Genomic DNA, 115343 nt, shown 5'->3' on the forward strand with positions numbered 1-115343 from the left:
AGTGTAAAGTTCTGATATAACGAACCGCCGTGTACGAGACCCGTACGCACGGTGGTGTGAGAGGCGCAGTCCGTTCCTAACTAGGGGCGGACCCGTCTACTCGATTACCTGCAGTTATTTACGAACATTGACTTATCAACCTCTGAAAATGAACTAATTATTTGGTGATTCCATTCATCATAGTTACCGTCGGTTGATTTCACTATTATTATTTTTTTTGCATTAGAATTTTCCGCCGCCTTTATTCCAGAAGTAGAATCTTCAAAAATCAATGTTTGATTGGCATTGATTTTTAAAATGTCCATTGCCTTCAAAAATATTTCGGGATTTGGCTTGCTTTTTATTTTTCCGTTGCTATAAACAATTTTTGACATATCGAAATACCTGGCTAAGTTCAAATGTTCGAAGTAAAATTCCAAGTTGTAAAAGTCAGAGGCAGTTGCAATTGTAAAAGGAATTTCTTTACTGAGTAAATATTCCAAAAAGTCTTCCGCTCCTTGTGCTAGTTTCATATCTTGTTTTAAACAAAGCGATTGATATATATCTTCTTTTTCAATACTTAGTCTTTCGATGTCTCCTAAAGACAATTTCTTTGAAAATAGATTTGATAGTATTTCAGCATTATTTTTTCCGTGAATATTTTTGTTTTTTTCATCATAACTCAATTCCATTGAATGTTGCTTGAGAAAAATATCCCATGCTTGATTATGCAAATGTGTATCAAAAAATAGGGTTCCATTAAAATCAAATATTACTCCTTTTATATCCATGGTTTGTTGATTCTTGTCTATTTGCAGGTAACAATTGTATAAACGTATCTAGGTAAGTTTATTTCTTTTATAGAGGTAACAAGATAGGGAATCTTTAATGCTTTTGAAGGAAGATTGGAAACATGGGTGTAACCATTTCTATTTTAAAATTATTGGGAATGCCATAAAAAAAACCTCGATACATGGCGAGATCGAGGTTCGTTTAAATTAAAAAAGAAGTGTTTATTTATTTTTCAATAGCCCTTCTAAATAACTGACCTTGTCTTTTTCTGCTTTGACAAGACGCTCGTAAAGTTCGATTATTTTCTCTATCGGATTTATGGTACAGAGATAATTGTTATTGTTAGAACTATTATCCTTAAAAGTATTATTGATAATATTAAATACAGCTTCTTCTGAGAAATTCTCTATCCCTTCTTTGGTTACACCTAATACTGACGCAATCTCTTCCAACTTGGCATCATCCACCATTTCACTGTTCTCGATATTGGAAACGGCCTGTTGGCTTATGCCCAGTTCCTCGGCAAGGGTCTCCTGTTTCATGCCCCGTAGTTCGCGGATGCGGCCTATCTTTCTTCCTATGTGGTTCTTCGTCTTGGTCTCCATACCTCAAATATAGGGTGTTTCGCACAATAATCCGATGGTAAAATACAAAACTGGTTCAATAAAATACAAACGTCCATGGTGGGGTACTTGGAAATGTGGCCTTAATATGATCGTTGATTATCGAACCCTTTAAAACACGTTCCCATGACACATTACACAAACATACCGGAAAACTTTGAAAGAGCGGAAGATCTGTCCGAACTGCTCAACGGCATCCTGAACATAATTACCATAGACAGAGCCTTTCTGTCCGGAAAACAAAATGAGGGAAACACCGAATATTATTTCCTGACCCTTTTCGTGGATGTCAACAATGATCCGTTGCCCAACGAGATCCGTTCACTGGTGGCAAAGAAAGCAAAGAAGTGCCCCGATTTCAGGATAAGGGTCTACACTGAGAGCCAATCCGAAACGGGCCTTGAAAGGGGCTCGCTGTATTTCCTGGAACATTGCTGTCTCGGGGAAAACATCTTCGCCCATCCCGAAGGGGAGAACATTATGGATTTTTCCACAATGGCATACCGGAACCTTATGAAGAGGGCTTCCCGCTATCATAGATCGGAACTGGCAAAAGTGAATGCATTTGCCAATATAGCGGACATACTTATCAAGGAAGGGGATTATGCAATTGCCACCTTCAACATGCACCAGGCCTTTGAACTTTCGTTCCGATTCATCGAACAGATGTGCATAGGTAGGAGTATGGTGACCCATAGTATCATCAGCCACATCAATTACTGTAAACACTACTTTCCCACCCTCCAACCCTTTGTGGAACCTTCCGGGACGGAAGGCAATGAACTTTTGCTCCTATTGGAACATGCCTATAGCGTTGCCCGTTATGGTACCGAGTTCGAGATTACAAAGTTACAGGCCAAGGCCATCCAAAAACAAATGAAGGATTTCATCAAAGAAATAGAGTCCATTTTCCAAAGGCACCTTGATGAGTGCAAGGCCCAAATCGATGGAATCGAAAAGGATTTTGAAAAGGCATTCCCAAAAGTAATCAAGGATGCGGGTAGCGGCAACGAAACATCCCTGTTCGACCAATTGAAGGAACTGGAAAAAATGCATTTCCATGCCCTGAAGCCATATATCCCCGAAAGAGGACTCTATAGCACCGCACTCATAACGGAGGGATATGAAGAGAACTCCTTCATGACCTCCAATTTGATCAAGGTCTGTATCGTGGCATTGGAAACCGAGAATTTCCGGACACGTGCCGTTCCTCAGCCCCATAGAAATATCGGCAAGGTCCTGGCGTATGTACTGGACCTGATACCCCATGAGGAAATGAAATTCCTTGACAAGGTCAGGCAATTGTTGTCAGAAAACAATACAGCCCCGACACGATAAATCCATTCACATATAACAAAAGAAATAAGGTAGTAGTTTAGTTACTTAAAAATTAGTAAAAGAGATGCAAATTCTGGGTGTGAGCCGAGCGCGACACTCAATGAAAGTAGGTGCAATGTGAATTTTATTTTGCTCAGGTCATTTATTCAACATTGCAAGCATGTAGTCGATTCCAGACATAAAACCAAACCTCCGAAAATATACATGCATCGGGTTATGAAGTCGGATCTTAAATTTATTTATGGGGCTTCCCAGAGATTCAAATTGTAAATTTCGTAAAAGTCGTATTTGCCAGCGTATGCCATGATATACTTAAAATTTCAAACGGAAAAAACACATTTCATACTAAATGATGAAATTTCATCCATTTACATCTATTTTTTTCAAGAATGAAAATGATCTCAATGGATGAGGTGAAATAATATCTAAAGTATGGAGAACAAAAGAATAAAAATATAAAGTAAATCTTCCGTGGCTTCAGACCTTAAAAAGTGGTAGGCCCTTTTCATTTGTGTTTTTACAGTATTTATTGAAACTCCGTAATTTTCCGCTATCTCTGCATAGCTTTGCCCATTAATTACATAAGAAACAAAAATCTTCCTCCTCTTTTCCGGTAATTTATTCAGGAGTTCTTCAAGTTTTTCATTTCGTTTGGAAGGCTGAAAATTAATATGATCTTCATTTTCAAAAGGAAAAAATTCTTTTAGTGCCTTCTGCTCCTTTTCTGCCTGTCTTAATTTTTGGATACTTATGTTTTTTACGGACCTTATGGCATATGCCTTAAAAGAAACACTTAAGTTTATATATTCTCGATTTTTCCAAAAGGAAAGAAAAAAATCCTGTACCACGTCTTTAGCGGTAGATTTATCTTTCAGAATGCTTAAAGAGACCAAGCATAGAAAATCAAAATGTTCCTTGAACAACGATTCCATTTCATCAACTTCCCTACGTAGTTTACTTTTCAAATGCCTATTAATTTTAGGATTTACAAATTCTACCAATAAAATGAGATATTACCTATTTAATAAGGTGTGTTGTATAAATATGCCCTAAAAGTCTAAATATAATTATCAAATTAACAAAAAAATCAAATTTCGTGTCACCCTATGTGGTCCTTTTTACAACATATAGAAAAGAAACATCTCCAAATGGTTAAGAAAGAGCGTCTAAAATCAATATTGCTTAGGACCAAGAAAATTGGGAATATCAATGAAGAAATTCTCGAAGACCTTTCAAATGAAGAAAGGGAACTGGTAATTGAACTCAATAAGGAAGGCTTGATCGATGAAGCTATTCAACTAATAGAAAATATGGATACGGAAAAAGAGTGGGATTTATTTAAGTCTAGGATTTCCGTTGAACCAACCAAAGTAATTCCTCTATGGAAAACTGTATTAAAGTATGCTGCCTTGTTAGTAGGGATAGGCTTAATAGCATACTTTTCCTTAAATCGTTTTGAGCCGGAAATTGATGCTACTCAAACGAGCGGTACTATAAAATTGAAAACGGGAAATGATGCTGTTAAAATTCTCAAAGAAAATATTAGTCAAAAACTAGTGTCTTCATCGGGAGAGGTTTTGGGGGAACAGAAAGGAAATAAGATAAGTTATAAATCCACCTCAGAAATAGATGAATTAGTTTATAGCGAATTGGAAATTCCTTATGGTAAAATTTTTGATTTGGAGTTTTCCGACGGGACCATTGTTCATCTAAATTCCGGAACCAAAATAAGGTATCCCGTAAAATTTTTGAAGGGTTTGGATAGAGAGGTTTTTATTGAAGGTGAGGCTTATTTCAAAGTATCCAAAGATAAGAACCACCCCTTTATTGTTCATGCGGATGAAGTAGATGTCAAAGTTCTGGGAACAGAATTTAATATTACTTCATATAAGGAGGATAATGATATCAAAACAGTTTTAGTAGAAGGTTCTGTAAGTATGTCCAATTCCAATAAAAATAATGTTGTACTAAATCCTGGTGAAAAGGGTACATGGAGTAGGGGAGCGAGTTCAACTTCCGTTGAACAAGTAGATGTTGGTCTTTACACAAGTTGGATTAAGGGAGAATTGTTGTTTAGGAATGAGTCCTTTAAAAATATGGCAAAAAAACTTGAAAGGAAGTACATGGTCCAAATTCAAAATAATAACCTGCTATTGTCCGATAAAAAATTTAATGCTCGGTTTAATGTAAATATTGAAAGTATTGAAGATGTAATTAAATCAATTAGTGAAATACAAAAATTTGAATATCAAATAACCTCAGACAAGGTTATTATTCAATAAAGACTTTAACTAGACCAATAACTAAATAAACGAATGCTTATGACAAAATAACCAATAAAAAAATCGGGAAATGCTTGAGACCATTATCCCGATTTGAATTCGAATTAAATAATCTTATCCAAAAATCATTTAATCATTTCAAAATTATGAAAAAATACCTTAATAGTAGGCTGCCTCGACTGTGGTTTCCTAAAATGGATTTGAAAATGAAATTAACAACTTTTCTTCTACTCGTTTCGTTATTTCAGGTTCAAGCTAGTTCTTACGCACAAAAAGCCAAACTAAGTTTAAGTCATGAAAATGAAACCGTTGAAAATATTTTTAACAATATTGAGGAGGTCTCTGAATTTCGTTTTTTGTTCGAGACCGGACAAATAAATTTAGACCGACGAGTTTCGTTGAATGTTGAAAAAGAAAATATTAATAAAATATTGAAATTGCTTTTTCAGAATACGGATATAAATTATTCCGTGCGAGGACGTCAAATTGTATTAGTAAGGAAAAAAAAGCCATTACTCATTGATAACTCTTCTAACCAAGTAATTGAAGCTGTTAGTAAAAAAATAGAGCAGGAACGGGTATCTGGAACAATTTTAGATTCAAATGGAGATCCTCTGCCAGGAGCAAATGTCCTTGAGAAAGGTACCACGAATGGAACACAAACCGATTTTGACGGTAATTATTCCATTAGTCTTTCTACTGAAAACGCTGTTTTAATTATTTCATATATCGGTTTTGCGACAAAGGAAGTAACTGTAGATGGCCAAAGTACGATTAATATAACCCTAGAAGAAAGTACTGCTGGGTTGGATGAAGTTGTAGTGGTAGGTTATGGAACCCAGAAAAAATTAAATCTTACAGGAGCCGTAAGTTCTGTGGATAGTGAAGATTTGGAGAATAGGCCTATTACTAGTTCCAGCCAAGCTTTACAAGGTGTTCAAGGCGTATATATAAACCAGATCGGAGGGCAACCCGGAAATGATGCCGCCACTATCAGAATAAGGGGCGTTGGAACCTTGAATAATAATAATCCATTAGTGTTGGTCAATGGTATTGAATTTTCAATAAATGATTTAAATCCAAATGATATTGAAAGTATCACCGTTTTAAAGGATGCTGCATCCGCTGCTATTTATGGTTCTAGGGCGGCTAACGGAGTTGTTTTAGTTACGACCAAAAAAGGTTCGGAACAATCAGAGATATCCTACAGTAATTCTGTTGGAGTACAAGAAGTAATTTCACTTCCAAGAGTAGTTAAAGACCCTGTTCGCTGGATGGAATTATATTCCCAGGCACAATTAAATTTTGGAACTAGTGAAGATGCACTGGTATTTCCGCAAAGCTTAATAGATGAGTATCGTCAGGGCATGCAAACCGACCCTTTTACATATCCAAACAATGATTGGTATGATATCATGTTTGACCCTGCTATTATCCAACAGCACAATCTTAGATTTACAGGAGGAAGTGCAAAATCAACGTATGCCCTATCTCTAGGAATACTGGACCAAAATGGGGTATTGCGAAGTACTGATTCTGAACGTTACAATACCAATTTTACGGTAAATTCCGAATTAAATAAACATATCACCATTGGTGGTACTTTTAATTTCTCCTATAAGACAAGGAATGAACCTGTTGTAGGAATACAGGAAGTCATGGAAATGATTTTCAAGGCCCAATCCTATCATCCTACCAAATTGGAGGATGGGAATTACGGAATGAATTTTTTTGATATACCTGGCCACAGAAGATTTCGTAATCCCTTAGCCTTAACTGATGAGGGTGATACAGATATCAGAAATTTGAAATTGTTCCTTAATACGTTTGCTGAGGTAAAGTTGCCTTTTAATATTGTTTACAAATTGAATATTGGTTTAACGAGTGAAAATGAAAGACGCAAAATTTTTACTCCACAAATTACTCTATATGATGCCAAAACAAAAGAACCGACCCAAATTCAGGCAGGAGGTAACCCTTATGTAACGTTTGCAGGGCAACAAAGAGGTGTGGATCAAAGAAATGATGAAGCACTCAACTGGACCGTTTTTAATACTTTGAAATGGGATAAATCATTTTCAGATAGAACAGATCTTGCAATTCTATTGGGTACCAGCTATGAAAAATTTGACGATAGTTTCTTTACAGCCTCAAATGAGGGCTACTTAAGTAATGACCTTTACGAACTTAATGCAGGTAGTACCAATCCAATCGTAAGTGGAACTTCTAGGGAGTCTAGTTTAATCTCCTACTTTGGTAGGGCAAACTATGTTCTGAATAATAAATACCTTTTAGAAGCTAATTTTCGATATGACGGTTCCTCTCGTTTTGCACCGGGAAATAAGTGGGGATTTTTTCCTTCCATGTCAGCTGGTTGGAGAATTAACGAGGAGAACTTTCTGAAGGAAGTGGACTGGTTAAGCCAATTGAAAATTAGGGCCTCATGGGGTCAATTAGGTAATGAAAGGATAGGTTTCTTTAGATATTTGGATCTTATTTCTCCTGGTCAGGATTATACTTTTGGGAACACTATAAACCCAGGTACGGCTGTTTTAGTTGATAATGATGATGAAATTTCTTGGGAAACCACTACCATTTCCAATATTGGGGTGGATGCTACTTTCTTTGGAGGCAAACTAACCACTAGCTTTGAATATTTTGATAAAACAACAGAGGACGTTTTAAGGCCAGTTGGAATCCCTTCCCAAGTGGGTTCTCTCGGAGGCCCGATTAGGAATATCGGAACCATCGAGAACGATGGTGTTGAAATTTCCATCGGGCATAGAAACTATCTTGGAGATTTTAGATACGACATATCCGGAAATTTGACATACATCACGAACAAGGTAGTTGACCTGAATGGGGAAATAATTCTGGAAGATAATTCTACGGATGGGAGAGGTCCTCTTAATATCACGCAAGAAGGAAAACCTATAAATCAATTCTTGCTATATCAAGCGGATGGACTATTTCAATCTCAAGAGGAAATTGACGCTCATGCTTTTCAAGGTACAGATACACAACCTGGTTATATTAAATATAAGGATTTAGATAATAATGGTGTTATCGATTTAAATGATAGACAGGCTGAAGGAAGTACTATCCCAAAATACACCTATTCCTTTAATATCAATTTTGGGTACAAAAACTTTTCCCTGAACACTTTTTGGCAAGGTGTAGAAGGGGTACAAACTTATAATAAACATGTATCCGGGGTACCATTCTGGTTCGGAACTTCATTACCTGTAGGTTGGGCCAATGATTCTTGGACTCCTGAGAATAGTGATGCAAGTTTTCCACTATTGACTCGATATCAGGATACTCAGGCAACATTGTTTAGGCCAAGTGACTTTTGGTTACTTGATGCTTCCTATTTAAGATTAAAAAATATTCAACTGGCCTATGATTTTAGTGCCGCCTTATTGGAAAATTTGGGTATGACCAAGCTATCAATATTTTGCAATGCCCAAAACCTTTTAACATTTACTCCTTTAAAAGACTTTGACCCTGAAACCGATTTAATCGGAAACAACTTTTTTGATTACCCATCGACCAAAATTTACACGATTGGTCTTAACGTATCATTTTAATAAAAATATCATGAAAAAATCCATATACATATATATATCATTTTTCTGTATTTCAATTTTAGTGAGTTGTTCAAAAGAACTCCTAGAACTTGAACCTGCGGATCAGAGTTCAGTTGAATCTTATTGGACCTCTGAAGATAATGCCCAAGCGGCTCTAACAGGTTGCTACGAACCTCTATTGGGTCCTTACAATGGCGAAGGATCCTGGTTGCTAAAGTTGGAAGATATAACCCCTAATGCATTTGAAATTGATGATTCCAGTGGTGCTTCATCTATAGCTCGTGGGGACAATAATCCTACCTTACCTTTGATCAATACTCGGTATCAGATTGCTTATGAGGGAATTGGAAGAACCAATACATTTTTAGCAAATATAGATGCGGTACCAATGGATCAAAACTTAAAGGCTAGGTATATAGGAGAAGCACGATTTTTAAGGGCGTTTTACTATCATAATCTAATTGAGTATTATGGGGGTGTGCCTTTAATTTTAGACCCGCCTAATAATAATACGCAAGGTCAATTGCCTAGAAATTCAAAACAGGAAATTCTAGAGGTTATTTATGTGGACCTGGATGCAGCAGCCAACATTTTACCGGTATCGTATACCAGTACTGACCAAGGAAGGGCCACAAAGGGTGCCGCGTTGGCCTTAAAGGCAAGGTCTGCCTTATATAATGAAAGGTGGTCAGAGGCACTTACGTCTGCGCAAGCTGTAGTTGATTTGAACGAATACAGCCTTTTTCCAGATTATCGTGGACTGTTTTTGTTGGAAAATGAGCGAAATAGTGAGGTGATTTTTGATGTAGGCTTTCAGTTTCCTGAAATTACGAATAATTATCATGAATTATTTCAACAGGGTAATGTCTTTAAAAGCTTAGTCGACGCCTATTTAATGACGGATGGTCAAAGTATAGAAGAATCAGCCCTATATGATTCGTCAACCCCTTTTGAAAATAGGGATCCGCGTTTAAATCAAACCCTTATCACTATTGGTTCCATGTTTAATGGGCAGTTGGTAACTGGGGATGAACTCTTTGCGGATTTGACCGGTTATGCTTATAAAAAGTACACGTACTTCACCGATAATGAGGTTCGAACGGCGCCACAACCAAATCAATCAGAAATCAATCCAATTTTATTTAGATATGCTGAAATATTGTTGACAATTGCAGAGGCAGAGAACGAACTGAATGGACCAACTTCAAGAGCTTACGATGCCATAAATGAAGTAAGAAATAGACCATCAGTTAATATGCCTGATGTTATGGCCGGATTATCACAATCAGAATTTAGGGATGCCTTGCGTTTGGAACGAAGAGTTGAGTTTGCAGGGGAGGGGCTTTATTACAAGGATATTATCAGATGGCGTACTGCTGAGATTGTAATGAACCAAGATGGTCTTGATCAAAATGGAAATGTGATCGAGAGTAGAAGTTTTAATCCTGATAGGGATTACCTATGGCCATTACCGGATAGGGATATCTTGTTAAACTCCAATTTGGAACAGAACCCAGGATATTAGAATATTATAAACAGAGTAAATATGAAAATTAGAAGCAAACCCTTGATCCTTTTAAGCTTCCTTATTTCTGGTATTTTTGGTTGGTCACAGCAAAAAACCAAGGATAAGCCCAACGTAATTGTAATCCTTACGGACGACCAGGGTTCGGTAGATATGAATGCATACGGTGCAACGGATTTATACACACCAAATATGGATAGGCTGGCCAGTGAAGGAGTTCGGTTTACCCAGTTTTATGCGGGTGCCCCTGTGTGCTCACCATCCAGGGCCATACTACTTACTGGAAAAACCAATTTAAGGGCCGGACTTCCAAATAATGTTCCTATTCCAGAAAGGGCTGAGGAAACAGGTCAATACGGACTTCCAACTGAACAGGTTACCATGGCAGAAATGCTGAAGGATAACGGGTACAATACCGCCTTAATTGGAAAATGGCATTTAGGTCATCGACCACAAAATCTACCCAATGGACAAGGTTTTGATTATTTCTTTGGGCATCAGCGTGGATGTATTGACAATTACTCGCATTTTTTCTTTTGGGATGGACCCAATAAACATGATCTTTACCGAAATGAAAAGGAAGTCTATTATCCAGGAGACCATTTTTCAGCCCTGATGGTTGATGAGATTAAGGGATTTGTAGATGACCAGAAAGAAAACCCATTTTTTATCTATTGGGCTTTCAATGCGCCACATTATCCTTATCAAGGTACCCCAAAATGGTTGGAGCACTATAAGGACCTACCCACACCTAGAAAGGAATATGCATCATTTTTATCAAATACGGATGAACAGATTGGTAAGATATTGGATTATCTGGATGAAAAAGGTCTGACCGATAATACCATTGTCATTTTTCAATCCGATCACGGTCATTCTAGGGAAGCGAGGGCTTTCTATGGCGGAGGAAATGCAGGTCCCTATAGAGGCAGTAAGTTTAGCATGTTCGAAGGCGGCATCCGTGTTCCGGCTATTATTAGATATCCTAAAGAAATTCCGGCTAATGAGGTTCGAGGTCAACTGGCTATGGAGACCGATTGGTTCAGTACGGTTGCGGATTTGGCGAATATTGATATTACTGGTCTAAAAGTGGATGGGAAGAGTTTAATGCCCATTATCAAAAGTGCTGAAACGGATTCACAGCATGACGCGGTATATTGGCAATTGGGAGGTTATGATGATAAAACAGCCCAATGGGTCGTACGTAAAGGACCTTGGAAACTTATAGGAAATGTGATTGAACCATTAGGGGAAGAGAAACAGAAAGAAATGCCTAGACTCTTTTTAGTGAATTTGGATGATGACATAGGTGAGCAAAATAATCTTGCCAATTCAAATCCTAATATGTTGAAAGAACTTTTGCAGTTACACAAGTCCTGGCTTGCATCGGTAAAACGGGAAATAAAAAATTAGATGTTGAGGAATTATTTGAGTTGTTAGTTTGGTTGAAACAAGGACGGAAAACCCGTCCTTGTTTATTTTAATTTTAACACGTAGTAGTCAAGAGAATCTGAACTTTTTAGAAACTACCCCAAAATCTCTTCACCAATATCCTTTTTTACTTAAACTACCTTTTTCTTTTAAATTAACTATACTCCATATAGCCTACTCTAAAAATTTGCTCGTGTAGTACAATGATGAACAAATCTTAGTTAAAAAAGTTTCTCATCATATGGAACAACCAAAAAATGCACTTAATTCATTATCTTTAGAAAGTGTCTTAGAACACTATCGTACGGCAGTAATTATTTGATTTGACTTTCCTAAACTAAAGTCCGTACAGACAACATAAAATTACAGTGGTAGCTGATTTCAAAATCAGCTTGTATTTATTCGGTCCCGCTTGCGGGACGAAAGAATAGCAAGAGGATAGCACGCTAGCGCGGTGCTATATATTCATTTTCCTCCGGCAAAGCCCAGTTTTAGAGTGTTTTTTGATAATATTGGTTGATGGCTTTCATAGCATTATTAACTTAAAAATAAGTTTAGCCCAATAAAACCGAGGAATTTTTAGCGTAAAAATCAAGATTCGCTTGCCATTTTTCGATAAATGCCCTGCGAACGCCCATTTTTAGTGGAGGATTTGCGTCAAATCCATTAAAAAGTAGATTTCAACCAATCAATTTGCATAGCAAAGCGGTTCAATATTTTAGAGGAGATGACATAAAAAATCATGCCCATTTTAACCAAGCCTCGGAGGTTAAACAACACTTTTTGGAGAATTATCAACTAGATACTTCACCACCGTGCAAGTTTGATAAAAAGCTTGGAATCCCTATCAACGGACTGACTTATTGGCGGCCAGAATTATCAAATCCCTTGGAAGGGGCATCGATAAGGCCAGGGGCTATTGAACTTCAACAAGTAGGTTGCGCCCTTTCGGGTTTTTGCTTTACGCTTATCTACCGGAACACTACAAAAACCCGACAGGATCCATGCGCAAAAGTTGGGGTAAGATTTGGGGGTCTTATCGTTCTGCTTTTAAACAGTTCGGTTTTAAGGGAAGCTTACAAAGAAACTAAATTAAGTGTTTTATTAAACAGATAGTCTTTCGGGCATAATTGTAGCACTTCTTTATAATATGATTGCTTAATTACTTTTCTTTTACTATCATTAGAAACCTTATTAGATCTTAGGAGTAATATATTTAGCATTTCTCCCCAATAACCATCTAAATTATGATGGATTGAATCACTTTTTCTAATCTGTTCTTCGAAATTTACAAAAGATTCAATGTTATGGATATTGTCCATTTTGGGCATTCCGATGTCGTAATAAATAGGATTTTTAAGAATATTTTCTAGGAGTTCAAAATGCCTTTCGTAAACGTGGAGTGAACCAACATTGTGATAATAAACCCCTAATTCCACATTTAGGATTATTGCAAGCCACTCTTGGAGAATTGTAGTAAAGAAAATATCATTTGGAAGTCCCCAGACAATATCATTACTTCGCATATTAACAATACAATCAAGTTTGTTATTTCTAATTAAGAATTGAATAGTTGAGGTACAAGCAACATCTCTAACATTTTTTCCTAAAGTTTTTTTAGAATCAAGAAGACTTATAACGGCCCTTCGAGAATTTGGGTAATTGAGTAGCTCAGTTATAAGTCCATTCCAAACTTTATTGTTATTTGAAAATATCTGGTATCCATAACAGCTATTTCTGATTTCATCTTCATTATCTTCCAGGGCAACTTTCCAATTTTTAGAATAATAAGATATAAAATCAAAATCCTTTGAACCACTTAAATGCCAAGCAACCTCACCAATAGCAAAAGGAAGATTCCACCTCCTATTCACTAAGGTAGTAAGTCTTTTTCGAGGATTATCCAGTTTAATATAAACAGGATATAATTCCACAGTAGAGGAACCTCTAACATTTACTTTACATCCACCTTTTAATAGATTTTTATAAAGTTCAAGTTGAATATGATTTATGTTTTCTCCAACAATATTAATCATTTGCTCTTGTTTATTATACTATCTAACTTAGTCGAAATTTGCTCCAATTCCTTATATAAATATACATCCATTTCATCCAAACTATTTAAAGTTCTGTTAAATCTCGCCTTATTTGTATTGTCTAAAAAAAAAGTTTCTTGCATTTTAATTACCTCATTTTTTAACTCAAGAATTTCATCATTCTGTACAGAAACTATATATGAACGCAAACCGAGAGTAATTGCTGCAAAAAGTAAGCCTAATCCAGTTACCCAACCTCTAATATTTCTCCAAAATCTCCTTTGTGATTCCTTATGACTTTTATCAACAGTATTCTTAATCCGAAGCGCTTCTTCTTTTATATTAATGAAATTCTCATCTAAGTATTTCATTGTTTTATTTTTAATCATTGAAACATAATGCTCCTTGCTTAACATTTTAAATCCTAAGGGTTTATTCTTAGTAGGTTTATTAAACTTTGAGATTGTTATTCTTAGGAAATCTCCATCTTCACATATTAAATGTTTGTTTTTTCCAAAATTGGTCAATACTGTAGATAAATATCCATTGTATTGAGGGTCAATAATTCCAATATTATTAGCCATTATTCCCCTTTGAGATAGTCTAGTTTTAATAAAAGCATATCCTATTCTATCAGGGGGTAATTTAATTTTCTCTTTAGAAATAACAAAAACCATTGAATTGGGTTCCATTTCATGTGATGTTTTTTCTTCACCATCTACTGTTATTATTTTAGAAATACGCAAATCATAAGATGCATTGTCATAATTACCTTCAATTGCATTTTTGATTAATTTTTCTTGCTTTAACTCCTCATGATTTAGTATCATAGTAGATTGTTTTGTATTAAAAATAGACTATTTTAACCTTTTATGTATAATGGATTTCTTGCATACAGCGAGATTTTTAAAAAATAGGAAATTATAATGCAAGGCAAGCGTGATATTAGCATAGATTGGAAAAGACTCTCGAAACTTGCTTGGAATGCTAGAGAGAATGCAGTCGCAGAAAATACTAAAGTTGGTTCATCGGTAATATCTTCTTCTGGTAATTATTATAGTGGTTGTAATATTGAACAGTTATATAGAAATAAGGATTTACATGCTGAAGTCTGTGCTATATCAATGATGATAAGTGATGGTGAAAAAAAATTAGTGGCTATACTTGTAGTGGCGGAAAGGGTCAGATTTACACCCTGTGGAACATGTATGGACTGGATTTTTCAATTTGGCGGGCATGAATGCATCGTTGGTTATCAACCGCAAAAAAATGGGGAAATTATTAAATTCCTAGCCAAAGAACTAATGCCTTATTATCCGAAATAATTTTTTAACTTATGGGTCATGGGCATATCTCGGGGATAATCGAAAGCTATTAAATGAACTGTCTGGGCTTAAAGGGAATTTAATCAGGATTGAGGGACAGACAAATCTTCAAGTGTTTTATAGAATCCTTTTGCCTATACTGTGCTTTATCAGAAGTACCAATGTTGGTTGTTAAAAATCAAACCCTTGATAGCTCACTGTAAGATAGAAATCTCTATATCCATCAGGTGTAAAAACCCTAATTATAATTTCTTGCTCTCCTTGGTATCTGTAATCAATTCCTTCCAAAGGACCAGGTTTATGTGAAGTATTTGGAGATAAGTATAAAAGGATAGTTGTATACGATTTTGGATAAAGTATCTCTTGCATTTTTTGGCACATGTGCAAGTTTCTTCCATCAGGTAATTTGATTGTTTTGATGCCTTCCACAGTGCCACTTCCATGTGTGAGTCCAACATAATTTGAATCAGTGATAATACCAAGCCTGTAGTCTTCCGGATAATAAATATCAAAAGAATTATTGAATATTGTTATGAGCGGAGATGGACCATGGGATTTATCTGCAGCATACCTAACTCCATGATTAGCCAGCGAATTTTTTTCTAAAAACAGTTCAATATCTACATCCAACTTTTTTTCACTGTCAGTTGGATTATCACGAAACCATGAAATTCTTGCAGTTAGATCTTCCTTAAGCTTGCCAATTTTTTTGCCATAAACTATGTGGGGATAGTGTTTCAAGTCGAAAGGGATATCTTCAACGTTTTGTGTTATTAAAATTGTTCGTTTGCCCAAAGCATGTGCATATCCAACTTCATAAAAAACGTTGGGATTGCGATCGGTCATGTCAGCAACAATGAAATCAGCTTTTGAAATTTGATTGTAGACACGCTCCATGATTGATTCAGTAAATATTTGTTCGTCCACTCTTTCACAATAGGCACCGGCATCTATGCAGCTTTGCTTTATACCGAGTTGGTAGATGTCATCAAAGTCATCTGTGAAAGGCATTAGGACAAAGCAAAATTGCTTTGGCTTGGTTGACTTGTCCATGAGTTTAAAATCTATTTAACGTTAAAAACATTACACTGGAAACTAACTTTTAAGAAATGGAAACCACTTTAAATATAACTGTTTATTATATTGATTGATATTAATGATGCAACATGGGTTCTGATAAACTGGATTTACAAGATAAACTAATTGCGTTTAAGTCAATATTAACTGTTATTGGTGCTCCAGTGGCTACGGCATTAACAGGGGACCCATTTGTAGCAACTGGTGTCACAAATTTGTTTTTGGAAACCTTTTTTGGAATTCAATCTGAAGTCAAGATGAAAAGGGTCAGTTCTTTTCTAGAAAAGCTTGAAGAAGGAATCAGGGAAATTGAGCCAGAGTTTGATTTGGAGAACACCCAGAGGATTGAGCTTAGGGATTTAATTGAAACCGCAATTATCAAAGCTTCCAGGGCCAACTCAGAAAATAAAATTGAGAGATTGAAAAAAATCCTTATAGGCCAGATTAAAGAACCCGAAGAATACGATTATGTGTCTAGGTATTTGGATTTGGCTTCTTTACTTAATGATAATCAAGTATTGATTCTATCTTCTTTTGTGAATACTGAGGTAGAATTTGTTGCTCATCAAGATGCTCTACGAGAACTCAACAAAGAACTCGAAGAAAACAGGTTGAAGAAAGGGGAATTAAGTGGAAATCATGTTTCCGTGGACCTCTTGAACAAGTTGGCCAATGAAAAGGAAGAAATAAGCTCAAGAATTAGGGAAAAGCAAAAGGATTTTAATCGGGTTTATCAAAAACGGAAGCACCAATTAGAAATCTTGGGTAAAGAGGAGTATAATTTCTTGCTGAATGAATTGAGGGTTTTTGGGCTAATTTACAACCCCTATGAAGGAATGTTTGGAAATGAGGGTGAATATGCAGATTACCGGTGTACAATTCTGGCCAAAGGATTTATGAAGTATTTGACAATGTAGTAATTAAGGACAAGCAAGTGTAGCCTTACCCCTTTCTAAGTAACATTCCAAAATCCTCACATTCTAGTATTTCTTCCGGTTTCATTTTATAAATGTATCGCTTTTGACCACGGCTAATTAATTAACTTGGAACGTATCAGAAATTTACGAACTCAAAAATCAAAGAAATTGTCTACACTCCCATCTGGAATTATAAAGTGTCCTTTTAATGCTTTCAAAACCTTTTCTTTATTATGGCATGCATCCAAAAATCCTGAATACCAAACATGTAAAGGGTTCTCATAATTGTCACTGAATTCAAATGTTTTAGTGTTTTTGTATTCTCTTACCGTATCTGGACGATAAATTAAATTAGTTGATCCATTTCCCATTTGAAAATATGGGGAATAAACAGTGCTGGTAATTTGATGCCCCCACCGGCTGCCTCCTTCAGAAATGGAGGGTGAATCGTCATCTTGGTAGTCGATTGCAACTATATTTCTTCTCTTACTGGTATCCATCGCATGAGTTCTAATTAACTTGTTTAAATAAGAATCATTAAACCCATAACCAATGAATAAAATAGCATCGGACTCATAAATTCTACGGTCTAATTGAAAAAAGTATTGTCTAAATGGTTCCCGATATATTTGATTGATTTTGTCCAAGCCAGTAATGATAGTTGACATAGGGTGATTCGCACCTTCCTCGGTTACAAAACTTCTCCTATTTGATGACCCCACACTAAATTTGGCTCCTAAATCTTCATTCCAGAATATTCTTTCGTCAGATCGCATATCGAAATGAACTGAACCATGAAGATGATAGCAAAATTTCCAAGCGCTATCATACATCGCTTTTAATTTGAATTCTCCAGTTGCTTTATCAAAACCAGTATTTAAATCAGGCATTGCGGAAACCAGAACATTGTCATAATTCAAATTGATAAATCCTAATTGAAAATAATTGGATATGTATTCTAAAAAATCCGCTACTTGCTTAATTTCAGATTTAAAATTTAAAGTCAATTCAGAACTCTTTTTTCTAAAATAGTTTGTAAGTTCTTGGTTTAGCAGTGCATTCAACTTTACAAAATCACTTGAATCAGCTATTTTTTCAACTCCGGAAGCCCATTGGATTTTAGGGAAGGGGTTTTTGTTGTCTAAACTAAAAATATCTGGTAAATGACTGTCCTTCCTTGAACTCAATGAACCTATTATTTGAATTATATGAAGGGTTTCTTCAAAATTAAAACTGTCATCCTTTGATAATGGAAAATTGTTTTTAACCCAATTATAAAGGTTATCATTAATTTTACTTGAATCAATAATGGAAAAATGTCTATAAGACCATTTATTTAACAGTATATCGACCTCCTTGACAAGAGGCATACCAAACTCAACTGAGGATCCAGCCCCCATTATTACAAGAAGTTTTTTCATGAAAATTTAGAACTTGAAACGAGTAACAAGATTCAATTTCTAAAAAAAATTCTAAAAAGTTCAATACTCATTTAATTGTTTTGATAATAGTAACAATCAAATCAAACTAATTTTGATTTTTTTCAGTTGTTGACTAAAAAAACCTCAACTTACTTCTTGTTAGGTAATTGAGGTTTGTTAAAGTGGGGCCGGAGGTTCCACAGTTTAAATGTAATCAGCATTTTTACCAGGTTTGGAAACATAAAAATCGCGTTTAAAAGTTGTTGGATTTCCATGTCCTAAATTTTATTGCTTCAAGGAGTGAATTTTAATAATTGACGTACAATTATATGTAGGTTTTTCGAAGCTTCGGGCATTCTTAAGACCATTACTTAAAGATCCGACCAATAGGCCTATCATTAAATTGTTTCTACAATTTTTTGTATCTTAATGGAACTAAATGAGAGCAAATTATATCTCCGAAGTTCTTTTGATGTTTTTGTTGTGCAATCAGGTGTGCAAAATTTTACAATTGAATATAAAATACTGAATAACAGTATATTGTGGATGTTCGGCTAAGTCTGCCACCCCGACAAAAAAATCCAACCATGAAAGTGGTTGGATTTTTTGTTTTTAATCTTTTTTTGGAAAGTTTTTTATTTGCAAAAAAATCACACCTCTAGGTCAATAAATCTACCAACAAACTACTTTTATTTTCTTAATCTTCGGTAAGCATGGGGGCGGAATTAGGTTCATTGTGGAACAAAGAGTTGAATCAAATAATCACCTATTGCAAAAGCTTAATCTAAATTGATTTCATTTTTCAATAAAGATATTTTTTCTTCACTTAATAGGAGCTGAGTAACATATAAGTCGAAAAGTAGTCAGTAGTTGACAAAGAATGGATTATCACTTTCTATCACAAAAAACTTTAATTACATTTATTTTTGAATTCCCATCTAGGTGTGATAAAAATTGAACCAATTTGGGTCTAGACCTTTTAATGACCTTTTCTTGATTTAAATTAATTGAATGCCAACATTAAAACAAATTGCAAAAGACCTAAATATTTCGGTAAGTACAGTTTCTAGAATTCTTAACGGAAAGGGCAAGAAATCAAGAATAAGTAATGCAACAGCTGAAACTGTACTCAAGTATGCCGAGGAGGTTGGTTACGCCCCTAACCTTATTGCCAAGGGTCTGCAGGCTACTCAAACCTTTACTTTAGGTTTAATGGTTCCCAACATAGCGAATCCGTTTTTTGCTATTATGGCAAAAAATATCGAAAGATGGGCTTCAAGGGAGCATTACTCGATAATTCTTGTTGACTCTGGTGAAGATGTCGAAAAAGAGAAAATACAGGTAAAGACCATGATGGGTAGAAAAGTTGATGGACTCATTGTAGCCCCTGTAGGGGACGCTTACCAACATTTTAATAAAATTAGAAAACAAAAAATTCCTTTGGTATTTGTTGACAGATACTTTAGTGATTCGGGCATCCCTTATATGACCTCAGAAAATTATAAAGGGGCGTTTAATGCTACCAGTGAACTAATTAGAAATGGACACCGTAGAATTAGCCTTATTAGCGGTAGCCCTTTGAACGAGTTGGTTCAAGAAAGAACTAAGGGATACCTGGACGCCCTAAAGCAAGCCAATATTGAAGTAGCCGAAGAGTTGATCGTTGGGACAGCATTCAGTGTTCAAAATGGATTTGAAAGTACTAAATGTGTCTTGCAATTGAAAAAGCCCCCAACAGCTATTTTGGCCATGAATAATTTAATTGGTTTTGGAGTTTTAAAAGCTGTAAAGGAGCTTGGTCTTACTATACCCGATGCAGTTTCACTCATTATTTTTGACGATAATCCTTATTTGTCCCTCTTAAACCCTACAATATCGACAGTAAGACAGAATTCAGAAAAAATTGGCGAACTTGCTGTAAAAGCTATACTTACTGAAATAAAAAAGGATTTCAATATCACATCAATGAAAATTCCGACAGAACTCATTATAAGGGAATCGGTACGCTATATAAGCTCTTAAGTTGAGAACTTTATTATCATTTAATTAAATTTTAATATGTTTGCGCAAACGTTTGTGCAAAATTAATCAACCTAAAGTCGATCAAATCCATTCCTATGTACGTTATCGAGAACTATTCCGTTGCTGTTTTTCTATGCTTAATTACGATGCTATGCTGGGGGTCTTGGGCCAATACTCAAAAACTTTCCAGCCAAAAATGGCCCTTCCAGCTATTCTATTGGGATTATTCCTTCGGAATTCTAATTATTACAGTGCTTCTGGCATTTACCATGGGTTCTAACGGGGAAATGGGAAGAAGTTTTCTGGTGGATCTTAATCAATCGGAAACAAAGTACCTGGGTTACGCCCTTTTGGGAGGCATCATCTTCAATTTTGCCAATATATTGCTCGTCATTGCCATTGACTTGGCCGGTATGGCGATTGCATTTCCAGTGGGTATTGGCATTGCTTTGGTTTTAGGGGTAATCACCAATTTTATGTACAATCCGGAAGGTGATCCTTTTATCCTGTTTACTGGTGTATTCTTCGTTATGGTAGCCATAATTCTAGATGCATTGGCATATAAGTACATTCTTAAAAAACAAGAAAAGACTCCACTTAAGGGTATTTTGATTTCTTTGCTAGCAGGTATAGCCATGGGCTTCTTTTATAAATACGTGGCTCAATCAATGTCCTCAGATTTTGTAACACCAGAGATTGGAAAATTAACACCCTATACAGCCTTGGTTGTTTTTGCAATTGGAATATTAATTTCCAACGTATTATTCAATACCATAAACATGTACAAGCCCATTGCAGGTAAACCTGTAGCGTATAAAGATTATTTTTCTATGGGAACTCCCAAATTACATCTTATTGGTATTCTCGGAGGGGCAATATGGGGTTTGGGAATGTCATTTAGTATTATTGCTTCTGAACAGGCAGGGCCAGCTATTGCCTATGGACTTGGACAAGGCGCCACTATGGTAGCAGCACTGTGGGGTGTCTTTATTTGGAAAGAATTAAAGGAATTGCCAAAATCAAAAAATTGGTTAATAGCAACCATGTTCATCTGTTTTCTTGTTGGTCTTGGATTAATTATATATTCTAAAGTAGCTTGATATGAAACTAGTCGTCGTAGGAAGTTCGAATATGGATTTGGTCATCTCCTTGGCAAGAATTCCTGCAATTGGGGAAACTGTTTTAGGGGGGTCGTCAAGTATGGTATTCGGTGGAAAGGGTGCCAACCAAGCTGTAGCGGCGATTCGTTGTGGAGGTAATGTTTCATTTATAGCCAAAGTAGGTAATGACCTTTTCGGTGAGAACATGAAAAAGCACTTTGAAAAGGAAGGTTTTAATTCAGACCACATCTTAACCGATGCAAATACAGCCACAGGAATCGCTCAAATATTTGTATCGGACAAAGGCGAAAATTCCATTGCTGTAGCACCTGGAGCCAACATGAAGTTAATGCCCAAGGATTTTGTGCCGTTCCATAATTTGATAAAAAATGCTCAGGTAGTTCTTTTGCAGTTGGAAACCCCTTTGGAAACGGTTGAATTTATTGCGGATATAGCCTTTCAAAACGAGGTAAAACTCATATTAAACCCCGCACCGGCAAAGCAGTTAACTGAAAGCTTATTAAAGAAAATATGGTTATTAACACCCAATGAAACCGAGGCAAGTCTACTGACGGGTATAGATGTAATTGATCAAACATCAGCTCAAAAAGCAGCTGAGCATCTTTTAGATATGGGCGTCAAGAACGTAATTGTTACCTTAGGTGTAAGCGGTAGTCTTTTATGCACAGCCAAGGGTGTGAAATACTTCAAAGCCTTTCAAGTAAAAGCAAAAGACACCACGGCCGCAGGAGATGTGTTTAATGGCACCTTGGCCGTTGCCATAACAAATGGCATAGCATTGCAGGATGCTATAACTTTTGCTTCTGCAGCAGCGGCAATATCGGTTACTAAAGAAGGTGCACAGCCTTCAGTGCCTTTTAGGGTCGAAATAGATAAATTTCTAAATTCAAATACAAAATAAAGGACATGAAATATAGAATCATAACCACCTTACTCTTGGTTTCTTGTCTGGGCATATCTTGCAAGGACACTAAAAATACAAAACAAAATGAGTCCATAAATGCTTTGCAAGATTCCAGTCTTACCTATACGGACTATTCGCCTAAACCTACGGACCATGCAATTCCCCGTTCGGAATATGCCAATAAATTGTACGGATTTTGGCTTGCCGAATGTATTGCAAATTGGACCGGATTGGTGACCGAAATGGACAAGATCGGTAATATTGGGGAAATTAAAACTGGGGATTTCTATACTAGGGAGGATTGGGGAACTTCAGACCTACCGAACATTTGGTCCGGTGATACTCCAAGTGATTTGTCAGAAACAATAGATTTTGTTTTTCGAGGGGAAGATGAAGTCTGGGGCGCCGATGATGATACCGACCTCGAATATATGTACCAGCACTTATTGTATACCAATAAAACTTCCGTGCTAACTGGAAAGCAAATTCAGGAAGGGTGGCTAAAACACATGAAACATGAAGAGGAAAACTACCTGTGGGTAGCCAACCAAAGGGCCCTGGAATTAATGTTAACCGGCATAGTTCCACCAGAAACAAGTGATCCTGAAATTTCAAAAGACAGTATATACGACAATTATTATGAAATGATAGATGCCCAATTGACTACGGAAATTTTCGGACTATTTGCTCCTTCCCGCCCCGATGTAGCCTTAGAAATGGCACAAATGCCCATTCTGACCACAGCTAGGGAAAATGCCAAATGGATATCTGAATTCTATGTAATCATGTATTCTTTGGCCTCCGCCGTTGACCAAGATCTATCAAAAAAAGAACAGACGCAATGGATGGCGGCCGAAGCCCGTAAACGACTGCCCAACGATTCCTATTCCGCAAAAATGTACGATTTTGTAAAAAGCAGGTATGATGCAAATGTACCCTGGGAGCAAGCACGTGATGATGTCTATACGCGCTATCAGGTAAACCAAGAAGATGGATATGACATTACTTCAAAAAATATATTCTGCAACGGCTGTTTTGTTGGCGGAATTAATTTCGCCGCAAGTATCGTTAGTCTTTTATACGGGGAAGGCGACCTAAAGGAAACGATTAAAATCGGAGTATTGTCTGGATGGGATTCTGATAATCCTACCGCAACTTGGGGCGGTCTTTTGGGCTTTATGTATGGTAAAGAGGGCGTGGAAAATACTTTTGGACGTAAATTTTCAGAAAAATTCAACATCCATAGAACAAGGGTCAATTTTCCAAATGATGGGATGGATAATTTTGATGACATGGCAAAAAAAGGAGTATATATTATTGACCGAGTAGTGCAGGAAGAGATGGGTGGTGGAATTGATCTTACAAAAGATGTATGGTATATACCAACGATTGATATGAATATAAAACCAGGCAATTAAAAATTTAAACCATGAGAATGTCATTTTCCATACGATTGATTTTAGGGATAATTATAACCTTGGGAAGCATTGAGCTAAAGGGTCAAACGGTATCAAAACCCCAAAAGCTGAATGTCATCTTTGATACCGATGCTAACAATGAATTGGACGACCAGCATGCATTGGCCTACCTGTTTTCCAATCAGGATTATTTCGATATCAAAGCCATTACCGTAAATGCGACACGAAATGGAGGCGATATTCAGGGACATTATGATGAGGCTGCACGTATTATGCAACTATTTAATGTGAGGCAGGATATTCCTTTGTTAAAAGGGGCCAACAATTCTTATTTAGATATAAAGGGTGATTTGGGAAATCCAACATTTGATGGATATAAAGCAGTGGATTTTATTATTTCAGAAGCCCAAAAATCGACGGACCAAAAACTGGTAGTCATTGCCGTGGGAAAACTTACAAATTTGGCTTTGGCCTTAGAAAAAGAACCAGCCATTGCCAATAAAATTAGGCTCGTATGGTTAGGGTCCAATTATCCAGACCCAGGCGAGTATAATTTGGAAGATGACATTCCTTCCATGAACTTTGTATTGGCAACGGAGATTGAATTTGAAATGGTAACTGTACGTTATGGAAAACCTTCAGGCACTGACGCGGTTAAAGTTACCCAAGAGGAAGTAAATACAAAAATGCCAGGACTGGGTCTTAAAATAGCTACTCCCATTATTGGAAGACATGGGGGCAGTTTCAATAATTTTGGAGATTATGCAGTGAATCTATTTTCAAAAATTGAACTTCACGGCAACCCTCCCGCCAGATCGCTTTTTGACATGGCAGCAGTCGCTATTGTAAAAAACCCGGAGTGGGCAGAATCATCCGTCATTCCCTGTCCCATCATGGTTGAAGAAGAATGGGAAGAACAACCCAACAATGATCGGAAAATAGTAATCTGGGAGGATTTTGACAAAGAGGCAATCATGACCGACTTCTATACAAGTTTAAAACAGGTCCATGCAGAGCCACTTTGGCAGGGTAGGGGTAGAATCGCCATAAGCTCAGATGGAAATGAACACGACAACGATGATTGGTCGGCCACCGCACTTTCTTTGGCTATCCTCGGGGCAAAAGGCATACAGGACAATGTTGTGCTTTATACGTACAGTGACCATGTTTGGGGAAGTAACTTGGAATGGCCCAAAAAAGAGGGTGTACTTAGTGCTTACGAACAAATGAAGAAAAGTACTTTGGAAGGCAAGGAGTATTTTGGTTTTAACAAAACAAATTTTATATGCGCTGTTGATCATCCTGAAAAAGCATATAATGAAATGGCAAAGGCCATAAACGAATCTTCGGAGGACAATCCACTTTTTATTGTTGCTGCAGGACCAATGCAGGTAGTTGGTGAAGGAATAAATAGGGCAAAGGTCGATAAACGAAAATATGTTACATTGATAACCCACTCCAGTTGGAACAATGAACACGCTGACCGACCCTACGTTAGTGGGGAACAAACGTATGTAGAAAGCAAGCATACCGGATGGACGTTTGATGAAATAAGAACTGCTTTTGAACCAAAAGACAAAGGAGCCATAAACCTAGTATACATTGCAGATCAAAATGGAGGTGAAGAATACGAAGGATTGAGAGCCCCAATCGAAAATTTTGACTGGATTAAAACCTCTAAAGCAAGAAATGACAAACACTATAAAAAAGGCGCATGGGATTGGCTTTACAGCAGATTAGAAACCTGTATTAAAGATAATAATTTAGACTGGTATGGCGATCCAAACTGGAATAAGGTAAAATCCAAATCTTTTGATGCCTCCGATGCAGGTATGATTGTTTTTCTTCTTACAGGTGTAGAAAAAACAAATCCTGAATTGGTGAAGGAGATTATGGAAAATCCAAAATAAAACGAAACTATTGCCAGCCCATAATCTGCTTTCAATTATCAAAGGCAATTGATTTGATAATTAGCTTATTCATAGATAATAACCTTGAATTCCTTTGAATCGTCCTACTCGACAAAATGAGTAAATTAGGGGAACCTTTTCAAAAGGCCGCACTTAAGGTAAATCCAATAAATCAAACCATTCTTAGCTCTTTCAACAGGCTCTTTTCAACACCTGCCCCCAAAAAGAATGTAAATTTAACTGGATTCAATGACCAGAAAATAAGTTACGGAAGAAACCTGAAATTTAAAACCTCACCAATATTTTAGAATATGGTAATTCTTTAATTATCAAAAATAGTGTTCTAGATATTTTTTTTAAATATCATTTCATGAATTAAAATTACCTCAATAGTCAACAAATCGGTGTTTTTGAATTTTTTATTCCTAGTAGGTACTCTATCAAAAAATTCCATAAACATACTTTTAATTCCTTTATTCCCTTGATAATTAGATAATTCTTAAATTTATGGATGACCCGACTGCTAATTGTCATAGTAACGCTATTATCCTTTAAAGTCTCGCCTCAATCAAAGATTGATAGCCTTGAGCAAGTACTACAAATTGAGAAAATTGATTCCAATAAGGTCAACATTTTACTTGAATTGGTAGACGAGTATCGCTATAAAGATCCAAAAAAGGCAGAGAGGAATGTTATCAGTGCCTTAAAGGTGTCAGCCCAAATGGAAGAGGAAAAATTTGAAGTTCTGGCATTGGTGTCACGTGCAGAACTTTTAACGGACCGATCAAGTTACGACTCAGCCTTTACCTTTTTTCAAAATGCCCTTTCCATTGCCGAAAATATAAACTTCGATGATGGTAAGAGTACTGCGCTAATAGGTTTGGGAAACGCCCACACTAGAAAAGGTAATCTAAATAAGGGAGAGGAATACCTTCAATTAAATATTGATTTTGCCAAGGAAATCAGGGATTTTGAAGGTGTTGCCAGTTCCTACAATAACTTGGGAAATGTATTCAACGAACGAGGAGAATATAAAAAGGCAATGGAAGCCTATACAGAGGCATCAAAAGTAAATACCCAAATAGGAAATGAAAAAAACGCAGGGATAAATATGGCCAATATTGGGTTGATACATCAGAAGTTGGCCAATTACAATGAAGCAATTTTCTATTTTACCAAAAGTGATAGTCTTTTCAGAAAATTTGATTTTTTACCCGGGCAAGCCTTTTTGATGAAGAACATGGGCATTGTTTTGAGAAACCAAGGCAAGCCCGAAGAAGCACTTTTACGGTATCAAAAAGCACTTGAAAGTTATAACAAAATGGGAAGCAAAAGAGAGATTTCCCAAGTATATCAAAATATAGGAAACATCTATTCCGATGAAAAGCAATCAGGCGAAGCAGTTGAAAATTACCGTCGGTCATTATTCATTGCCGAAGAAATTGGGGATTCTATCAACATGGCGATGGCAAGCCAAGCCCTAGGGCAAGAATATTTCTATTTTACAAAACTTGATAGCTCCGAAATATTTTCAAGTAAAGCGGTTAGAATTGCCCAGAACATAGGTGCTGATTTGACGGAGATGGATGGATACAAAACACTGTCTCAAGTTTATTACACCAAAGGAAATCTTAGAAAGGCCTTTGATTTTAGAATATTATACGAGAATCGAAAGGATAGTCTCTATACCTTGGAAAAGCGAGACCTTGCCGAAGAAATAGAGGCTAAATATCAAAACGAACAAAAAACCAAGGAAATAGCGCTATTGGCCTCAGAAAAAAAATTACAAACTCTACAATTGGGTAAAAGAAAGAATGAGCGCAACGCTATTATAGCATTTGCTTTATTGATTCTTTTGTTGGCTGTACTCTTATACAATCAATACCGTATAAAACAAAAGTCTAATAAGGAATTGCAAGAATTGAACATTTTAAAATCGAATTTTTTCGCTAATATTTCCCACGAATTCAGAACTCCTCTGACCTTGATTCAAGGCCCTATAGAACATTTGGAACAAAACCCGGAGGATAAGCTCGACAAGGAAGACATTAAAATGATACGTCGCAATACGAATAAGGTTTTGGGTCTGGTTAACCAATTACTCGACCTTTCCAGAATCGATGAAGGTAAGTTACACTTAAGAGCTACCGAGGGTGATGTTTTTAAATGTTTGAGGACCGCTGCAGGATCTTTCAATTCTTATGCCGCACAGCGCAATATGGACTATAGAGTAGAAGTGCCGGATGAGTCTCTTTGGGCTTCCTTTGATCGTGATAAACTAGAAAAGGTTTTCTATAACTTAATCAGTAACGCATTCAAGTTCTGCGAAGATGGAGAGCAGGTCGCCGTCCAGGTTTCTTTTGTGGAAGATGAATTGGTCATTCAAGTTTCCGATTCTGGGCGGGGCATTTCCGAAGATAAACTTCCCTATATTTTTGACCGTTTTTATCAAGTGGATAGCAGTAGCACAAGAGACCAAGAAGGGTCCGGTATTGGTTTGTCACTTTCAAAGGATTTAGTAAAATTAATGGATGGAACTATTACCGTTTCAAGCGAGGAGGGCATGGGTACGTATTTTACGGTTCAGATTCCCATAGAAAGAATCAAGGTGCCGGAATCCAAAATGGACCTACTTCAACCTAAGGTTTTAGGCAAAAGGGTACAGCCAAAACCATTTGAGCTTACTAAAGAAGATGTACGAAAGCTACCCAGATTGCTCGTTATCGAGGATAATGAGGATATGCGGCAGTTCATTAAAAACCAACTTTTGGAAAAGTATCGGGTAATGCTGGCCAAAAACGGAAAAGAGGGCTTAAAAACAGCAGTTTCACATATGCCCGATTTGATCATCACTGATCTGATGATGCCCAGAATGGACGGTATGGAACTCTGTGAGAAATTAAAGACCAATTTATCGACAAGCCATATTCCCATTATCATGCTGACTGCCCGAGCAGGGGAAGAAAACAAGATTCAAGGTCTGGAAACCGGAGCCGATGAGTACATTACAAAGCCTTTTAGTGCAAAAGAGCTATCCGCAAGGGTTAAAAACCTTATTGTTCAGCGACAAAGGTTACGACAGCACTATATGGACAACAGGCATGCTGTTGACCCTAAAAAAATAACCACTACATCACTGGATAAAAAGTTTTTAGAACAGGTATTGAACCTATTGGAAGAAAAATATTCCGATTTTAATTTTAACGTACCACAAATGCAAAGCGAACTCGCCATAAGTAAAACCCAACTTAATAGAAAGTTAAAGGCATTGACCGGCGAATCTCCTCGAGACTTACTACGTAATTTCCGATTAAAGCGTGCAGCTCAATTATTGGGACAAAAGGCGGATACAGTAACTCAAATTGCGTATCAAGTCGGCTTTAGCAATCTTTCTTATTTCGCCAAATGCTTTAAGGAACGGTACGGTGTCTCTCCTTCATCTTATTGATTCCTAACGTTTTTTATTAATATTTGGTTCGTTGGTGTTACTTTTTGGTTCTGGATCGTCAGCCTTTAAACGTGTTGAAATATACTTTTATAGGCGACTAAAAGTTCCCCCGTAATTTTTAAGATAAAAATCTATCAATTATGAAGAATCCAATCATAGAGTCGGGCAAGACTGTTTTTGAAAACCTTTTGACAGGTCTTCTTTTACTTTTAGTATTAGGTTGTAGCAAGGATGGGAACAATGAACCTATTACAGATGATGAACCAATCAATTTGAGACCTACCATTACATCAATAGCTCCGACCAGTGGGGTGGTCGGAACCGAATTAACCATAACAGGCACCAATTTTAGTGGTACCAATACCCAGAACGAGGTTGAAATTAATGGAACCGTGGCTACCGTTACATCAGCTTCGACGACCGAATTGGTTGTCGAGGTACCTGAGAATGCGACTACAGGTTCTGTTTCGGTAACTGTTGATGGGGAAAGTGTAACTGGACCTAACTTTACCGTCATTGATGCAACAGCCTCATTATGTGATCAATTCGAAATTATTGAAAACACGACATGGGAGGATATCGAACCGGGAGATGCTATCGACTATGTAATACAGTGTGCCATATCGGTAAAAGCCAATGCGTTATTAACAATTCAACCAGGGGTCAATATTGCCTTCGAAGGAGAGGAAAGCGGAATCTTTACGAGTGAAGGTGGTGGAATAAAAGCGGTTGGTTCATCAGATAACCCCATTAAATTTTTGGGAGCTTCTGAGAACAAAGGTATCTGGAAAGGTATCTATTTTGGTTCTACCCACCCTGAAAATCGATTGGAACATGTTACGGTCATGCATGCAGGGCGTACTGCTTCCGGCCAATCCGGAGAGAAGGGAGCTGTTCAATTATCAAGGGATGAGGACTCGTCGGCAGCAATTGTCAACTGCACGATTATAAACAATGATGGATATGGCCTTTTCATTACTGATGAAAGTGATTTGGAAGAATTTGCGGGAAATACTATCTCGGACAATGAGGAAGCCCCTGTTGCTCTCTACTTCAATCAGATGGGAGACTTGGATACATCATCGGATTATCAGGGAAATGGAAAAAACTACATTGAAGTGCGGGAGAATGAAATTGAGAGTGATATCGTAAATATGCCATTTTTGGATGTTCCTTATCGATTTACGGAAAGTAAAAAATACAATATTAAAAATGCCTTGAACATTGCTGCCGGAAATACTTTAGAGTTTACCAACGGTGCAGGATTTCGACTGGGAGAACAGGCTTCTGATTGTGCAGATACTTCAGGTTCTTTAAACGCCACAGGAACTTTGGACAGTCCGATTACGTTCAAAGGGGTAACCTCCGGAAAGGGAACTTGGTTGGGACTTGGCTTCAACTCGTCGAGCCCAAACAATAAATTGATTTACTGTAATATATCCGGTGGCGGTAGCGACGAAATCTACAACGCTTCAGACTTTGCCGCAAACATCACATTACAATGCAATAGTAGGGTAACCATCCAAAATTCCTCTATTACGGATAGCGGTGAATTTGGAATCTATATGCTAGACGATGATGCCGAACTGGAAAACTTTGAACAAAATACAATCGTTAACAACGAGTTGGCCCCGCTGTGGATGCACTTGCCACAAGTGGATCAATTGGACGCTGCCACCTCCTATGCGGAAGGTAATGGAAGACCCTATGTCCAGGTCGAAGGGGATGCCATGACCGATGCCGACCTTACCATCAAAAAACTGGAAGTTCCCTACCGTATCGAAACGGAGGAGTCCGGTCGGGAGACCTATGTGGAAACGGCGATTACCATTGAAGCAGGAACCATTTTGGAGTTCGAAACTGGCGCTGGTTTCGTCTTGGGTAGTCCCGGGGTCGATTGTATTCCCAACACTGGATCTTTAAACGCACAGGGGACCACTGAAGAACCCATCATTTTCAGGGGTGCTATGGAAGGTCAAGGCACGTGGTTAGGTCTAGGAATCAATTCAAGTACTTCTGCAAACCGCTTGATTTATTGTGAAATTTCTGGTGGCGGCTCAAAGCAAATGTACAATGCTGGAGGGCAGGGCAATATAGTAATACACTGCAGTGGAAGCCTGACCATTGAGAATAGCACAATTAGAGAAAGTGGGGGTTGGGGTATCGATTTTGTTCAGGGCGGAAATTCCTTATCCGAATCCGGAAATTCATTTTCAAACAATACTTCGGGCGATATTGCCCCAAACTAGATTCAGATTTATACTTGACCGTTACAAACGGAAATGGTAAGAAAACAAATGAGAATGAAATTTAGTTCTGAACATATTTTTTTCAGGAGTTCTGCTATTTGGTATGTTCTAATAGTATTCTGGGGATTTGCACCTTCATTTTACTTATTAAAATTATATAAAGATGCAGATCCCCTTCCACTGCCGTTGGTAGTGCACGGTATTGTTTTTACCATTTGGATTCTATTATATGGGATACAGGTTTTTTTAATCCAGTACCAAAACTATCGTTTGCATAAAACCTTGGGAATCTTTGGTCTGGTGGTTATGGTTTTAATGGTGCCCTCGGGTATGTTCCCAGTAGTTTACAAAGCCCATGCCGGACTCATTGGTGTAGATGATGCCGGGCACAACGTGTTTCGATTATTCTCAGGGTATTTTCTGTTTACGTTGGCCTTCATTTACAGAAAAAAAGGATTTCTCCACAAGCGTTTTATGTTGGGTTGTATGGTCATGCTCATGAGTGCAGCGATTTTTCGAATATCTTTTGATTTAGGAATGCAAAACAGTCAAATCTTTAATAAAGGACTTCAGATACTACCTGCTATGTGCCTGTTTACCGTTGATATGGTCAATTATAAAAAGCCCGTTTGGATAGATTTAGTTTCAGTCATAGCCGTTTTCGCAATTTTCTTTTTCGCAGACTACTTTTGGCTTTCTGATTTGGGCAGTAGGATTATGGATCTATTGGCTTCGGTTTTTGTTATACCTTTTATGTGAAAATGAGAATATTAAATTATAATAATGAATAAAATAATGTTTTTAATTACTGTAGTGTTTTTATTCGGATGTAACTCGGATAGAAATGTTGAGTATGATCTGTTGATTTCTAATGTCAACCTTATCGATGGTACCGGAAATGCTATTCAAAAAGAAGTATCCGTTGGGCTTACAAATGGCAAAATAATGGCCATTGGGAAAGGTTCCATAGGAATGGGGAAAGAAATGATTGATGGAACCGAAAAATACCTTATACCCGGCCTGTTCGATTGCCACATTCACACTTCGGATTACGAAAGGGATTTTCCAATATACGTCCATTATGGAGTCACATCGGTATTTGTGACTGGGGGAAGCTTGTGTACCGATGAATACTATGCCGAGATGCGGCAACGAGGCAATCAAGATAGTATTCCGGCACCTCATGTTTTTCATACAAGCCAACACTTTTCAATGGAGGGCAGGCATCCTGTAAAAACTTATAAAGGCAATTGGGTCGATGGAGAAACTGTATTCTTACTTAAAGATACCCTTCAAATTGAAGAATTGGTAAAAAGTGTTAGCAAGAATCCCATCGTAGGCATTAAGCTTACCATTGAAGATGGGCCGCATCCGCCCATGGTAGAGCGCATGCCTCAGGCTTTTATAAATAAAGTGCAAGAGGAAGCTACCAAAAACGGAACAGATGTTTTTGCCCATGTAAGTGATAATGTAGAATTGGAAATGGCATTGGATGCGGGTATTCAAAACTTTGTGCACTGGACGGGCATTGACATTGACTTTCAAAAGGATACCCTGCTCTTGAAAAAGTTATACGCAATTGAACCCTCGTTCATCACCACGTTGACGATTGACAAAGGCTTTTTATATCCCCTGTTTCCAGAGTGGGTGGAGGCTGTTCGTCAAGAAGGAATCTTTGATGAGGCCGATTTGGAAAAGGCAAATGATTCTGGTTACATCGCCCGTTCAAATGACAACATCAAGTTTTGGAGATATTATCTTCAAAAAGAGGATATCGGTCTTACCGACATTGCTTCCTTTCAAGTGGATGACATTAAGAAATTACAAAAAAAAGCTATAAACTTCGCCTTGGGTACGGATACTGGAACGTTTGTTTTGCCGGGCTATAGCTTACATGAAGAAATGCTGTTGTTCGAATTGGGAGGAATGGATAGGATGGAGATCATAAAAATGGCAACCTTGAACGCCGCTAAAATGATGAAAGCACAAGATAGTTTGGGCTCCATTGAAATAGGTAAGATGGCCGATATGGTCCTATTGGACAATAATCCTTTAGAAAACATTGAGAATACTTTGCACATCCATACGGTAATCAAAAATGGAGTCGTACAAAAAAGATTAGATTGATAGTTAAAAGTTATGGGTGGTTTAAAAAGCTTGATGTGCATCTTTATACTTTATTTTTTGTGTTGCCTAACAACATGCGCTCAGATAGATTCCCCTCTTAATATAAATCAAGAATCCCTCGATTCCTTGGGTATGGAAATATTGAGTGAAGGAAGTATTATGGGCTTCTCCGTGGCGATAACATCCGGAAAAAGAGTTTTGTACAATAGTGGATTTGGTCATATCGATGTTGAAAAGACCCAGCCCGTAGCCAATGAAACACGATTTGATATTGCTTCTGTTTCAAAACTTGTAGGGGTTACCGTAATTATGAAATTGATAGAGGAAGGTAGACTTAGCCTTGATACATCCCTTGAGCAACTCATGCCTGAATTTCCGGAAGAAGCCTTGGCCGAAAAAATAAAACTAAGGCATATGCTTTCCCATACTTCGGGATTGATGGATTATGCTTTGGAAATGGATAGGGTCTTTATGGAGAACGGAGTACTGCCTACTAAAAAAGATTTACTTGCCTTTTTCAAAGGAAAAGACTTGCGTTTTGAACCTGGTACCAACTATCAATATTGCAATTCGGGTTTTATGCTCATGGCGTTCATAGCAGAAAATATAACTGGCAGACCCTGGCAGCAGCTCATTGAAGATTATATCAACCAACGGTCAAATCTGGATTTCCAACTATTAAAGTATGCTGTCGAAAGCCCGGAAACTTCGCCTATTTTCAACTATGGCAAAGAGAGGTTTGACAAAGTACCTACATGGAGTTATGTTATGGGGGACGGGGGTTTGACGACCACTACAGAAATGCTCGCACTTTACCCTCAATTCTGGTCAAAAGGTAAAATCATTGAACCATCTGCATATGAAAAAATGGTCAAACCTACGGAGCTCAGTAATTCCTTATCCACCGGTTATGGCTATGGGGTTAGAAACGGCGAATTTTTAGGTGAACGTATAATTGGTCATACCGGAGGTTGGAAAACCACGTATGCAATCATGGCTTTTTTCCCGGATAGGAATGTAACGTTTGCCGGACTAATGAACACAGATGGCACGCCACTCGACATGAATCAAATTTTTACCAAATACATGTCGGTCGCACTGGGCAGAAAAATCCCTGATTACTCAAGTGGTTTCAAAGAAATTACAAACCTTTATCAATATGTCGGGGACTATCATGGATTCGACACCGAGTTTGATCATCAAGGTAAAACTGTAACGGTCAATTTACAGGATGGCCAACTACAATATTGCATTAATGCGAATTGTGAAAAACTTTGGCCTATGGGCAAAAATAAGTTTTGGTTGAAAAGTTTTCCTTATGACTTTATTGAATTTCAGACCAACGACCAGGGTAAGGCTTTAGCCATCAAGGAATATTATTATGGTTTTTTTCAGGTGTTACGGAAAAGGGTAATTGAATAGGATTGAAGTCCCTTGATTCCGACAAAAACAGGAGTTTTGAGTCTCTTTGGATTCTTTTTGCAACATAAACAATTATGGCTTCTGCATGGAAATAAATCTAAAAGTTTGTTGAGTTTGGTTTTTTCTATCAATCCGGCAAAACTTTTAAAGAATAAAACACTGCTTTGCAAAACCTCCGAAACCTCCGAAACCTCAGCTCTACCAATATACCTTTATCCAACCAACTTCTAAATTAAAAGCAAATCAATTGCTCAAAGAACTTACACAATTTCAATATGCCTATTAATCATTTTAGTGGCTTAAAACCAGATTAAACTTTATGGGCATCTTGGTATTCATAACGGCTTTAAAAAGCAAGAATCCTTGACATCGATGAAGAGGTTAGTGAATGGAATGTGGACCTGGAGGATTGAGAAAATATTTTGAGAATTGACATCCCAAAAAACTAGGCTACATTTCTTTCACCTGAAAAAGTAACGGTAATGGTAGTACCTTTTTCTTCTTTACTTTCAACCTGTATTTTGCCATCGTTTCTTTTCACGAATTCGGAGCTAAGTACTAGGCCAAGTCCACTACCTTTTTCACCTTCGGTACCAGGAATTCCCTTAGATTTTTGAATGGAGAACAGATTATCCCTATACTCGGGAGTCATTCCAACACCGGTATCGGAAACGACTATTTTAATATGATTGGAAGTTTGCGTAACAGATACGTTAACCATACCCTTTCTCGGCGTAAACTTTATGGCATTGTTGATTAAGTTTCTAATGATAAACTCAACCTGATCTTTATCCCCCATAAATTTTGGGGCACCCATTATGGAAGTGACGAGACTTACCTCTTTGTTGATGGCGATTTCTTTGAAAACCTGAACAACTTCGATAACTACTTGCTTTAAATTAATAAGTTCCTTTTTGTCCTCGATTACATTCATTTGACTTTTGGCCCAAACAATCAAGTTATCGGCCATCTTAAGGGTGTTATCTACCGATATATCTAGTTTTTTACCCATGTTTAGAATTTCATCCTTGCTCAACAAGTCTATATGGTCGACCAATACAGAACTAAATGATTTAAGAGAGGCCAAAGGACTTCTCAAATCATGGGCAACGATACTAAAGAATTTATTTTTTGTGGCATTGAGTTCCTGTAATTTGGATTTTTGTTTATGTATAGTTTCATTTTGGGAGATTAGTTCTTTATTGATTCGCCTAAGTTTTCTCAACACTATAAAAAGCCCGATTAAGAAAAGAGCCGTGATGAATAAACTGATATTACGATAAAAAATAGTTGAAGCTTGCGCCGCATTTTCTTTCTCAAGTGCTGCGGTTGTTGTATTCAATTGATGAATGGAAGCCATACTTTCTGTAAGCCTGTTACGATCTTCTAATTGAACCCTATGGACCGCATTGGAAAGTTCATTGTATGCATTGAGATAATATGTTGCCTTCTCGGTATTGTTAAAATCTAAATAGAATTTTTGCAATTTATGATATACCTGGAGCAGCGACTGATTCAAATTAAACTTTTCACAAAATGCTTTAGTTTGCTCAAGGTATTCGTATTGAAGGTTATAGTTTTTATTCGCTTTTGCGATTGTAGCTAACTGCATCAAAGCTTCAACCGTGGCCACCTTTTGTGCGTTTTCTCCAAGTTCATCGGATATCTGGAGAACTTTTTTAAAATAATAATTTGCAGAGTCTATTTGGTTTTCATTCTCCTTGATTAGACCTATTACTTTATAACAACTTGAAAGTACCGGAAGATTCAGGATAGAATCATTTATTCGTATGGCCAACCGAGTTAGGTTTTCTGCTTTTTTGAACTCTTTATTGTTATAATAGCTTTCTCCAAGATTATGGGACGATACCCCGATTCGCTCTGTTATATTAAGCCTATTAAAGATTTCGAAGGATTTTTTATGGAAGTTTATTTCTTGCGAACGATTATTCAAACTGCGATAAATATGGCCCAAGGAAATATAACAATTCGCTATTCCTTCCTCATCGTTACGTTTTTCAAAAATATCCAATGCTTTGTGGATATATTCCATGCTCATGAAATAATTATCGTTAATGGCGTAGATGCTGGAAAGTATTCTATAACTGTATGCAATACCATCAATGTCTTGTATCTCTATGGCTAGATGCAAAGCTTCTTCAGCGTACTTAAGAGACTTTATATTGTCTACATAGGTTAATTCTCTGCTTAGGGTATATAAAATATCGATACGCTCTCTTGTTGTTAGCTCTGGTTGAGACAGTAAAAATTCAAGTTCCTGAACATTCTGTGCGTTAGTCACGAAGAAGTTCATAAGAACAATGACAAAAAAACATATGGTCTTTAATGGTTTTCTACCAATAATTGAAATCTGCATACTTCCGGGGGGTTTGTAGGAAATTATATATAAAAACGATATTGAGTGTGATTTAGTACATGTTTAATCTTTGTTTATTTAGGTTTCCCTTTCTTAGAATTTGTATACTACTAAATTACAGTGTATTGGGTTTTTAATTTAATATTTGAAATCGATTCATATTCAATAAAAATCAATTTTCCCAGATGCCTATTAGCATAAAAAAAAGGGAACTATTTAGAATACGAGTGTTCTTATTTAGGATACTATTTTACAGTAATAATGACTCTTTGATACCTTGTCAATGCAGGGAAACCTGTATCGGTTCCTTCAACGATGATATGAAATTGGCTTCCACTTTTGGTAGTCATTGGTATTTTTATCGTCGCACTGTTTTGTTTGGTTTCCACTTCTACTTTTCCGCTACCAGCTTCTTCATAGCACCAAATGTTCAAGGCTACAGGATGATTATCTACATCAAATGTAGAAACGTTAAGGGTAATGGTTTCCCCAGGCACGGCATTAATTTTTGAACCTTCTGATATTTTAATCTCCGGGGAATGATTGGCTTCCTCAAATGTTTTGATACACCAATCCGCCCGTGCGGCAAAATCCAGCTGCATTGGCTTTATCCAGCGGGTTTGTGGATAACTGGTATCCAATTCACCGGTTTCCGGATTTAAGTCAGCCGCCCTATTCCCATCTTCATATCGAAATGGGTTTTCTTCGGAAAGTACAAAACGACCGCTCCATCCTCCTCTGGAAGGGGATTTATAATTATCCAGTCCAACATCCACCAAATGAAGAAAGGCGGGGCTATCCCCTTCGGATATGAAGTCATATTTAGAAAAATCACCTCGCTCCGTATTAATTATTTTCGAGATATCACCTTCAAAATGGTTCGGGTCTCCTTCTTGTTGCTGTCCATCACCGTAGGAATAATATTTCTTTAGTAATGGACCATGGTTGTTTATGATATTCGGCCCCATAAAGCTACCTTCTAAATAGGGTTGCTGGCTTTTTGGAACCACTTGTTTCCAAGGGTAAGCAAAACACCAGAATTGATTTGAATTATAAAATACTCTTATTTCCGGCCAATTTGGACCAATATAATTTTTGTACGTGGCATCCTGGTCCATAATGGTATAGATAATTGCCTTCTTCGATACTTTATCCTTTATAACTTCCCAATCCTTGGTGCCAGAATAATCTTCTTCTATTGATTTAAGGGCACGGGCAATGGTATTTGTACCTCCCCAAGCCTGTAAAAAAAGTTCTCTATGGTCATCGTCCAATAATTTTTCCCTAATCAATTTAGATCCTTCTGTCCGTTTTGCCATTTCCCCTTCAAAATCAATATTGCCAATTCGTACCATGCCCAATAACTTTTCTGCTGTAGGATAGTTTTTGTCATGTAGGATTAGATTTGGGTATACCTTTTTGTATGCTGATAAAAGCTCTTCCATCCATTGGGTACCTGGCCATCTTAAGTCGGTCAAGTTTTCTCCATAAATTCTTTGGGTCATTTCCATTTCACTGGTAAATGTGGTTCCTTGTCCATCTCCCTTCCAGTGCCACATGGAGCTGGAGTAGACCAAGCCTTGGGTTTCGAATTCATTGGTATACAATAAAAACCGAATAAAAGTATCTACATCATCTATTTCACCATCGGTAGTGACGATGGTTCTTTTCACATCATCTTGGGCAAAGCAGAATGAAAATGTAATTACAAGATAAAAGAAGGATAAAAGTTTTTTCATGGTTAAATAGTATATCAATAAGTCCGTGGATAATAAACTTTTTAGGACATTCACGTAATATTAGAAAGTCAAGTATATGAATAAACTTTCAAATATTTAATTTTTCAATCATGCCCGTTCTTTTCCGGTCATTAAATTTTTAAGTCAGGTTTATCCAATATCGTATCTTAGTTTAAAAATAGATACATGCCTACTTCGGATAAATTATACAGGGCTTTTGAACTTTTCGATGAAGCAAACAAAAAAGACCCCAATAAGGAAACCTATCTTGGTAAGGAATATCCCAAGGAAGTTTTATATGCGATTCGCATGACCGAAAAACTGAACGAGTTTGCCCCTGAAGCTTCTGAAGCTTTAAAATTAACGGCCAGGGCACAACACATCTGTAGATGGGAAATTCCAAGGGATTCTTATGAAAATAATCGAGTTGGGTATTTAAAATGGCGACAGGACCTTAAAAAATTTCATGCGAAGAAGGCCTCAGAAATCTTAAAGGAGGTGGGTTATGGACAGGATGTCGTTGAAAAAGTAGAATTCCTACTCGAAAAAAAACAACTTAAACGTGACCCGGAGACCCAAACTTTAGAAGACGTAATATGTTTGGTATTTTTAGAATATTATTTTGAATCTTTTATGTCGGAGCATCCGGAAGAAAAAATACTGGATATCTTGCAAAAAACATGGCGGAAAATGTCAAAAGAGGGTCAGGCGGCTGCTTTAAAGCTTCCTTTATCACAAAAATCCAAGAGGCTAGTGGAAAAGGCATTGACGTAAAATGAAATTTAACTTTTGTTAAAAAAAATGTTAGGTCGAGCCGTCATATCGAGCGCAGTCGAGATGCGAGACCTAAATTTGTTTTTTTCAATTCTACAACCTCTCGATTCCGCCCAAGGAGACAGAAAAGTTGGATTGAAATCAACATTAAAAATGGATACAGAAAATCGAACAACATAGAGCACATGGAGCGAAATGAACTATACCCTATTTTTTTGAAGGTTTCCAATTTGAATATTTTAGTTGTGGGCGGAGGAAATGTAGCTTTGGAGAAACTCACCTTTCTTTTAAAATCAAGCCCCAATGCAAAGGTAGAGATGGTTTCCCCTATGTTTCGTGAGGAAACGGTTCAATTGGCTAAAAGTGCAAATGTCATTATGCATAAGGACAAGTATAATACCTCCTTTTTAGAGGGAAAACACATGGTCGTAGCCACTACAGATGATGTTCCCGTAAACGAGCAGGTATATCACGACTGTAGAAAGCGAAGTATTTTAGTGAATGTGGCGGACAACCCTCCATTTTGTGATTTTTACATGGGCGGTATCGTCACCAAGGGTAATGTAAAAGTGGCAATTTCCACCAATGGAAAATCCCCCACGACCGCCAAAAGACTCCGACAGTTTTTTGAGGACGTCATCCCCGAAAATATTGATGATTTGGTCAAAAATTTGAATGAATTCAGAAAAACGATTAAGGGTGATTTTGAGGAGAAAGTGGAGACCCTGAACGAGTTTACGAAAGGTTTGGTGGAAAAGAAGAATAAATGAAGTTTTGCTAAAGAATTTAACAGTATCTGGTCACTAAATATAACTTATTGTCACCTCGAGCGCAGTCGAGAGGTCTTGAAGCCATTATGCACAAATTAGGTCTCGACTGCGCTCGACCGAACAAATAAACATTATAAGGCTTCATCTGGCGAATTTAATGTATTAAACAAAAATGAAAATTAGAATCAAAGGAAATACGGTACGCTACCGACTCACAAAAAGTGAAGTCGAAACTTTGGCTCAAACGGGATATTACAAAGAGGAGACACCCTTTGTCGGAAAGACCTTTATGTATGCGATTAAAGCAGACCCGGACACACCGGAATTGAATGTGGACTTTGTAAACGATACCATTACCATGTACCTGAACGAGCATAAAGCTGTGGCCTGGGCAAACAATGAGATAATAGGTTATAACTTGGAAATAAAAATGGCAAAGGGCACCACTTTGTCGCTTTTGCTGGAAAAGGATTTTGTATGTATGGATAATAGGGCAGAAGACCAATCGGATAATTACCCGAATCCAAAACTTGAAAACAACACCTAGGCCATGAAATTGTACTCAAGGGAAAACTTGGATTTTATTTTGTTCGATGTCTTGTCCGTTCAAACGTTGAACACATTGTCATTTTTTGGGGAGTACGATAAAGAAAGCCTAGGAATGATATTGGATACGGCTTCTGAGTTGGCCGATAGAATAAAGCCCGAGCATATTGCGGAATCCGATAGAAATGAGCCCGAACTAAAGAAGGGTAGTGTACAGGTGCATCCGTCGGTTCATGAGTTTGTAAAGCACTATGCCGAGGCCGGTTTTGTGGGAGCTACATTACCGGAAGCCTTAGGCGGCTTTCAGATTCCCAAAACGATTGTCGCGGCGATTGATTTTATACTCTGTTCAAAGTCCAACAGCTTTATCATGTATACCGATTTGGCCAAGGGGGTGGCCAATGTCATTGCCACCTTTGGGACCGAAGCACAAAAACAGCGCTTTTTGCCCAATCTGTTATCCGGGAAATGGTTGGGAACGATGTGCCTCACAGAAACGGAATCGGGCAGTTCCTTGGCGAACATTACAACGAAAGCCATTCCCCAATCCGACGGTAGTTACCATATAAAAGGTCAAAAAATATTCATCTCCGCGGGAGATCATGATGTCACTGAAAATATAATGCATCTCGTCTTGGCAAGAATAGAGGGAGCTCCAAATGGCACGAAGGGAATTTCATTGTTCTTGGTGCCCACCCGTTTGGAAAATGGCGAGGACAATGACGTAAACTCCATCGGGATATATCATAAAATGGGACAGAAAGCTACGCCTGCCATGCATTTGGAATTTGGGGCCAACGATATGTGTGTGGGATATCTTGTGGGCGAAGCCCATAAAGGGCTCTCCCACATGTTTTTAATGATGGACAATGCACGATTAAGTGTGGGTTCCATGGGAGCGGGCATCGCTTCGGCCGCCTATTACCATGCGCTTAGGTATGCTAAGGAACGCAAACAAGGAAAACACTTGGATGAATCCAAGGATGCCTCGGAATCTGTGGCCATCATCAACCATCCGGATGTTAGGCGTATGTTGTTATCGCAAAAGGCATTTTTGGAAGGAACCTTAGGTTTCATTTTACAATGCTATAGTTACTTGGACCTTCAAAAATATAGTCCTAATGAGGATGAAGTGGATAAGTATACTCGTTTGTTGAACTTGTTGACCCCAGTCGCCAAGACTTACGGCGCGGAACATGGGGTGAGCTCCGTAAATAAGGCGCTACAAGTTTTTGGCGGATACGGATATACGGCCGATTTCCCCTTGGAGCAATTGGCAAGGGATGTCCGGATTCTTCCCATATATGAGGGCACTACCGGTATTCATGCTTTGGGATTATTGGGTAGACAGGTACTAAGAGATCAGGGCAAGGCTTTGGCTATTTGGCGAAATGAGGTGATGAAGGATGTCAATCAAGCTCTTGAAATCAAGGAAATTGAGGTATTTGCGTCTAGCTTGTCCTTGGAAATTGATCATTTTTTCGAAATCACCCAGCATTTGGCCGAACTCACAAAAAAGAATACGGCCGACATCTACCTTGCCGATGCCAATTTGTATATGGAGTTTTTCGGTACGTTGAACGTAGGTTGGCAATGGATAAAACAAGCCACCATAGCCTGCAAAAAAATGGAGGAAAAACCCGATACTGTTTTCTTGAAATCTAAAGTTAAGACCATGCAGTTTTTCTTTGCCTACGAAATTCCCAATTTGAAGGGACTAAAAGAACGCTTGTTAAGTTCGGAGCGAACTACGGTGAAGACGGATGATGATGAAATTTTGATGTAGAACAATGGCCGATTCAAAGGACTATTCCAAAATACCCAGCCTCAGCACCTCCCAGTTCGATGAGTTTTTGTTTCCAGAATGGAAACCACCCAATTATCCCTCTTATCATAAATTTCATATTACTAGAATAGAGGAATATGCCCAACACCTGAAGGTACCCGTTTTGCCCCATCGGCGAACTGTAAATTTTTTCATATTCTTGACCCAAGGCAAAGCCATACGGAGCAAGGGATTGAATAGCTACGAAATTTTACCGGGCTATTTTTACTTTCTTCCGGCCGATCAGATTACGTCCTTGGAATATGTGAGTGAGGATGTTACCGGGTTTTACTGCCATTTTAGTTCCGAGGTATTTCAGGAGACTCTATTAAAGATTAATTTGGAAAAGGATTTTGCCTTTTTTAGGTTCAACGCCACGCCTTTGGTGAAGATCAAGGAAATGGGGACTATCCCTGATATCCTAAAAATCTTGGAAGATGAATATAGGAAGGGGGACACGAATCGATTCGATTTAATTCCCATGTATTTGGCCACTTTGCTAAAGGAAGTGCACAAGCAGGTCGATACCTCTGCTATAGAATCAAAACCGCACTTGGCAGCCCTCAAGATTACGGAACAGTATAAGGACGCGTTACAGCGCTTTATTAGGGAGAAGAAAACCGTGGCCGAATATGCCGATTATTTATCCATTTCCAAAAACCATTTGCACAAATGTGTGAAGTCGGTAACCGGGAAATCCGCACATTCCTTGCTGGCCAATATGCGGATTTTGGAATCGAAGGTATTATTGCGTCAGACCGATTTATCCATTGCTGAGGTAGCCTTCAACGTGGGCAAAGTGGATCAGAGCGATTTTACACGGTTTTTCAAAACGCATACCGGAATGACACCCCGTAACTACAGGAATATTTTAAAATGATTGATTTTGCACAAAAATCCTTGAGTTTTAGCTAAAATAAACGCTTTTCTTTGTTTTACTTTACCGTAATTTTAGAGGGTAAAATCTATCAATACCTCAAAAAATAATATGTATTCTATTGAAATAGTCAAATTTTACCTAATAAAAGCGGTAATCCATTATTAATAACAATTTAGAGGTCAGGTCGAGCTGTCACATCGAGCGCAGTCGAGATGCGAGACCTAAGGTTAGATTTGTAAAGTCACATAACCTCTGGACTTTAGTTTATCTTGAGTGAAGGCAAAAGGCTAAATGGAAAGGTTGAAATTATGAAAACAACTCGTTTTTTAGGGCTTAAAGAGGCTTTCTTTTTTTAAAAAAACGAATGATACTATTGAATGAACATAAAGGATAAAACATTTTTAATCACGGGCGGAGCTTCCGGATTGGGTGCCGCTGTTGCAAAGATGATTGTGGATCATGGTGGGCATGTTCTTCTTATTGACCTAAAAGAAAAGGAGGGGAACAGTTTGGCCAAGAAATTGGGACCGTCCGCAATATTTAAAAAAGCGGATGTTACGGATGAGGATAGTGTCCGTAGTGCGATAAGCGAAGGGGTTAAGAAGTTCGGTGCCCTTCATGGAACGGTAAGCTGTGCGGGAATAGGACCTGCCCAACGCGTTTTGGGAAAAGAGGGCCTGCATGAACTCGATAGTTTTACCAAAGTGATACAGGTCAATTTAATTGGAACTTTTAACGTATTACGATTGGCGGCTGATGTTATTCAAAACAACGAACCTGGTGAAAGTGGGGAGCGTGGCATTATAGTTAACACGGCTTCCGTTGCGGCCTTTGATGGTCAAATAGGTCAAGCGGCATATTCGGCCTCCAAAGGCGGGATAGTGGCCATGACCTTGCCCATTGCTAGGGAGTTTGCCCGCTTCGGGATTCGGGTAATGACCATAGCCCCTGGAATTTTTGAAACACCTATGCTAGAAGGCTTACCGGAAGACGCCAAGATGTCCTTGGGACAACAAATACCCTTTCCTTCCCGATTGGGAAAACCTGAGGAATACGCGTCCTTGGTGAAACAAATTATCGAAAATCAAATGCTTAATGGTGAGGTGATTCGTTTGGACGGGGCCATACGCATGACGGCTAAATAAATGGAATATGGGTACAGACTATAAAAATATTAAAACGGAACTCAAGGGTAAGGTTTTCTTGGTTGGCTTGAACCGACCTGAGAAACGCAATGCCGTAAATACGGAAACGATTGTTGAAATCGAGGATGTATTTTCCAATTTTCCGAAAGAGGCGAAATGTATTTTAATCTATGGGGAGGGCAAGCATTTTTGTGCAGGTCTTGATCTATCGGATTTAAAGGAAAGTTCCGCCATTGAAGGTATGTTGCATTCCCGTAAATGGCACAGTGCCATGGATAAAATTCAATTCAGTACCGTGCCGGTGGTTGCCTTGTTGCACGGTGCCTGTGTTGGTGGTGGACTGGAGCTTGCAAGTGCCTGTCACATCCGGGTGGCCGATGAATCCACTTTCTATGCCCTTCCGGAAGGGCAGCGCGGTATTTTTGTTGGGGGAGGGGGCTCTGTGAGGCTTCCCAAACTTATCGGTGTTTCAAGAATGACGGATATGATGCTCACAGGACGCGTATATAAGGCGGAGGAAGGCTATCAAATAGGATTGTCCCAGTACATCGAGGAAACGGGAAAAGGCATGGAAAAAGCGGAGGAACTGGCGGAAAAAATCAGTGAAAACGCCCCGATGACCAATTTTGCGCTTACCAATATTCTGCCACGGATCGTGGATGGTGGTCATGATGTTGGTTTGATGATGGAGTCTATGGCCGGTGCCATAGCTCAAGATGCCCCGGAGGCCAAACAACGTTTGAGGGACTTTTTGGAAGGCAGGGCAAAAAAAGTAGGGGAAAACTAATAAGTAAACAGATTGCCCGTAATTTTTCTTAATACGCTGTCACCTCGAGCGCAGTCGAGAGGTCATTAAATATAAAGTGTTTGAAATGAGGTCTCGACTGCGCTCGACCTGACAGTAAGATAGTTTTGTTATAAATTACGGATACTCAATAACTAAAAGGAAGGATATGAAAATGGGAATACGCGTTTTTTTGATAGCAATAGTCTTAGGGGCATGGGTACAAGTAAATGCACAATCAAAAATTCCTGAACCCACTTTGGAATTTCTTTTTGAGGAAAATGTGCTTTTGGAACCGGCCCAAGAATTGGGTGTGACAACCTATGGTAACCGACGTATCATCAATATCGTGGGAGGCACTTTTGAAGGGCCCAAACTAAAAGGAAAGATTTTAAGGGGTGGAGCGGATTGGCAAACGGTACGAGAAGATGGTACGGCCGACCTTGTAGCCCAATATACCCTCCAAACCGATGATGGCGCGTTGATTTATATCGTAAACAAGGGGGTAAGACATGCCTCTCCAGAAGTTTTGCAACGCATGAAAAACGGCGAGGATGTGGACCCTAGTGCCTATTATATGCGCACGGCCGCCACTTTTGAAACCTCCCATGAAAAATATAAATGGCTCAATAAGGTTATCGCCGTAGCCAGCGGTGCCCGTTTGGCGGACGAGGTCATTATACGTTTTTATCAAGTTAACTAGGGATATGTCGAAAAACACAGCGTCTGTGAAGGAAATAGCGTATCTGGAAGTACCGACGCTTCCGATAGACATACAAAAAAGTGTGGATGCCCAAGGGGTCATCTACCTAAAATCGAACATTGCATTGGAACCCTGTCCGGCGACCATAACGGAACGGTTACGGTACTGGGCAAAGCATACGCCCAATACGGTTTTTTTGGCACAGCGAGGTCCACAGGACGAATGGATAAAACTGACCTATACCCAGGTATGGGAAAAGGTGCAGCATCTGGCCCAGTTTTTATTGGAAAGTGATGCATCCGTAGAAAAACCTATTGCCATACTTTCCGGGAATGGTCTGGAGCATGGGCTTTTGGCACTGGCGGCCATGCATGTGGGAATTCCCTATGCACCGATTAGTCCGGCGTATAGCTTAAGGTCGGATAAATATGAAAAACTGATCCATTGTTTCTCCCTATTGACTCCTGGTTTGGTATTTGTTGACGACAAGTCTGTTTTTCAAAAGGCCTTGGGTGCCACCGCTCCAAATATTCCTGTATTGACAGTAACGAATGGTAGCACATCGGACTATTCCTTTGAAAATGCCTTAAAAACTCCGGTAACCGAAGCGGTTCAAAATCGGAATAAACAAGTCGATTCAAAAACCATCGCCAAAATATTGTTTACTTCTGGGTCGACGGGACTGCCCAAAGGGGTCATCAATACGCACGGCAATATGACCACCAATTGGCAACAGATTACGCAGACCTTTCCCTTTTTTAAGGACGGAGGTTTAAAATTGATGGATTGGTTGCCTTGGAACCATACGTTTGGGGGTAACCACAATTTTGGGCTCGCGCTGTACAATGGCGGTACCCTGTATATCGATGAAGGCAACCCAACACCTCATGGAATTCTCAAAACGATAAAGAATCTAAAAGATTTTGCCCCAACGGTTTACTTTAATGTACCTAAAGGCTTCGAGGAGTTGATTCCTTTTCTAAAAAAGGATGATGAACTACGGGAACTGTTTTTCTCGCGCCTAAAAATGTTTTTCTATGCAGGGGCCAGTATGTCGCAACATGTCTGGAACGGATTGGAGAATTTGGCGTTAGAGACCATTGGCAAGAAAATTTTAATTTCCTCCGGATTGGGCATGACCGAGGCGAGTCCGTCCGCCATGTTCAATACCCGGTATGGAAGTACCTCAGGAGTTTTGGGGGTGCCGGTACCCGGACTGGAGGTCAAATTGATTCCCGATGGCGATAAATTGGAAGCACGGTTCAAGGGCAATAACCTTACTCCGGGCTATTGGAGAAATCCAAAAGCGACTTCAACTGCCTTTGATGAAGAGGGTTTCTACAAAACAGGGGATGCCCTAAAATTTATAGATGAAGAGGACCCCAATGCCGGAATGGTGTTCGATGGTCGGATTGCGGAAGACTTTAAGCTTAGTTCTGGTACCTGGGTGAGTGTGGGCGTTTTAAGGGCCAAATTGATTGCCCATGCCGATGGGGTCGTACGCGATGTCGTAATCACCGGGCATGACCGTGATTATTTGGGCGCGATACTGATTCCAGATGCCAACCGCTGTAAGGAATTGATTGCGGATGCGAAAGCAAATGCTATGGAACTGCCCGAAATGATGCAGTGTGCCGAGTTGAAAGAGTTTCTTCAAAACCTATTGGACGCCATGGCAAAAAAGGCTACGGGCAGCTCCACCAAAGTGAAACGGGCCATGTTTGCCGATTTTGAACTGAGCATCGACAAAGGGGAAATAACGGACAAGGGGTCCATCAACCAACGTTCCTTCCTTAAACACAGGAATGATATTGTGGAAAGAATCTATAATCAAACCTTACACCCGGGAATATTGGAAACCAAACACTAGATTATGAAGCAGAATATACAGCAGCTTATAGATTCATCATCCATGTCCAAATTGCAGTACGGCACCATTTTGGTCTGCTTCTTAATGAATATTTTGGACGGTATGGACGTTCTGGTCATTTCCTATTGTGCCCCGGCTATTGCCAAATCATGGAACGTGGGTCCGGAGGCCTTGGGTATCGTTTTTAGTGCAGGACTAGCCGGGATGACCTTGGGAGCCTTGTTTTTGGCACCTTTTGCCGACCAGATGGGACGTAAAAAAATGATTATACTAAGTGCCTTGCTCATGGGGACAAGTATCATGTTAACGGCGTGGACCAACGATGTTACCCAGCTTATTGCACTGCGTTTTATCAGTGGTATCGGTATAGGAAGTATGCTGGCCAGTACGGCGGCACTTACGGCCGAATATACCCCGAACAAATCCCGGGATTTTTGGGTGAGCTTTGTCATATCCGGGTATCCGGTAGGGGCCGTGTTATCCGGTTTGGTGTCGGCTTCCGTAGTTCCAGCCAGTGGATGGCAGGCCATGTTTAAACTGGCGGGTCTGGCCTCCTTCGTGACCATTCCCTTAATTCTGATTTTTCTGTCGGAATCCATCGATTTTTATTTTAACAAGCAACCTAAAAACGGACTGGCCAAGGCGAATAGGACCATTGTAAAAATGGGTTTTGAACCTATCGACGCATATCCGCAAGCAGAAACTAAAACCAGTGGCATTCCTGTAAAAAAATTATTGAACGATGAGTTTAGAATACCGACCATCCAATTGTGGATTGCGCTGTTCCTGGCCTTTGGATGTTTGTATTTTTTAACGAGTTGGATTCCCAAAATGGCCGAGACTACAGGACTTTCCCTCTCCCTCGCCATCTATGCGGGTACGGTATTTAATGTCGGGGCCTGGGGAGGCATTATCCTTCAAGGTTACTTTTCCTCCAAATTTGGGTTAAAGAAAACCATTGCGGTGTACCTTATTTTGACCGCGGTGCTTATGATGGTGTTTCGGTGGTTCATTGGTTCGGATTGGCTGCTCTTTGTCTTTGGCCTTTTAGGATTTACCCTGCAAGGAGGATTTGTAGGCCTGTATGCGGTAGCGGCAAGAATGTATCCCACCAACTTCAGGACTACGGGACTGGGCTGGGCGATTGGTATCGGACGTTTGGGAGGAGTAATCGGACCCGCGGTAGGTGGGGTGTTGATCGGTATGGGTTTTATGATGGCTTCCACCTTTATGATATTTGCCGTGCCGATATTTTTGGCCGGCATTGTCACTTTTTATCTTTCTTCGAAAAGGATATCTTGAGAGTTCATCGTTAAGAGTAAAAAGTGAATAGTAAAAAGTTAAAGTAATTAGCCAACAGCCAACAACGAACAAAAAACATGATAGACATAGAAAACATAAGGGCCATTGACGTACATACGCATGCGGAGCGTTCCTGTACCCAGCCGCACGATGCGTATAGGCCGGAGTTTGATGAAGCCTTTGCCAAGTATTTTAAATCGGACGAGCGCCCCACCATCCAGGAGACGGCGGATTATTACAGATCGCTAAACATGGCATTTGTAATGTTCTGTATCGATTCGGAGCATGAGGTAGGAAAAAAACGGATTCCCAACGAGGAAGTCGCCGAAGGTGCCATGGCCAATCCGGATGTGATGATTGCCTTTGCCAGTATCGACCCGCATAAAGGGCGTATGGGGGCGAGGGAGGCCAGAAATCTTATCGAGAATTACGGTGTAAAAGGATTTAAATTCCATCCGACCGTACAAGGGTTCTACCCCTACGATAGAATGGCCTACCCTTTATATGAGGTGATTGCGGAATACAATTTGCCCATGCTGTTCCATTCCGGACATTCCGGTTATGGTTCAGGGGTACGGGGTGGTGGCGGACTGCGTTTGGAGTATTCCAACCCCATGCATTTAGATCAGGTGGCCATCGATTTTCCCGATGCTCCGATTATCATTGCCCACCCCAGTTGGCCGTGGCAGGACGAAGCGTTATCGGTGGCTATGCACAAACCCAATGTGTATATCGATTTGAGCGGGTGGTCCCCCAAATATTTTCCAAAACAATTGGTGCAATATGCCAATACCTTGCTCAAAAAGAGAATGTTATTTGGTACGGACTTCCCACTGATTACTCCGGAACGCTGGTTGAAGGACTTTGAGGAAGCAGGATTCAAGGATGAGGTTAAACCCTTGATTTTAAAGGAAAACGCTATTGAAATGTTAGGATTAAACAAAAAGTAAAATTATTGTCCGGTCGAGCTGTCACATCGAGTCTTTCGGCGGCGCTCAAGATAAACTAAAGTCGAGATGCGAGACCTCAAGAACAAAATGAAAACCAATTATGTCACGTCGAGCGCAGTCGAGACCTAAAAATAAACTAGGGTCCATAAATGTCAGGTCGAGCGCAGTCGAGACCTAAAAATAAACTAGGGTCCATAAATGTCAGGTCGAGCGCAGTCGAGACCTCAAAAAAAGATAAGAATTCAATGTATGTCAGGTCGAGCGCAGTCGAGACCTCAAAAATTGAAAGGAGTATGAAAGCCTATTATGTCTATATTCTTGAATGCAATGATGGGATGCTGTATACCGGAGTCACCAATGATGTAACGCGTCGGGTGGATGAACATCAAAAAGGACTGAACAAAACCTGTTTCACCTATAAACGACGCCCGGTTAAGTTACTATGGCATGAAATGTTCAATGATATAGAACAAGCTATTTTCTTTGAAAAGAAAATAAAAAAATGGAGTAAAGCAAAAAAGCAAGCCTTAGCGCATGGAGATGAAAAGATGTTAAGAATATTGGCGGAATGCAGAAATGCAAGCCATTATGATTTTAGACCTGAGTGAGGTCTCGACTGCGCTCGACCGGACAAAACTCGACTGTCCTTCAACTGCGCTCAAGACAAGCTTCTCGATGTGACAACCCGTACTGAGGTATCGAAAAAAAATAGAATTGAAGGATAAAAATGAAACTAATTAAAATATCAAAATGAGAATACTTTTATTGCTTTTATTTGTTGTGGGTTCCATTACGGCCCAAACCCCCGTAAAGACCGAAAGCGGCGAATTAAATGGTGCCGGGTTTAAAATATTCGTTCCCGAGGACTGGAACGGAAACTTGGTGATGTATGCCCATGGCTATGCCTTTATGGGCACGCCCTTGCAAAGCGAAGATCCCAATTTTCAGGATAGAATGAGCCTGTTTTTGGGCAAAGGTTTTGCCGTTGCGGCCTCGGACTATGCCTACCAAGGTTTTGCCCTGCCGCAAGGGGTGGACGATACGGAGGCCTTACGCAACTATTTTACCGAAAAATATGGAGAGCCCAAACAAACGATAATGGCGGGCCATTCCATGGGGGGTGGGGTGACCTTGGCGATGCTGGAAAATTTTGGGGCGCATTATGATGGTGGATTGGCACTCTGTCCCTTATCCAGCCGACCCTATTTACAATGCAGGAAGGAGTTCGATATGTACGCTACGTTCAACGGTTTGTTCCCCGGAGTGGTCACCAGCCTGACGGATATTTTTGATTTGGAGAAACCCTACGAGGCCCAGGACCCACGAAAAATGGTGCCGAGGGCACAGGAAATTACCAAGGCAATTATAGAAAAGGATTCGGCTTTGGGAGCGGCCTTTGCACAGCGTTTCGACCTTAAATTTCAGGACTTGCCCTTTTCCCTGTTCTTTAACGAAAATGTATTGCGGGATTTGGCCCAAAAGTCCGGTGGAAATCCTTTTGACAATACCAATACGGTATATTCGGGATTCCCTAATGATTGGGAAGTCAATCAAAAAGCGGAGCGTTTGGCGGCTACGGTAGACCCGGGCGTCATTTTCAGCAAGTATGACCGTACGGGCAATATCAATACCCCTGTGGTGTTGATGCATACCATTTATGATCAGTTGATTCCACCTAACTACGGCGTCACCAATTTTGAGAATATGGTCATTGATCAAGGTAAAACCGAATTTTTATCGGTGTATTATACCCAAGGTCAGGGACACTGTCAGTTTTCACCGGAAGAGACGAAAATGGCCTTTGAAAGTTTGTTGGGTTGGTTGGAAACCGGGAAAAAACCCATTCCCGGACCCGTAGAATAAAAAGTTTATTTTTAAAATTATCGAAGCTAGAATGAAATTGTATGTACATCCGTAACTATCCCGCTAATGGATTTCTATGTCACATCGAGCGGAGTCGAGATGTTTTTGCCGACCTTTCGACCGCCCTTCGACTGCGCTCAGGACAGGCAGCTCAAGGGGACAAAAACGGGTTTTGTTATTATTTTTATAGATAGGTATCTTAAGATAGAATCAGTAGCATTTAAATAAAATCAAATGTCAGCTCAGAAAACAGACACACACTTTAATCCGCCCTCGTAGCATTTCCGTGGCCAAACAAGGAGGGATTCGGACGAAATGGGAGTTGGAGTTTCCAAAGAGCCAAGCGGTCTGGAAACGCCGGAGCGAATACATCCGTAGTTTTGTAGGAAAGGGTGCGAAGGCTAGATTTTTTTGGTTCTTTTTTCATCCATGGAAAAAAGAAAACAAACAATATGCTTTGAAACTGGGCCTATGTTTTAAAATAAAGTAATAATAAAAGAAGTGACCCAATATCAAAAAAGTCATCAAAATATAAACGTATAAAAGAAAGGATATGTCCGTAAAAACAACCTTTACCATGAATGAATCTTTTCCCATGAATGCCTGGTACGCCACGGCATGGGATGTGGAACTGAAGCATGAACTGTTGGCACGTACCGTCTGCAATAAGAAACTGGTCATGTTCCGGAAGAAAGATGGTACCCCCGTAGTGTTGGAGGATGCCTGCTGGCATCGGTTATTGCCGTTGTCCAAAGGAAGTCTAAGGGACGATACCGTCGTCTGCGGCTACCACGGATTGGAATACAACAGCGATGGCCGCTGTTCCTATATGCCCTCCCAAGAAACCATAAACCCCTCCGCCTGTGTGCGCTCCTATCCCGCGGTACAGAAATATCGGTTTATCTGGGTGTGGATGGGCGACCCTGCCCTGGCCGATGAAGCCAAAATTCCCGATATGCATTGGAACGACGACCCGGAATGGGCCGGGGATGGCAAGATGATCGAGGTAAAATGTAATTACCGATTGGTGGTGGATAACTTGATGGACCTTACCCACGAAACCTTTGTACATGCAGGAAGTATTGGCGACCGCAATGTGGCCGAAGCGCCTTTTGATGTACATTACGATGAACATACGGCCACGGTGACCCGATGGATGAAGGGCATTGACCCGCCACCATTTTGGAAAAGCCAACTGAACAAGAAAATAAAATACGACGGACGCGTAGACCGTTGGCAGGTCATCAAGTTTCAGGCGCCCTGTACGGTGAATATTGATGTTGGGGTGGCCATTGCCGATACGGGAGCCCCGGAGGGCGACCGCTCACAAGGGGTGAATGGCTATGTGCTGAATACCATGACCCCGTCCACCAACCAGACCTGCTACTACTTTTGGGCCTTTGCCCGTAATTATAACCTACAGGACCAGAGCAACACGATTGAATTGCGGGAAGGAGTCGCCAAAATTTTTCAGCAGGACGAGGATATTTTGGAAGCGCAGCAACAGGCCATTAATGCCAACCCGGAACGGGAATTCTATAACCTGAACATCGATGCCGGGGCCATGTGGTCGCGCAGGATAACGGATAAGATGGTGGAAAAGGAACAACAAGCGTGAGTTCTAACGATGATAAAATATTGAATTAAAAGTGTCAGGTCGAGCTGTCACATCGAGCCTTTCGTATTGCTCCGCAAGGTGCGTTCAAAGAAAACACGTTTTCTTTTCACCCAATGCTCAAGATAAACTAAAGTCGAGATGCGAGGCCTCAAAAGGATAGAATACAAAAAAATGTCAGGTCGAGCGCAGTCGAGACCTCGTTCAAGATACGATTGTCGAATAACCCCTCGACTCCCTTCGACTGCGCTCAGGGCAGGCCGCTCAGTGGCCGTGTAGAGGACGGGTATTTTAGGAAGACAGTATTTTGCAATAAAAAATAAAGGATATAAAAATCGAACTCCGAAAGTAAGAATAATGCGATACAGAAATACATGGGAAGAGGCCACCATCGAGGCCGCCGAACAGGTGGCCGTGAATGTGATGCAATTCAAGATCAGGCCCAAAAACGGAACCCAAAAGTTTACGGTAGGCGCCCATTTGGATGTCTCCGTATTGATCAACGATATTCCCGAAATTCGGAGTTATTCCCTCGTGGGGAGCTATGCACCCCATGCCCCCTATACCATTGCCGTAAAGCGCTTGCGACAAAGTAGGGGAGGTTCCCAATACATGTGGAGTCTGAAAGCAGGAAGTAAAATAAAGATATCCCAGCCTACCAACCATTTTGAACTGGGCTTTGGTGCGACGGACTATCTTTTGATTGCCGGTGGTATCGGGATTACACCCGTTGTGGGCATGGCGCAGCAGTTGGCGGACCGACCGGGGAAAAACGTACGCATGCTCTATTTGGGGCAATCCCAGGCCGAAATGCCCTTTATCGAAACCCTGCAGGAGGTATTGGGGGGCCGACTCACCCTACATTATAGTGATGACGAAGGTTTTTACGATACGGCCCAGATTTTGGAATTGACGAATGAAAAGACACAGGTGTATCTCTGCGGGCCTATAGGGTTGATGAACGCCGTACGCAAAACCTGGGAGGAAAGTCCCTTTGAAACCACAAACCTACGGTATGAAACCTTTGGAGCTTCCGGACTGTTCGCTCCACAGAAGTTTATCGTGACCATCCCCCGGTTTAAAAAGCAAATCGAGGTACAGGAAAATGAGACGTTGCTGCATGCCTTGGAAGCTGCGGATATTGATGTGATGTACGATTGCAAAAAAGGGGAATGTGGCCTCTGCCAAGTGGATATTCTGGAGTATTCTGGGGACATAGACCATCGGGATTTCTTTTTTAGCGAGGCCGAAAAAGGGGAAAACAAAAAAATGTGCGCCTGTGTCAGTAGGGTCGCCAACGGCAACATCACCATTGACACCGCTTATCGCGGAAAGTAGCGATGTATTTTTTATGTAAGCGGAATACAAAAAGGTGTTGTCACTTCGAGCGCAGTCGAGAAGTGCTTTAACAACGTAATGTCGAAGGGAGTCGAAGTGTATTGTCACGAAACTGAGCAGCCTGTTCTGAGCATAGCCGAAGCAGGACCTCAAAACGACCTGAAACCAAAAATGTCAGGTCGAGAAGCCTGTGCTGAGCGTGGACACTGAGCGTAGCCGAAGTGAAGTCGAAAAATGTCAGGTCGAGCTGTCACATCGAGCGCAGTCGAGATGCGAGACCTCATTTAACATTCGCTAAATCATCTAGCCTCTCGACAAAGCTCGTGGTGAGAGTTCTTTATAATTGATTGAGAATATGCATTTTATAACTTTATGTATTTCTGTAAGAAAAGTCCCTAGATAATTTTTATATTGCAAGTAGCTAGCGATAATCACCTTCCCCTACTATTCTAGTGTTATTGACATTAGGCCTTTAAAAAGAAAGATATATACTTTAATATTCGTTAGATGTATAATCAACAATGCACAGATACAATTGTTGGGCATACTTTAAAGCATGAATAGAAAACTTGGAACATACAAGACATCTCCTAATTTAAGCTCAGAAACTTTATTTCATTTTACTGGAAACTTCGAAACTTTGAGGTTAATAATGAAAAACGGGTTTCAAGCTCGTTGGGTTTATGAAAAATTACCGGGTAGAAAATTAGCATATTTCACAAAAACAGTTTGCTTTTGTGATATCCCACTAGGGCTAATTAAAGAGCATGTTAATTGGTACGGTACATACGGTATTGGAATCAATAGACCAATCGCAAGAACCCATGGCTTGTCTCCAATCATGTACTTTCATTCAAAATCCCCAAAATTTCCAAATGGCAGTTCTAAACGAACAGTTGATTGGTTTAACGAATTTAAGTTTACTAGTTACCTAAAGCAAATAAGAGGAAAGCAAATGTTCTTTAATGATTTGTATGAACCATTTTGGAAATGGAAAACATTTTATAATGAGAGAGAATGGAGATATTTCCCTACTTACAATAAAACCAATGTTATCAAATACAAGAAAGAAACAGAGCTTGAAGAAAGGAGAAATGAGTTGAATAATAACAACGAATTGCCATATTTTTCATTTGAACCAGAATGGATAGAATACCTCTTGATTAATGACCCGAAAGAGATTGAAGGACTAATCAAAATTTTGAAAACAAAAAAGTATGAGCCTCACTTTGATAATCTTTTGACTAAAGTGATGACATTTAAGCAAATAAGAAAAGATTTTTGAAATAGAACCTAATGCCCAAGAATACCTATGCGTAATTTCCTTATGGCCAATGGTCATAATTAAAACGATGTATGTAAGTAGACAAAACATTTACGTTATTTAGAATTCGTAGCAAAAAATGGATTGGAAAGATTATGAAAATATAACCAAGTATATCTATGAAGAATTAGGGAGGAAAACAGGTGTAAAGATAATGGGATTTGGAAATTCTTTTAAATTGAAAGGGAAATCTGGTGTATCACACCAAATAGATATTTTGTCAAGTCATTCTGATGGACTTCATGATTACCTGACAGCAATCGAATGTAAATATTGGAATAAAAAAATAAACAAAGACATTGTCATGAAAATCGTCTCGATTGTTGAGGACACAAACATTCAGAAGGGTGTAATAGTTTCAAAAAGAGGATATACGGAAGACGGAATATCATTTGCTAAGCATAAAAACATAGGTCTTGTTGAGCTAAGAGAGCTCGAGGTTGGAGAGCAAAAAGAAAACGATAAGGAAACCGGCTTCCCAATAGGTGATTTGATTATAAATTATAAAATAAAAAGAAAAAGACCAAAAATATTAAATATGCAATTTGATTCTGTAAACAGAAATCAGAAATTAGATATAATAGAAACAAATCAAATGACCATTAGACTCGAAAATGGAAATGAAGTCGCCCTAAATGAGTATATATTTTCTTTTAAGGAAGAATTAAATAAACAGGAAATCAATAAAAGAATAAAGAAATACTATGAATTAGAAAATGCGAATCTCATTAACAAGTTGAGTAAAGAAATAACAAGAATAAATGGGCTAACATTTACTGGTATACTGGAAGAGAAGAATATGGATAATACTCTTCATTTTAATATTGTTGACAAAGTTTGGTTAATTATGAAATCGATTTTTGAAAATGATTCATACAATATTTCAAAATTAGGAATCATAAAAAAAAATAAAAATTACTAGGCAAGCTGCTTGTAAACAACTACGAAATGTAAACTACATGAAACGCATCGTATACAGGACATAATAATCAAGTTAAAAAAGCCAACGAGCAAATAGCACATGTGATTTTTTGCCAACACATAAGCCAACGCTAGATAAGTATTAATTGAATATGATAAAACTAACCGAAATTGGATTGACATTTACAGATGGCGACGAATGGGAAGCTTTTTGTCAAAGTTGCTTAAAGATAAAACACCAAAATCATAATTTTAAGTCTGTGCCAGCGGATTCAGGTGGTGATTACGGACTTGATGGTTATAATTCAATCGGTGACGCTTACCAATGTTATTGTCCAGAAAAAGAATATACTGATAAAGAACTTTATGAGCATCAAAGAGATAAAATAACTACGGACGTTCAAAAATTATTCGATTATCAAGTTAAATTAAGAAAAATACTCAATGGTAATAAAATAAAAATTTGGCATTTCACTACACCTTTGATTAAATCCAAGGAATTGATTTTGCACTGTAATACAAAAGAAAATCTAGTTAAAAGTTGGAATTTGGACTTTATAGATGATGACTTTGAAATTGGTTTAAAAGATTATGAATATTTTCTGCCAGAAATTCCTAGCGTAATTGATACAGAAAGACTATTAAAACCAATTACATATCAAGAAATAGACTTCACTAGTACTGAACCGACTAATCAAAAAATAGAAGACTTTAAGTCTGTATATGAAAACAACACCTTTGTCGAAAATGGTTTAAGAAAAAATGCAAAACTTTTTCCTGATAATCCTAAAAAAAATTATGCTCAAAACATAGTTGGTCTTACCGATTCACAGATTAAAGACTTCCTAGTAGGGGAAGATATTTTAGAGAAATGGTCAAATTTTAATAACAAGCTTTATGAAAAATTTGTTCGGGTAAGAAATACACTGGGAAAGAGAGTAGCAAAAGAAAGTCTTATTCCTGTTAATGATAACAGAGAAAAGCTTAAAGAAATAGACAGTACTGTAAAAGCACTTATCAATAAAGAATTTCATTTTTTATCAGAATCTAATAAGGAAGAATTAACAGCGTATTTGGTTTCTTTTTGGATTTTAGAATGTTCATTAGATTTTAGTTAAATGCAGGAAAACAAATACATATCATTCACAGAAAGAGAAATGCCTTTATACGTTAACTACAGACCTATGTATAAGGTTTCCCAAATTCTTTTAATACTTTATTTCAATGGTTATGCAGGTAAAGCGAGCTTGCTAAAGCTTCATATGTTTTCTTGGGCTTTAAAATCATACGAAAACTTGAATATTCTTAAAGATTTTGTAACCTCAAATTATCAAAAAAAACTTCAGTTTTTCGGTATTGAATCAACCTTAAATAGAGCATTAAATTTAGCCTACGCTGAAAAATTAGTTGACTTTGATAAAGGTAATTATAAGCTTTTAGAGAAGGGACGAAAGTTTGTAGAACAAATAATTGAAGATGACGCTTTGTTTGTAGATGAAAAACAGGTTTTAAAATTAATCGGAAAGAAGATTCCGGAAAAAATTATTAACGGATTAATAAATCAATGGAAGAATGCTTAAAATAAGAGCCTTAAAAATAACAATCAATACTGACAAAGGTATTTATGGAACACCACTTCTTCAGTTTAGTGATAGTTTAACAATAATAAAAGGTTTCAATTCAACAGGAAAAAGTACGCTGTTTCAGTCAATTTTATTTTGTCTAGGTTTAGAAGAACTTATTGGAGGTAAAAACGAGAAAACAATGCAATCTGTTCTTAAAAGCGAAATACTTAATAACGAGAATAAGATTGAAGCAAATGTAATTGAATCAAATATTCTTTTAGAAATTGAGGGTAATACTATCGTTACAGTAAAAAGATATATCTCTAGTGAATCAAAAAATTCAGGATTAGTCGAAGTTTTTAATGGACCACTTTTAACAGAGCCTAAACAATATGACTATGTCCCTATGTATGTTCACGACAAAGGAGCAGCTGATAGTAAAAATGCTTTTGGCTTCCATTCTTTTCTTGAGAATCTTATGGGTTGGGAATTACCGCAAGTGCAATACAAAGATGGAAGCTTTAGAAAATTATATCTTCAAAATATTTTCCCTAGCTTCATTATTGAGCAAAAAGCAGGTTGGACAGACTTTCTAGCAACGATTCCGTACTATGCATTATTAGATAAAGAAACAAGAGCATTAGAATTTCTTCTGAATCTAGATTCTTGGAAAATACAACAACGTAAATCAAAATTAAAACAAGACAAGAATGATTTAATATTTGATTGGAGAAACAAATACAATGAATTTAAATCACTTGCTAACCAAATAGCTTGTCAAATAAGAGGTGTTGGAACTCAACCTGAAATTATAGACTCTACTAATTCAGTTTATTTAGTATATGAAACAGAGGAAAGAACATATAACATATCTGAATATATTTCCACACTTGAAGAAGAATATGAAGAATTGGTTGATTTAGAGGTTCCAAATGTTGGTGAAGCAGCAGAGGAGTCTGAATTACGAATTAATAGGCTAAATGAACAATTAAGTAATTATTCTATTAATCTCTCATCAACAATTAATCAAAAGAATTTAGCAATAAGTAAGTATAAGTCTTTTGAAGAAAGGCTTTTAGAACTTGAAAATGACAAGGTTCAAAATGAGTATCATCTAAAAGTTAAAAAGAAAGGTGCTGAACAAGGTTTTGCAATCGCACACGACAATTGTCCGTATTGTAGTCAAGGTCTGAATGATTCATTACTTCCTAAAGATATTGAAATTGTTCCGATGCAGATAGAGGAAAATCTGGAATATCTAAAGGCGCAAATTAATCTAATCAAAATTTATATCTCAAATCACAAAAACGACATCTCTGATTTAGAAAAACGTATTGACCTTTTCAACATTAAAATTTCAGAAACAAGAAGTGATATCCGAACTCTTAAAACACAATTAACTAGCGACAACCGATTACCATCAATTGAACTAATAGAAAAGCGATTGAAGTTAAAAGCAAGACTCGATTTGTACCGTAGAAAATACGAAGAGTTAGCCTCATTTCAAGAAGATTTCAAGAGTTTATCGGACGAATGGTTACAAATATTAAGTGAAGAAAAGAAGTTGCCAAAATCACTTTCTGCATTCGATTACAAGAAAATATCGGAGTTGGAAAGAATATTTAAAGAACTACTTGGCGAATTTCATTACAGGAGTAAAACAATTGACAGTATAAGTATATCAAGAGATACCTTAATGCCTGTGGTAGACAGATATTCTTTAAAATTTGATTCATCAGCAAGTGATTTTACCAGAGCAATTTGGAGTTATACTATTGCTTTAAAAGAAACTTCTGAAAAATTTGATTGTAATCATCCTAAACTTTTCATCCTTGACGAACCTGGACAACAAGAAGCTGGAGATAATGACCTTCAATTTTTGTTAAAAAGATTAGGTAATTATGATAGTACTCAATCAATTGTCTTTTCTTCATTTCATCAGTCTGAAGAGACTTTTAGAGCCTGTACTAAAGATGTTGATTATGAACTTATCGATTTAGGTAAAGAAAAATTTATTAAAAAATATAATTAAAATATCAGCAAATTAAACCATCTGAATTTAAAATTGGCGAAAGCTTTAACTAAATCGAAAACATATAACCATAATAATTAGGTGTGGCCTTTGGTGAAGTTATTCAAAAACCAAAATCTCTCTTTCCTAAATTCCCTGGCGCAACGTCAACAAGGTTTTTGAAGTAAGGAAATTGAAAGAATGTTAATTCGGTTTTGTTAACTTTAGCATCCATCGATAAGTCTTAATCAACATAAACAATGCTAAACGGTGTACATCTTCAGGCGCTGCACCTAACCTTATTTCTATGAAGATATTTTTGTGGTTTATTTCTCTTTGTTTGCTCATCAGCAATTCATCGCTCGCCCAAACCCATCAAAAAAACAGGGTCATTATCCTAACGGATATTGAAGCCGATCCAGATGATACGCAGTCCTTGGTGCGTTTGCTGCTCTATTCCAATCAAATCGATATCAAGGGGCTGGTGGCCACCACCTCATGCTGGATGCAAAACAAAATAAATCCCGAGTCCATTGCCAGGGTAATCCGAGGGTATGGAAAAGTACAGCCCAACCTTCTCAAGCACGAATCTGGCTATCCTGAATCGGAAGCCTTGTTGTCCTTGATCAAAAAAGGACTTCCGGTGTACGGTATGGACGGTGTAGGCCACGGTAAAGATTCTGAGGGTTCCGATTGGATCATTAAGGTCTTGGAAGAAAAGGATGATCGTCCCTTATGGATTTCGGTTTGGGGCGGGGTAAATACCCTGGCGCAATCCCTCCATAAAATAAAACAAACGAAAAGTAAGAGCGAAGCCCAACGGATGATCTCAAAACTGAGGGTGTATACCATTTCCGATCAGGATGACAGCGGCCTTTGGATACGCAATACGTTTCCCGAGCTTTTTTATATTGTTTCCCCTGGAGATCACTATGCCTCGGCGACTTGGACGGGAATCAATACGTATATCAACGGAATCGATAACCGTAGCATAAGCAATGCGTGGATTGCCGAAAATATTCAGCAGAACCATGGGCCTTTAGGTGCGGAATATCCCGATGTGGCTTGGGGCATGGAAGGGGATACCCCGGCGTTTTTGTCCCTGATACCCAACGGACTTAACACACCCAAACATCCGGAATGGGGGGCATGGGGCGGTCGATATGCGCTCTACAAACCGGAATTTGACAAGACCAAAAAAGGAACTTCGGTGGTAACCATTGCTCCCGAGACCCGGGCTATTTGGACGAATGTTGATGATACGTACACGCCTTATGTTCCCCAAGAATATGGGAGAACCGTAAAAAGAGATACCCTTACCTTCAAGAATAATAAGGCCACCCTATGGCGGTGGCGGGATGATTTTCAAAATGATTTTGCCGCCCGTATGGACTGGTGTTTGATGACGTATAAGGAGGCGAATCATCCACCGGTGCCCGGTCTGACCCATCCTGAGGAGTTTACCGTAAAATCGGGCGAAGCTTTTAGTCTGGATGCTTTTAAATCCACCGACCCTGATGGGGATAACCTGAGTTATTTATGGTTCCACTATCCGGAGGAAAGTACCTATCAAAAGGAAATCTATATGGGGGCGGAGAATGTTCATATCGTGAACCTTACGGCGCCTGAAGTGGATAAAAAGGAAACCCTTCATTTTATTTTGAAGCTCTCCGATAAAGGCAGCCCTTCCTTAACAAGATACAAACGCGTTATCGTTACCGTTGTACCTGAATAGCAGGTATGGCCACATTTGCATTGGAGTAGTACCATAGTGCTGTAAATGCTATCCCTTTCTAATCATACCTATATGTCGGACTTGGTTGAAAAAACCGCTCGAGACAACCTTTTTAAGCTATTTTGCGTCTATCCATATGAATAGTAGGTAATGCTATACAATGGATAAATCTAAAATCGTCAAAATAGCAACCATCATCGGTTCCATACTTCTTGTTATTATGGCCATTTTTCATATCAGTGGCATTGGATATGTAAACAACCTTGTGCAGCAATCAAATACTGAACTCATTGTAAAGACTATTTTTCCGGTGTTATTTGCACATCCGTCCGTTCAACTTTTTGGATTTGCTGGATTGGGGATTTGGACACTCTTTAGTGGAAATGGAATTAAAAATTCATTACTCTTTATAGCGGTTATGGTATGTATAGATGCTGCTTTTGCATTCTATTTAGGGGCTGCTGTCCCCGGTGTTCTCTTGATGTTTGCTGCTTTTACTTTTGGTATTGGGGCAGTCAAGGCAAAATAAATACCAGTTGTCAAAAAACAAAATCACCCTTTCCTAAACTCCCCAGGCGCTACGCCCACCCGGTTTTTAAAAAGTCGGCTAAAATAGGCGGGGTCGTTAAAGTTGAGGAAGTAGGCCACCTCGGCAATGGAGTAGGAGGTGTTCAACAGGTATTTTTTGGCTTCGGCAATAGTAAAGTCTTGCACCACTTTTAAGGCAGAGGTTCCCGCCACGGTATGGCATACCCGGTTGAGGTGGGTCTGGGTAATACCGAGTTTTTTAGCAAAGGTTTTGATGCTGGGCAGGTCTTGGGCATGTTGCCGAATGAGTTCCTGAAACTGTTGAAAATAGGCCAGGTTGCGGTTGTTGGTGAATAAATCGGCCGTTCGGGTCCTAAACTTTTCGCGATACAGTTCCAGGTAGAGCATTTCAAAATAGGTCTTGAGGGCCAAAAGTTTTTCGGGCGCATTGTCAAAAATCTCTTGCTGAATCTTGTCCTTCCAATAGTCGAACTCCGCAAAACGTTCGGGACGGTCGGTAAAGGAAATACAGGCCAATTGCCCCAATTGTCGGGTAAGGTCGGGCTTGTTGGGCAACAGGGTATCGTAAAAGGAAACGGAGAGGGTCATGACGTGTCCGGTAATGTGCGGCTCAAAATGAAAGCCGTGCAGTACGTTGGCGGGTACGGTCACCGCGCAAGGGGCATTTAAGGAGACTTCTTGATTTTCGGAATACAGAGTACCGCTTCCAGAGGAAATTAAAAAGAGCTGCACCAGATCGGTGTGGATATGTTCCTCAATTTCCCACGCATAAATTTTGCTGCGGTCTTGCAGGGGTTCCAGATGGATGAAATCGGACACCATGGGCAACTGCTGCTCGCCATACAGGCCTTGGTAGCGGAGGAGGTCGTTCATTTATGTATATTTAAAACAGGTATCTTAAATTATCAATAAAAAAGTAAATATATGTATTTCAATAGATTAAAGGATAATTTAATATCATATTCGGTATATAAAACGGATAAAATGTTTATTTTGTACAATAATAAAACAAAAATATCCAAGAGTAAATATCAATGTTTTAGTAGGTTTGAATGGATGAATCGATTGTCCGTTGATAATCTTACTTGCACTTTTAGTGTCAGGTCGAGCGGTCATATCGAGCGCAGTCGAGATGCGAGACCTCAATTAAAATGAATTGAACCTATAGACCTCTCGACTTTAAGTTTATCTTGAGCATTGGGTGAAAAGAAAACATGTTTTCTTTGAGCGCACCTTGCGGAGCAAAACGAAAGACTCGAGGGGACAACCAGTTATGGTGTATTAGGGATAATACGAGAGTATAATTAAAAATTAAGACTAATGGCTTCTGAATTTTTAGACCAATTTGATAGGGAAGTGCAACCGCCTTACCTTCACGAAGCGTATAAATCCACCCTGCTACGGGCGCCTTTGCAGCCTTTGGTGGTGCCCCCAAAAAAGGAGATTACCCGGAGTGGACCGTTGTTCAAGGATTTTAATCTGGGTGCTTTGGACCACGACCTGACCAAAAATTCGGTCAAGGACGGCGAAGCCATCGGGGAGCGTATTGTGGTGCACGGAAAGGTGACCAACGAAAAGGGACATCCTTTGCCCCATACCCTTATTGAACTTTGGCAGGCAAATTCCGCCGGGCGTTACGTACACAAAGTGGATCAGCACGATGCCCCGTTGGACCCCAACTTTTTGGGAACCGGCCGTTGCATGACCGATGCCCACGGTAATTATAAATTCTATACCATTAAACCGGGTGCCTATCCCTGGGGAAACCACCCCAATGCATGGCGGCCCAACCATATCCATTTTTCCCTCTTTGGGGGCAATATTACAAGTCGGTTGATTACCCAAATGTATTTTCCCGGCGATCCGCTCTTTGAACACGACCCTATTTTTAAGGCCGTACCGCCCAAGGGAAGGGAGTTGTTGATTTCCAAGTTCGACCTCTCCATCACCGAACCCAATTTTGCCCTAGGCTACCGTTTTGACATTGTGTTGCGCGGAAAACATGCAACCCCTTTTGAAAATCTGTAAGTGACCATGAGCGATACCCTAAAAAAACAGACCCCCTCACAGACCATAGGTCCCTATTTTGCATACGGACTCACCCCGCAGCAATACGGCTATGCCTATGATAGCTTGGCGGATAATGATATGACCAGGGGACTTACGAACATAACACCCATTACCATCACCGGAACGGTGTATGAAGGCAGCGGCAACGCCATAGACGATGCTATGGTGGAACTTTGGCAAGATGATGGCGAACATAAACTGTTTGGTCGCTATGGCACGGGAACGGACGAGGGGAACACCTTTACCTTTACTACGATAAAACCGAAACCCGTGAACGGGGAAGCGCCTTATATCAACGTAATTTTGTTTATGCGTGGGCAATTGTTGCATTCCTATACCCGTATTTATTTTTCGGATGAGGCGGAACTAAACCAAACTGACGCGCTATTACAATCAATCGACAAGGACCGTAGGCAGACCCTGATAGCGGAGAAAAACGGAGAAGGCTATACCTTCAATATTCACATGCAAGGGACGAAGGAAACCGTATTTTTTGAAATCTAACCAGAAATAAAATGTCGCTCTACGCCAATACCTTTAATGCCCTTGAACTGACGGAATTATTTTCGGACCGGTACGCCGTGGCCATGTTATTGAAGGTGGAAGCCGAATTGGCAAAAGCCCAAGCGTCCGAAGGTATCATTCCCGAGGCCGCAGCGAAAATCATAGCGGATTGCTGTGTGGTTGATGCCATGGATATAAATAGTTTGAAGACGGATGTGGTCTTGGGGGGCAATGTGGCCATTCCGCTGGTCAAACAGCTTACGAAGATTATTAAGAATCGGGATTTTGAGGCCTCCAAATATGTGCATTTGGGAGCCACGAGTCAGGATATTATCGATACCGCCACCATTCTCACCACTAAGGACTATCTGGAGTGGATGGAAGCGAAACTCAAAGCTTTGCAACAAGTTTTGGTACAGACCACAAAAGACCACGTAAAGACCATCATGATCGGGCGGACCTTGTTGCAACAGGCCAAACCCATGACCTTTGGGGTGAAGACCGCCGGATGGTTGGAAAGTTGTTCACGCAATCTGTCGCGCTTGGGTCATTTAAAGGAAAATTTATACAGCATACAATTGGGCGGTGCCGTAGGCAGTGGCAATGCCCATATCACTACCGAGGTACAGGAGAAAATGGCTGATGCCTTGGGGTTGCAACCTGCTTTTCCATGGCAGTCGCAGCGCGATTCCCTAAACGATTTTGCTTCTTTTTTGGGCATTGTTTCGGGCAGTTTGGGCAAGATGGCCAAGGATATTTCCCTGTTGATGCAAACCGAAGTGGCCGAAGTCTTTGAAGGGGCGGCCGAAGGTAAGGGCGGCTCCAGTACCATGCCGCACAAACGGAATCCAGTTAGCTGTGCTCTCATTTTGAGCAATGCTACCCGTACCCCGGGATTGGTCGCTACCATGCTCGGTGCCATGCCTCAGGAACACGAACGTTCCGCAGGACTTTGGCATGCCGAGTGGGAAACCTTGAGCACTTTGATGCAGCTTACCGCCGGCGCTTTGGAGAAATCGGTAGATTTGATTGCAAATTTGGAAGTGGATAAAGAGCGTATGTTGCAGAACATCGAAATCACGAATGGACTCATCTATGCGGAGAAAGTGTCCTTACAATTGTCCAAATCCATCGGAAAAATGCAGGCCCATGAATCCGTAAAAAAGGCGTGTCATTTGGCCATGCAGCAGCAAAAACAATTGAAGGAAGTGGTGCAGGAGATGCATCCACAATTAGAAAATTTGGACGCCTTGTTCTTACCTGAAAACGCGATTGGTAATAGCGTGGAGTGGGTAGAAAAGGTGTTGAGAAAATACAATACTGAGTTCGATGATTAATTCTTTATTTGTGGTCCATAGGCAAATTAATTTGTGTAATGTTTCCCCGAGCGCAGTCGAGGGGTCAATCGGCAACTATAAACTGGATAATGCCTTGCATCTCGACTTTGAGTTTATCTTGAGCGAAGCCGAAAGGCTCGATGTGTCGGCCCAAATTTAAAATTTGCAACGACTTATTCTCCCTTTTTAATGAATTTACGATGTATAGAACTCAGAAAAGTCTAATTAAAAACCTATGAAGACCAATTATAAAATACAGGGTACGCCCAATAGTCCCGTGCTAATGTTCTCCAATTCCTTAGGGGCGGATTTAACGATGTGGGACGATTTGGTGCCGCACCTCTTGCCGTATTTTAAGGTGTTGCAGTACGATACCCGAGGCCACGGACAAAGTGAATTGACCGAGGGCCCCTATACCATTGAAATGTTGGGCCAAGATGTCATCGACCTATTGGACCAATTGAAGATTGATAAAGTGTATTTCTGCGGATTGTCCATGGGGGGTATGATAGGGCAGTATCTCGGGATACACCATCCGGATAGATTGCACAAGTTGATCATCAGCAATACCGATGCTAAAATTGGTACGGCAGAAGGATGGAAGGATCGCATAAAGACTATAAACGAACAAGGCATGCAGGCCATTGTGGACGGCACGATGGAAAAGTGGTTTACCAAGGCCTACCACATCAACCGTCCTTACCGGGTCGCGGAAATGAGAGAAATCTTTTTGGCCAACAGCCTAGCTGGGTATACGGCATGTTGTGCGGCCTTGGGGGCTGCAGATTTTAGGGAAGACATTAAAAACATTTCGGTGGAAACCTTAATTATCACGGGCGATGAGGATGAGGTTACCAATGTGGAACAAGCGGAAGCCCTGCAAAAGGAAATTGAGGGCGCGCAATTGAAAGTGTTCCATGCCCGGCATTTACCCAGTACGGAATTACCGGCCTACTATGCGGAAACCCTTATCGATTTTATAGTGGGCGAAGATGGTTTTGACCGAGGGATGCACGTGCGCCGTACCGTGTTAGGCAGTGCCCATGTGGACCGGGCGAACAGGAATAAAAACGAATTCAATACCGATTTTCAGGAATTTATATCGCAATACGCTTGGGGGGAGATTTGGACCCGCCCGGGATTGTCCAAACACACCCGAAGTCTCATTACCCTTTCCATGCTGATACCGCTGAATAAAAAGGCGGAGTTTAAAATGCATGTTCGGGCAGCCTTTAACAATGGGGTCGCCGTGGCCGAAATCAAGGAAGTGATTTTGCAATCGGGTATTTATTGTGGCTTGCCCGCCGCCAACGATGCCATGCATTCGGCAGAGGAAGTTTTTGAGGAACTGGGATTGGAGTATAAAGAATAGCAACATGATCAACATTAAAACACAAGTAGGGATTATCGGTGCCGGTCCGGCCGGATTGGTTCTGGCGAATTGGCTGAGAAAGTATGGGATTGCATCCGTAATTATTGAATTGCGCTCACGGGAATATGTTGAGGGGAGGGTGCGTGCCGGACTGGTAGAACAGAACACCAAGGATATTTTAAAGGAATTGAGATTGGATGCCCGCATGAACAAGGAAGGTATCGTTCATGATGGCGTGTATTTGAGTTTTGATGAGGAACGTATTCATATTCCCTTTGGGGAATTAACCGGAGGCAGAACCATAAGTATTTATGGCCAACAGGAAATTGTAAAGGATCTGACCGATGCCTGGTTACAGGAGGGTGGAGAATTGCATTTTGAGACCAAGGCCACCAAAATTGTAGATTTTGATACCAAAAGCCCAAAGATTTACTTTGAAAAGGACGGCGAAGAAGGAATTATGGAGTGCGACTTTGTGGCGGCCTGTGATGGATTCCACGGTATAGGGAGAAAGACCTTGCCCAAAAAAAGCTTTCAATCCTATGATATTACGTATCCTTTTAGTTGGTTGGGTATTTTGGCCCATGTGGCCCCGTCTACGGATGAATTGATCTATGCCTATCACGAGAACGGTTTTGCCTTGCATAGCCTGCGTTCGGAAATGGTAAGCCGATTGTATATTCAGGTAGATAATGACGAGTCGGTCGATAATTGGTCGGATGACCGAATCTGGAGCGAACTTTCCAAACGCTTGGCCACCCCCGGTTTTGAATTGGAGGAAGGTCCTATTTTTGAAAAGGGCATTACGCCTATGCGGAGCCATATGATCGATAGTTTGCAATCGGGCCGCTTATTTTTATCCGGAGATGCAGCGCATATTGTACCTCCAACCGGTGGTAAGGGCATGAACCTGGCCATTGCCGATGTAAAACACTTGGTAGATGCCTTTGTGGATTTCTATTCAAACAATTCCGAAGCCAAGATGGATAGTTATACCCGTATCGCCTTGCAGCGCATTTGGAGGGCACAGGATTTTTCCAATTTTATGACCAAGCTATTCCACAAGCAGGATGCCCACGGTTCCTTTACTTATCGCTTACAGAAAGCGAAGTTCGATTATCTAAAAGTGTCCAGAGCCTATAAAACCACAATAGCGGAAAATTATGTGGGCCTACCCTTTGAATCCTTTGAAATATAAAAGTACATGAAAACAGTACCGGTAATCAGTGCCGAAAAAGCGGCAAGTCTTGTAAAAAATGGGGATATCCTAATGGTGGGGGGCTTTGGAATGACGGGTAATCCAGTGAATATTGTTCATGAACTGGCCAAGACCCAAACCAAAGGCCTTACCTATATTGCGAACAACGTAGGGGAACCCAATATGGGTGGGGGACGTTTGTTGAACAACGGACAATTGAAAAAAATGATCGGTTCCTTCTTTACCTCAAATCGGGAAGCCGTATTGGCCGCCCAAGAAGGTCGGGTGGAATATGAATTATTGCCCCAAGGTACCCTGGCAGAAGCAATCAGGGCCGGAGGTGCCGGTATTGGCGGATTTTACACCCCAACCTCCGCAGGAACCCTGATTGCAAAAGAAAGGGAAACGAAGGTAGTGCATGGCAAAGAGCAGGTTTTTATTGAAGGAATTCATGGGAATGTAGCCTTTATACGAGCTTGGAAAGCCGATACGGCAGGAAATCTGCAATACCGAATGACGGAGCAAAACTTTAACCGTGCCATGGCCACTGCGGCGGACATTGTGGTTGCGGAAGTACAGGAAATTGTTCCCGTGGGCGAGCTGGACCCGAATGAAATACATACCCCGGGCTGTTTTGTGGATTATTTGGTAGAACGCAAACTGACCTTGGAAGATTTAGGTATCTCGGCATCGGTGGGATCCTCAAAAGTGGTCGATGAAAAACGGATGAACATGGCCAAGCGAGCGTTTGCCGAACTGGAAAAGGGCGATGTGGTGAATTTGGGTATCGGAATCCCCACCTTGGTGGCTGATTATATTTCGCCCCAGGATGGTATCATTCTCCATACGGAAAATGGCATGTTGGGTGTAGGCCCAGAACCAGAAGATGGGGGAGGAGCAATGCATTACCCGGTAAATGCGGGTAAAGTGCCAGTAACGGCATTGGAGGGTAGTAGCTATTTTGATAGTGCCGATAGTTTTGCCATGATCCGTGGTGGACATATTGATGTGGCCATTATGGGGGGATTGGAAGTAGATGCCCAAGGGAATCTGGCCAACTGGTCCGTGCCCGGAAAACCGCTTCTGGGCGTTGGAGGGGCGATGGATTTGGCCTCCGGAGCAAAGAAATTAATTATTACTTTAGGCCATACCGATAGGGACGGTAATAGCAAAGTTGTGGAAAACTGCAGCTTGCCTATTACGGATTTTAACTGTGTGGATGTCCTGATTACGGAACTGGCGGTTTTTAAATTTATTAAAGGGCAATTGACCTTGACGGAAATTTTACCCGGAAGTAGCTTGGAGGAAGTCTGTGAAAAGACAGCCGCCAAATTTGTAGAACAATTAGCATAACCGAATGAAAGAAGCATATATCGTAGACGCAATTCGTACCCCCATAGGAAGTTTTAGAGGAGCCTTGGCCCCGGTTCGTGCCGATGATTTGGCGGCCATTCCCATCAAGGCCCTGTTGGAGAAATATCCCAACTTGCCCAAGGAGGCTATCGACGATGTTGTTTTAGGATGCCATAACCAAGCGGGTGAGGACAATCGGAATGTTGCTCGTATGGCCTTATTATTGGCCGGTTTGCCCTATACTGTTCCCGGGGAAACGGTCAACCGATTATGCTCCTCTGGAATGTCCGCCGTAGTCCATGCCAACCGGGCTATCAAGGCCGGTGACGGCGATGTATTCATTTCCGGTGGTATGGAACACATGTCCCGTGGACCCTATGTGATTTCCAAAGCATCCACTGCTTTTGGTAACGATTCCAAAATGGAGGATTCCAGTTTTGGCTGGCGCTTTGTAAACAAAAAATTACATGAAATGTATGGCACCGATGCCATGGGGATTACCGCGGAAAATTTGGCGGAAAAGTTCAACATAAGTCGGGAAGATCAAGATTTGTTCGCGTACAATTCCCAGATGAAAGCGACCAAAGCACAGCAAAATGGTGTTTTGGCGGAAGAAATCTGCAATGTGGAAATTCCGCAACGGAAGGGAGACCCCATAGTGGTTTCTCAAGATGAATTTATTCGTCCGGATACCACATTGGAAAAGTTGGCCACCTTGCGAACCGTTTTTAAAAAGGACGGTACGGTTACGGCGGGGAATGCCTCGGGACTGAACGACGGAGCCGCGGCGATGTTGGTCGTTTCGGAAGATGCACTGCAGAAATACAATTTAACACCAAAGGCCAGAATCGTCACCTCCGCTGTAGTAGGGGTGGAGCCTAAAATCATGGGAATTGGTCCGGTGTATGCCACCAGAAAGGTTTTGGAAAAAACGGGTCTTTCCCTAAAGGATATGGATGTGATGGAATTCAACGAAGCTTTTTCCGCACAAGCCCTGGCCTGTACACGGGAGCTGGGATTGGCCGATGACGACCCAAGAATAAACCCTAACGGAGGAGCCATTGCCATTGGTCACCCCTTGGGGATGTCCGGTACTAGAATTGTACAAGCGGCCGTTAGCCAATTAGCACGAAGTGGTGGAAAATATGGTTTGGCAACCATGTGTGTTGGAGTCGGCATGGGCTATGCTATAGTGGTGGAAAATGTTACGTGAGTATTTTTCGTTTAACGCCATTAAAAAGTAAGAACAAAAAATTTCTGAGTACACTAGTATTGATGTTACTGTATCCTTCAATTTGAATATATTTTATTATTTCAAATCAATTTTAATTTGGATAATAACCTTTCGGAAAAGAATAAAATCAGAACTATTGAGATGTATAGAATTTGTCAAAATATTTATCCGTACGGTTAATTTCTTTTAAAATTATAAATAGTAAACTTCACTAATTTTTAATTATTTTTTGAAGTTTTCTAGGGCTATAATCCACTCTTTTAGGAACATAAGTTTCAATATCTTTTGGACTACTTTAAAAAAGATTTTTTTTGATATTTATTTAGTTTAAAAAATATAATAAACTGACTTTGGTATAACTTGTAACTTCATTTGTTAGCTATTAAACAATTGAAAATCAGATATATAAAAATTTATATCTAAGGTGCTTTTTATAGGCTAAAAATTCATTGTTGATAAAAGTGTTGAAAAACTTCAAACGTCCATTCACTATTGAAGACTTAAAAAATTGACCTTTATACCTCTCGAAAGAAGTATCACTTTAACCTTTTATTAACATGGAGATAACAGAAGTCATTAAAAGGGACTTTACCACTAAGCCCTTTCAATTACATAAGATTACGAATGCAATTTTAAAGGCCATGACCGCGGTGGAACAAGGTGGTCCTGGTGAGGCGGAAGAAATTTCCAAAAATGTGTATTCAGCGCTTTTGGAAAGAAAAGTAAAAGATAACGCATATAAGCCGACGGTAGAGGAGGTTCAGGATTTCGTAGAGAAAAAATTAATGGAGGGCGGTTTTTTTGAGGTTGCCAAGGCGTACATATTATACAGAAATGAACAAGCCCAAAAAAGAAAGTCCAATATTTTCGAGAAACGTATTAATTTAAAACCTTATGAATATCCTGCTTTGTACGAATATGTTCCTGCGATAAGACATTCGTATTGGATACATACGGAGTTCAATTTCACAAGTGATATTCAGGACTTTAAAACCCGTCTTTCCGATACGGAGCGAAGTGCGATTAAAAATACCATGTTGGCTATTTCTCAAATAGAGGTTGCCGTAAAAAGCTTCTGGGGAGATATTTATCATAAAATGCCCAAGCCGGAAATTGGTTCCGTAGGAGCTACTTTCGCGGAGAGTGAAGTAAGACACCATGATGCGTATTCACATCTCTTGGAAATTTTAGGGCTAAACCAAGAGTTTAAAAACCTAAAGAAGAAGCCGGTAATTATGAAACGTGTCCACTATTTGGAGACGGCTTTGAAAAATGCAAAGAGTGAGGATAATCAGGAATATGCAGAATCTATTTTGTTGTTCTCCTTATTTATAGAACATGTTTCCCTGTTTTCTCAATTTTTAATCATCATGGCTTTTAATAAGCACAAAAACATGTTGAAGGGAATTTCCAATGTGGTCGAAGCAACATCCAAAGAAGAACAAATACACGGGGATTTTGGTATTGATATTATCAACATTATTAAGGATGAAAATCCAGAGTGGTTCAATATGGAATATCACTCCATGATTCAGGACATGTGTAAGGACGCGTTTACTGCGGAGAGTGATATTATCGATTGGATTTTTGAGGCGGGCGAAATAGACTTTTTACCCAAGGTTCTGGTGAAAGAGTTTATTAAAAAGAGATTTAATGATTCCTTGAATAGTATAGGAATTGAAAAAATATTTGAGGTAGACGAAAAATTATTAGCGCAGACCGAATGGTTTGATGATGAGATTATCGGTACCAAACATGGAGACTTTTTTGTAAAACGCTCCATAAATTACAGCAAAAGAACACAAAGTATAACCAGCGACGACTTATTTTAATGAACGATTCAAAACTAAACCTAGAGAAAGAAGTACAAGAGGAGAAAGTATTAAACGGTTCTGACCAGCTTGTGCAAGCCAGGAAAGAAGCGCTTAAAAACTTATCATCAGAAAAAGAACAGGAAAAAGGCTTTTCCTGGCTAAACGATCATAGCCGTAACTTTTTGGCATCCGGTTATTTGACCAAAGGGGTAACTCCTGAAGAACGTATCCGTGAAATTGCAGATAGGGCAGAGGCTATTTTAAATATTCCAGGATTTTCGGATAAGTTTTATGGGTATATGAGTGAAGGTTTTTATTCCCTAGCTTCTCCGGTCTGGTCAAACTTTGGGAAAGAAAGAGGATTGCCTATCAGCTGTTTTGGTTCGCACATAGACGATGACATGGGTAATATTCTGTATACCCAGTCCGAAGTGGGAATGATGTCTAAATTGGGAGGTGGAACTTCTGGTTATTTTGGAAAAATAAGACATCGTGGTGCAGAGGTCAAAAATAATGGTCAAGCATCTGGAGCGGTCCATATTATGCAGCTTTTTGAATCTATGGTGGATGTAGTAAGTCAAGGGTCGGTTCGTCGTGGTCGATTTTCACCGTATTTGCCTGTTGAGCATCCGGATATTAAAGAGTTTTTAGAAATAGGCACTGAAGGAAATCCAATTCAAGAGCTAACCCACGGCGTTACGGTTACCAATGAGTGGATGCAGGAAATGGTCGATGGTGATGTAGAAAAAAGGTCAATTTGGGCAAAAGTTTTACAGCGAAGGGGAGAAATGGGCTACCCATACATTTTCTTTAAAGATAATGCCAACAATGGTGCAGCGGATGTATATAGGGATAAAAACCATGCTATCTATGCAAGTAACCTGTGTACGGAAATCATGTTACCGTCCAATGATCAATGGTCCTTTGTCTGTGTATTGTCTTCCGTAAACGTTTTACATTACGATAAGTGGAAGGATACCGATGCCGTAGAAACGATGGTACATTTCTTGGACGCCGTAATTACGGAATTCTGCGAGAAATTAGAAGCGTATAGGGACTCAGATAGTCGTGAGGACCGACAAACGTTCTTGTTTATGGAACGTGCCTACAACTTTGCCAAGGAAAATCGTTCTTTGGGTCTTGGAGTATTGGGATGGCATTCCTTATTGCAATCAAAAATGCTAGCATTTAATAGCCAGGAAGCATACAATCTAAATAGTGAAATATTCAAGGCTATAAAAGAGAAGTCTTATAAAGCCTCTGAGGAGTTAGCGAAAAGATTTGGAGAACCAGCCGTTTTAAAGGGGTACGGAAGACGTAATGCCACGTTGAATGCTATTGCTCCTACAACTTCATCAGCATTTATTTTGGGTCAAGTGTCCCAAGGTATAGAGCCGATATGGTCCAATACCTATGTTAAGGATATTGCCAAGGTAAAAACGACGATTAGAAACCCTTATTTGGTAGCGTTGTTGGAAGAAAAAGGCATGAATACGACCGAAGTATGGAGAAGTATACGAGATTTTGATGGTTCTGTACAACACTTGGATTTCTTAACGGACGAGGAAAAAGAGGTATTCAAGACTTATTCCGAAATAGACCAAATGGATATCATCTACCAGGCAGCAAATAGGCAAAACCACATAGACCAAGGGCAGTCCGTGAACATCATCGTTCACCCGGAAATGCCAGTTAAGGAAATCAATAAAATTCATGTTACGGCTTGGAAACTGGGATTAAAATCCCTCTACTACCAACATAGCATGAATGCCGCACAAAAATTCAAACAAAAGAAGGAATGTGCTAGTTGTGAAGCATAACTCTATTTCCACTATTACAAAAAAGGGCCAGCTGATCAGCTGGCCCTTTTCTTTTTGCTATTCCTAAATTCGACTAGGGTCTGTCAAAAATCAATGGGTCAAGAATTCAAATTCCTTTTTATATATTTCCTGCATACCTAAATCTGTATCAAAAATCATGATGTTCCCATTATGGATATCATAGGCATTCCAAACAGGAAGGTTTTCGCCATTGGGGTTCCCTGTCTTGGCAAAATTGACCCAATAGGCGGACATTTGATTTTCCAAGGTACGCTCCTCGGGTTTCCAATCCCTATTCCATTGATCCAAGGTATGGAGCGCAAAAGGCACTTCCGAAGTATGAAAGGCTCCATAGTTGGGAAAACCGGGCTTATTCGTAGGAACATGGGTAAACTCATAGAGCCAGACATTCTTATCCATATACTTAGCCAATAAGTAACTGGGAACACCGGCGAAGTTCAATAGGTTGAGTTTTTTTTGTGAAGCTGTGGCTTCTTCGTTGGTATTGGCGGGGAAGTACTCTAGAAACTCCCCTGTTCTGTCACCATAATTTTGGAAAGCATCTTTTTTGAAGGACGCTGTGGTAATATCATTGACAGGAAAAAGTGAGGCATCACCAGTGACCCAACCCGAAAGTACGGACACTTGATTTTGTTTTCCTTCCTTAAAATAGTGCAACAAATCCGTAGGGAGGAAGTAAGCATCCGAAACTACCCCGAATCTTCCGACTTCGCTTTGGTGACTTATTTTTTGTAATTCTTCCGCAGGTATTTTTCTCAACTCAGCGATTGAACCGGCATTGGCCAATTTGGCAAAGGACGCACCTTGCTGTTCAGCCGATGGTAAATCCTGCATCAATCTACCGCTTAAAATGCCCCCACTTTGGGTAATTGCCTTTTGAAAGTATCCTTTGGCCAACGGTGAAGCTATCTGGGCATTAACACTAAAGGAACCAGCGGATTGACCTGCGATGGTAACATTTCCAGGGTCCCCGCCAAATGCCTCGATATTATTTTTAACCCACTTCAGTGCCTGTAATTGGTCCATAAAACCATAATTTCCAGAAGCGTTGTGACCAGATTCTTTTGATAATTCCGGATGTGCCATAAATCCTAGAACACCCACACGATAATTAATACTTACATAAATAATTCCTTGTTCGGCCATTTGTTGACCGTCGTAAATATCACAATTGGCAGAACCTGAGCTTAACCCCCCGCCATAGATCCATACGAATACCGGAAGTTTTTCGGTTTTCCTTTTTGCGGGAGTCCAAACATTTAGATAAAGGCAATCCTCACTTAAAGGTTCCGGTTTGGCAATGAATTCCTCACTCCAACAGAGAAAGGGTTCCGGTTTGTTCTGTATGGGACTTGGTCCAAATTCGATACACTCCTTTACGTCTTCCCACGGTATAACCGGTTGCGGGGCTTTCCACCGGAGCGCTCCTGTAGGTGGCTGAGCAAAAGGTATTCCTTTGTAAATATCAATACCATTGCTCGAATATCCTTGGATCTTACCATCCTGAGTTTCTACAATGGTCTGTGCATTAATTCCATAACTCAAAACAAATATCAATATACTTAAAGTGGTAATTTTCATTTTCTTGGATATTAAGGTTTTCATTTTTTAAAGAGTAGAGGGGCAAAATCATGTAGGTTTCTTCTCCATGCTCTGAAGGTATGTGCTCCTTCACCATTTTTATAAATATACTTTATACCAAACTCATCGAACATAGCCATCATGTTCAAATTGTTTTGATAGGCAATGTCTTCTTCACCTCCCATATAAATTTGAAAAAGTTCGAAATGGTTGATTTCCTCATTCCCCATTACCTCACTATAATTTTCCTTTATTTCGGCAATATTCGGAGAAAAGTAACCCGTGCTCATGGGTATTACATATCCAAATAACTTAGGGTTCCATAATGCAATGTTTAAGGTCTGTACACCTCCCATGGAAAGTCCGGCAATGGCTCTGTTCGAGCGGCTGCTGGAAACGGGATAGGTATTTTCAACAAAGGGGATGATATCATTTAATAGGTCATTACAAAATGGGTCTTGATCAGGTCCAACTCCCATGAAAAACCCTTCCGTCTCTGTATGTCCGCTGGGCATAACTACAAGCATAGGTTCTAGTTTGCCTTCTGCATATAAATTGTCCAATATAACGTTGGCTTGGCCCGCTGTTGTCCATGAGGCATCATTATCACCGCCTCCGTGTAATAAATACAGCACGGGTAGTTTATCCTTTTTCTTTCGTTGGTCATAGGAAGGAGGCAGGTAGACATGAAGTCTTCTCTGAGCCCCATTTAGGCTTTTGGAAGAATACCATACTTCTTCCACACGACCGTGGGGAACATCTTGTTGCGTTTGAAAATTGTTTTCCGGTCCTTGTATTTCAACAAGGTTGGAAAATCCATTAAGGCTCTCTTTCACCCAAGTGTTTTTAGGGTCCAAGGTCTTAACATTGTTTACGGTAAAGTCATAGGTATAAATGTCCGCAGCGACATCACTTTCTGTTTTTCCAGCCCAGACACCACTATAATTCTTAGTTAAATTGATTCCGGGAAATCCACCGGGAAAATCCCCGGAAACGGTCACTTTCTCAGCCAGAGGGGCGTAGATTTTAAAATTTAGTTTTTTATCCACATCAAGCAAGACGGAGGTTAACGTATCATTGGGTGTTGGTGCCTTTTGAAATGGGGAAAGTCCAGCAGGCTTTTCCATAAATCCATGCATTTTGAGCCAGGACCCAAATTGCTCATACCATTCATCCGTAGGGATATCCTGCTGTCTCATACCAAATCCATGACCGCCTCGCTCATAAATGTGCAATTCTGCGGGTTGTTCGGCCTCAAACCATTTTTTATAAATATTAATGCTATAGGGTACCATTCCTAATTGGTCGTCACTGGCAACGGCTATGTAAATAGGTGTTTTGACTGTAGGAATGTCTGAACCTATAATAGCAGGCTCGTACGCGTAAATCGGAGCAACAAAGTTAGGTCTGGTAGCATCATCTGCATTGTACAAAACGGACATGGTTAAAGTCCCCCCTGCGGAAAAGCCCATAAATCCAATTTTATCGGAGTCAATATTCATCTCTTTGGCGTTTGTCCGAACATATTCCATTGCTTTTAGTCCATCTGCCATGGCTAAAGGGATATAAGGCTCATTTTCTTTATCCAAGGCTTCAAAATCGTTCATTTTTCCTATGAGTTCTTTGACTGGGTCATCCGTAAAGCTTCTCGCTACTCGATATTTGAGTACAAATGCGGCAATTCCCTTGCTATTTAACCATTTTGCCACATCGACACCTTCACTTTTCATGCTTAGCGTATGAAATGCCCCTCCGGGAGCTATAATTACCGCGGAACCATTTGCGGCAGCTTTGTTAGGTAGATAGGCGGTAATGGTTGGGTCGGTTACATTATAAACAACTTTGGTGTTAAAGGAATTATTCTCACTCATTCCCTCTTTCCATGTCCAGTTTTCGGAACCTGGGGCTTTGCCATCATAAAGTCTTATTTCCTCCTGCCCAAAAGTCGTTTGATAAAAAACTACAGCTAAAAGGATTAAAATTGCTTTTCTCATGTATGTTGATCCTATGTATTTTTAAATTATTGTCTCAAACTGTTACAATAATATATTGAAATTTTGAAATTTGCTCGTTTTTTTAATTCTTAAAATCAATATTATTGGTTTTTGTATCGAATTTATTGACAAATCGTGTAGTTTTTAAGTTTTTGTACTATTAGTGAAAAATAGATTAAGCCATAATTTGGAAAGCGTTAAATAATTATAAGGGAGGTTTCCAGTTCTTTCCCACTATCTTCATTTAACTTTGTACAAAGCTAAACAGCCTTTTGAAGAAAGCAGTTCTATTTATGGTTTTGAGTACATTCTCATTCACGCTTATGAATGGGTTTGTGAAATATCTGAGCCATTTTCCAACGTTTGAAATTGTTTTCTTTAGGTCTATAGGTTCCTTGGTTTTAGCAACCTCATATATTCTTTTTAAGGGAATCCCTATTATGGGGAATAATAAGAGGTTAATGCTCTATAGGTCGTTTGCAGGAATAACCGCTATGAGCCTCTTCTTTATGTCCCTAAAATATATTCCAGTAGGAACTGCCGTATCGCTACGATATATAGCTCCTATTTTTGCAACTTTTTTTGCTGTAATTCTTTTAAAGGAAAAACTAAGAGCGGTCCAGTGGTTTTTGTTTGCAATCGCTTTTTGTGGTGTTTTGGTGATAAAAGGGTTCGGCGACTCCCTTGATACAACTGGTTTGTTATTGGTGCTAACGGCCTCCGTTTTCAGTGGAATGGTGTATGTGTTGATACGAAGAATAGGCAAGGGAGACCATCCACTGGTTATCGTCAACTATTTTATGTTCATTGGAACTGTTATTGGAGGCTTATTGAGTATTAATAATTTTAGCCTGCCTCAGGGAAATGAGTGGTGGTTGTTGTTGAGTTTAGGATTGTTTGGATTCTTTGGACAATTGTTTATGACCAAAGCTTTTCAGGTGGCTAAAACCACGTTAGTGGCTCCATTAAAATATATCGAGGTCATATTTACCGTCACCATAGGTGTTTACTGGTTCGGGGATATATATACCATTACAAGCTTGTTAGGAATATTAATGATAGTTGGTGCACTTGTAACCAATGTACTTGTTGGCAGGCGCTAGGTTCGGCACGCTTTTATCCTCCGGTTCGGGTTTCCGCAATACTATTGTTTATGTCACTGACCGAGTTCAGTACCGCAGTAGTAATCTCATTTTCTATTTCTTGGGAATATTGCATAAAAATGATAGCAGTGACAATTAACATGACCAATAAAAGAATGTCCGACATTAATTTTGAATCTAGCGTATTATTGGAAACTTTCATAGTGTACGGGATTACATTTGTAATGGTAATTTACAAATTCTTAACATTATTAACAAATAATTAAGAAAAAATGAAAGCATTTCATCGATGGTTTTTATCGATAAAGTGAAATACACGGATTAAAGGTTTAAAATATTCGATGAAATACATCAAATTTTAAGAAAAAACTCAAAAACCTGTGAAAACCTATGAATTATTGTCAAGTAAAGCACCGACTTCTTTAATGACCTTTGTCTTGTTGAACCCCAAAACCCAGTATTATGAGAAATACTCTAGCTTACAAATTGGTCATCGGGTGTAGCCTTTTAATAGGTTTTTACACGCTTAATGCCCAGGATGGATTGGTGGTATCCAATGGGACCCATCAATTGACCGAGAATGAACAGCGACTTCAAAACTATGAAGATCTGAAATCCCTAGGATATACCGAACAGGAAATTTATCAGGATTTGGGAAATGCATATTTTCTATCCCATAATTATGAAACTGCCTTGTTCTGGTACGAGAAATTGATTGAAATAACTCCGAACGGGAAATTGGACGCTTCATATCAAAAGCGATACGACCATGCACTGTCCAAATTGGGAACTGTTTTAAAACAGGCCGAGGAGGATGAGAACTGGACCGAACTAGTGAAGTCCGATTACCATATGACCGATGCTTCCAGTAAAGCTCCGAAGAGATTTTCAAAGCGAAATAACTTCCGACCGCTATATATTGATACGGAGTACAGTACGGCATCCTTAGGAAATGATAGGTCTTATTTGAGAAACAAGCCTGTTATAACAGAGGAGAAGGACTTAAATTATGAAAGTCCGGTTGTGTTGACTAACAATGGTAGGACCGCATACTTTAGTAAAGAAGTTTTAGTAAAGCCTACAACCGGAATATTTTCTAAAAAACAAAAAGTACACCGAATTTTTAGGGCAGATAAGGTGAATGGTGAATGGAAGACCATAAAGGAATTGGACTTGTGCCCAAAGGAATATTCAGCATTGCATCCAGCGATATCCAAAGATGGAGGTAGATTGTTCTTTGCCTCGAATATGCCAGGAACCTTTGGCGAGTTTGATATTTACGTGGCTACCATTAAATCTAGTGGTATTGTAGGAATAGCAAAAAACTTAGGTACTAAGGTTAACACGAAGAAGAATGAAATGTATCCTAAGGTTATGGAAGGAAATACTTTGGTATTTGCCTCCGAAGGTCATAAAGGCTATGGTGGATTAGATGTTTATATGGTGGAGGTCGAAAAAAGAAACGTGGGCTTGGCCATGAATATGGGCAGTACTATCAATAGTCCAAGTGACGACTTCTCCATTCAATTTACAAACAATGAAGGAATGGGATATGTAATGAGCAATAGAGGAGGAAATGGTAATACGATGGAAAAAGTTGCCTTCTCCTACTTTGGTGAACGTAATACTAAGAATGTAAGGGACTTTCATTTGATGGAAGCCATGAATACGGAAACTAGAACCCAATATTCCAATTCAGTATTTGAAGAAGATCATTAAAACTAATTAATCCCCCTATTGATTCTTAAAAGAGCTTTACAAAGGAAATTAATTCCCACACCTTAGAAATGGTCATTAATACCCCCAATCCTTTGAAGATAATAGTACTCAAACTTTTAAACCCTACTCAAATGAAATTTATAACTAAAATACCCGTAAAAATAGGTCTTCCCCTTATCCTATTTATGTTAATGGGAAGCCTGAATGTTATTGGTCAGGAGGCCAGTACGAACTTAAATTCAAGTAGTACATACCACAACCAGTTGTTCTTTAATAGGTACTTGATTAACCCAACCTTTTCCTTGGTAAGAGAAAACAAATCCTATCTTAATATTTTGCACAGGAACCAGTATGCAACTTTTGATGATAACAGTCAGAACTATTTTCTTGGTTTTAGTAATATGTTGAACGAGAATACAGCAATAGGTATTGGAGTATACAGTCAATGGGCAGGTGTGGTACAGGAATTTGGTTTTAATGCCAATTACGCCACCGCTGTAAAACTGGGTGACAATAGCAAACTTACCTTTGGTACCAATATTACTTATTTCAATCAAGGACTGGATAAAAATCGCGTAGTTATTTCGGAGACCGATCCAGAGATTGCCGAATCCAGAAAAGAGAGCAAGATAGCCGTGCAACCGGGAATAAACCTATCTATTGGAAACTTTGATTTTGGACTGTACGCGGAGGATTTATTACGTTATAACCAAACTACGGATGAATTTCTTACCAACCTTTCTACCAGAAGTGTAAAGGCCTCATTGCAATACACGCATATGTTTAATGCAGGCAGGGGTTTATTTGAAAATGCAAGATTAATGCCATTGGGACAAGTGGGAAAAAATGAAGATGGAAGTATTTACTATTTAGGGTCTCTATTATTGGATTTACCTAATTATGGTTGGCTACAAACAACCATAGACCAAGAGTATGGCATGTCAGCAGGCGTAGGCTTTAATTTCAGTAAAAGAATGTCTTTAGGATATTTGATTGAAAAGGATTTGTCCCAAAATGAATCGAACTTGGGTTGGAACCATGAAGTTTCCTTGGCTTATAAATTTAAGGACGAAGATATGTCCATCACCATCGCTGATCGCTCTAACGATAGTAAGATCGATGCCATTGTGAGAAACTATGAGGAGCAAATTGCCGATTTAATATCAGAAAGAGACAAAGCGAATAGAAAGGAAAAAAGAGCGGAGAAAAAGCAAGTGGTCGCTACGGAGCTATCGGCTCCTTCAGCCTCTAGCGATATGGATACTGAAGATCTGGCATATCAAAATCGTTTAGTATTGGATGAACTTATACTAAGACAAGATTCGCTTGAAGAGGCCAGGACCTTGGCTTTTGAAAAGAAGTTTGAAACCATAGTCAGGTTGTTAAGAAACGATATAAAGAATAGTGTTGATTCTAACTTACAAAACTTTAAGTTAGAGGAAAGAACGATGATGGCCGCTAAAAAAATGGAGGAGGAGCACGCAGCGATGGCGGCTGAAGACGACTATGAAAAGTATAAAAAGCTTCCTATTAAAATGTTAGGCGATTCTGATGTGTTAGGGATTAAATCGGGATATTATGTTATTGCCAATGTTTATAGTAACAAAAAGTATTTGAACGCCTTTATGAAGAATTTAAAGGAAAAAGGGTTAGATGCAAAACAGTTCTATAATAAAGAAAACGGATTGTACTATGTATACTTAGCGGATTACGACTATAAGAGTGAAGCGCATAACGCATTTGTATCCAACCTAGATGGCAAGTACAATGATGAAAAATGGATTATGCAGGTTGATCAGCACACGGCGACGGCATCGAATACCTTTGAGGACGATGATACCTATTAGTAAGATTAACAAAATTATAGTAGGTTTTACATACTATAAAGACAATATAAAAGTTTGAGTATTTCTATGTTTGAGTAAATTGTCGACAGAAGGAGGGGTAGTATCCGGGGGGATAACTGGGGCCCCTCCTTTTTATTTTAAGGCTAAAATCTCGATGAATTACATCCGAATTGTGCATTTTAACGAAAAAACGATGGTGTTTAACCTATGTATTTCATAAAAAGGTATATTTCGAACTCAAACAGAAATGAAACCATTGTTTAACCCCAAATCCCCCAAACATGGAAAAATTTTACCTACGGCTTTCTACCCAAAAGCAATCCTTCTTGACGACAATCAATAGGAACTTTCTTAGAGTTCCGAAGTTTTTGGATTTTATTCTAAAACCAATTTTGCACCCCTTAGCATTTGGCATCGGACGATAAAGCTGTCATTGCTATTCTACTTTTAGTTTCTTAAAGATCATTGCTTTTCCAAGGTTTATTCTTTTATGTAAAGCTATTTTCTAAGGGGCAACCCATGGAAAATCAATGAACTTTGAGACTAATCGAAACCCAAATTTTACCCAATATTAACCCCCGGATATGGAATTCAATTTGAATCCATACAGGACAATTTTTACTTATTATGAATACTCAAGACTTAAAAATTATCATTGTTGAAAGAGATGAAAACCTTCATTCCTCTTATTTAAATCACCTGAAAATGGTGAATGGTTTTAACCTAATGGGCATTTATAGCTCCGCAGACAAAGCTCTTAAGGATTTTAACCGAACAAAACCGGATATTGTTTTGACAGAGGTTGACTTACATGGTTGTAGTGGTTTGGATACCATAAGACTTTACAAGAAAAAAGATTGGAACGTTAAGGTGGTCATGATTAGCGAGGACAATGATTTTGACCTCATAAAAAAAAGCTTTAAAGAAGGCGCCAATGGTTATTTGACAAAGCCAATGTCCGCAAATAAGTTTAGTCATGCATTGAATAGTGTTAAGGAAGAAGGCGCCACAATCAGTAATGATATTGTAAAACAGGTTGTTTCCAATTTTAATAAAAAGTCGTTTAGTTTCTTCTCTGAAAGGGAAAATCAGATTGTTGATTATCTGTGTAACGGTGCAACGTATAAGATGATAGCGGATAAGTTATTCGTGACGACTAGCACTGTTAATTTTCACATTCAGAATATATATTTAAAACTGGACGTTAATTCCAAATCTGAAGCTTTGAGTAAGCTACAAAGTTTGTAATTCCTACTTGTGCTATGGGAGAGGCCCTTGGAAATGTTAACTTTCCAGGGGCCTATTTTTTTTGATTGCGAAAAGGGTTTCGTTAAGTTTTCGTAATTCACGAAAAAAATACAAATATCTAAAAATCAATAAGCTAATGATAGTTAATAATTAAAATAACCACCTTTATTTTGCTTTATAAACAAAAATTTTTAGGTTGAGAGGTAGGGCTGACTTCAGTTTGTAGTATTTTTAAACTGCATAAAAGATTAATTGCAATAAAAGCGAAATGAAACTATGTATTATTTAGGTTTGGATATTGGTAGTTCTTCCATCAAGGTTGCCTTGGTAGCATCTGAATCCGGGAAACGGATCGATGTGGTCCAAGAGCCAGAAAAAGAGATGTCCATGTTGGCCCTTAAAAATGGTTGGGCAGAGCAAAATCCTGAGGATTGGTGGATTCATACCTGTACGGGAATTAAACGACTATTAAAGGAGCACGGAATATCCTCCGATGAAATTATGGGAATAGGTATTTCCTATCAAATGCATGGATTGGTATTGGTAGATAAGGATGGGAAAGCACTTAGAAACTCGATTATATGGTGTGATAGTCGAGCTGTGCCGATCGGACAAAAAGCCTTTGAAGAGCTGGGCGAGGACAGATGCTCAGAATATTTATTGAATTCACCCTCTAATTTTACCGCTTCCAAACTTAAATGGGTAAAGGATAATGAACCTGAAACCTTTGCAAAAATTCATAAGTTTATGCTACCTGGGGATTATATGGCATATAAACTCTCCGGAACAATAAACACAACGGTTTCTGGACTTTCCGAAGGAATTTTTTGGGATTTTAAGAATAAAGAAGTTGCCTCTTTTTTAATGGAGTACTACGGGTTGAACGCTAATTTAGTGCCAGACATTGTTGAAACCTTTAGCGAACAGTCCTATGTCAATGAAAAAGGAGCTGAAGAAAGTGGATTAAAGGTTGGAACGCCCATTTTGTATAGAGCGGGAGATCAACCTAATAATGCCTTATCACTCAACGTCTTTAATCCGGGTGAGGTAGCCGCCACAGGAGGAACTTCTGGAGTGGTTTACGCGGTTACCGATAGTTTATCTGTCAAGGAAAGTGCTAGGGTAAATAATTTCGCGCATGTTAACTATAGTCCCAATGGCGATTCTAGAATAGGTAAGCTATTATGTATAAATGGTTCAGGAATACAATACAGGTGGTTGCTTAATAATTTGGAGGTCGCATCTTATGAAGAAATGAATAGCTTGGCGGCTGAAGTTCCTGTTGGTTCAGATGGTGTGGTGATCATACCTTTTGGCAATGGAGCGGAACGTATGCTTAATAATCAGGAAGTTGGAACTAGACTGGTAAACATAAACTTGAACAACCATGGCAAGGGCCATCTTTGTAGAGCAGCTTTGGAAGGTATTGCCTTTTCGTTTGTATACGGGATGGAAATCATGGAGTCTGACGGTATCAAGGTAAATGTGATGAGGGCAGGAAATGATAATCTGTTTAGATCGGATATTTTCTCTGAAACCGTGGCAACCTTAATTGGATATGATATAGAGATATACAATACAACGGGTGCCATTGGAGCTGCTAGGGCAGGAGTACTGAAAAATGGAGATTTTGAGGCCTTTGGTAAGGCAATTATGAATAATGACTATGTAATGACATTTAAGCCTTTGAGTAACAAGGCAGAATATCAAAGTGCTTATCAACTTTGGAAGCGAGAATTGGAAACAACATTAAATAACTTATAAATCAACAATAATGGCAGACAAGCAATATTTTAAAGGAATAGACTCTATTAAATTTGAAGGAAAGGAATCGGATAATCCCTTTGCTTTTAAATATTACAACCCGGAACAAGTTGTTGCAGGAAAAACGATGTGTGAGCATTTTAAATTTGCAATTGCCTATTGGCATACCTTCTGTGGACAGGGATCTGATCCTTTTGGACCGGGAACCCAGAATTTCGAATGGGATGAATCTTCGGACCCGGTGCAGGCGGCCAAGGATAAAGCGGATGCGGCTTTTGAGTTTTTCGAGAAAATAGGTTTTGATTATTTCTGTTTTCATGATTTTGACCTTATCCAAGAAGGGCCAACGTTTGTAGAATCTGAAAAACGTTTAAGTACTATCGTGGACTATATCAAAGAAAAACAAAAAGCTACGGGTAAAAAACTGCTGTGGGGAACCGCAAATTGCTTTTCAAATCCACGTTATATGAACGGTGCGGCCACCAATCCTGAATTTAACGTTGTGGCAAGGGCAGGTGCACAGATTAAGTTGGCCTTGGATGCAACGATGGAACTTAATGGTGAAAACTACGTTTTCTGGGGAGGTAGAGAAGGATATATGTCCTTATTAAATTCGGATATGGGAAGGGAATTGGACCATATGGGACAGTTTTTGGTCATGTGCAGGGACTATGCCCGCAGTCAAGGATTTAAGGGTAATTTCTTTATTGAACCAAAGCCTATGGAGCCTATGAAACATCAATATGATTTTGACTCCGCTACCGCCATAGGATTCTTGCGTGAGTACGGCTTGGACAAAGACTTTAAAATCAACATTGAGGTAAACCACGCTACTTTGGCCCAACATACCTTTCAGCACGAAATAGCAGTTGCAGGTAAAGCCGGAATGTTAGGTAGTTTGGATGCCAATAGGGGGGACTATCAAAATGGCTGGGATACAGACCAATTCCCAAATAATATTCAGGAAACTACCGAAGCCATGTTGGTTTTCTTGGAAGCAGGGGGGCTACAAGGCGGAGGAGTTAATTTTGACGCCAAAATCAGACGTAACTCTACGGACCTTGAAGATATCTTCTTGGCCCATATTGGAGGTGCGGATACTTTTGCACGTGCATTAATAACCGCAGATAAAATAATTTCTTCTTCTGCATATAATAGTTTACGCGAAAAAAGATATAGCTCTTTCGATTCCGGTAAAGGAAAAGATTTCGAAAAAGGAAAATTGGATTTGAAGGATTTATACACAATAGCAAAGGAAAATGGCGAATTACCTTTAGTAAGTGGTAAACAGGAATTATTTGAAAATATAATAAACCAGTACATATAGTTCTGTAGTATTGAATAGAAAAGGTCTTGATATGTTTCAAGACCTTTTTAGTTTGTTGTAATGAAAAAGATTACCCTAAAGGACATAGCGCAATATTTTGACGTTTCCATTTCTACCGTTTCTAAAGCTATAAACGATAGTCATGAAATAAGTAAGGATTTAAAAAAGCGAATACAGGAATACGCTAAGGAAAATCACTATAAACCGAACAAGCTTGCCCTAAACCTTTTAAATAGAAGCACTAAGACTATAGGGGTAATAGTTCCGAATATCTTAAATTATTTTTTTGTTCAGGTACTCTACGGAATCGAAAAAGTAGCGAATGAAAATGGTTATAATATCATTAGTTGTATCAGTGATGAATCCTTTGAAAAGGAGTCGAAAACCTTGGAATTTTTAGATTCGGGCACCGTAGATGGATTGATTATTTCTTTAGCTGAGGAAACCCAGGTAAAAGAAAGGCTAGAGAGCTTACAGGAAATTACGGATAGTCAGATACCACTGGTCTTGTTTGATAGGGTTTCAGACTTAATAGCGTGTGATAAGGTCATTGTCGACGATTATGAAGCGGGTTATAAAACAACTAAATACTTTTTTAATCTTGGATGTAAAAATATTGCATTTGTATCCCCAATTGGTAAGTCCAGTGTGGGCAAATTAAGATTGGCGGGCTATAAGAAAGCCCTGGAGGAAGCTGGTAGGGTTTATGATGAAAGATTGGTGGTAAACTTTACGGCCAAGGACGATTTGGATTTATTAATGTCCTTTTTGTTAAATTATAAACCTATAGACGGCATATTGGGACTGGATGAAATTACGGCGGTTAAAATTCTGCATACTGTAAAATCCCGAGGGTATAAGGTACCAAATGATGTTTCCATCGTTGGTTTTACCAACGGTCAACTATCACAATATGTAACCCCTTCCTTGACCATGGTAAGTCAGCATGGTAAATTTATTGGTGAAAAGGCCGCGGAACTTCTAATTAAAAGGATAAAACAGCCTGAAAGGCCTTTTGAGACCAAGGTGGTTAAAACGAGCCTTTTGGTTAGGGATTCTACAAGAAAATTACAATAGCCTAAACCCTATCTGGATGTGGATGCTGCCAATCACCTCGATAATCCCTTTGTAACTTCTCGGTTGCTTCTTTGTCGTTCAGAACCGTTCTGCTTTTAGGGTCGTAAACCAGTGGTCTGCCCAAATCCATGGATAGGTTGGCCAAAATACAACTTGCCGTGGAAATATGTCCTTCTTCAATATCCGCAACGGGTCTTGTGCCATTAGCTATTGCCTCTAGAAAGTTAATCATATGTCTTCTTGTGGCGGGTGCAGCATTCAATTCATTATCCTTTTCAATAAGGTCCTCCGGATACTTTTCCTTTTCATATAGGACATCGAAATGTACAGGTGTACCTTCCTTGCCATAGGGAATGAAATCAGCTTGCATAGTACTTCCCTTAAGAACCCCTTTATCCCCGTATATGACAAAGGCCCATGGATATTCGGGATCCGCAGGGTTACCCCAACTTCTATGTTGCCAGACGCAGTTTAAATCGTCATATTCAAAGACAGCAGTCTGTGTATCGGAAATATTGGATTTTCCATCTTTTTGTATATAAATTCCACCTTCAGAGCTTATTTGTTTGGGCCACCCTAGGTCCAGCATCCATCTCACGGTGTCCAGCATGTGAACGCACATGTCGCCCATAATCCCATTTCCGTACTCCCTAAAGGTTCTCCACCACCTTCTGTGCGGAATTCCATCATATGGTCTTAACGGTGCTGGTCCGGTCCACATATCATAATCCAGAAACTCGGGAACGGGTTGTACGGGAGGGTTTCCATTAGCTCTCATGTGGTAATAACAACACATCTCAACATGACCAATCTTTCCTAGTAGACCATTATCCACAATTTGTTGTTTGGCGTCTATCAAATGGGGCGTACTCTTTCGCTGAGTACCTACCTGTACTACTTTATTATATTTTCTTGCTGCTGCTACCATGGCCTCTCCTTCAAGGACATCTACACTAATAGGTTTTTGAACATAGACATGGGCACCTGACTTTAAGGCTTCGATACACATTAGGGCATGCCAGTGATCTGGGGTGCCAATTAAAACGATATCTAGGTTTTCCTTCTTCAGCATTTCCCTGTAATCGGAATATAGCTTCGGTACTTTCCCGTTTTTTTGTCTTTGGGATACTAACGTGCCTACCTCGTTTAAAAAATTTGAATCTACATCACAAAGTGAAATAACTTCTACATTGGCTACCTGAATTAGTTTGAACAGGTCACTTGTTCCATACCATCCCGTACCGATGAGTGCTACTCTTTTAGGTTTTTCGTCTTTAAAGAACTCGAATCCGTAGCTCCCCATCGAGGATAACAATAAAGAGGCTGATGCACCTTTTATAAAATTCCTTCTTCCAAAAAACTGTTTCTCATCGGACATAAAACGTATTTTAAATTATAGAGCACATAAAAATTGCGCTGTAAGTTATAGGATTTGGTTCATAAAAACATATCATGTTGATATAAAAATAAATCCTTCCTTATTAAATATTTATATTTGGGTGGGTTAAATTAATAAATTATCATGAAGCGAATATTTTTACTTCTTTTTCTTTTGTGCCTAACTACCGTCAAGGCAGAAATTTCACTCCCAAATATATTCTCAAGTAACATGGTTTTACAAAGGCAAGCAGAAGTGAAACTTTTTGGTTGGGCACATCCAGGTGAGGAGTTTACGATAACAACAAGTTGGGATAATAAAGAATATGATATTAAAACGGAAATTAATGCCAAATGGAGTATTCTGGTTGACACTCCTAAAGCGGGAGGACCCTATTCAATAGTGTTTAACGGAAAATCGAACAAGATTGTTTTGGAAAATGTTCTAATTGGAGAGGTTTGGCTGTGTTCTGGTCAATCCAACATGGAGTGGAGTGCCAACAGTGGATTGGAAAATAAAGAGGAAGCCATTGCCAATGCGAATAAACCAACTATAAGGCTGTTTACTGTCGAAAAAAGAACATCGGAAGATCCCCAGGATGATTTGGTGGGGACATGGCAGGTATGTACTTCGGAAACTATGCCCGATTTTAGTGCGGTAGCCTATTTCTTTGCCCAGCACATGCAGGAAAAAATGAATATTCCCATAGGGTTGATTGATTCTTCATGGGGTGCATCTTGTGCCGAGGTATGGACCCCGGAGGAGGAATTTGAGAATAATCCCGAGTTATTGGAATCCTATCAGCTGATACAACCAAATCCTTGGGTGCCTATTGAAAAATCCATATTATATAATGCTATGATTGCTCCATTGACCAATTTCAAAATCAGTGGAACACTTTGGTATCAGGGTGAGTCCAATACTGCCAATGCGGAATCCTATGAAAATACTTTTGGGACTATGATAGCGTCATGGAGAGATAAATGGGGATATGATTTTCCATTTTATTATGTTCAAATTGCTCCCTATAAATATGGTGGCGAGTTTGAAGGTGGTATAGTGCGAGACCAGCAAAGAAGAACACTTTCTCTTTCCAATACAGGAATGGCCATGACCAGTGATATTTGTACGATTGACGATATTCACCCTAGGAATAAAAAGGATGTAGGTATTAGATTGGCAAATATAGCTTTAAAGCAGCATTACAATGTTTTGGATGAAATGGTGTATGGACCACTTTTTAAAGATGCAAAAGTTATAAAAGACAAAGTTGAGGTGAGTTTCATGTATGATGACGGCCTAACCATTGAGGGAAGAAAATTAGATTTTTTTGAATTGCAGTCATCGGACGGAAACTGGTATCCTGCGAAAGCAAGAATCAAGAATGGAAAGGTAGTGGTTAGTTCAAAAGAAGTGGAAAAACCAAAAAAGGTAAGATATGCTTATGAGAGTATAGCCATTTCGAACTTGTTCAACTCAGCGGGCTTACCGGCGTCTACTTTTAGTAGTGAGCAGTTAAATTAAAATAAATTGAAACAGGTTTAAAGCAAATTACAATTCAAGTAATTGCGATATTATAAACACTATGATTCATGAATTTGTACATGTAAACATGTGCTGAATCCAATATTATTTGAATTATTCTTTAAATTGTGAAAGTAAAACCAAAGACCAAGTTATGCAGATAAAAGAATCCTCCGAAATTTATGATGTTATTATTGTAGGTTCTGGAGCAGGTGGCGGTATGGCCACTAAACAATTGGCGGATGCAGGACTCAATGTTGCCGTTGTAGAGGCAGGTCCATTTTTTGATCCGGCGGACCCAGTAACCATGACACAGCTTAAATGGCCTTATGACTCTCCCAGGAGAGGAGCAGGTACCGATAGAGCTTTTGGGGAATGGGATATGTCCTGGGGGGATTGGGAAGTTGAAGGTGAACCTTATACCCATGAGGAAGGTACGGATTTTAAGTGGTGGCGTGCTAGAATGTTAGGCGGACGAACAAACCATTGGGGCCGTATTTCCTTACGTTTTGGACCAAAAGATTTTAAGGGTAAAACACGTGATGGACACGGGGACGATTGGCCTATTGGTTATGAGGATGTGAAACCTTATTACGATAAATTAGATAAGTTGATTGGGGTATTTGGAACTAATGAAGGAAGAGAAAATGATCCTGATGGCTTTTTTCTTCCGCCCCCAAAACCAAGGCTACATGAATTGTTTTATATAGATGGAGCAAAAAAATCAGGGGTACCCGTTATTCCTGGAAGGCTTTCCATGTTGACCAAAAGGATTAACAATGAAAGGGGAGTTTGTTTCTATTGCGGACAATGTAGCCGTTCTTGCCAAGTATATGCCGATTTTTCAGCAGGAAGTTGTTTAATCTTCCCTGCGCAGAAAAGTGGCGGTAAGGTTAAGATTTTTGTAAACTCCATGGTAAGGGAGGTTACAACTAACGAAGAAGGTAAGGCTACGGGAGTGTCCTATATTAGTAAGGACGATAGAAAGGAATATAAGTTGAAAGGAAAAGTGGTTGTACTTGCAGCTTCTGCCTGTAGTTCCGCAAGAATCCTACTTAACTCCAAAAGCAAACAACACCCGAATGGATTAGGTAACAGTAGTGATATAGTGGGTAGATACCTTCATGATTCTACAGGAGCAAGTGCTTCAGGTGTAATTCCAGGTTTAATGAACAGAAAAGTTTCCTATAATGAAGATGGTGTAGGAGGCATGCATGTATATTCTCCTTGGTGGGGAGACAATTCCAAATTGGATTTCCCAAGAGGATATCATATTGAAGTTTGGGGTGGTATGGGCCAGCCAAATTATGGTTTTGGATTTGACCCTAACGGAATGAACAAATTTTTTGGTCTGAAGGTTGGTGGTTATGGAGACAGCCTAAGGGATGATGTGAAAAAATATTATGGTTCCGTTATTGGGTTTGGTGGTCGTGGAGAAGCTATTGCTTATAAGGAAAATCGTTGCGAAATAGACCCTACTACCGTTGATAAATATGGTATACCTGTGTTAAAATTCAATTATAAGCACTCTCAATATGAAATAAATCAGGCAAAACATATGCAGGATACTTTTGAGGAATTAATACATAACATGGGCGGTATCCCCTTAAGTGAAAAACCTGGCAAAGAACAAGATTATGGGCTTTTGGCACCTGGACAAATTATACACGAAGTAGGAACAACAAGAATGGGTGATGATCCTAAGACATCTGTAACCAATAAATACCAACAATTACATGATGTTGATAATGTTTTTATTGTGGATGCAGGACCTTTTGTTTCCCAAGCTGATAAGAACTGTACATGGACCATTATGGCATTATCATGGAGAGCATCGGATTATATTATTGAACAATTGAAGCAACAAAATATTTAGAAGATGGATAGAAGAAAAAGTTTACAGACCTTAATATTGGGTGGAGCCGCTGCCGGTTCTGGGTTGGTTTTCAATGCATGTAAAACAGATAAAACCGAAGCCATTGACCAAGCCATTACAGAAAGTAGTGATAAGTATTTTGGTCGAACACCGGCAGAGCTGGAGCGACTGGAAAAGTTAAAAGCGGAACAACTTTTTAATGAACATGAATTAGAAACGATAGCTGCAATAAGCGTGGTCATTCTACCTCCCAAAGAACCTCATGGCGGCCCTATTGAAGCTGGTGTACCGGATTTGGTAGAGTTTATGGGCAAAGATATACCAGAAATGGCTCCAACCTTATTGGGAGGTCTAATGTGGTTGGACCATAAGAGCAATACTGAATTTGGTACCGAGTTTAAATCGGCAACCTTGGAGCAAAAAAAACAAATTTGTGATGAAATTTGTTGGCATGATTTGGAAACGCCTCTGAACGAACAACCCTTGGAAATTCAATTCTTTTATTTGATGCGGGGCTTAACGGTAACCGGCTACTATACTTCAAAAGTGGGAATAGCCGATTTGGGCTATAAAGGAAACCAACCCAACGTTTGGGACGGAGTTCCACAAGATGTGTTAGATCAACATGGAGTAGCCTATGATCCGGAGTGGATTGCAAAATGTGTAGACCAGAGCAAGAGAAATGTTATCGCGGAATGGGATGACGAAGGTAATCTGTTAACATAAAAAAAAGTAGGATGAAAAAGCTTTTGACGTTTCTTGCTATCACTTGTATGGCCGTAGCTGCCAATGCACAAGAAGTAGGTTTACAATTGTACAGTTTAAGGAACCAATTTAAGGAGGACGTACCTAGAACCTTAAAACTTATTAATTCATGGGGTATTTCTAAGATTGAAGGTGGAGGTACTTATGGCATGTCCTTGGAAGCTTTTCAGGATTTGTTAAGGGAAAATAACCTTGATGTCGTTAGCGTAGGCTCCGATTTCAATGACTTGGAAAAAAACCTGAGTAAGGTCATTAAAAATGCAAAGGATTTTGGTGCTACCTATGTGATGTGTGCATGGGTACCACATGACGGAAATAATTGGGGATTGGAAGAAACCAAACATGCCACTGATGTTTTCAATAGTGCCGGAAAACGATTAAAGGAAGAAGGACTTACTTTGGCCTACCATGCCCATGGTTATGAATTCAGACCCTATGAAGAGGGAACCTTCTTCGATTATATGGCCAAAAATGCCACGGACTTCACTTTTGAGCTCGATGTATATTGGGCAAAACATGGTGGTGCAGATCCCGTGGCCCTAATGAAAAAATATCCCGGTAAGATGACCTTATTACATTTAAAGGATATGGAGCATGGGGTAAAGGGTAACAATACGGGTCATGAAGATGTGGAGACCAATGTGGTTTTGGGGACAGGTCAGGTGGATATTGCGGGCGTTGTTGCCGAAGCTAAGAAACTTGGTTTGGAGTATATGTTCATTGAGGATGAATCAAGCCGAGTGGTGGAACAGGTTCCAGAAAGTTTAGAGTATTTGAAAAGTTTAAAGTAGTTCAAAATTGATAGATTGAGTTAAAGCCGTTCAATGGAAACTTTGAACGGCTTTTTGTTTATAAAAACCATATATTTATGTGAACACTGTTTGAAGCTTATGTCTCCTAAATATCTGATTACTGCATTAGTAACTTTTTTCTTGTTTGGTTGTTCCGATAAGGAAAAGGAGGGCCAAAATATGGTATCCGAAGATTTACCCAATATTGTTTGGTTGGTGGCGGAGGATCAATCTCCTGAATGGTTTCCCATGTACGGGGATTCCACGATTCCCTTGCCTAATTTGGAGTCTCTTGCAGCTGATGGGGTGGTCTTTACCAATGCGGTAGCACCGGTTCCGGTGTGTGCCCCAGCCAGAAGTGCGATTATTACTGGCATGTATCCCACGACCTTGGGAACCCATAATATGAGAACGCACAAACCTTGGGCACCAATCAATGAACCTTTATTGGACAGTTTACCCAGTTACTCCCCAGTAGTACCTAATGGTGTTAAAATGTTTACGGAATATTTACGTGAAGTAGGTTATTACACTGCAAATGGACCAAAGGAAGACTATAATTTTGAAAAGACCGAGGCGGCCTGGGACGAGAGTTCTAACGAACGTCATTGGCGTAAAAGAAGTATGGGACAGCCTTTCTTTACTGTTTTTAATTTTTCTGTCTGTCATGAATCTCAAATATGGAGCCGGGGTCAGGACTCTCTTTTTGTAGATCCTAATAAAATTAATGTTCCTCCATACTTTCCGGATACCGATGTGGTACGTCATGATTTAGCGGTAAATTACAGTAACCTAAAACGATTGGATGACCAAATCGGTGAAGTTATTTCCGATTTAAAGGAAGATGGACTTTACGAAAACACGATTATATTTTTTTATGGAGATCATGGCGGTCCGTTTCCTCGGCACAAAAGAGCGCTTTACGATACAGGTTTAAAAGTGCCTTTGGTAATTAAGTTCCCGGAAAACAACAACGCCGGAAAACGTGACGACCGATTAATTAGTTTTATCGATTATGCACCGACAGTACTATCCTTTGCCGAAATAGAACCGCCAAAAGTAATGCAAGGTGTAGCTCACTTTGGCAAATATGAAGTAAAAAATAAACCATCCTATACCTTTCATACCGCTGATCGGTTTGATGCCATCTACGATCGACTAAGGGCGGTTCGTAGTAAGCGTTTTAAATACATAAAAAGTTATAACACCAATTTGAGTCATGCCCTTCCAGTAGCCTATCGAGAGCAGATGCCTATGATGCAAGAACTGCGAGAATTATTTAAAGCCGGAAAATTAAATAAAGAACAGGCCTCATGGTTAAAGCCTACGAAACCGGAAGAAGAGTTATATGATTTAAAAAACGATCCTTTTGAATTGAACAATTTGGCGGACCTTCCTGAAATGAAGGACACCCTAGTTTTTTATCGCAATATTTTGACCGACTGGATAAAAGATACCAAAGATTTGGGGGGTATTCCAGAACAAGACTTGATAAATAAGTGGTTACCTGAAGGTATGGTTCAGCAGATACCGGCATTGGAAGTTGAAATAAAGGAATCCATGGTTCATTTAATCTCGCCACAAAAAGATGCAACCATCATATGGAAAAGGCCTATGGACTCGGTCTGGAATATATACACTCAACCCTTACCCGACGATTTAGTTTTTGAGGCAAAAGCAGAACGGATAGGGTATAAGGACAGTGATATTCTTAGGATGGAGTAATCTTAATGATTAATTACTTTTCCTAAATGAATACTTAATATTCTCCGGCTTCTTGCAATGCTTTACTTAAGACCAATACCGAACTTTCAAAACTTTTTTTCAATAAGGTATCGGCATCCATGGATTCCCAATAGCCCTTATTGAAAAGCTCTACTGAAAATGCACCTCTAAAACCGGCTTCATAAAGCTTTGGGACTACATAGTCAAAAGGACAAACCCCTTTTCCGGGTAGAACACGGTCTGCATCGGTCAACTTATCGTACGTAGGTTCTGCCGGGTAATCGTTCATATGCATTACAGGTAATTTGGCCCCATTAAGCACATCAACGGTGTCCCAAGAATTTCCACCTCGATATACGTGATAAAAATCCAAAAGTATGGAAGCTTTGGGGTGACCGGTTGCTATGACTATTTGCGCACAGTCCGAAATTCTATGAAGGGCACCCATGCCCCAAAGTTCAAGTACGGGAATGACACCCGTTTCTTCTTCTAAATCCAGGATAGCCTTGTAGCGGTCTGCATATTCCTGCATTTTTGATGGTTCCAGTTTGGAAAGCCCCATAATGGGAGCGGCTATATGGCTACCACCCATTTCCTTGATAATTTTCATTTCCTTACGAAGCTGGTCTATAGCTTTACTTCTTTTTTCCGGATCATCGCTACACCATTCCGAAAAACCAATGATGTTTTCCAGTTTAAGATTTCCCTCCTGTAACTTTCTTTTTAAGGATTCTGTGCTACCTCCTTGATCTAGATAGGTCATGATGTCCCGCATCCAAAGTTCAACACCGTCGAATCCCGCGGCTGCAACCTTTTCAATCTGTACATCAACCGGTAACTTATAAGCCATTAAAGTTGAAGTGTTTAGGCTTATTCTAAACGGTAGCGTGTGGGTTTGTTCCTCGATTTTCAAATTGGATTTAGGCGCCTTTGGGAAGCCCAAGGCCATACCCGATGTAGCCGAAACGGCAAATAAAGTTCCTGTTTTTATTAGGTTTCTTCGGGAAATATTTTTTGTTGACATGCTTAGTATATTAAAGGATTGCAAAATATGAAAAAGTAATCAGTCCACACGCTCAAATTGTAGTAGACGGACCTCAGGACCGCTACTTTTCATTCGGTTTGCCTTTAAAACAAGGGGTGTTCTTTTGGCATCAAGACTAATTATTCCCATATCTATGGGTTTAAAATCCTTAATGTAAGACTCCATGCGCTCTACCCGGTCGTTTTCCATGCCTTTTAGCGGTGGGTCATGTACCGTATCCAGCATTTTGACGAGGATGTTTTTTCCTTGGCTTAAAATGAGCTCAACTCCCTCATTGTCCTTCGGTAGGGAGTAATAGAGCGTTACCTGGTACTTTCCTTTTTTCAATACGTCCACATCCCAAAAAATAGAATCCCGGGCTTGGGTCCATTGGGAGAAAAAAGTGTTATTGGGAAAACGGTTACTGCGCTCTATTTTACCCGATGGAACGCCGTCTCGGGCCGGTAATTGGGTGAATTTGTATTTGGGATGTCCCAAGGTAAAGGGTCGGGTATCCGATGTATGGGTTAACGGCGGGTATTGGGTTAACCACTTTTCTCGTTCCCGTATTAATGAGTCTCGCAGTACTTGGAATTTATCCGAAACATCTTGTTTTTGTCCCGGATCGCTGTTCATTTCATATAATCTGTTCTCATGGTCCAAGCGAAAATCTTGTGTCCTGAGACTGGTATGTCCTTCCCAATGGTTATAAAGAATACGGTCTTCAAAAGTAGCACCTGGGTCCCAAATTAGGGGTGCTAAATTTTTACCATCCATTTGCAAATCATTTTTAGGAATTTCCAAAAGACCAAGCAGGGTAGGGGTTATATCAATAGCTCCCCCAATGGACTGTACCTTTGTTCCCATTTTTATATGGTCCTTCCATTGAATGAAAAAGGGTGTTTTGACACCTCCTTCATCGGTAGAGCCCTTTCTTCCTCGCATACCTCCATTCCATCGCCAACCATTGGGTCCGTTGTCCGAAAGATAGATTACTATAGTATTTTCTTCTAAATCCAACCTTTCCAAGTTCTCTAGAATACGGCCTACATTATCATCGATATTTTCTACCATGGCCAATGCAGCTCGTGTAAAGAGAATATTTTCAGCTTCCGGGTTTTGATATGTCATTTTTAACTCCTTATTTTTAAAACGATCCCAATAGGGGTTGGGTACCTGCATAGGACTATGGGGAGTGTTCAGGGGTAGGTATATAAAAAAAGGATTATCCTTGTTCGCTTTCATAAAGTCAATGCTATGATCGGCAAGGTCATCCGTTAAAAAACCGCTACCCTGGACGAGTTCCCCGTTATGCTCCAATAGGGGACTAAAATAGTTGCCCCAGTGGCCCGAGGCGAATCCATAGAACTCATCAAATCCTCTGGCATTGGGATGATAGGGAGGTTGCATACCGTTGTGCCATTTTCCAAAAGCAGCGGTTTGGTATCCATTTTCCCTGAGAATTTCAGCTATCGTTGGTACGCTAAAGTCCATGCGCTCCCCACCTGCAGAGGTACCATGCACGCCGAGACGGTTAAAATATTTTCCAGTTAATAGTTCGGCCCTGGTAGGGGAACATACAGGTTGAACAAAGAAATTGGTAAACGACACACCATTTTTGGCAATGGCATCGATATTAGGTGTATTCAGATTCGTATTCCCATGAAAACTAAGGTCTCCCCATCCTTGATCATCGGCCATAATCAAAATAACATTGGGTTTTTTCAATGTTATTTCTGTGGAAACCTGATTCCTTTCTTTACAACCCGTCAAAAGGAGGAGAAGCAAAATAGCGTAGGCAACTTCTCTTTGTATCTTGAACATAATGTATTATTCCTTTATCGCTAATCCCACCATGGAATCGGCTGTTCCATAATATAAAAACCATTGGTCCTTAAAATAGACCAATCCTTGAATAAAGGTTGTTCCAGCCTTATATTGTCCGCTGACTTCATGGGGTAGACTTGGGCAAATAAAAGGGGTTTCCAGCCTGGAAATCATTTTCGAAGGATTATCCTTGTCGAATAAGACTTGCCCTCCACAGTAGGTACCTTCCGGATATTTATCCGTAGCACCTTCTCCAGATAAATTCTTTCCATTGTATAATAGAAGAATTCCATTTTCAGTGAATAAGGCAGGGGGTCCTGGCTCGGTCAAATGGCTATCAAACTCATTCAAAGTCGGTTTAAAGACATGGAGGAGTTCACCATTTTCATCCAGCATAGGTGTCCAATCAATACCATTTTCACTTTCAGCAAGGTTTACGAATAATTCGCCCCAGTACATCAAGTATTTACCATCAAACTTTTTGGCAATCAACCTATCATTTTTCAATTCGGTAACCACAGAACCTGATTTACTCCAAATATCCAAGAATTTACCGTCATAGGCCTTCTGAAAAATAGGGCCGTGATTGGTCCAGTTTTTTAAATCGGGAGAGGACGCTACGGATAATCTGGCCACATCCTTGTTCCAACTTGTGTAATACATCAAATAGTTGCCCTCTGGAGTTTCAATGACTCTGGGATCTTCCATTCCTCCTGGGTAATCCCATTTCTTGAATTCATCATTTTGAGGAAAAAAAATGGGTTTCGGATATTTGGTAAAGTCGATTCCGTTGGTACTATAGGCCAAGCCTATCCGTGAAGTACGCCCTCCCAGAATGGCATCGGGATTGTCCTCTGCCCTAAAAAGAAGGAAAACGGTATCGTTTCTAACGATGGCTCCAGGATTGAATACATCCGCTTTTTGCCATTGAACCTCATTCCCCGTCATCGGGTCCGTAAATACAAAGGTAGAGTCCGGGATCATGATTGGATTTTTATCGGCTTTTTCAAAACCTAGCATCCATTTGGATACGGGTTCCGGTTCCTCATGTTTTGTTACGGTCGTTTTATTTTTGCAACAAGTAAGTAAAGCAAGTAGTACTAAGGGGAGAATTCTTGTAGACATGTTTGGTTTTTGTTTGACTGTGAGTGGTTAAGGTACTAATAATTCGATTTAGGACGATGGAACAATTTGGAAATTGGTTTTGTATCCTTTGACCCTCTAGGAAGTTGATCTAAATAAATGTATTTTAAACCCCTCAAAACCGAAGATGAAATATTTTTTTTACAGCCTTGTCCTACTTTCTTTTTTATCCTGTAAAAATGGTGAAAAGGTAGAAAAGGAAGAAACATCCAACATAGTAGAAGAGAAGGAGGAGAAGAAAATCATTCAGGACGAAAAAAAGGAATCTCCACAAGTATATTTAAAGTCCTTTGATGGGTTGGCGGATACCACTTTCATAAGATTAGCGGATTACAGTGTAGATTTTGCATATGATATGCGTTATGCCACGGAAAACAACTTTTTAAAGGCCAAAGTTTATGATTGTGCGGAATGTTACACTAGGGTTAAAACAGCCAAGGCCTTAATTGCCGCGAACAAGGACTTTATGGAGAAGGGTGTGAAAATAAAGTTTTATGATTGCTATAGGCCAAACTCCGTACAGTACAAAATGTGGGATATTGTTCCCAATCCCCAGTATGTCGCCAATCCGGTAAAAGGTTCTATTCATAATAAAGGAGGGGCTGTGGATATAAGCTTGGTGGATATGGATGGTGCGGAACTGAACATGGGAACCGATTTCGATTTTTTTGGAAAAAGGGCTTATCATGACAATATGGACCTTCCTCAAGAGATTCTGGATAACCGAAAGCTATTAAAGGAAACGATGGAAAAGCATGGATTTTGGTCCATACGAACAGAATGGTGGCATTACAACCTGTCTTCAGCATCCAATGAAAAAATAGCAGACTTTAAGTGGGACTGCGAATAATTAATTCTAAAAACTATTGGACAAGACGGACAATAACAAATTTTAATTACATGAAAAACATAATTTTTGGCATCTTACTGTTAATGGCCATAACAGTACAATCACAAGACACTATAATGCCCCTGTGGCCCGATGGAAAAATTCCGAATCAGCTAAAAATGGATGAAAAGGAAATCCATAAAAATGAGGGTATATTAATAATCAGTAAGGTACAGAAACCTACTATAGAAGTATATCTGCCTTCACAAAGAAATGCTACGGGAGAGGCCATGTTAATTTTCCCTGGAGGAGGGTATGGTGTTTTGGCCTATGACTGGGAAGGTACTGATATCGCAAAGTTATTGAATAGTAAGGGAATCGCAGGCATCGTTGTTAAATATAGACTTCCATCTAATGCTTCCCAAAAGGACAAACATTTCGTTCCTTTAATGGATGCGCAACGAGCAATGCGGTTGGTTAGAAGCCATGCTAAGGCGTATCAAATTGACCCTAAAAAGATTGGAATAATTGGGTTTTCAGCTGGCGGACATTTAGCTTCCACCCTTGGCACCCATTTTGATGAGAAAGTCTATGATTCTGTGGACGATGCAGATAATGAAAGTGCGCGCCCGGATTTTATGGCGTTGGGGTATCCTGTGATTACTTTTGGGATTAATACGCATGGAGGGTCTAGAAAAAACTTGATTGGAGAAAATCCCCCAGTAGATTTGGTGGACCATTTTTCGAATGAAAAACAGGTGTCTCCTCAAACGCCTCCAACGTTTTTGGTACACGCTACAGATGACACAGGAGTACCAGTGGAGAATAGCTTGTTATTTTATAGGGCGTTGAAGGATAATGGGGTTTCCGTTACCATGCATATTTACCCTAAAGGTGGGCATGGATTTTCCTTAGCGCGAAATGATATGCACTTACGCGGTTGGACGGAAAGAATGTTTGAATGGATAGAAAGTCTGCGTTGATTTTAAATTTCATAAAAAGATAGGGGGTAATCTATATATCTTTTTTATTTTTGCCATCCAATTTCGGGATGTAGCCCTTCGACACTTCGTCTGCGCTCAGTGCAGGCGAGCTCAGGATAAACTGCACTACAGGATGTTCTGAGGAGGTCTAAAAACTACGAGGCCAACACTTAGTTGGTCCTTATATTGAAGTTTCGGGATGTAGCGCAGTCCGGTAGCGCACTCGGCTGGGGGTCGAGTGGTCGCAGGTTCAAATCCTGTCATCCCGACTGAATGGAAAAGTGATTTGCATTTGCAAATCACTTTTTTGTATTTTGTTCTTTTTACGGCCCGGTTGTACAGCCTTAATTATTCAATTTAGTCTAAGAATTTATGATATAATTAGTGTCTAGTTTAACTGATAATTTATTCACTAAAGAATTGACGAAAATCTGCCTAATTATTGGAGTGTTGAGACTATGGATATTATAACACTAAATTAATGATCGTAATACTATTTTATGGTTATTTGGAATTACCAACTATCATTATAGGCTTTCTTAAAAATTTCGGTAAGTTCATCCTCTTTTAGAGGTTTTATCATGTACCCTGTCAATTCTTCGAAACTTTTGGCCCTTTTAATATCCTCCTCCCTGGAAGATGAGCTTATCATATAAATATTGATATGCTGTTCAAGTTTAGGTTTTAGTTTTTTAAACTCGGCCAAAAACCCCCATCCATCCAAAAATGGCATGTTTATATCCAATAAAATAATCTCGGGTAGTTCCCGTCCTTTTTGGACTTGGTCCGAAATAAAGTCGATAGCTTGGGCTCCGTCCGTAAAGGAATTAACTACGAGATCATCGGTTAATTTTTGGATTGATTTTTCCATAAGATAAAGATAAATCTCATCGTCATCTACTAACAAAATGTTTGATTTTTCCATATTGATTAAAAGGTTATTTTAAAAGTGGTTCCTATATTTTCTTCACTTTTAACGGAGATTAGGGCATCTAAAGCCTCTAATTGGGACTTCACTAGAAATAATCCCATGCCTTTGCCCGAGACGTTTCGGTGAAATCTTTTGTATAAACCAAAAAGGTTTTCCCCATGCTTTTCTAAATCGATACCCAACCCATTATCCCTAATATACATGACCTTTTTGTTGTCCTCATATGCTGTTTCAAAATGAATGAATGAATTTGTATCCTTTCGTTTGTATTTTATGGCATTGGACATTAAATTTTGGATAATGCTTTGTAAATAAAATTTAGAGAAGGAAACTTGATTCCAATCATCTGTTTTTACAATTACATTAAAATTTGAATTATCCAATAATGTTTCTGTAAATTCATGTTTAACTTTTTCTATTACTAGATTTACATCAACATTTTTAACGGCAATCTTCTTATTGTCCAAAATAGAGATGTATTCACTGATATCGTCAGTAAGGTCTAAGATGCTTTTTGAAACCTTTTCAAGCTTTAATAGCAAATTTGTTCTTTCTCCGGGTTCCTTTTCGTTTTTGAGCATGTTAACAATGACAGACATGCTCGTAACGGGCGCTTTTAAGTTGTGGGATACCACATAATTAAATTCACTTAATTGATTATTACGCACTTCCAAACGACGATTAATATCGGATATAAGGATATTTTGTTCTTGTAGTTTATTCCTCTTAAATGCCAAACGTTTATTTTTAGTTTCCAGTTCCTTGTAAAATTCAGCTCTCTGTAACCTTCTTCTTTGAACTAGGTAAATAATCACAAATAAGTTAATGATTGCAAAAAAGTTGAATACAAGAAGCCCCGTATAAATAGGAAATAAATTTTCGAACATATCCTTCTCAGGGATTTGCATGGCTATGATCCATTGAGTAGGCGTCTTAATATTCAACAGATCATAGGAATACGGGCTAACCATAGAATGTTGTCGGTTAAGGTCTAAATGGCTGATTGTCCAAAGACTTTTATTATGCAGGAAACTAGTATCCTGAGCTATTTTGAACTGTTTTCTTGGTAATTTTGCAATGGATAGACTATCAAGACCCTCTAGGACAATTCTTGCACTTGGTAAATTTTCCTCTAAAGTATTGGTTGCGATAATATTGGAATCGGAATCCAATAAATAGAAGTTGTCATTGATTAGGCTCGATTTCAATTGGTCCAAAATTCTATTCATCTTAAAATTTATGACTACAACTCCAAACTTCTTACCGTCGATATCAAAAATAGGCGCAACGGCCCTTATAACAGGCTTATATGGTTTTTCTATAACTCCGAACTCTTTGTTTAGGTCTATTTGTGATAGGTACACATCTCCTGGACGTAAGTTAAGGCCGGCCTTTACATATTCCCTTTGACTTTTATCCTGTAAAGTGTCACTAATAATGGTTTCCCTTCCTAGTTGTTCCACTCGAAAAAACTCCTTTCCCTCCATATCTAAATACCGGAACTGATCGTAATCCCTAGTACCTTCTATAAGGTCCATGTAGGGCCCCATCATCCTGGAATGGGTTTCATTAGGATCGAAGTTTTTAGGATAATTTAAGTTTGACCAGTAGTTGATATCATGGATAATTCCAGAGAAAAGATCTACCACAAGGTTTTTTTTCTGAATAGCAGCTCTCTCCTGTATTTGAGTGAGTTGCTCTATTTGATTATTTTTTTGAAGGTAAAAGAATAATAAGGACAACACCAGAATAGGTGCGTAGAGAAATATAAAAAATTTAAAAACTCTTTTCCACATAAAATCAAATAGAGTTTAAAACAATATTACTAATCCTCGTCAATTGGGAACCAATTGAACTGGAATTTGTAAGTTAAAAGATTTTCCAAGGTAGATAAAATTCCTACAAATAAAGAATCCTTTTCCAAAGAATTTTGATTCGTTCAAATCACAATAGGTGGCAAAAAGATTGAGTTAAATCCGGCTTCTATTCGAAAATTTTTTAATATGAGTTTATTAAATCTAAAGCTTAATTAAGTCTTCAATTTACCTTTTAAAAGTTATAGCGTTCAAAGTTTTCCATATCAGCCCTATTTCCTAATAGGTTGTTTCTTAATTTTAACATATATAGGTCGTTAACTTTGGAACACTAAGTAAAAACCATGAAAAAGAAGTTAAACCAATTGGAGGCTACAGCAATCTGCGGAAATGATATCAGTTCTTCTTGTTTGTATGTATCAGCTCTTGCCATAGTTTATGCTGGTCAGTATGCTTGGATTTCCCTATTAATGGTAGCCGCTGTTCTTTTTTTATTTCGGAAAATTTATGGTGAAGTGGTTGGTGCCTTACCTCTCAATGGGGGAGCTTATAATGCATTGTTAAATACAACAAAAAAATCTACAGCTTCCTTGGCGGCTTCCTTGACAGTTCTGTCTTATATGGCAACGGCGGTTATCTCATCGAGTGAAGCTGTAAAATACGCCCATAGTATTTGGGGATATATACCAGTGTTGCCTACAACAATAACTTTACTTTTGGTTTTTATGGGTTTGGTGATTTTGGGAATTGGAGAATCGTCTAAAGTTGCGATTGGTATATTTATATTTCACCTTATCTCTTTAACCATTCTATGTACTTTTTGTCTGAATTACTTTTTTGAAAATGGGTTCGAAGTGTTGTCGGCCAACTTTAATATGCCAATACAGGGTGGTGTTATAACAGCCCTATTTCTTGGATTTTCTGCCTCTATGCTTGGAATAAGCGGCTTTGAAAGCTCGGCCAATTATGTAGAAGAGCAACAAAAAGGGGTGTTTTCCAAAACTTTGAGGAACATGTGGATTGTGGTAACTATTTTCAATCCACTCATTGCCTTTCTTGCTTTGGCAATTGTTCCTATTGGTGCGGTAGTGGAAAATCAAGATTCTTTATTGTCCCTTATGGGAGGATTGTCCGGTGGAAATTGGCTTTCCTATTTAATTGGAATTGATGCGGCCTTAGTACTAAGTGGCGCCGTACTTACTTCTTTCGTTGGGGTAGGCGGTCTGATGGAAAGAATGGCTTTGGATAGAATTTTACCCAATCCCTTGTTAAGAAAGAACAAACGTGGAAGTTCCTATCTAATTTTTATACTATTCTTTATTCTCTGTACCTCCATTCTCTTTGTAACCCAAGGGGATTTAGCCAAATTAGCAGGTGTATATACCATTGCATTTTTAGCTGTGATGACCTTATTTGGCGTAGGAAATATGCTTTTAAAGATAAACAGGAGTCGACTGCCCCGACCTGAAAGAGCTAGTTGGCTTGGGTTAAGTTTAGCTGTTTCAGCAACAGTAGCCGCTATCATCGGTAATATTATTCTTAACCCCGAGTATTTAGGTATTTTTTTAGAGTATCTATTACCCACTTTGCTGGTTGTTTTCTTTATGTTGAAGCGCACTTTCGTACTTCGTTCATTCTTATATTTAATACGGTATCTCTTTCCCAAAAGTGGTTTTCTTAGTGGATTACAGGAAAGGATTCAGTTGCTAATTCATAAAATAAACGGGCAGCAGTTTGTTTATTTTACCAACCATGACGACGTAGCTACCTTAAATAAAATAATGATATATATTAAGGAAAATGAGGCGACAAGAAAATTAAAAATCGTATCGGTTTTGGATAAGGGTGTCCAGGTAATTAAAAACTTAAAAAACGATATACAGGTATTGAACAGGGCCTATCCTTCCATTGAAATTGAATTTATTGAAGTAGAAGGGGTTTTTGGTCCCGAAAAAATTACGGAGCTATCCAAGACATGGAGTATACCAACTAACTTTATGTTTATAGGTTCTCCGGGCGATAAATTTCCTTATCGATTAGAGGAACTTGGAGAAGTACGTTTGATAATATAATGATAATAGTTTTGAATTGGTTTTGTAAATCAGAAATTGTGGGATTCATTTTAGACTTAAATGATTTATTGATAAAAGGGGAATATTAATTTGAGATTCCATAGACCTCACGAGGTCCTTATGAAATAGTTTTTTAAATAAATTATGTTCATCCCTTTCCAATAAAGCCACTATATCGGGATTTTCATCGTCCATGTACTTTCGTAGGCCTAAAGTTATGGATTCGGAGGTGACAATATTAAAGGATAAGTTCCCGTAATCTATTTTGTTAAGTAACATTTCTTTAAACCACTCCAATTGTTCTTCTCCTTTCTTATCATCGTCCGTATCTACATGTACTATTTTAAGGGACATGTCTTCCTTGGGAAATAACTTGGTAATATGATCGATAGCCCTAATGTCCTCTTCTTCAAAGTCGGTTGCATAAAGCACTTTTTTAATGGGTCGGAAGGATATCTTGTTTGGTACTATTAAAAGTTTGCAAGTTGTTTTGTTAAGCAGGCTATTTGCTATGTTTCCTGAAAACAACCCTCTTCGAGTGTGTTCATCTTTCATCCCCATAACCAACAAATTAATATCCATTCCATTGGCATGATCTAAAATGGTTTTGGATATGGAAGTACCGTACTCAACTTTATAGGTAAGTGAGAGACTATCCGCTTCTGGTATGGAATTCTGGATGCAATATTTAATGAGAAACTCCTGCTTTTCAGTTTTAAGGCTCCGTTGTATTTGATCTTCGGTTTTTATGGTTCTACCTGCAATGGGAGGTATATCATAAACATATAAAATCACCAAATCTGCCTTTAATTGCAATGATAGTTTCTGCACATATTGAAGTGCAGGAACGGAGTTTTTAGTGCAATCTGTGGCATATAGAATAGTCATCGGTATAAATTTAGGGTTTACCCTAAATTATGATTTCTATTTGAACAGGATGATGATAAAAATCATGTTATCCCAAACAATAAAGTAATAAATTATTCTCTTGCCCCTGTATAACCTGATTAGGTTAGGAAAGGGAATTTTAATGGGGTAGTTTGTTTTTTACGATTCCGTATACAAAAGTTCCTAAAAGTGCACCGCCAATCACCACTAAAATAGAATAATAACCAGCTCCTACAAGTACATACATAGGTCCTGGGCAAGCCCCTGCCAGGGCCCAACCTAATCCAAAAATAATACCACCGAATAAATAATTGACAACCCCTTTTTTCTTAGGGTATAAATTCATTTCTGCACCGCCTATTGCTTTTATTTTGAATTTCTTAATCAATTGTATCCCGATTACCCCCAATATAAGGGCAGAGCCAATAATACCATACATGTGAAATGAACCAAATTGAAACATTTCATATATTCTGAACCATGAAGATGCTTCGGATTTATACATAATGATTCCGAAAAATATACCGATAATTAAATAGCTTATATATCTCATCTTTAACTAAAAATTAGGGGGAATAAAAGGTGAACCATAACAAGGCCACCAATAAAAAAACCGATGACCGCAATCAAGGAAGGTAGTTGCAGATTACTAAGGCCAGAAATAGCATGACCACTGGTACATCCACCGGCATAACGGGCTCCAAAGCCAACCAAAAAACCACCTAAAATTAAAATGATCAAAACAAAGGGGTCCGCTAAATTTTCGGATGCAAAAAGTTCTGTTGGCAAATAGGCAGAACCGGCACTTTCGATTCCGTAATCTTGCGAAAGATGAGTTGTAGTTTTAGGATTTATTTCAACAGTATTATTGGATAAGAATTGTGATGCTATAAAACCACCGATAACCGAACCAAGAACAACCGTGAGGTTCCAACGTTGTGATTTCCAATCGAATTTAAAGAAATCACTGTATTTTCCAGCACCACCAATAGAACACATAGTTCTTAAGTTAGAAGACATACCAAATTGCTTTCCTGCATACAGCAGTAAAAACATGGTAAGTGCTATTAAAGGGCCGGCCACATACCAAGGCCAAGGTTCATAAATCCAGTCCATAACAATTTTTATAGAACAAATATATGATATTGATCAGGTTATTGTATGTAACATTGGTTACAGAAAATGGATATGGACTCTTAACTGAACTAGTTCACGGTTTTAATTTTTTTTCAAACCTAGTTTTAAAAGAATGGTTTCCAGTAAACACCATTTGGTGAAGGCAGATTGAATTAAATTAACGCCAATAAATACCGTAAACCATAGCCAATTGATATTTACATAGATGGCTAAAACAACGCTAAGCAAAATAAATGTTCCAACGATAACTCTAAAATAGGTATTCAGCATTTTTTTAATTTTAAATGGATTTTTCAATTGGAACCACAACCGCTTTGATAGGGTTATTGGTTTTTAAATTTTCATTAAACGCTTTGATGAGTGTAAACAGGGTGTCAATATTCTCGTTTTCGGTAAAAGAGAAAAATAAGCTGGACTGCACACCACTTTTTTCGCTTGAAAACCAACTGGCGGTCCTCACCAAAGCCATATGATTTTTAAAACCTTCGATATCTGAGCCGCTAAAACTTTCTATGTCGGCTTTTTTAAAGAGACGTATAATATCTTTTTCAAATTCTTCTACAACGGTGACAATGAGTAGTTTCATAGGTATATTTTTTATTCTTTAGTGTTACTGGTATTTTCGATGTTTTCTACTTCTGGGTAATTTTTACGTTCTATCATATAATACACTAAGGGCACCACTAAAAGAGTCAATACAGTGGAGACGATTGTTCCGCCCATTAGAGAAATAGCCAACCCTTGGAAAATAGGATCAAAAAGGATAACGAATGCACCAATTACAACGGTGCCGGCGGTGAGCAAAATAGGAGTTGTTCGCACTGCACCTGCTTCGATTGCCGCTTGTTTAATGGGTACCCCTTCCTCTAAACGTAAGTTGATGAAATCGATAAGTAGGACCGAATTACGTACCATTATACCTGCCAAAGCGATCATACCGATAAAAGAAGTAGCAGTGAAAAAAGCACCCATAATCCAATGTCCTAAAATAATTCCTATCAATGATAAGGGTATGGCCACCATCATCACCACTGGAGCCTTAAAGTTTTGGAACCATCCTACAATCAAGATGTATATTAAAATAATGGCTCCTAAAAAGGCGATACCCAAATCCCTAAAAACTTCTAAGGTAATTTGCCATTCACCATCCCATTTTACGGTGTAGTCATCTTCATATTCTGGCTGGCCCAAGTACATTTCATTAATATCGAACCCTGCGGGTAATGGTATTTCCTTCAATTTATCTTCCATTCCTAAAATGGCATATGCAGGACTCTCTAAGGATCCGGCCATATCGGCCATTACATAGACCACACGTTTTTGGTTCTTTCGGTAAATGCTTTTTGCGCTTATGGTTTCTTTTATGTCAACCAAGTCTGCAATGGGCACCATACCACCTTGCTTGGAGGTAATCTTTAATTGGGAAATATCGGTAATGGTAGATTTCTCCTTTTCATCGAGGGCTAATATTAAACCAACTTGGTTACTGGCGTTTTCATCATATAAATTGGTAATGGCCCTGTTGGATAGTGCCATGTTCATGGTATAGGCAATCTGTTGGGGAGCCACACCATAGAGCATCGCTTTTTCCTTATCGATTATGAATTCATACTCTGTTTGGTCCGCCTCTACCATCCAATCGATATCAACCACATCCGTAGTGTTCTTTAATATAGTTTGCACGTGATTGGCTAGCTTAATTTGCTCCTCGTAATCAGGCCCATAAATCTCTGCTACGATGGTAGACAATACAGGAGGTCCCGGTGGTACCTCTACCAATTTTACGTTGGCATTATATCTGGCTGCAATTTTTTGAATATCCGGCCGTAGTAATTTGGCAATATCATGGCTTTGCGCGGAACGCTCGCCCTTATCTACAAGATTAACCTGTATATCCGCCATATTGCTACCACCACGTAGGTCGTAATGCCGCACCAAGCCATTGAAGGTAATAGGGGCAGAGGTACCAATATAATTTTGATAGTTCACTACTTCAGAGCGGGTAGCTAAGTATTGTGAAATTTCTTGGGCTACTACGCCGGTACGCTCAAGGGTAGTACCCTCCGGCATGTCGATTACTACTTGAAACTCGTTTTTGTTATCAAAAGGCAGCATCTTTACCGCTACCGATTTGGTGAAAAACAACACCATAGAACCCATGAGCAATAAAAAGGTCAATCCTAAAAACAACCAACGCTTGTTTTTGTTCTCAATTAATGGGCGTTCAAATTTGTTATAGATTCTGTATATGTAGGTTTCTTCAAGTGGTTTTTCTACTTTCTCCTCTTGTCCTTTTTTATCTTTTTCCCTTAAAAAAATATAACCTAAATACGGCGTAATGGTCAGAGCAACGAACAATGATAAGATCATAGCAATAGAAGCTCCTATGGGCATTGGAGCCATATACGGTCCCATTAATCCCGACACGAATGCCATCGGTAAAACTGAAGCAATCACCGTAAAAGTGGCCAAAATGGTAGGGTTGCCTACTTCATTAATGGCATAGAGTGCAGCCTGTTTAAAGGGAAGTCGCTTCATTCTAAAATGCCGGTGCATGTTTTCGGCAATAATAATAGAGTCATCTACCACAATACCTGTCACAAAAACCAAGGCAAAAAGCGTTATCCTATTTAAGGTATAATCGAGCATATAATAGCTCAGTAATGTAAGGGCAAACGTAATGGGCACCGATAGAAAAACCACCAAACCACCTCGCCATCCCATGGCCAACATCACCACTAGGGTTACTGCAATGATAGAGCCAATAAGATGTAGCAACAGTTCAGAAACTTTATGCGATGCCGTTTCCCCATAGTTTCTAGTAATTTCTACATGTACATCATCAGGAATCAAGGTGGTGCGTAAATGTTCTACCTTATCGATAACGATATCGGCGATTTTCATGGCATCGGCCCCTTTTCTTTTCGCTACGGAAATGGTCACCGCAGGATATTCGGATTTATAATCGGCTACCTTAGTACTGGCCTGTCCAAAACCTAAAGAAACATAACTTTGAGGAATTTCAGGCCCATCGATAATACGGGCAATCTGTTTTAAATAAATCGGTTGGTCCTGCTGTACCCCGACCACAAGGTTCTCCACATCGGTAACCGATGCTAAAAATTTGCCCGTATTCACTAAGAATTCAGTATCGTTTTTATCAAAACTACCCGAACTCAATTGCGCATTGTTTGCTTTGATCATTTCGGAAACCGACAAGAAATCAAGTCCGCTGGCTGCCAATTTATCCTTATCCAAGACCACGCGTAACTGGCGGTCCTGATTCCCTATTTTATGGGTAATGGCCACATCGTTCACCTTCTTGATCTCACTTTCCAGCTCCTGGGCCATCTGGCTTAATTCGTAGCCATCGTAATTTTCACTCCAAAGCGTTAGTCCCAGCATGGGTACGTCGTCAATGGCACGTGTTTTTACCAAAGGGAAGGTTACGCCCGCAGGCATAATATCCATATGCTTGTTTATTTCATTGTACAATTTCACGAATGAGCGCTCAATGTCCTCGCCCACATAAAACTGCACGATCACCATTCCCTGTTCCTTCATAGAAGTCGAATACACATATTCCACCCCTTTAATGTTCGATATCAGTTTCTCCAAAGGTTTGATCACACGCGATTCTACCTCTGTAGGACTGGCGCCTGGGTACCCTACGAAAATATCCGCCATAGGCACATCGATTTGTGGTTCCTCTTCTCTCGGAATCAAAAACGAGCTATACACCCCAATGACCATGAAAACGATCATCAGGAGCACCGTTAACTTACTGCCTATAAACATTTTGGCAATTTTGCCAGCTAAACCTTCCTTCATGCTTTCTAGTTATTTTATTTGGACGTTTCCACCTGCCTTATGGCAGCTGGCCGGGCTTTTCGCTCATACTCCTCGGCACAAAAAAGTGCCTGTGGGGTAACCGCTGCAATCCCTAACGCGGACTTGTTTTTTACTTGGAGATTTTAGCTCCGTTATATAATTTACCTTCTGCCGATACAATGAATTGTTCATCGGCGGTCAAGCCAGATAGTATCTCCACCCTATCGCCAAAAGTTCGCCCCAGGCGGACCCAGCGCAATAGGGCGGTGTTACTTTGGCTTACGGTATAGATACCGGTCAATTGGCCATTTTTGACGATGGCATCGACAGGAATCATAATGGCGGAACTCGTGGTGCTTTTCGCCATTGGAAATTGCACGGTAGCGTACATTCCAGAGCGGATTTGCGTATCCGATTCGTCCAATATTACCTTCACCGGAAACTGTCCTCCGGTATTTTTGGAGGAGGTACTAACCTCCGTAACTTTACCCGTTATCATTTTGTCCACAGATTTTACTTGCACGGTTACCACTGTACCATTCTTTATTTCGATAATTTCAGATTCAGGGACCATGGCCATTATTTGATATTTACCGGGAGACTCAACTTCTAAAAGAGGCATACCAGGGTTGGCCATATCACCCGCATTAATAAATTTATTGGTGATCACCCCATCGAAAGGTGCTCTAATATTCGCGTATCCCATTTGAGCATTTACTTCGTTCTTCATTTGCTTGGCAGACTCCAATCGGGCTTTGGCCATGGTATAATTGGCCGTAATGTCATCCAATTCTTTTTGTGAGGCACTGTTTTCCTTAAACAATGTGGTATACCTATTAAAATCTTTTTCGGCATTGGTAAAAGCCGCGGTCGCTTCGG

The 115343-nt window shown here is 39.4% G+C and carries 92 protein-coding genes, 1 tRNA gene and 1 pseudogene (1 of these 94 running past the window's edge); 68 read left to right on the forward strand and 26 right to left on the reverse strand.

The window, feature by feature from the left end; genetic code table 11:
- Window positions 1-104: 104 nt before the first annotated feature.
- Both PP182_RS10950 and PP182_RS10955 read right to left on the reverse strand, forming a co-directional pair.
- The gene (locus PP182_RS10950) at window positions 105-770 is read right to left on the reverse strand and encodes an HAD family hydrolase (protein WP_272651291.1); all 666 of its coding nucleotides are present in this window, start codon (window positions 768-770) and stop codon (window positions 105-107) included.
- A 222-nt stretch (window positions 771-992) separates the two neighbouring features.
- Window positions 993-1376, reverse strand: coding sequence for a helix-turn-helix domain-containing protein (locus PP182_RS10955; protein WP_272651292.1), 384 nt, complete (start codon window positions 1374-1376; stop codon window positions 993-995).
- A 144-nt stretch (window positions 1377-1520) separates the two neighbouring features.
- Between PP182_RS10955 and PP182_RS10960 the strand changes: the two genes are divergently transcribed.
- Window positions 1521-2732: a HEPN domain-containing protein gene (locus PP182_RS10960; protein ID WP_272651293.1), complete on the forward strand. Its 1212-nt coding sequence runs from the start codon at window positions 1521-1523 to the stop codon at window positions 2730-2732.
- Window positions 2733-3157: 425 nt separating this feature from the next.
- On the opposite strand, the gene PP182_RS10965 is transcribed toward PP182_RS10960, so the two are convergent.
- Window positions 3158-3697, reverse strand: coding sequence for a sigma-70 family RNA polymerase sigma factor (locus tag PP182_RS10965; RefSeq protein WP_272651294.1), 540 nt, complete (start codon window positions 3695-3697; stop codon window positions 3158-3160).
- Window positions 3698-3880: 183 nt separating this feature from the next.
- Here PP182_RS10965 and PP182_RS10970 point away from each other — a divergent pair, with 183 nt between their 5' ends.
- From PP182_RS10970 to PP182_RS10990, 5 genes are all read left to right on the forward strand, one after another.
- Window positions 3881-5014 carry a FecR family protein gene (locus PP182_RS10970; RefSeq protein ID WP_272651295.1) on the forward strand — a complete coding sequence of 378 codons (1134 nt, stop codon included), beginning with the start codon at window positions 3881-3883 and terminating at the stop codon, window positions 5012-5014.
- Window positions 5015-5220: 206 nt separating this feature from the next.
- Window positions 5221-8604, forward strand: a complete 3384-nt coding sequence (locus tag PP182_RS10975) for a TonB-dependent receptor (protein ID WP_272651296.1) — start codon at window positions 5221-5223, stop codon at window positions 8602-8604.
- A 10-nt stretch (window positions 8605-8614) separates the two neighbouring features.
- Entirely contained in the window at window positions 8615-10129 is a 1515-nt protein-coding gene (locus tag PP182_RS10980) for a RagB/SusD family nutrient uptake outer membrane protein (protein ID WP_272651297.1), read from the forward strand.
- Window positions 10130-10150: 21 nt separating this feature from the next.
- On the forward strand, window positions 10151-11542 hold the full coding sequence (locus PP182_RS10985) for a sulfatase family protein (RefSeq protein WP_272651298.1): 1392 nt from the start codon (window positions 10151-10153) through the stop codon (window positions 11540-11542).
- A 711-nt stretch (window positions 11543-12253) separates the two neighbouring features.
- Window positions 12254-12676, forward strand: coding sequence for a hypothetical protein (locus PP182_RS10990; RefSeq protein ID WP_272651299.1), 423 nt, complete (start codon window positions 12254-12256; stop codon window positions 12674-12676).
- Here PP182_RS10990 and PP182_RS10995 read toward each other — a convergent pair.
- Together PP182_RS10995 and PP182_RS11000 are read right to left on the reverse strand one after the other, a co-directional pair.
- Window positions 12637-13596 (reverse strand): thymidylate synthase, encoded by a 960-nt coding sequence (locus tag PP182_RS10995; protein ID WP_272651300.1) that lies wholly within the window; start codon window positions 13594-13596, stop codon window positions 12637-12639. The genes PP182_RS10990 and PP182_RS10995 overlap by 40 nt on opposite strands.
- Window positions 13593-14426, reverse strand: coding sequence for a dCTP deaminase domain-containing protein (locus PP182_RS11000; RefSeq protein WP_272651301.1), 834 nt, complete (start codon window positions 14424-14426; stop codon window positions 13593-13595). Before PP182_RS11000 ends, PP182_RS10995 begins: the two co-directional genes overlap by 4 nt.
- A 96-nt stretch (window positions 14427-14522) precedes the next feature.
- Between PP182_RS11000 and PP182_RS11005 the strand changes: the two genes are divergently transcribed.
- The gene (locus PP182_RS11005; protein WP_272651302.1) at window positions 14523-14921 is read left to right on the forward strand and encodes a hypothetical protein; all 399 of its coding nucleotides are present in this window, start codon (window positions 14523-14525) and stop codon (window positions 14919-14921) included.
- Between the two features lie 171 nt (window positions 14922-15092).
- On the opposite strand, the gene PP182_RS11010 is transcribed toward PP182_RS11005, so the two are convergent.
- Window positions 15093-15974, reverse strand: coding sequence for a hypothetical protein (locus PP182_RS11010; protein WP_272651303.1), 882 nt, complete (start codon window positions 15972-15974; stop codon window positions 15093-15095).
- Window positions 15975-16087: 113 nt separating this feature from the next.
- On the opposite strand from PP182_RS11010, the gene PP182_RS11015 reads away from it, so the two are divergent.
- The gene (locus tag PP182_RS11015) at window positions 16088-16915 is read left to right on the forward strand and encodes a hypothetical protein (RefSeq protein WP_272651304.1); all 828 of its coding nucleotides are present in this window, start codon (window positions 16088-16090) and stop codon (window positions 16913-16915) included.
- A gap of 152 nt (window positions 16916-17067) precedes the next feature.
- Here the strand turns inward: PP182_RS11015 and PP182_RS11020 are convergent, their stop codons facing one another.
- A complete protein-coding gene (locus tag PP182_RS11020; RefSeq protein WP_272651305.1) occupies window positions 17068-18336 on the reverse strand; it encodes an SIR2 family protein in 1269 nt (422 codons plus the stop codon).
- A 1011-nt stretch (window positions 18337-19347) separates the two neighbouring features.
- Here PP182_RS11020 and PP182_RS11025 point away from each other — a divergent pair.
- The 10 genes from PP182_RS11025 (at window position 19348) to PP182_RS11070 (ending at window position 34957) form a co-directional block, all read left to right on the forward strand.
- A complete protein-coding gene (locus tag PP182_RS11025; protein ID WP_272651306.1) occupies window positions 19348-20358 on the forward strand; it encodes a LacI family DNA-binding transcriptional regulator in 1011 nt (336 codons plus the stop codon).
- A 95-nt stretch (window positions 20359-20453) separates the two neighbouring features.
- A complete protein-coding gene (locus tag PP182_RS11030) occupies window positions 20454-21458 on the forward strand; it encodes a GRP family sugar transporter (RefSeq protein ID WP_272651307.1) in 1005 nt (334 codons plus the stop codon).
- 1 nt (window position 21459) lies between these two features.
- The gene (gene rbsK / locus PP182_RS11035; protein ID WP_272651308.1) at window positions 21460-22380 is read left to right on the forward strand and encodes a ribokinase; all 921 of its coding nucleotides are present in this window, start codon (window positions 21460-21462) and stop codon (window positions 22378-22380) included.
- Between the two features lie 5 nt (window positions 22381-22385).
- Window positions 22386-23801 (forward strand): ADP-ribosylglycohydrolase family protein, encoded by a 1416-nt coding sequence (locus PP182_RS11040; protein ID WP_272651309.1) that lies wholly within the window; start codon window positions 22386-22388, stop codon window positions 23799-23801.
- An 11-nt stretch (window positions 23802-23812) separates the two neighbouring features.
- Window positions 23813-25711, forward strand: coding sequence for a nucleoside hydrolase (locus tag PP182_RS11045; RefSeq protein WP_272651310.1), 1899 nt, complete (start codon window positions 23813-23815; stop codon window positions 25709-25711).
- A 511-nt stretch (window positions 25712-26222) separates the two neighbouring features.
- Entirely contained in the window at window positions 26223-29159 is a 2937-nt protein-coding gene (locus tag PP182_RS11050; protein ID WP_272651311.1) for a hybrid sensor histidine kinase/response regulator transcription factor, read from the forward strand.
- A 140-nt stretch (window positions 29160-29299) separates the two neighbouring features.
- Window positions 29300-31408, forward strand: a complete 2109-nt coding sequence (locus tag PP182_RS11055; RefSeq protein ID WP_272651312.1) for an IPT/TIG domain-containing protein — start codon at window positions 29300-29302, stop codon at window positions 31406-31408.
- 54 nt (window positions 31409-31462) lie between these two features.
- Entirely contained in the window at window positions 31463-32167 is a 705-nt protein-coding gene (locus PP182_RS11060; RefSeq protein ID WP_272651313.1) for a hypothetical protein, read from the forward strand.
- Between the two features lie 24 nt (window positions 32168-32191).
- Complete coding sequence (locus PP182_RS11065) at window positions 32192-33535, forward strand: amidohydrolase family protein (RefSeq protein WP_272651314.1); 1344 nt, start codon at window positions 32192-32194, stop codon at window positions 33533-33535.
- Window positions 33536-33667: 132 nt separating this feature from the next.
- Window positions 33668-34957: a serine hydrolase domain-containing protein gene (locus PP182_RS11070; protein ID WP_272651315.1), complete on the forward strand. Its 1290-nt coding sequence runs from the start codon at window positions 33668-33670 to the stop codon at window positions 34955-34957.
- 445 nt (window positions 34958-35402) lie between these two features.
- Here the strand turns inward: PP182_RS11070 and PP182_RS11075 are convergent, their stop codons facing one another.
- Window positions 35403-37334 carry a tetratricopeptide repeat-containing sensor histidine kinase gene (locus tag PP182_RS11075; RefSeq protein ID WP_272651316.1) on the reverse strand — a complete coding sequence of 644 codons (1932 nt, stop codon included), beginning with the start codon at window positions 37332-37334 and terminating at the stop codon, window positions 35403-35405.
- A 245-nt stretch (window positions 37335-37579) separates the two neighbouring features.
- On the reverse strand, window positions 37580-39073 hold the full coding sequence (locus PP182_RS11080; protein WP_272651317.1) for a DUF1593 domain-containing protein: 1494 nt from the start codon (window positions 39071-39073) through the stop codon (window positions 37580-37582).
- A 186-nt stretch (window positions 39074-39259) separates the two neighbouring features.
- Here PP182_RS11080 and PP182_RS11085 point away from each other — a divergent pair, with 186 nt between their 5' ends.
- From PP182_RS11085 to PP182_RS11195, 24 genes and pseudogenes are all read left to right on the forward strand, one after another.
- On the forward strand, window positions 39260-39847 hold the full coding sequence (locus PP182_RS11085; protein WP_272651318.1) for a DUF4202 domain-containing protein: 588 nt from the start codon (window positions 39260-39262) through the stop codon (window positions 39845-39847).
- 185 nt (window positions 39848-40032) lie between these two features.
- Complete coding sequence (locus tag PP182_RS11090) at window positions 40033-40617, forward strand: precorrin-2 dehydrogenase/sirohydrochlorin ferrochelatase family protein (protein WP_272651319.1); 585 nt, start codon at window positions 40033-40035, stop codon at window positions 40615-40617.
- Between the two features lie 172 nt (window positions 40618-40789).
- Window positions 40790-41164: a DUF7009 family protein gene (locus PP182_RS11095; RefSeq protein WP_272651320.1), complete on the forward strand. Its 375-nt coding sequence runs from the start codon at window positions 40790-40792 to the stop codon at window positions 41162-41164.
- Between the two features lie 3 nt (window positions 41165-41167).
- Window positions 41168-42949 (forward strand): acyl-CoA dehydrogenase, encoded by a 1782-nt coding sequence (locus tag PP182_RS11100; RefSeq protein ID WP_272651321.1) that lies wholly within the window; start codon window positions 41168-41170, stop codon window positions 42947-42949.
- 4 nt (window positions 42950-42953) lie between these two features.
- Window positions 42954-43868, forward strand: a complete 915-nt coding sequence (locus PP182_RS11105; RefSeq protein ID WP_272651322.1) for a helix-turn-helix domain-containing protein — start codon at window positions 42954-42956, stop codon at window positions 43866-43868.
- Window positions 43869-44245: 377 nt separating this feature from the next.
- Entirely contained in the window at window positions 44246-45013 is a 768-nt protein-coding gene (locus PP182_RS11110; protein WP_272651323.1) for a 3-hydroxyacyl-CoA dehydrogenase, read from the forward strand.
- Window positions 45014-45020: 7 nt separating this feature from the next.
- The gene (locus PP182_RS11115; protein ID WP_272651324.1) at window positions 45021-45800 is read left to right on the forward strand and encodes a crotonase/enoyl-CoA hydratase family protein; all 780 of its coding nucleotides are present in this window, start codon (window positions 45021-45023) and stop codon (window positions 45798-45800) included.
- A gap of 166 nt (window positions 45801-45966) precedes the next feature.
- On the forward strand, window positions 45967-46500 hold the full coding sequence (locus tag PP182_RS11120; protein WP_272651325.1) for a DUF3237 domain-containing protein: 534 nt from the start codon (window positions 45967-45969) through the stop codon (window positions 46498-46500).
- 4 nt (window positions 46501-46504) lie between these two features.
- Window positions 46505-48370: a feruloyl-CoA synthase gene (locus PP182_RS11125; protein WP_272651326.1), complete on the forward strand. Its 1866-nt coding sequence runs from the start codon at window positions 46505-46507 to the stop codon at window positions 48368-48370.
- A gap of 3 nt (window positions 48371-48373) precedes the next feature.
- Window positions 48374-49672 (forward strand): MFS transporter, encoded by a 1299-nt coding sequence (locus PP182_RS11130; RefSeq protein ID WP_272651327.1) that lies wholly within the window; start codon window positions 48374-48376, stop codon window positions 49670-49672.
- 77 nt (window positions 49673-49749) lie between these two features.
- The gene (locus PP182_RS11135; protein ID WP_094998248.1) at window positions 49750-50622 is read left to right on the forward strand and encodes an amidohydrolase family protein; all 873 of its coding nucleotides are present in this window, start codon (window positions 49750-49752) and stop codon (window positions 50620-50622) included.
- 245 nt (window positions 50623-50867) lie between these two features.
- The gene (locus PP182_RS11140) at window positions 50868-51230 is read left to right on the forward strand and encodes a GIY-YIG nuclease family protein (protein ID WP_330097993.1); all 363 of its coding nucleotides are present in this window, start codon (window positions 50868-50870) and stop codon (window positions 51228-51230) included.
- Between the two features lie 142 nt (window positions 51231-51372).
- On the forward strand, window positions 51373-52485 hold the full coding sequence (locus tag PP182_RS11145; protein WP_272651328.1) for an alpha/beta hydrolase family protein: 1113 nt from the start codon (window positions 51373-51375) through the stop codon (window positions 52483-52485).
- Between the two features lie 595 nt (window positions 52486-53080).
- Window positions 53081-53350: pseudogene (locus tag PP182_RS21060) on the forward strand (Rieske 2Fe-2S domain-containing protein); the annotation flags it as partial.
- Window positions 53351-54103: an aromatic ring-hydroxylating dioxygenase subunit alpha gene (locus PP182_RS11150; RefSeq protein WP_272651329.1), complete on the forward strand. Its 753-nt coding sequence runs from the start codon at window positions 53351-53353 to the stop codon at window positions 54101-54103.
- Window positions 54104-54457: 354 nt separating this feature from the next.
- Entirely contained in the window at window positions 54458-55438 is a 981-nt protein-coding gene (locus PP182_RS11155; RefSeq protein ID WP_272651330.1) for a PDR/VanB family oxidoreductase, read from the forward strand.
- A 78-nt stretch (window positions 55439-55516) separates the two neighbouring features.
- Entirely contained in the window at window positions 55517-55648 is a 132-nt protein-coding gene (locus PP182_RS11160) for a hypothetical protein (protein WP_272651331.1), read from the forward strand.
- A gap of 346 nt (window positions 55649-55994) precedes the next feature.
- Entirely contained in the window at window positions 55995-56723 is a 729-nt protein-coding gene (locus tag PP182_RS11165) for an abortive infection system antitoxin AbiGi family protein (protein WP_272651332.1), read from the forward strand.
- A 118-nt stretch (window positions 56724-56841) separates the two neighbouring features.
- Entirely contained in the window at window positions 56842-57684 is an 843-nt protein-coding gene (locus tag PP182_RS11170; RefSeq protein WP_272651333.1) for a restriction endonuclease, read from the forward strand.
- 151 nt (window positions 57685-57835) lie between these two features.
- Window positions 57836-58801, forward strand: a complete 966-nt coding sequence (locus tag PP182_RS11175; RefSeq protein ID WP_272651334.1) for a hypothetical protein — start codon at window positions 57836-57838, stop codon at window positions 58799-58801.
- The gene (locus PP182_RS11180; RefSeq protein WP_272651335.1) at window positions 58802-59263 is read left to right on the forward strand and encodes a hypothetical protein; all 462 of its coding nucleotides are present in this window, start codon (window positions 58802-58804) and stop codon (window positions 59261-59263) included.
- Complete coding sequence (locus PP182_RS11185) at window positions 59256-61280, forward strand: hypothetical protein (protein WP_272651336.1); 2025 nt, start codon at window positions 59256-59258, stop codon at window positions 61278-61280. The genes PP182_RS11180 and PP182_RS11185 overlap by 8 nt, the downstream gene beginning before the upstream one ends.
- A 286-nt stretch (window positions 61281-61566) precedes the next feature.
- Window positions 61567-62994, forward strand: coding sequence for a DUF1593 domain-containing protein (locus PP182_RS11190; RefSeq protein WP_272651337.1), 1428 nt, complete (start codon window positions 61567-61569; stop codon window positions 62992-62994).
- Between the two features lie 160 nt (window positions 62995-63154).
- Complete coding sequence (locus PP182_RS11195; protein WP_272651338.1) at window positions 63155-63523, forward strand: hypothetical protein; 369 nt, start codon at window positions 63155-63157, stop codon at window positions 63521-63523.
- A 23-nt stretch (window positions 63524-63546) separates the two neighbouring features.
- On the opposite strand, the gene PP182_RS11200 is transcribed toward PP182_RS11195, so the two are convergent.
- Entirely contained in the window at window positions 63547-64275 is a 729-nt protein-coding gene (locus PP182_RS11200) for a helix-turn-helix domain-containing protein (RefSeq protein ID WP_272651339.1), read from the reverse strand.
- A gap of 15 nt (window positions 64276-64290) precedes the next feature.
- On the opposite strand from PP182_RS11200, the gene PP182_RS11205 reads away from it, so the two are divergent.
- The 10 genes from PP182_RS11205 to PP182_RS11250 all read left to right on the forward strand — a co-directional run bounded on the left by PP182_RS11205 (window position 64291) and on the right by PP182_RS11250 (window position 76245).
- On the forward strand, window positions 64291-64455 hold the full coding sequence (locus PP182_RS11205; protein WP_272651340.1) for a hypothetical protein: 165 nt from the start codon (window positions 64291-64293) through the stop codon (window positions 64453-64455).
- A gap of 408 nt (window positions 64456-64863) precedes the next feature.
- Window positions 64864-65571 carry a protocatechuate 3,4-dioxygenase subunit beta gene (pcaH, locus tag PP182_RS11210; RefSeq protein WP_272651341.1) on the forward strand — a complete coding sequence of 236 codons (708 nt, stop codon included), beginning with the start codon at window positions 64864-64866 and terminating at the stop codon, window positions 65569-65571.
- 6 nt (window positions 65572-65577) lie between these two features.
- Window positions 65578-66117, forward strand: a complete 540-nt coding sequence (gene pcaG, locus PP182_RS11215) for a protocatechuate 3,4-dioxygenase subunit alpha (protein WP_272651342.1) — start codon at window positions 65578-65580, stop codon at window positions 66115-66117.
- Window positions 66118-66128: 11 nt separating this feature from the next.
- Window positions 66129-67454: a 3-carboxy-cis,cis-muconate cycloisomerase gene (gene pcaB / locus PP182_RS11220; RefSeq protein ID WP_272651343.1), complete on the forward strand. Its 1326-nt coding sequence runs from the start codon at window positions 66129-66131 to the stop codon at window positions 67452-67454.
- A 235-nt stretch (window positions 67455-67689) separates the two neighbouring features.
- Entirely contained in the window at window positions 67690-68826 is a 1137-nt protein-coding gene (pcaDC, locus tag PP182_RS11225; protein ID WP_272651344.1) for a bifunctional 3-oxoadipate enol-lactonase/4-carboxymuconolactone decarboxylase PcaDC, read from the forward strand.
- 4 nt (window positions 68827-68830) lie between these two features.
- Complete coding sequence (locus PP182_RS11230) at window positions 68831-70024, forward strand: 4-hydroxybenzoate 3-monooxygenase (RefSeq protein ID WP_272651345.1); 1194 nt, start codon at window positions 68831-68833, stop codon at window positions 70022-70024.
- A gap of 6 nt (window positions 70025-70030) precedes the next feature.
- Window positions 70031-71377, forward strand: coding sequence for a 3-oxoacid CoA-transferase (locus PP182_RS11235; RefSeq protein ID WP_272651346.1), 1347 nt, complete (start codon window positions 70031-70033; stop codon window positions 71375-71377).
- 4 nt (window positions 71378-71381) lie between these two features.
- The gene (gene pcaF / locus PP182_RS11240) at window positions 71382-72590 is read left to right on the forward strand and encodes a 3-oxoadipyl-CoA thiolase (protein WP_272651347.1); all 1209 of its coding nucleotides are present in this window, start codon (window positions 71382-71384) and stop codon (window positions 72588-72590) included.
- Between the two features lie 578 nt (window positions 72591-73168).
- The gene (locus tag PP182_RS11245) at window positions 73169-74443 is read left to right on the forward strand and encodes a ribonucleotide-diphosphate reductase subunit beta (RefSeq protein WP_272651348.1); all 1275 of its coding nucleotides are present in this window, start codon (window positions 73169-73171) and stop codon (window positions 74441-74443) included.
- On the forward strand, window positions 74443-76245 hold the full coding sequence (locus PP182_RS11250) for a ribonucleoside-diphosphate reductase subunit alpha (protein ID WP_272651349.1): 1803 nt from the start codon (window positions 74443-74445) through the stop codon (window positions 76243-76245). Before PP182_RS11245 ends, PP182_RS11250 begins: the two co-directional genes overlap by 1 nt.
- A 90-nt stretch (window positions 76246-76335) precedes the next feature.
- Here PP182_RS11250 and PP182_RS11255 read toward each other — a convergent pair whose 3' ends face one another.
- Together PP182_RS11255 and PP182_RS11260 are read right to left on the reverse strand one after the other, a co-directional pair.
- A complete protein-coding gene (locus tag PP182_RS11255; RefSeq protein ID WP_272651350.1) occupies window positions 76336-77871 on the reverse strand; it encodes a carboxylesterase/lipase family protein in 1536 nt (511 codons plus the stop codon).
- A complete protein-coding gene (locus tag PP182_RS11260) occupies window positions 77868-79841 on the reverse strand; it encodes an alpha/beta hydrolase-fold protein (protein WP_272651351.1) in 1974 nt (657 codons plus the stop codon). The genes PP182_RS11255 and PP182_RS11260 overlap by 4 nt, the downstream gene beginning before the upstream one ends.
- Window positions 79842-80113: 272 nt before the next feature.
- On the opposite strand from PP182_RS11260, the gene PP182_RS11265 reads away from it, so the two are divergent.
- Window positions 80114-80944: a DMT family transporter gene (locus tag PP182_RS11265; RefSeq protein WP_272651352.1), complete on the forward strand. Its 831-nt coding sequence runs from the start codon at window positions 80114-80116 to the stop codon at window positions 80942-80944.
- A 13-nt stretch (window positions 80945-80957) separates the two neighbouring features.
- Here the strand turns inward: PP182_RS11265 and PP182_RS11270 are convergent, their stop codons facing one another.
- Window positions 80958-81146, reverse strand: a complete 189-nt coding sequence (locus PP182_RS11270; protein WP_272651353.1) for a hypothetical protein — start codon at window positions 81144-81146, stop codon at window positions 80958-80960.
- Window positions 81147-81406: 260 nt separating this feature from the next.
- Between PP182_RS11270 and PP182_RS11275 the strand changes: the two genes are divergently transcribed.
- From PP182_RS11275 to PP182_RS11300, 6 genes are all read left to right on the forward strand, one after another.
- Window positions 81407-82663: a tetratricopeptide repeat protein gene (locus PP182_RS11275; protein WP_272651354.1), complete on the forward strand. Its 1257-nt coding sequence runs from the start codon at window positions 81407-81409 to the stop codon at window positions 82661-82663.
- A 131-nt stretch (window positions 82664-82794) separates the two neighbouring features.
- On the forward strand, window positions 82795-84510 hold the full coding sequence (locus PP182_RS11280) for a PorP/SprF family type IX secretion system membrane protein (protein WP_272651355.1): 1716 nt from the start codon (window positions 82795-82797) through the stop codon (window positions 84508-84510).
- Window positions 84511-85137: 627 nt separating this feature from the next.
- The gene (locus PP182_RS11285; protein ID WP_272651356.1) at window positions 85138-85758 is read left to right on the forward strand and encodes a response regulator transcription factor; all 621 of its coding nucleotides are present in this window, start codon (window positions 85138-85140) and stop codon (window positions 85756-85758) included.
- Window positions 85759-86034: 276 nt separating this feature from the next.
- The gene (locus PP182_RS11290; RefSeq protein ID WP_272651357.1) at window positions 86035-87522 is read left to right on the forward strand and encodes a xylulokinase; all 1488 of its coding nucleotides are present in this window, start codon (window positions 86035-86037) and stop codon (window positions 87520-87522) included.
- Window positions 87523-87532: 10 nt separating this feature from the next.
- The gene (gene xylA, locus PP182_RS11295; protein ID WP_272651358.1) at window positions 87533-88849 is read left to right on the forward strand and encodes a xylose isomerase; all 1317 of its coding nucleotides are present in this window, start codon (window positions 87533-87535) and stop codon (window positions 88847-88849) included.
- Window positions 88850-88909: 60 nt separating this feature from the next.
- Window positions 88910-89926, forward strand: a complete 1017-nt coding sequence (locus PP182_RS11300) for a LacI family DNA-binding transcriptional regulator (RefSeq protein ID WP_272651359.1) — start codon at window positions 88910-88912, stop codon at window positions 89924-89926.
- 1 nt (window position 89927) lies between these two features.
- Here PP182_RS11300 and PP182_RS11305 read toward each other — a convergent pair whose 3' ends face one another.
- A complete protein-coding gene (locus PP182_RS11305) occupies window positions 89928-91304 on the reverse strand; it encodes a Gfo/Idh/MocA family protein (RefSeq protein ID WP_272651360.1) in 1377 nt (458 codons plus the stop codon).
- Window positions 91305-91448: 144 nt separating this feature from the next.
- Between PP182_RS11305 and PP182_RS11310 the strand changes: the two genes are divergently transcribed.
- The 5 genes from PP182_RS11310 to PP182_RS11330 all read left to right on the forward strand — a co-directional run bounded on the left by PP182_RS11310 (window position 91449) and on the right by PP182_RS11330 (window position 97985).
- Entirely contained in the window at window positions 91449-92828 is a 1380-nt protein-coding gene (locus PP182_RS11310) for a sialate O-acetylesterase (RefSeq protein ID WP_272651361.1), read from the forward strand.
- A 154-nt stretch (window positions 92829-92982) separates the two neighbouring features.
- Complete coding sequence (locus PP182_RS11315) at window positions 92983-94704, forward strand: GMC family oxidoreductase (protein WP_272651362.1); 1722 nt, start codon at window positions 92983-92985, stop codon at window positions 94702-94704.
- A 3-nt stretch (window positions 94705-94707) separates the two neighbouring features.
- The gene (locus tag PP182_RS11320; RefSeq protein ID WP_272651363.1) at window positions 94708-95430 is read left to right on the forward strand and encodes a gluconate 2-dehydrogenase subunit 3 family protein; all 723 of its coding nucleotides are present in this window, start codon (window positions 94708-94710) and stop codon (window positions 95428-95430) included.
- 11 nt (window positions 95431-95441) lie between these two features.
- Window positions 95442-96260 (forward strand): sugar phosphate isomerase/epimerase family protein, encoded by an 819-nt coding sequence (locus PP182_RS11325; RefSeq protein WP_272651364.1) that lies wholly within the window; start codon window positions 95442-95444, stop codon window positions 96258-96260.
- A 33-nt stretch (window positions 96261-96293) separates the two neighbouring features.
- Entirely contained in the window at window positions 96294-97985 is a 1692-nt protein-coding gene (locus tag PP182_RS11330; protein WP_272651365.1) for a sulfatase family protein, read from the forward strand.
- Window positions 97986-98019: 34 nt separating this feature from the next.
- Here the strand turns inward: PP182_RS11330 and PP182_RS11335 are convergent, their stop codons facing one another.
- The 3 genes from PP182_RS11335 to PP182_RS11345 are packed head-to-tail and all read right to left on the reverse strand — an operon-like array spanning window position 98020 to window position 101961.
- Window positions 98020-99009 carry a sugar phosphate isomerase/epimerase family protein gene (locus tag PP182_RS11335; RefSeq protein WP_272651366.1) on the reverse strand — a complete coding sequence of 330 codons (990 nt, stop codon included), beginning with the start codon at window positions 99007-99009 and terminating at the stop codon, window positions 98020-98022.
- A 39-nt stretch (window positions 99010-99048) separates the two neighbouring features.
- Window positions 99049-100833: an arylsulfatase gene (locus PP182_RS11340; RefSeq protein ID WP_272651367.1), complete on the reverse strand. Its 1785-nt coding sequence runs from the start codon at window positions 100831-100833 to the stop codon at window positions 99049-99051.
- A 6-nt stretch (window positions 100834-100839) separates the two neighbouring features.
- Window positions 100840-101961 (reverse strand): glycoside hydrolase family 130 protein, encoded by a 1122-nt coding sequence (locus tag PP182_RS11345; protein ID WP_272651368.1) that lies wholly within the window; start codon window positions 101959-101961, stop codon window positions 100840-100842.
- A 145-nt stretch (window positions 101962-102106) separates the two neighbouring features.
- Between PP182_RS11345 and PP182_RS11350 the strand changes: the two genes are divergently transcribed.
- The 3 genes from PP182_RS11350 to PP182_RS11360 all read left to right on the forward strand — a co-directional run bounded on the left by PP182_RS11350 (window position 102107) and on the right by PP182_RS11360 (window position 104060).
- Complete coding sequence (locus tag PP182_RS11350) at window positions 102107-102829, forward strand: M15 family metallopeptidase (RefSeq protein WP_272651369.1); 723 nt, start codon at window positions 102107-102109, stop codon at window positions 102827-102829.
- A gap of 50 nt (window positions 102830-102879) precedes the next feature.
- Entirely contained in the window at window positions 102880-103791 is a 912-nt protein-coding gene (locus PP182_RS11355; RefSeq protein WP_272651370.1) for an alpha/beta hydrolase, read from the forward strand.
- Between the two features lie 195 nt (window positions 103792-103986).
- Window positions 103987-104060, forward strand: a tRNA-Pro gene (locus tag PP182_RS11360).
- A 245-nt stretch (window positions 104061-104305) separates the two neighbouring features.
- Here the strand turns inward: PP182_RS11360 and PP182_RS11365 are convergent.
- Window positions 104306-104716 carry a response regulator gene (locus tag PP182_RS11365; protein WP_272651371.1) on the reverse strand — a complete coding sequence of 137 codons (411 nt, stop codon included), beginning with the start codon at window positions 104714-104716 and terminating at the stop codon, window positions 104306-104308.
- 5 nt (window positions 104717-104721) lie between these two features.
- On the reverse strand, window positions 104722-106518 hold the full coding sequence (locus tag PP182_RS11370; protein WP_272651372.1) for a sensor histidine kinase: 1797 nt from the start codon (window positions 106516-106518) through the stop codon (window positions 104722-104724).
- A gap of 362 nt (window positions 106519-106880) precedes the next feature.
- Here PP182_RS11370 and PP182_RS11375 point away from each other — a divergent pair, with 362 nt between their 5' ends.
- Window positions 106881-108608 (forward strand): APC family permease, encoded by a 1728-nt coding sequence (locus PP182_RS11375; protein WP_272651373.1) that lies wholly within the window; start codon window positions 106881-106883, stop codon window positions 108606-108608.
- A 45-nt stretch (window positions 108609-108653) separates the two neighbouring features.
- Here the strand turns inward: PP182_RS11375 and PP182_RS11380 are convergent, their stop codons facing one another.
- The 7 genes from PP182_RS11380 to PP182_RS11410 all read right to left on the reverse strand — a co-directional run.
- Window positions 108654-109496 carry a universal stress protein gene (locus PP182_RS11380; protein WP_272651374.1) on the reverse strand — a complete coding sequence of 281 codons (843 nt, stop codon included), beginning with the start codon at window positions 109494-109496 and terminating at the stop codon, window positions 108654-108656.
- A 139-nt stretch (window positions 109497-109635) separates the two neighbouring features.
- The gene (locus PP182_RS11385) at window positions 109636-110049 is read right to left on the reverse strand and encodes a DUF6691 family protein (RefSeq protein WP_272651375.1); all 414 of its coding nucleotides are present in this window, start codon (window positions 110047-110049) and stop codon (window positions 109636-109638) included.
- A gap of 2 nt (window positions 110050-110051) precedes the next feature.
- Window positions 110052-110612 carry a YeeE/YedE family protein gene (locus PP182_RS11390; protein WP_272651376.1) on the reverse strand — a complete coding sequence of 187 codons (561 nt, stop codon included), beginning with the start codon at window positions 110610-110612 and terminating at the stop codon, window positions 110052-110054.
- A gap of 102 nt (window positions 110613-110714) precedes the next feature.
- The gene (locus PP182_RS11395) at window positions 110715-110903 is read right to left on the reverse strand and encodes a YgaP family membrane protein (RefSeq protein ID WP_272651377.1); all 189 of its coding nucleotides are present in this window, start codon (window positions 110901-110903) and stop codon (window positions 110715-110717) included.
- Between the two features lie 10 nt (window positions 110904-110913).
- A complete protein-coding gene (locus tag PP182_RS11400) occupies window positions 110914-111219 on the reverse strand; it encodes a hypothetical protein (protein ID WP_272651378.1) in 306 nt (101 codons plus the stop codon).
- Window positions 111220-111230: 11 nt separating this feature from the next.
- The gene (locus PP182_RS11405; RefSeq protein WP_272651379.1) at window positions 111231-114464 is read right to left on the reverse strand and encodes an efflux RND transporter permease subunit; all 3234 of its coding nucleotides are present in this window, start codon (window positions 114462-114464) and stop codon (window positions 111231-111233) included.
- A 130-nt stretch (window positions 114465-114594) separates the two neighbouring features.
- On the reverse strand, window positions 114595-115343 hold the 3' portion of the coding sequence (locus PP182_RS11410; RefSeq protein ID WP_272651380.1) for an efflux RND transporter periplasmic adaptor subunit. 325 nt of this gene lie beyond the right edge of the window; only the last 749 of its 1074 coding nucleotides appear in the window; its start codon lies beyond the right edge, outside the window; the stop codon is at window positions 114595-114597.

The organism is Maribacter sp. PR1, assembly GCF_028464145.1.
Lineage (GTDB): Bacteria > Bacteroidota > Bacteroidia > Flavobacteriales > Flavobacteriaceae > Maribacter.

Bases quoted from the DNA above. Each gene is read 5' to 3' on its own strand.
- PP182_RS10950 (WP_272651291.1), bottom strand. From the start codon at position 770: ATGGATATAAAAGGAGTAATATTTGATTTTAATGGAACCCTATTTTTT.
- PP182_RS10955 (WP_272651292.1), bottom strand. From the start codon at position 1,376: ATGGAGACCAAGACGAAGAACCACATAGGAAGAAAGATAGGCCGCATC.
- PP182_RS10960 (WP_272651293.1), top strand. From the start codon at position 1,521: ATGACACATTACACAAACATACCGGAAAACTTTGAAAGAGCGGAAGAT.
- PP182_RS10970 (WP_272651295.1), top strand. From the start codon at position 3,881: ATGGTTAAGAAAGAGCGTCTAAAATCAATATTGCTTAGGACCAAGAAA.
- PP182_RS10975 (WP_272651296.1), top strand. From the start codon at position 5,221: ATGAAATTAACAACTTTTCTTCTACTCGTTTCGTTATTTCAGGTTCAA.
- PP182_RS10980 (WP_272651297.1), top strand. From the start codon at position 8,615: ATGAAAAAATCCATATACATATATATATCATTTTTCTGTATTTCAATT.
- PP182_RS10985 (WP_272651298.1), top strand. From the start codon at position 10,151: ATGAAAATTAGAAGCAAACCCTTGATCCTTTTAAGCTTCCTTATTTCT.
- PP182_RS10995 (WP_272651300.1), bottom strand. From the start codon at position 13,596: ATGATTAATATTGTTGGAGAAAACATAAATCATATTCAACTTGAACTT.
- PP182_RS11000 (WP_272651301.1), bottom strand. From the start codon at position 14,426: ATGATACTAAATCATGAGGAGTTAAAGCAAGAAAAATTAATCAAAAAT.
- PP182_RS11005 (WP_272651302.1), top strand. From the start codon at position 14,523: ATGCAAGGCAAGCGTGATATTAGCATAGATTGGAAAAGACTCTCGAAA.
- PP182_RS11010 (WP_272651303.1), bottom strand. From the start codon at position 15,974: ATGGACAAGTCAACCAAGCCAAAGCAATTTTGCTTTGTCCTAATGCCT.
- PP182_RS11015 (WP_272651304.1), top strand. From the start codon at position 16,088: ATGGGTTCTGATAAACTGGATTTACAAGATAAACTAATTGCGTTTAAG.
- PP182_RS11020 (WP_272651305.1), bottom strand. From the start codon at position 18,336: ATGAAAAAACTTCTTGTAATAATGGGGGCTGGATCCTCAGTTGAGTTT.
- PP182_RS11025 (WP_272651306.1), top strand. From the start codon at position 19,348: ATGCCAACATTAAAACAAATTGCAAAAGACCTAAATATTTCGGTAAGT.
- PP182_RS11030 (WP_272651307.1), top strand. From the start codon at position 20,454: ATGTACGTTATCGAGAACTATTCCGTTGCTGTTTTTCTATGCTTAATT.
- rbsK (WP_272651308.1), top strand. From the start codon at position 21,460: ATGAAACTAGTCGTCGTAGGAAGTTCGAATATGGATTTGGTCATCTCC.
- PP182_RS11040 (WP_272651309.1), top strand. From the start codon at position 22,386: ATGAAATATAGAATCATAACCACCTTACTCTTGGTTTCTTGTCTGGGC.
- PP182_RS11045 (WP_272651310.1), top strand. From the start codon at position 23,813: ATGAGAATGTCATTTTCCATACGATTGATTTTAGGGATAATTATAACC.
- PP182_RS11050 (WP_272651311.1), top strand. From the start codon at position 26,223: ATGACCCGACTGCTAATTGTCATAGTAACGCTATTATCCTTTAAAGTC.
- PP182_RS11055 (WP_272651312.1), top strand. From the start codon at position 29,300: ATGAAGAATCCAATCATAGAGTCGGGCAAGACTGTTTTTGAAAACCTT.
- PP182_RS11060 (WP_272651313.1), top strand. From the start codon at position 31,463: ATGAAATTTAGTTCTGAACATATTTTTTTCAGGAGTTCTGCTATTTGG.
- PP182_RS11065 (WP_272651314.1), top strand. From the start codon at position 32,192: ATGAATAAAATAATGTTTTTAATTACTGTAGTGTTTTTATTCGGATGT.
- PP182_RS11070 (WP_272651315.1), top strand. From the start codon at position 33,668: ATGGAAATATTGAGTGAAGGAAGTATTATGGGCTTCTCCGTGGCGATA.
- PP182_RS11075 (WP_272651316.1), bottom strand. From the start codon at position 37,334: ATGCAGATTTCAATTATTGGTAGAAAACCATTAAAGACCATATGTTTT.
- PP182_RS11080 (WP_272651317.1), bottom strand. From the start codon at position 39,073: ATGAAAAAACTTTTATCCTTCTTTTATCTTGTAATTACATTTTCATTC.
- PP182_RS11085 (WP_272651318.1), top strand. From the start codon at position 39,260: ATGCCTACTTCGGATAAATTATACAGGGCTTTTGAACTTTTCGATGAA.
- PP182_RS11090 (WP_272651319.1), top strand. From the start codon at position 40,033: ATGGAGCGAAATGAACTATACCCTATTTTTTTGAAGGTTTCCAATTTG.
- PP182_RS11095 (WP_272651320.1), top strand. From the start codon at position 40,790: ATGAAAATTAGAATCAAAGGAAATACGGTACGCTACCGACTCACAAAA.
- PP182_RS11100 (WP_272651321.1), top strand. From the start codon at position 41,168: ATGAAATTGTACTCAAGGGAAAACTTGGATTTTATTTTGTTCGATGTC.
- PP182_RS11105 (WP_272651322.1), top strand. From the start codon at position 42,954: ATGGCCGATTCAAAGGACTATTCCAAAATACCCAGCCTCAGCACCTCC.
- PP182_RS11110 (WP_272651323.1), top strand. From the start codon at position 44,246: ATGAACATAAAGGATAAAACATTTTTAATCACGGGCGGAGCTTCCGGA.
- PP182_RS11115 (WP_272651324.1), top strand. From the start codon at position 45,021: ATGGGTACAGACTATAAAAATATTAAAACGGAACTCAAGGGTAAGGTT.
- PP182_RS11120 (WP_272651325.1), top strand. From the start codon at position 45,967: ATGAAAATGGGAATACGCGTTTTTTTGATAGCAATAGTCTTAGGGGCA.
- PP182_RS11125 (WP_272651326.1), top strand. From the start codon at position 46,505: ATGTCGAAAAACACAGCGTCTGTGAAGGAAATAGCGTATCTGGAAGTA.
- PP182_RS11130 (WP_272651327.1), top strand. From the start codon at position 48,374: ATGAAGCAGAATATACAGCAGCTTATAGATTCATCATCCATGTCCAAA.
- PP182_RS11135 (WP_094998248.1), top strand. From the start codon at position 49,750: ATGATAGACATAGAAAACATAAGGGCCATTGACGTACATACGCATGCG.
- PP182_RS11140 (WP_330097993.1), top strand. From the start codon at position 50,868: ATGTATGTCAGGTCGAGCGCAGTCGAGACCTCAAAAATTGAAAGGAGT.
- PP182_RS11145 (WP_272651328.1), top strand. From the start codon at position 51,373: ATGAGAATACTTTTATTGCTTTTATTTGTTGTGGGTTCCATTACGGCC.
- PP182_RS11155 (WP_272651330.1), top strand. From the start codon at position 54,458: ATGCGATACAGAAATACATGGGAAGAGGCCACCATCGAGGCCGCCGAA.
- PP182_RS11160 (WP_272651331.1), top strand. From the start codon at position 55,517: ATGTCGAAGGGAGTCGAAGTGTATTGTCACGAAACTGAGCAGCCTGTT.
- PP182_RS11165 (WP_272651332.1), top strand. From the start codon at position 55,995: ATGAATAGAAAACTTGGAACATACAAGACATCTCCTAATTTAAGCTCA.
- PP182_RS11170 (WP_272651333.1), top strand. From the start codon at position 56,842: ATGGATTGGAAAGATTATGAAAATATAACCAAGTATATCTATGAAGAA.
- PP182_RS11175 (WP_272651334.1), top strand. From the start codon at position 57,836: ATGATAAAACTAACCGAAATTGGATTGACATTTACAGATGGCGACGAA.
- PP182_RS11180 (WP_272651335.1), top strand. From the start codon at position 58,802: ATGCAGGAAAACAAATACATATCATTCACAGAAAGAGAAATGCCTTTA.
- PP182_RS11185 (WP_272651336.1), top strand. From the start codon at position 59,256: ATGCTTAAAATAAGAGCCTTAAAAATAACAATCAATACTGACAAAGGT.
- PP182_RS11190 (WP_272651337.1), top strand. From the start codon at position 61,567: ATGAAGATATTTTTGTGGTTTATTTCTCTTTGTTTGCTCATCAGCAAT.
- PP182_RS11195 (WP_272651338.1), top strand. From the start codon at position 63,155: ATGGATAAATCTAAAATCGTCAAAATAGCAACCATCATCGGTTCCATA.
- PP182_RS11205 (WP_272651340.1), top strand. From the start codon at position 64,291: ATGTTCCTCAATTTCCCACGCATAAATTTTGCTGCGGTCTTGCAGGGG.
- pcaH (WP_272651341.1), top strand. From the start codon at position 64,864: ATGGCTTCTGAATTTTTAGACCAATTTGATAGGGAAGTGCAACCGCCT.
- pcaG (WP_272651342.1), top strand. From the start codon at position 65,578: ATGAGCGATACCCTAAAAAAACAGACCCCCTCACAGACCATAGGTCCC.
- pcaB (WP_272651343.1), top strand. From the start codon at position 66,129: ATGTCGCTCTACGCCAATACCTTTAATGCCCTTGAACTGACGGAATTA.
- pcaDC (WP_272651344.1), top strand. From the start codon at position 67,690: ATGAAGACCAATTATAAAATACAGGGTACGCCCAATAGTCCCGTGCTA.
- PP182_RS11230 (WP_272651345.1), top strand. From the start codon at position 68,831: ATGATCAACATTAAAACACAAGTAGGGATTATCGGTGCCGGTCCGGCC.
- PP182_RS11235 (WP_272651346.1), top strand. From the start codon at position 70,031: ATGAAAACAGTACCGGTAATCAGTGCCGAAAAAGCGGCAAGTCTTGTA.
- pcaF (WP_272651347.1), top strand. From the start codon at position 71,382: ATGAAAGAAGCATATATCGTAGACGCAATTCGTACCCCCATAGGAAGT.
- PP182_RS11245 (WP_272651348.1), top strand. From the start codon at position 73,169: ATGGAGATAACAGAAGTCATTAAAAGGGACTTTACCACTAAGCCCTTT.
- PP182_RS11250 (WP_272651349.1), top strand. From the start codon at position 74,443: ATGAACGATTCAAAACTAAACCTAGAGAAAGAAGTACAAGAGGAGAAA.
- PP182_RS11255 (WP_272651350.1), bottom strand. From the start codon at position 77,871: ATGAAAACCTTAATATCCAAGAAAATGAAAATTACCACTTTAAGTATA.
- PP182_RS11260 (WP_272651351.1), bottom strand. From the start codon at position 79,841: ATGAGAAAAGCAATTTTAATCCTTTTAGCTGTAGTTTTTTATCAAACG.
- PP182_RS11270 (WP_272651353.1), bottom strand. From the start codon at position 81,146: ATGAAAGTTTCCAATAATACGCTAGATTCAAAATTAATGTCGGACATT.
- PP182_RS11275 (WP_272651354.1), top strand. From the start codon at position 81,407: ATGAGAAATACTCTAGCTTACAAATTGGTCATCGGGTGTAGCCTTTTA.
- PP182_RS11280 (WP_272651355.1), top strand. From the start codon at position 82,795: ATGAAATTTATAACTAAAATACCCGTAAAAATAGGTCTTCCCCTTATC.
- PP182_RS11285 (WP_272651356.1), top strand. From the start codon at position 85,138: ATGAATACTCAAGACTTAAAAATTATCATTGTTGAAAGAGATGAAAAC.
- PP182_RS11290 (WP_272651357.1), top strand. From the start codon at position 86,035: ATGTATTATTTAGGTTTGGATATTGGTAGTTCTTCCATCAAGGTTGCC.
- xylA (WP_272651358.1), top strand. From the start codon at position 87,533: ATGGCAGACAAGCAATATTTTAAAGGAATAGACTCTATTAAATTTGAA.
- PP182_RS11300 (WP_272651359.1), top strand. From the start codon at position 88,910: ATGAAAAAGATTACCCTAAAGGACATAGCGCAATATTTTGACGTTTCC.
- PP182_RS11305 (WP_272651360.1), bottom strand. From the start codon at position 91,304: ATGTCCGATGAGAAACAGTTTTTTGGAAGAAGGAATTTTATAAAAGGT.
- PP182_RS11310 (WP_272651361.1), top strand. From the start codon at position 91,449: ATGAAGCGAATATTTTTACTTCTTTTTCTTTTGTGCCTAACTACCGTC.
- PP182_RS11315 (WP_272651362.1), top strand. From the start codon at position 92,983: ATGCAGATAAAAGAATCCTCCGAAATTTATGATGTTATTATTGTAGGT.
- PP182_RS11320 (WP_272651363.1), top strand. From the start codon at position 94,708: ATGGATAGAAGAAAAAGTTTACAGACCTTAATATTGGGTGGAGCCGCT.
- PP182_RS11325 (WP_272651364.1), top strand. From the start codon at position 95,442: ATGAAAAAGCTTTTGACGTTTCTTGCTATCACTTGTATGGCCGTAGCT.
- PP182_RS11330 (WP_272651365.1), top strand. From the start codon at position 96,294: ATGGAAACTTTGAACGGCTTTTTGTTTATAAAAACCATATATTTATGT.
- PP182_RS11335 (WP_272651366.1), bottom strand. From the start codon at position 99,009: ATGTCAACAAAAAATATTTCCCGAAGAAACCTAATAAAAACAGGAACT.
- PP182_RS11340 (WP_272651367.1), bottom strand. From the start codon at position 100,833: ATGTTCAAGATACAAAGAGAAGTTGCCTACGCTATTTTGCTTCTCCTC.
- PP182_RS11345 (WP_272651368.1), bottom strand. From the start codon at position 101,961: ATGTCTACAAGAATTCTCCCCTTAGTACTACTTGCTTTACTTACTTGT.
- PP182_RS11350 (WP_272651369.1), top strand. From the start codon at position 102,107: ATGAAATATTTTTTTTACAGCCTTGTCCTACTTTCTTTTTTATCCTGT.
- PP182_RS11355 (WP_272651370.1), top strand. From the start codon at position 102,880: ATGAAAAACATAATTTTTGGCATCTTACTGTTAATGGCCATAACAGTA.
- PP182_RS11365 (WP_272651371.1), bottom strand. From the start codon at position 104,716: ATGGAAAAATCAAACATTTTGTTAGTAGATGACGATGAGATTTATCTT.
- PP182_RS11370 (WP_272651372.1), bottom strand. From the start codon at position 106,518: ATGTGGAAAAGAGTTTTTAAATTTTTTATATTTCTCTACGCACCTATT.
- PP182_RS11375 (WP_272651373.1), top strand. From the start codon at position 106,881: ATGAAAAAGAAGTTAAACCAATTGGAGGCTACAGCAATCTGCGGAAAT.
- PP182_RS11380 (WP_272651374.1), bottom strand. From the start codon at position 109,496: ATGACTATTCTATATGCCACAGATTGCACTAAAAACTCCGTTCCTGCA.
- PP182_RS11385 (WP_272651375.1), bottom strand. From the start codon at position 110,049: ATGAGATATATAAGCTATTTAATTATCGGTATATTTTTCGGAATCATT.
- PP182_RS11390 (WP_272651376.1), bottom strand. From the start codon at position 110,612: ATGGACTGGATTTATGAACCTTGGCCTTGGTATGTGGCCGGCCCTTTA.
- PP182_RS11395 (WP_272651377.1), bottom strand. From the start codon at position 110,903: ATGCTGAATACCTATTTTAGAGTTATCGTTGGAACATTTATTTTGCTT.
- PP182_RS11400 (WP_272651378.1), bottom strand. From the start codon at position 111,219: ATGAAACTACTCATTGTCACCGTTGTAGAAGAATTTGAAAAAGATATT.
- PP182_RS11405 (WP_272651379.1), bottom strand. From the start codon at position 114,464: ATGAAGGAAGGTTTAGCTGGCAAAATTGCCAAAATGTTTATAGGCAGT.